Raw genomic sequence first — 91,645 nt, forward strand, 5'->3', positions numbered from 1 at the left:
AACCAACTGATGCAGGAAGTTGATCGTACCGTCGACCATATGAAAGACGAGGCTGCCAACTTCCCGGATCCCGTGGATCGTGCCGCGCAAGAAGAAGAGTTCGCTCTTGAACTGCGTACCCGCGACCGTGAACGCAAGCTGATCAAGAAGATCGAGAAGACCTTGCAGCTGCTTGAAGACGATGATTTCGGTTACTGCGAACACTGCGGTATCGAGATCGGTATCCGTCGTTTGGAAGCCCGTCCGACTGCCGACCTCTGTGTCGATTGCAAGACGCTGGCCGAGATCAAGGAAAAACAGATGGCCGGTTGATCCCGACCCTCTGGTATATGAAAAAGGGAGCTCGCGGGCTCCCTTTTTTATTGAGCTTTTGGCAGTCGCGCCCCAGAATGCAGCCTCAATGAATCGCTTACCCGAACAGTCATGCCAGTGAATCCCCCGTCCTCACCCCTTGCACGTCCCTATGTCGGCCGCTTTGCTCCCTCACCCTCAGGCCCGCTTCATTTCGGTTCGCTGATCGCCGCCCTCGGCAGCTTTTTGCAGGCCAGAGCGCAGCAGGGACGTTGGCTGGTACGCATCGAAGATATCGATCCGCCGCGGGAGATGGCAGGGGCAGCGCACCTGATCCTCAAGACTCTTGAGGCATATGGTCTCGAGTGGGATGGGGAGGTTATGTTCCAGAGTGCGCGCCACCGCTGTTATGACGAGATCATCGACCAGCTCTACCGGGCGGGGGATCTCTACTGGTGCCGCTGCACCCGGCGCGAAATCATGGCCGCGGGCGGTTTCTACAGCGGCCACTGCCGCACCCTCGGGCTTGCGGCCGAAGGTTGCGCCGCCCGGCTGCGCCAGCACCATCCGGTCTACCACTTCGACGATCGCTTGCAGGGCCATATCGCGGTCCCGGCGGCGCTCGCCGAGGAGGATTTCATTATCCGCCGCCGCGACGGGCTCTATGCCTACAACCTGGCGGTGGTGGTGGATGATATGGACAGCGGCATCACCGAGATAGTGCGCGGTGCCGATCTGCTGGAGCCCACGGTGCGCCAGATTGCCCTCTACCAGACCCTGGGGGCGCCGGTGCCCGACTGGGTGCATTTGCCGCTGGCAGTGCTGGCAGATGGCAACAAGCTCTCCAAGCAGAACCATGCGCCGGCCCTGGCGCTCGATGAGGTGCGACCGGCCCTGTGGCAGGCGCTGCACTTCCTCGGCCAGTGCCCGCCGCCCGAGCTGATGGCAAGCCGGATCGACGAGATCATCCGGTGGGGCATCGCCAACTGGCAGCTAGAGCGGGTGCCCGCTAGCGAGAAAATCCCGCTGGACCTTGAGTAAAAAGAGCCGATTTTCGTGTAACAGTACGTGAGCTATGTGCAGATAGACCGCTATTTTCGCTGACAGACGGTTTCATGCGGGATCAATTGTCAGCACGGTTTTTCATTTGGTCAGGCGTGAGCTATGTGCAGATTGACCGCTATTTTCGCTGGCGGACGGTTTCATGCGGGATCAATTGTCAGCACGGTTTTTCATTTGGTTAGGCGTGAGCTATGATAGGCCGCTATTTTTTGGCCTCCCGTCAATTTAGAAGTCATGAAGAGGTGTACCATTTTTTCCCAGATCGCAAACTTTTGCCGCAAGGTGCTCGGCAAGGAAGACGGCGAGCAGTCGGTGGAATCCCCCATTCCAGCCCGTGTCGCCGGTCAACGTCGTACCTTAAGCCGTGATCAGCACCCTATTTCGCGCAAAGAGATCAGCGAGAATGCACTCAAGGTGCTCTATCGCCTGAACAAAGGGGGCTATGAGGCCTACCTGGTCGGCGGCGGAGTCCGGGATCTGCTGCTCGGGAAGACGCCCAAGGATTTCGACATCGCAACCGATGCGACGCCGGAGCAGATCAAGGCGCTGTTCAGCAACTGCCGCCTGATTGGCCGTCGTTTCCGCCTGGCCCACATTGTTTTTGGTCGTGACGTGATCGAAGTGGCCACCTTCCGGGGTCACCACCATCAGGTCAATACCAGCAAACATGTGTCGGCCCAGTCTGATGAAGGCATGCTGCTGCGCGACAACGTCTACGGCACCATCGAAGAGGATGCCGAGCGCCGCGACTTTACCGTCAACGCCCTCTACTACAGCGCCAAAGATTTCACCCTGCACGATTTCGAAGGGGGTCTGGAAGATCTGGCCGAGCGCAAGCTTGAGCTGATCGGCGATCCCGAGACCCGTTATCGTGAAGATCCGGTGCGGATGCTGCGCGCCGTGCGCTTTGCCGCCAAGCTGGATATGACCATCAGCCCGCGTACCGCTGCCCCCATCAAGGAGCTGGCGCCACTACTGCAAGACATCCCTGCGGCCCGCCTGTTTGAGGAGACCCTCAAGCTGTTCCTGGCTGGCGACGGCCTGGCGACCTACAAGTTGTTGCGCGAGTATGGTCTGTTCCAGCAGCTCTTCCCGCAAGTGGCGGCGCTGTTTACCCCGCATGGTAACTCGCCCTACGAGCAGTTTATCGAGCAGGGGCTGATCGATACCGACACCCGCGTCCGCGAAGATAAGCGCGTCACTCCCGCCTTCCTCTACGCTACCTTGCTGTGGGGCTGCGTCGAGGCCCGTGGTCGGGTGCTGGAGAACGAGAGCGGCCTGCCCTGGTATGACGCCTTCATGCTGGCGATCAACGAGGTACTGGACAATCAGGTGCGGATCATCGCCGTTCCCCGCCGTTTTACCACAGATGTCCGCGACATCTGGGCACTGCAACAGCGGTTGACCCGTCGTCAGGGCAAGCACCCCGAGCGCGCCATGGAGCATCCCAAGTTCCGCGCTGCGTTCGACTTCCTGTTGCTGCGCAACCGGGTCGAGCGCGGTCTCGGTGAGCTGGCCAGCTGGTGGGAGCGCTATGTTGCCTCCAATCCGGATGTGCGCCCGCAACTGCAGCGTGAAGCGACCCGTCGCCCGGCAAGCGGTGAGCGCGGTGAGTCCCGCAGCCACGATGGCGAGAAGCGCAGCAGCAACAGCCGCAACCGTCGTCGCCCCCGTCGCCGCAAACCGAAAGTGGCCGAGTGACAACAGACGTGATGACCGAGGTCTTCATCGCCATTGGTTCCAACCTGTCTGACCCGCTGGGTCAGGCTCGTCGCGCCGTTGCCGCCCTGGCAAGGTTGCCGGAATCTGTGCTGGTGGAGGCCTCGTCGTTTTACAGCAGCCGCCCCATGGGCCCTGCTGACCAGCCGGACTACGTCAATGCCGTGGCCCGGCTCAATACCCGGCTCGCGCCCCTTGCGCTGCTGGATCAATTACAAAAAATCGAGCTGGAACAGGGACGTGTGCGCAAAGATGAGCGGTGGGGGCCGAGAACTCTGGATCTCGATCTGCTGCTCTATGGGGATCAGGTGATCAACCATGAGCGCCTGATCGTACCCCACTACGGCATGAAGGAGCGGGAGTTCGTGCTGCTGCCCCTTGCCGAAATTGCGCCTGCTCTGGTGCTGCCCTGCGGCACCCCGCTCGCCCTACTGGTTGCCCGCTGCCCGCACAATGATTTGGCCATCATTGCGCCGAGTGCAGACGTACAGGAGCCTCTATGAGCAAGATCACCACCGCCAGCCTGCAGAAGATGAAGCAGGACGGTCAAAAGTTCACCGCCATCACCGCCTATGATGCCACTTTTGCCAAGCTGTTCGACGACGAGGGGGCCCATGTGCTGCTCATCGGCGATTCGCTGGGCATGGTGCTGCAAGGGGGTCAGGATACCCTGGCGGTCAACATGGATGAGATGGTCTATCACACCCGCTGTGTGGCACGCGGTGCCAGCAAGGCACTGGTGGTCGCCGACATGCCGTTCATGAGCTACGCCACCCCCGAGCAGACTTACCAGAACGCTGCCCGCCTGATGGCGGCCGGTGCCCGCATGGTCAAGATGGAAGGGGGCGACTGGCTGTGTGACTCCATCCGCCACCTTACCCGCAACGGGGTGCCGGTGTGCGGTCACCTCGGCCTCACTCCGCAATCCGTCCATGTCTTTGGTGGCTTCAAGGTGCAGGGGCGCGACGAGTTTCAGGCGCAGGAGATCTACCGTCAGGCCCTCGAGCTGCAAGCGGCCGGTATCCAGCTGCTGGTGCTCGAGTGTGTGCCTACTGCGCTGGCCGAGCGCATCACCAAGGCGCTTCGCATCCCGGTGATCGGCATTGGTGCCGGCCCCGCGACCGACGGTCAGATTTTGGTGATGCATGATGCCTTTGGCGTCACCTCCGGCTATGTGCCCAAGTTCACCAAGAACTTCCTGGCCGAGACCGGCGATGTGCGTGCCGCCATCCGCCTCTATGTCCAGCAGGTGAGCGAGGGGAGTTTCCCTGGCCCGGAACACTGCTTCAACTGATGTGATGCCCTATCGATGAGAGCGGGGGCCAGTGCCCCCGTTTCGTCATCCTGTCAGGCTGATGTAACCCGTATCTTTTTGATTCATCTGAAGGTGAACTGCCGATGTTGGTTGTTAACAATCCTGCCGCTCTGCGTGAGCAGATCTCTCAATGGCGCCGTGAAGGGCGTGCCATCGCATTCGTGCCCACCATGGGCAATCTGCATCAGGGCCACCTGACGCTGGTGAAAGAGGCGCACAGCCACGCCGAGAAGGTGGTGGTCAGCATCTTCGTCAACCCGATGCAGTTCGACAAGGCCGAGGATCTTGCCAACTACCCGCGCACTCTGGAGCAGGATTGCGCTGTGCTGGAAGCGGCCGGGGTCGATATGGTGTTCACCCCGACCCCGGAGATCATGTATCCGCAGGGGCTGGCCAGTCAGACCTTCGTCGAGGTGCCGGGTCTCTCCAATCTGCTGGAGGGGGCGCTGCGTCCGGGTCACTTCCGCGGGGTCAGCACAGTCGTTACCAAGCTGTTCAATCTGGTGCAGCCGGATGTGGCCTGCTTTGGCCAGAAGGATTACCAGCAGCTGGCGCTCATTCGCAAGATGGTGGCCGACATGGCGATGCCCATCGAGATCGTCGGCGTGCCCACCGTGCGTGCCGAAGACGGGCTGGCGCTCTCTTCGCGTAACGGCTACCTGACTGCCGCCGAGCGGGCCATTGCCCCCGAGCTGGCGCGCACCATGAACTGGATTGCCGATCAGATCGAAGCGGGTGATCACCACCTGCCGTCGCTGGTGGCGCAGGCCAGCCAGCGTCTCGACAACGCCGGTTTCCGTACCGATGCCATCGACATCGTCGATGCCGCCACCCTCGAATCCGCTACTGACGAGAGCGCGCAGCTGGTGATCCTGATGGCTGCCTATCTGGGCAAGGCCCGCCTTATCGACAACCGCGTCGTCGCCGTAAAGAAGTAATTCCCCCGATTGTCAGCGGACGCCTTCCCGGGCGTCCGCTGCTTTTTCACGCCTGCCATTTGGCGTTTTCCCTCGCGACTCTGCTCGCACCCGCTGTTTTCTCTCTCCACAATCGGCCCTGATGGCCGCTACAGGTGTTTATTTATGTTTACCTTGTTTGCTTCGTTGCTCTTCTGTCTGCTCTGTTTTGCCCTGACCCGGCTGCCCACTTCGGTGCCGCTCTCGCGCAAGGTGCTCGCCGGTCTGCTGCTGGGGGGGCTGTTTGGTCTCGGTCTGCAGCTGGGCTGGGGCGCCGATGATGCCGGCGTCCAGCAGACCCTGGAGTGGGTCAATATCATCGGCGGCGGCTATGTCAGCCTGCTCAAGGTGGTGATGATGCCGCTGGTGTTCACCTCCATCCTCTCCGCCATCAACAAGCTGGAGCAGGCACAGTCCCTCGGCAAGATCAGCGCCGTGCTGATCGGCTCCATGCTGACCCTGGTGATGATCGCCGGTGTGGTGGGGATGACCATCACCCACCTGAGCGGCCTCACCGCCGCCGGACTGCTGAGCCACGGCAGCGATAGCGCTGCGCTGCAACAGAGCATGAGCACCATCGACGGTGCCCAGACCCTGCCGGCCCTGCTGCTCTCGCTGGTGCCCACCAACTTTGCCGCCGATATGGCGGGTAGCCGCGGTCTCTCGGTGATCGGGGTGGTGATCTTCACCGTGTTGGCCGGGGTTGCCCTGCTGCAGCTGAAGGCAGAGCATCCACAGGCGGGTGCCCGCGCCGCCGTGGCCATCGACACCCTGCAGTTGTGGGTGATGAAGATGGTGCGGGTGGTGATTGCGCTGACTCCCTATGGTGTGATGGCGCTGATCGCCCGGGTGGTAGCCCACTATCCCCTGAGCGAGATCCTCAGCCTGCTCGGCTTTATTCTGGTCTGCTACGTCGCCATTCTGGCGATGTTTGCGGTGCACATGGTGATCCTGCTGCTGATCGGCCAGAACCCGCTGCACTATCTGCGGGAAGTATGGGGCGTGCTCACCTTCGCTTTTGTCTCCCGCAGCAGCGCGGCTTCCATCCCGCTCAGTATCGAGACCCAGCAGCGTCTTGGGGTGCCCGCCAGCATCGCCAACTTTGCCGCCTCGTTCGGTGCCAACCTCGGCCAGAACGGCTGCGCCGGTATCTATCCGGCCATGATGGTGGCGATGATTGCCCCCATACTCGGCATCAACCCGTTTGATCCCCTGTTCCTGCTGACTCTGTTGCCGGTGATTGCGCTGGGCTCCATCGGGGTGGCCGGCGTCGGCGGTGGCGGCACCTTCGCCGCGCTGATCGTGCTCTCCACCCTCAACTTCCCCATCGCGCTGGTGGGGGTGATGATCGCCATCGAGCCACTGGTGGATATGGGCCGCACAGCTCTCAACGTCAACGGCTCCATCATGGCGGCGATGATCACCAAGCGGTTGCTGGGCAAGCAGCAGCTGGCCAACGTGGAGACGGTGCAGACGCAGGCCGCCAGTTAACTCCAAGTGTTGCCCAATATGAAAGAAGCCCGCAGTTGCGGGCTTCTTTCATATCGGCTGTGTTGCCTTGTGGGCAGACGCGGTTACTCGGCAGAGACGGGGTAACCGGCTCCTTTCCAGGCGAAGATGCCGCCCGGCACCCGATAGACTTGCTGATAGCCCTGAGTCACCGCCCAGGCGGCAGCGTTGTGGCTGCGGCCGCACTTGACGAAGCCGCAGTAGATCACCACAGGACGGGACTTGTCTTCACCCAACAGTGCCTGGAACTGTTCCGCCGTGCCGCTTCCCTCGACGATCTCGCTCCAGTTGTCGGCGGCCTTGGCCTCCTTCACGAAGACAAAGTTCTTGGCGCCCGGAATGTGCTCTTTCTTGTAGGAGTCCTCATAGGGCATGGTGTCGATGATCACCAGCTCCTCGCCCTTGTCCATGCGGGTCTTCAGCTCGGCCACGGTCAGCAGCTGATAGCCCCCCTGCTGCGCCTCCTGTGCCAGCTGCACCGCCGATTGCTCCAGCTTCACCTCCTGCTCGAACTGGTTGTCGCCACAGCCCGTGAGGGCAAAGCTGGCGGCGATCAGCGAGGCCAGCAGAGTGCGGGATCGCAATGTCATCATGTCACTACTCCTTTAGAACGGGAAAAACGGGGCGGGAAGTTCGCAGCAGGGCGCCCGCAAGCGTCAGTAGCAGCAGATCCCGCACAATGGCCTCCGGCAACGAGCCGAGATCAGCCCTGCCCAGACAGCCGCAAGAGATGTCGAGCCCGATGGCAACGCCATAGCCCAACACCGGAATAAACAGGGCGAGCAGCCCGATCACCAGCCAGAGTCCCCAGCGCCGGTTGGCGATGACCGCAAGTCCAGCACAGAGCTCAAGGGCGATCAGCCCCCAGGCCACTGGCGGGATCAGTGACGGCCAGACCAGCCCGAAGGCCGCGATCTGTTCGACAAACAGGGCGGGGGATGTCAGCTTGAACCCGGCAGAGGCGAGGAAGAATCCCCCCAGCGCCAGATTGGCCAGCATGCGCAACAATGCAGGCATGTTCTACCTCTTTATAGAGAGGTGTGAATTCTAACAATTCCCGATTGAGCCGCAATGACTAAACCCATGCCGGACAAGATAAATCTCGATTTTGCGGGGTAGTGACCAGAATAAGTGCGCTAGACCCTGATGGTGGCGGTTGTGGAGGCGGAATGCTGTGGCTGTGTCGATTGCTCCCTGTCGTGCTGGTGGGTCAGCAGTTCGGCAGCCAGCTCGATGGCCCGCTCGAGCAGTAGCAGCAGGCTGTCGACCGTCAGATGATCGAGCCACTCGCGGGCCCAGATCAGGGTCTCTCCCCGCTCGGTCTGATCCAGCAGAAACACCGGCTCGTCGCCAAGGTGGTTGAGCAGGGGCGTGTTGGGCATAGCGTGGCCCGGTAGCAGCAGATAGATCACCAGATGGCCCTCATCCTCTGCCAGCGTCAGCACCAGCTCGTCGTTGATGGTCAGGGTGGTGGCTGTCTGTCCGGCCACCGGAAGCGGAAGTCCAAGTTGTGTGTACAGGGCGGTGATGAGAGCGTGATACATGGCCAAACCTCGGGCAGGGGGAGAGTGACACCCTATGCGGCTGATCGGTGGCTGCTTATCACTTGTCGTCATTTTTTTAGCGTTTTTGGTCGGCGGGGCGGGTGATTGTGCCGAAATTGTGAGCTGACAGACATCTTTTACGGGTCAGTCCGAATCCTAAAAAAGCGGGACCATCGCTGACAGGGTGACAAGGGGGGGCGGCGTACGCTGAGAATCTTCTCTCTCATCAACGCAGGTTTCTTACCATGAAAATTGCCTCCCCGGATATCGATGTAAGCCGTCATCAGCAGACAAGCCCTGATGCCACTCCACCTGCTACTGCTCGCCTTGGCAACGCCAGACTACGGCTGCTGGATACCGGTAACCGGGAGTTCGAGAGGGGGATCCGCCGTGGTATTGGCCATCGGCAGAGCCCGGAACTCAAGGCGGTCAAGCAGGCCGTGCGGCACTACCAGGCCCAGCCAACGCCTTCACTGGTCGGGTTGGCGAAGATCGAACAGGCGCTGCAGTTCTGGATCGACTCGGGCAAGAACCGCTCCCGTCAGCAGGATCCCGTGTTGCAAAAACTGGTCGATGACATCGCTGTCCGCCGTCAGGCGTTGGCGCAGGGTGGCCAGCCTCCCTCATTTCAGCTGGCGTGGGTTTGCAACGAGCAGGGGAGAGTCAATCAGCCTATCGAGAGTAACCAGCAGATCCGCCAGTGGTGCAGCGAGTTGGCTCGCCTGCAACAGGAGGGGGGCAACGACTTGTTCAAGCGGGAGCTGCAAGGGGGGCTAGACCTGATGTTCGGGGTGAGTGAGGGGATGATGGCGCGACGGTTGGAGCGGGCGCCGACCCGTGAAGAGGTCGCAGCAAGCCACGAGTGGCAGCTGTTTTGCGGGACCTTGCGTCAGGCCCTGCCCGCACTGGGTGAGCTCAAGCCCCAAGCCACTGCCGAGGAGAATGGTCGCGATATCCTGCTTACCCACAGTCAGTTGTTGGAGCTGGGCCACCTCAAGGAGGTTCTGGATCTCAGCATTCAGCAGCAGGTGAGCAAGCAGGGGGAGATTGGCCTGCTCAGGACCGAGCTGCTGACCGCGCTGGTGGATGGACTGGATGAGCCCTGGCTTGAGCGCGAGGCGCAGGAGAAGGCGCTCTGGCAGGGAGAGGCCGCATCAGGCAAGCACTATCAGAGTGGTGTACGGGCCGAGCTCAAGAGCCCTCTCTCTGCGGCCAGCAAGGAGCTGAAACCGGGTGAGCCCGTGAGCCACAAGGCCTTTGGCGGGCTCGGGCTGGTCAGTGCCAGTGCGCTGGTGGAGGCTTTCGCCAAGATCGAGATTGGCAAGTGGGAGGGGCGTCGCGACACGCCGGTAGGAGAGTTTGCCGGCAAGGTGGCCCTGACTCAGGAGAACAGGGCGAGTGCCAAGGCCGAGCTGGTGATTGACAAGGCGGAGGGCTCATTGGTGTTCAATCCCGTGAACAAGATCGTCAATGATACCGACGGATCGCGTTACACACCGGGACCCCATGACCTTAGTCTGCTGCGTATCGGGGCCAGTGCCGAGCTGGTGAGCAGGCTGGGGCTGTCGGTGGAGGGGAGCTGGACTATCGGCAATCTGCTTAACGCCAAGCTGGCAGGCTCGGCCGAGGTGGTCGCCAATGCCAAGCTGGAGGCCGCTGCTGCGGCTATCATGACCCCCAATGGGCCAGTGGTCAGCGTGACGGCCAACGCCTCGGCCTTTGCTGGTATGAAAGCTGAGGGGAGTGCCCAGCTCAGTCTGCTCAAGAGCCAGTATGCGGATGCCTATAGCCTTTCGGCCAAGGTACGCGCCTCCGCCAATCTGGGGGTCGGTGCATCGGCCGGTGCCACTGCGGCTTTCGGGCCACAGGGAGCCAAGTTTCATACTACCCTTGGCGTGACACTGGGGGGGGGGGCCGATGTCGGTTGGGAGGGCGGAGTCAATGCCATGGCTACCAAGGCTTATGCACTGGAGCTGGCTGCTCGTGCGGTAAGCAACTTTGATCAGCGCAAAGGGGAGCAGCTAGATGGACTGGCGATGGCGGCAGGGAATGAAAACCGTCTCTTCGAACTGGCCCAGCGGGTCGATAACCGGATTGTCACTCTCGCCACCCAGTTGGAGGAACTGCAGCTGGCGGCCAGCGAGAACCGGATCCGGATGCAGGAGAGCCTGATCGATCCCGATCTCGCTGCTGGTCGCACCGCCATGGCCCTGGCTATCGACGATGCCTTCGGTCAGGAGCGGGTCGATGAGCAGGGGGGCGTCACGGTTCCCGAGCGGGCCGCCGAGCGCAACGAAAAGCTTGAGCTCACCGCCCGGCTGCTAAAGGATCACGCTATCCGGGTCTAAGTCATCCCGAGGTGGGCCGGACAATGAAAACGGGCACCGCGAGGTGCCCGTTTTGGTCATTAGTGGCGCAGGCCGGTGCCGCGGGAGATAAGCCACCAGGCGATACCGTAGAGGGCCACGATAAAGCCGATGATGATGAGGTAGGCGGTGCCGAGCGGCACGTCGGAGATACCGAGGAAGCCGTAACGGAACGCGTTCACCATGTAGATGATGGGGTTCACCTGGGAGACGCCCTGCCAGAACGGGGGCAGCAGGCTGATGGAGTAGAACACTCCGCCCAGATAGGTGAGCGGCGTCAGCACGAAGGTGGGGATGATGCTGATGTCGTCGAAGGTCTTGGCAAACACCGCGTTGATAAGGCCACCCAGCGAGAAGAGGATAGCGGTGAGCAGCACGGTGAAGCAGACGCTGAACAGGTGGTGGATCTGCAGCGGCACGAAGAACAGCGACACCAGGGTGACGATAAGGCCGACACAGAGGCCGCGTGCCACGCCCCCGCCCACGTAACCGGCGATGATGACGTAGTTGGGCACCGGCGCGACCAGCATCTCCTCGATATTGCGCTGGAACTTGGCGCTGAAGAAGGAGGAGGCGACGTTGGAGTAGGAGTTGGTGATCACCGACATCATGATGAGGCCGGGCACGATGAACTCCATGTAGGTGAAGCCGCCCATGTCACCGATGCGCGAACCGATCAGGTTGCCGAAGATGACGAAATAGAGGCTCATGGTGATGGCCGGTGGCACCAGGGTCTGGATCCAGATCCGGGTAAAGCGGCTTACCTCTTTGGCCAGAATGCTCTTGAAGGCGATGTAGTAGATGGCCAGATTCATGCTTTTCTCCCCTCTTCGACCAGATTGACGAACAGCTCTTCCAGCCGGTTGGCCTTGTTGCGCATGCTCACGACCTGCACCTGCTGCTTCGACAGTTGCTCGAACAGGCTGTTGAGTGACTGGCTCTTGTCGAGATCCACCTCAAGGGTACGTTCATCCTGCATCCGGCCGTTGAACTCCGGCACCTCAGGTACGGCAGAACCTGGCGCAAGGTCGAGCAGGAAGGTCTCGCGACCCAGCTTGCCCAGCAGGTTTTTCATGCTGGTGTTCTCGATCAGGCGACCCTTGTCGATGATGCCGATGTTGCGGCAGAGCATCTCGGCCTCTTCCAGATAGTGGGTAGTAAGGATGATGGTGACGCCCTGCTCGTTGAGATCCTTGAGGAAGGTCCACATGGAGCGGCGGATCTCGATATCGACCCCGGCGGTCGGTTCATCGAGGATCAGCAGCTTGGGCTCGTGCATCAGGGCGCGGGCGATCATCAGGCGACGCTTCATGCCGCCGGAGAGGGTGCGGGCAGGCATGTCACGCTTCTCCCACAGATCGAGCTGGCGCAGATACTTCTCGGCGCGGATCTTGGCTTCTGCCTTGGGCACGCCGTAGAAACCGGCCTGATGGGTGACAATCTGGATCACCTTCTCGAACTGGCTGAAGTTGAACTCCTGCGGCACCAGTCCGAGCTGGGCCTTGGCCTGTTCCAGATCGCTGTCGATGTCGTAGCCAAACACCTTCACCTTGCCGGCGCTCTTGTTCACCAGCGAGCTGATGACGCCGATGGTGGTGGACTTGCCCGCGCCGTTCGGGCCGAGCAGGGCGAAGAAATCCCCCTGCCTGACGGTAAGATCGATGCCTTTAAGGGCTTCGACGCCCCCCTGATAGGTCTTTTTCAGGCCGCTGATTTCCAGTGCGTTCATTGCAACCTCTGTGATGGTTGAATCCGGCTCGATACAGAAAAGGCGGCCAAGGCCGCCTGCACAGAGTAAAGGGCGCAAGGCCGCTTCACCCGTGATATTCCTGAACCCGGCTTACTCCTGGGGTACCACTTTGCCGATAAACGGCAGGTTGCGGTACTTCTGGGCGTAGTCGATGCCACAGCCGACCACGAATTCGTCCGGAATGGCGAAGCCAATCCAGTCGACCGGCACCTGCACTTCGCGGCGGGAGGGTTTGTCCAGCAGGGTGCAGATGGCCAGGGATTTCGGCTCGCGCAGGGAGAGGATCTCGCGCACCTTGTTGAGGGTGTAACCGGTGTCGATGATGTCTTCCACGATCACCACATCCTTGCCCTTGATGTCATCGTCCAGGTCTTTGAGGATGCGGACGTCACGGGTGCTGTGCATGCCGGAGCCGTAGCTGGAGGCGGTCATGAAGTCCAGGGTGATGGGCAGCTGGCACTGGCGGCAGAGATCGGCCAGGAAGATGCAGGAACCGCGCAGCAGCGCAATCATCACGACTTCGTCAGAACCCTGATAGCGGGCGGTGATCTCTTCACCCAATTTGGCGATCCGGGCGGCTACTTCAGCCTCGGAGATCATCACCTCGACGGTGTGTTTCATCACTTACTCCCATAAGGCCAAAGGGGATTTGGCCGTTCATGAATATCAAAACCGATGATTCTACCACTCATGTTGAAGGGTGCTAGAGATACGTGGTGCTTTTATCGGCTTATTTTAATTGATAGAGTTAGCAGGCACTCAGGCATGATTAGTTAAAATACTATAAACACCATAATCAATAACTATTAGATGATAAAAACTATGGAACCACGCGCAGAAATAAGACGTCGTACCCGGCTGTCGCCGGAAGCTCGTCGCTCCCAATTGATGGAATGTGCCATCGAGGTGTTCTCCCGTCGCGGCATTGGCCGTGCAGGTCACGCCGAGATAGCCGAACAGGCCAAGGTCTCTGTGGCTACCGTCTTCAACTATTTCAACACCCGCGAGGAGTTGGTAGATGAGGTGCTGGCCGAGATCGAACGCTTTGTGAACCAGATGCTGTCGCAGGCATACGGTGACCAGGGCTCCATTTTCGACAAGATCCAGCGTCATGTACGCCTCTCTGTCGATGCCGCCTACGATCAACCGGATTATGCCGGTATCTGGCTGGAGTGGAGCTCATCGGTTCGGGAAGAGGTATGGCCCCGCTATACCCGGCTGCTCGATCACTGCCTTGAGCTGATCGCCAGCGAGCTGCAAACCGCCATGGATGCAGGGGAGATCACCAGTGTGCTGTCGGCACAGGATCTGGCCCGCTCTCTGACCGGTTTTGGCTATGTGATGATGCAGATGATCAATCAACCTCAGCGCCCGGTGCGCCAAGAGGTGACTGATTTCCTGTTCAAGTACGTGACGGCGCCAATTCAGGCTCGCTAACACGGCTTAACGAAAATACGGCGTCACTCATTGAGTGGCGCCGTTTTTTTATGGCCGGATGTGGCGGTCACCTCACTGGTGGCCATAGCCCCAGCGGTGGGTTAGCTCATGCTCGACACCCAGATGATCGAGGATGCGGGCGACCATAAAGTCCACCAGATCGGCGATGCTTTTCGGCTCATGATAGAAACCGGGGGCTGCGGGCATGATGGTCACCCCGAGCCGTGCCAGTTTCAGCATGTTCTCCAGATGGATCGCCGAGAAGGGGGTTTCGCGGGGCACCAGGATCAGTTGGCCGCGCTCCTTGATCACCACATCCGCTGCCCGCTCCAGCAGGTTGTCCGAGGTGCCGTTGGCAATGGCCGAGACGGTGCCCATTGAGCAGGGGCAGACCACCATCTGTTTGGGCGCGGCCGAACCGGAGGCCACCGGCGAGAACCACTCCTCCTTGCCGCAGGCGACAATCTGCCCCTCCTTGGCGCCATATTGGCGACAAAGATAGGCAGAGAGCTCTTTCGGCGAGCCGGGCCAATCCTGTTGCTGCTCGGTCTTGAGTACCACACGAGCCGCCGATGAGGCGAGCAGGTAGACCCGATAGTCCGCCTGCACCAGACACTGGAGCAGGCGCAGGGCGTAGGGGGCGCCGGAGGCGCCGGTCAGCGCCAGGGTGATCGCTTTGTTCATAGTTCGCCGTGGTAATCCTTGAGGCGGGCGATCAGCTTGTCATGAATGCCACCGAAGCCGCCGTTGCTCATGATCAGAATATGGTCGCCATCGCGGCTCTCGGCCACCAGTCGGTTGATCAGGGTCTCCAGATCGTTGAATACCTTGGCCGGTCGGGTCATATGGGCAGTCACTTCGCCGAGATCCCAGCCGATGTTGGGAGGCTGGAAGAAGAATACCTCGTCAGCACCATCGAAGCAGCCGGCCAGCTCCTCCTTGTGTACCCCCAGCTTCATGGTGTTGGAGCGCGGCTCCAGCACTGCCAGGATACGGGCTTTGCCTACCTTGGCGCGCAGACCTCCAAGGGTGGTTTCGATGGCGGTGGGGTGGTGGGCGAAGTCGTCATAAACGCTGATGCCAGCTACCTCGCCCTTGAGCTCCATCCGCCGTTTGGGGGATTTGAACTGGCAGAGCGCCGCAATACCATGTTCTACCATCACGCCAGCATGACGGGCGGCCGCGATGGCCATCAGGCCATTGTTGACGTTGTGTTCGCCGATGCACTCCCAGTGCACCTCGCCCTGCTTTTCGCCATCCAGCCACACCTCGAAAGCGGAGCCGTCATCGGCCAGCTTGACCGCTTTCCACTTGGCGTCGTCCTGACCCACCAGCTCCACTTCGCTCCAGCAGCCCATTTTGCGTACGGCGGTGAGGTTGTCATCCGTTTGCGGGAACAGCACCCGGCCGTTGCTCGGCACGGTACGCATCAGGTGGTGGAACTGGCGCTGGATGGCGGCGAGATCCGGGAAGATGTCCGCGTGGTCGAACTCCAGGTTGTTCATCACCAGGGTACGCGGGTGGTAGTGGACGAACTTGGAGCGCTTGTCGAAGAAGGCGCAGTCATACTCGTCCGCTTCGATGACGAAGAAGGGGGCGGAGCCGAGACGGGCCGAGACCGGGAAGTTGCCCGGCACGCCGCCGATGAGGAAACCGGGCTCCAGCTTGGCATACTCCAGCACCCAGGCCAGCATGCTGGCGGTGGTGGTCTTGCCGTGGGTGCCGGCAACGGCCAGTACCCAGCGATCTTGCAGCACATGCTCCAGCAGCCACTGGGGGCCGGAGATGTAGGGCAGATTGCGATCCAGCACATATTCAACACAGGGGTTGCCACGGCTCATGGCGTTGCCAATCACCACCAGATCCGGCGCCGGATCGAGTTGGGAGGGGTCATAGCCTTCGGTCAGTTCGATGCCCTGTTGCTCGAGCTGGGTACTCATGGGGGGATAGACATTGGCATCCGAACCGGTCACCCGATAACCAAGCTGTTTTGCCAACACCGCCAGACCACCCATAAAGGTGCCGCAGATCCCGAGAATGTGAATATGCATACCGCTTCCTTTCGCAGTAAAGGGAAGTGCGCATTCTAGGGGGTGTTGCGGTGGTGGCACAAGCCGCACTCATGGTGAGAAGCCCACAGATGCAGCACCGGAGGCAGAAATCTTGGCGCTGTTGGGATATGCGAGATTGGAATAGGCTGACGGGCTTTGTTTGAGGCTTGATATTGTGTCGCACTTTCTTACAATTCTTCGGTTTTGTGACGCACGCTACAGTTTTACGATATCGCCCTTTTCCAAAGGAGAGTCCCCATGGGCAAGTTCCTGCTTTGCTATCTGGTCGGTGGTCTGGTGGCCATCAGTTGGGCTGCGCTGCCCGCTCATGGTCCCTGGGAACAGTGGGACCTCGCGATTTTTCATACCGTTAACGGCTGGCTCGGGCAGTCGGCTCTGTGGGCCGATCTGGTGGCCATCACCAATAACCGGCTGTTCGATCTGGCGGTGCTGGCCTGTATGGGGCTGATCCTGGCCCGCTGCTTCTTCGCCCGGGATTTGGTGGGTCGTCGCCAACTGGTGGCGATGGGCATAGTGATGCTGCTGAGTGCGTTAGTGATCAACCAGCTTGGTCACCGATTGCCGGTGGAGCGTCCCAGCCCGACTCTGATGGTGGCCGATGCGCTGCGGGTGACCCAGATCAGCGGTATTCCGACCAAGGACTCTTCCGGTGATAGCTTCCCGGGGGATCACGCCCTGTTCCTGATGATCTTTGCCGGTTTTGCCCTGCGCTATCTGCCGCGCTGGGCGGGAGTCACCGCATTGCTGATGGTGCCGATCTTTTCCGCGCCGCGCATTCTGGTTGGCGCTCACTGGTTTACCGATGTCTATGTCGGCGCGTTGGGGCTGGCGACCCTCTGTCTGCCCTGGGTGCTGCTGACCCCGCTGGCGGATCGGCTGATAGAGCGCCTCGCCCCCCGATTGGCCCGTGTGCCGCTGCTGCGCAGTCAGACCCACTGATTGAACGTCGCAAAATAAAACGCCCCGACATGAAAATGTCGGGGCGTTTTATTATCCACCCACGAGATATCAGCCTTGATAGCCGTTCGGGTTGTTGCTTTGCCAGCGCCAGGTATCGACCATCATCTGCTCCAGACCGCGCTCAGCCTGCCAGCCCAGCTCGGCACGGGCCAGTGTCGGCTCTGCCCAGCACTCGGCGATGTCGCCCGGGCGACGGGGTTTGATCTGGTAGGGAATGGGTCGGCCGCTGGCCGCTTCAAACGCCCTGATCATCTCCAGCACCGAATAGCCCTGACCTGTGCCCAGGTTGTAGGTGAAGACGCCGGTGTCGCTCTTGATGCGCGCCAGTGCTTTCAGGTGGCCGATGGCGAGATCCACCACATGGATGTAGTCACGTACGCCGGTGCCATCCGGGGTCGGGTAGTCGTTGCCAAATACCCCCAGCTCCTTGAGCTTGCCCACGCCGACCTGGCTGATATAGGGCAACAGGTTGTTGGGGATGCCGTTGGGATCTTCACCAATCAGGCCGCTCTCGTGGGCGCCGACCGGGTTGAAGTAACGCAGCAGTACGATAGCCCAGCGGGGATCGGATTTGGCGAGATCGCGCAGGATCTCCTCCACCATCAGCTTGGAGCGACCATAGGGGTTGGTGGCGCTGGTGGGGAAATCTTCCCGCAGCGGTACCGAGGCGGGATCGCCATAGACAGTGGCCGAGGAGCTGAATACCAGCCGGAAAACCCCGGCCTTGGCCATCTCTTCGCACAGCACCAGAGTGCCGCTGATGTTGTTCTGGTAGTAGGTGAGCGGGATCTGGCTCGACTCCCCGACCGCCTTGAGGCCGGCGAAGTGGATGACCGATTCGATCTGGTGGTTGGCGAACAGCTGCTGCAGGCAGGCTCTGTCCAGCACATCCCCTTCGACGAAGGTGACCGGTTTGCCGGTGATCTGCTCGACCCGCTTGAGTGACGCCGGTGAGGAGTTGGATAGGTTGTCGAGTACCACGACCTGCTGCCCCGCGCCCAGCAGCTCAACCAGGGTGTGGGAGCCGATATAGCCGGCGCCCCCTGTGACCAGTATTGTCATTTTTTATCCCGTGTTCTGGTGAAACTGGGGCAGAGTCTAGCGCCCCTGTCTACTTGGGAAAAGGTTGGGATACCGATGACGCTTTCACCGCACCTCACAAAAGGCTTCACCACGCCTCAATAATCGAGTCCGATATCCCCTTTTGCGGTGCAGGAGCAGGCCAGAGCAACGCCGCTCTCCAGATCCTGCGCACTCAAGGTCATCACGCTCTGGCGCTCGATGTCACCTGTGGTGGTGCAACGACAGCTGCCACATACCCCGGCGCGACAAGCAGCCATCATGGTTTCGCCCGCAGCTTCCAATGCCGCCAGCAGGGTCTGACCCGGCAGGATTTTCACTTTCTTGCCGCTCTTTTTCAGGGTTAGCCAGAAGTGGTCGCTGGTGGTCTTGATGGGCTCTGCTGGAGGAAAACCGAAGGACTCCTGATGCTGCTGCTCCTGCGGCAGTCCCAGTTCGGCCAGCATGGTTTTGACCGCCGCCATATAGGGGGCCGGGCCACAGAGATAGACATGGCGTTCGCGCAGATCCGGGGCCAGTTCGGCCAGCATGGCGGGGGTGAGTCGGCCAATCCAGGGGTGATCTGCAGGGGCCTCTTCCATAATCAGGGCATGGCGTACACCGGCATGGGCCTCAGCCAGTGCAGCCAAGTCATCTGCGAAGATCACATCTGCTGGCGAGCGGGCGCTATGGATAAAGCGGATATCGGCATCCGGTCGTTTGGCGAGCTCGTCTCGCAACATGGCCCACATGGGGGTAATGCCGGAACCAGCGCTCAAGAGCAGTGGCCGTTCGCAAGGCAAGGCGGTCAGGTTGAAATCGCCGAACGGGCCATCCACCCGGATTTTGTCTCCCACTTGCAAGGTCTGATGCAGATGGTGGGAGACCCGTCCCACATCCTTGATAGTCACTTGCCAGAATACATCCTGTGGGCTGGAGGAGAGGGTATAGGCGCGGCACTCCGGCTGGCCGTCGATCTCGGTATGCAGGGTGATGCACTGGCCAGCCAGTACGGGAGGGAGGCTGCCGGAAAGCGGCGCCAGCTGCCAGCTCACGACGTCGTGGGTGTTCTGTTGGCGGCCAATGCAGGTGAGCGTGAGAGAGGTCATCACAAGGCTCCTTAGGTTTGAAACGGTTCGAAAAACGTCTGGTGAAAAAGCCGGATCCAGAAAAAAGGCGAGCCGGGCGGCTCGCCAAACGCTTACAACATGAGGTGCCGATCAGGCCGCCAGGATCTCGGCCAGGTCAGCCTCGGCCGTGGTGGTCCCTTTCAGGCCAAACTGCTCCTCCAGCACTTTGAGCAGAGCCGGGGTGAGGAAGGCGGGGGCGGTCGGGCCGGTACGAATGTCCTTCACCCCGAGGGAGAGCAGGGTGAGCAGTATGACGATGGCTTTTTGCTCGAACCAGGAGAGCACCAGCGTCAGCGGCAGATCGTTGACCCCGCACTCGAACGCCTCGGAGAGTGCCAGCGCCAACTGGATGGCGGAGTAGGCATCGTTGCACTGACCCACGTCCAGCAGACGCGGAATGCCGCCGATGTCGCCAAAGTCGAGCTTGTTGAACTTGTATTTGCCGCAGCCCAGGGTGAGCAGCAGGCTGTCGCGCGGCGCCGCCTTGGCAAACTCGGTGAAGTAGGCGCGCTCGGCCTTGTCGCCGTCACAGCCACCTACCAGGAAGAAGTGGCTGATCTCCCCGGCCTTGACCTTCTCGATCACCGCGGGTGCAGCCTGCATCAGGGCGTTGCGGGCAAAGCCGATGGTGATGAAGTGCTCGAGCTCGGTGTGCTTGAAGCCTTCCAGCGCTTGCGCCTTGGCGATCACGGCGGAGAAATCATCCCCCTCCAGATGGGTTACGCCCGGCCAGCCGACGATGGAGCGGGTGAAGATGCGATCCGAGTAGTTGCCCACATTCGGGTCGATGATGCAGTTGGAGGTCATCACCACGGCGCCCGGGAAGTTGGCAAACTCCTTCTGCTGGTTTTGCCAGGCGGAGCCGTAGTTGCCCACCAGATGGGGGTACTGCTTGAAGAAGGGGTATGCCAGCGCGGGCAGCATCTCGCCGTGGGTGTAGACATGAATGCCGGTCCCCTTGGTCTGCTCCAGAATGAGTTTGAGATCCATCATGTCGTGGCCGGAGACCAGAATGCACTTGCCGGGGATCGGCGTGACCCTGGCCCGGGTCGGCTCCGGATGGCCGAAGGCGCTGGTTTCACCGAGATCCAGCATCTCCATGATTTTGAAGTTGAGTTGACCGATCTCCATGGCGCAGCTGAACAGCCGACCCATTTCGCTCGGGTCTGTGCTGAGCCAGCTCATGATGCGGTGGAATTCGGCGGCCACCTCGTCACTCTGCTGATCCAGCACCCGGGCGTGCTCCATATAGGCAGCGGCGCCCTTGAGGCCGTAGAGGCAGAGCAGGCGCAGCCCCATGATGTCTTCGTTCACCTCGCTCTTGCCCCGATTGGGGGCGGCTGATGCGGCATGGGCAAGTTGCTCCAGCAGCTCGGCACCGGGTTCGAAGTAAGCGGACTGTGGCAAGCCGTTGACCTGCACCGCCATGGCGGTCATACGATCGGCCAGCTGCTGGCGATAGGCGAGGGCCTGATTGACATAGGCCACGATGCGATTCGAGTCGAAGTTGACGTTGGTGAGGGTGGCGAAGAAGGCCTTGGGCACGAAGGCATCGATCTCGCGGTCGATGATGCCCTGCTTACGGGCGGCCAGCGCCCAGGCGCTGAGCCCCTGCAGGGTGTAGATCAGCACATCCTGCAGATCCGAGGTTTCCGCCGTTTTGCCGCACATACCTTGTGCGTAGGCACAGCCGTTGCCAGCCGGGGTACGAATTGTCTGTTCACATTGCACACAAAACATCATGTCTCTCCTAATTGGACATTTCAGTTGTCTGTTTTGTGGCGATTCTATTCCTCTCGCGAAAAACTTAATAGGCATTCAATTTGCCAATTAAGATTCCCTTGATGCAGATCAAAAACAAAAAAAGCCGCCCAAACAGGGCGGCAAGCGGGTGGATAAAAGGAGAGACAACTCAGGTTTGCAACAGAACATAACAATCAGACGGATTGGGCCGTGGTCTGGTCAGGAGCTTTCGGCCCGGTACTTACTCAAGCCAGCATACGTACGCTGTAGTCGGCTTGGTTCACTATCAGGCCAGATAAGCGCGCAGCATCCAGACCAGTTTTTCCTGCTGCTGCACATAGTCGGAGAGGATGGAGGCAGTGCCCTCATCACCGGCTTCGGCGGCCTGGCCCAGAATACGACGCTGGGCGACCAGCAGTTCGCGGAAGCTATCCAGCAGGGATTCGACACAGGCGCGGCCATCGTGCAGCCCTTTTTGTTCCGGGATGGCAGAGACTTTCAGGTAGTCGCTGAAGCTGTGCATGGGCACGCCATCCAGGGTCAGGATCCGCTCGGCCAGTGCATCGACTTTCAGCAGCAGGTCGTTGTAAATCTCTTCAAATTTCAGGTGCAGCTCGAAGAACTGGTTGCCACGGATATTCCAGTGGAAGCCGCGCACGTTCATGTAGAGGATCTGGTAGCTGGCCAGCAATTTGTTCAACTCGGCTGCCAGGGCTTGTGATTGAGCAGTATCAAGACCAATCGGGCTTTTCATCATTCACCTCCAGATTTGGAAATCGGTTTGAAATTCTCTTTCGGAACGCAGTCAGAATAACGCCTTGCAAAATGCAGGGACAATTGCTTGTGCCTAACTGTTTGATAGCTAACGGCTATCAAACAGTACGCAGCAACGGGGGCAATGGATGAGTATTAGGGGAAGTATTTTTCGAGCAGCGCCATCAGGATGGCCTGACACTCGCGGTCCGGTTTGCTATCGACCTTGCTGGCGCGAAAGTGGAGCTGAAAGGCGCCCATGACGGCGCGGCTCTGCTCATCCCACTGGCTGCTCCGGGGCAGGCCATAGCCATAGCGGGCCAACTGCTGCTGCCACATGGCCGCATCCCAGTCGGGCAAGGGGCTGGCCAGCAACTCAGCCACCCGACCTTCATCGGGCCAGGCGCCGACCCCGTACGTCAGATAGAGCTGGCGCCAGGGGAAGTGGGGGCCGGGATCCTGCTTGCGCTCGGGGGCGACATCGCTGTGGCCCAGCACCTGGGTCGGTGGAATCTGGTAGCGGGCGACCAGCTCCCGGCTGAGGGCGCCGACGGCAGCTATCTGCTGCGGGGTATAGGGTTGCCAGCGGCGGGCATCGGGGGCCAGCGGCTCATCTTCCGCTGGATAGCCGAGGTTGACGATCTCGATGCCAAGGGAGCTGGCATTGAGCCCGGAATATTGGTGCCAGCGGCTGCGTCCCGCATGCCAGGCGCGCGCGTTGTCCGGCACCAGCTGATAGACGGTGAGCGGTGTTTCGCGGCTGTCGCAGGGGATCAGGTAGTGGGCGCTCACCTTGTGCTCCGGCTCGGTCAGCAGGCGCAGGGAATTGGCATCATCTTCATCGGTGTAGTGGAGGATCAGAAAGGCGATCCGCTCATTCTGGTTGGCGCTCTGATAGCGGGTAGATAGCTGGTACTCGGATGGTGTGCAGGCGCTCAGCAGCAGAACCAGTGGTAAAAAGAAGAGGGGAAGAAGACAGCGCCAGCGCCATCCCCCTGCTGCAGCCAAGCTGCTGAGCGTGGGAGGAGTGAGTCGCTGGCACATGTCGAAGGCCCGGTCTGGTCAGTCGCGCGGCTGGTTAGCCGCGGTATTTGGCCGTGAGACCGATCAGGAAGTTACGCAGGATCTGATCCCCGCAATCCTGATAGTGCTTGTGATCCTTGGAGCGGAATAGGGCACTGAGCTCGGACTTGGAGAGGTTGAAGTCGGCGAGCTTGAGGGTGCCGAGCATATCCTCTTCCTTGAAGTTGAGACCGATGCGCAGCTTGCGCAGGATCATGTTGTTGTTGATCCGGTTCGGGATCACCTGGGCCGGTGCATCTTCCCGCACGCCGCGGCGGGCGATGATGAAACCGTCGAGGAACTGGCTCAGAGCCGAGTCGGGACAGGCGACATAGCCTGCCTCTTGCTCTTCACCTTCCGCCGCCTCTTTCATCAACCAGCTGTGCAGCTGGGCGTGAGTGACCGTCAGGTTGCCCTTGGCAAACATCTCGACCATCTGGTCGTTGCTGATGGTGAGGGCGTAGCGCAGACGGCGCAGAATATCGTTGTTGGTCATGCTGACTCCTGTGTAAACGGCGCAACTTTACCATCTGGCGGCCCTCGCGTCAGAAAAAGCGGGGGCCGATACAGTTCAGGTCAAGCTCATCAAGCCTTGCCGAGATAGCGGGGCGCCTCCTGGCGCACCAGTTCCAGCGCATCTTGCAGCTCCAGCAGCTCGGGTTCCAGCTCGCTGACCGGCACGCCGTCACGCAGCTGTTGCTCCAGCTGGGAGAGCAGCCGTTGCAGCCCAGGCACCCCGGAATAGGCACAGCCACCGTTGAGGCGATGGAGCTGGGCCAGCACCTCGCTATCTTCAATTTCGCCAGCCAGCGCGCTATCCAGCACTGGTTCCACTTCGTCGAAACTGGCCAGCAGCATGGTCAGCATCTCTCTGGCGAGATGCTCTTTCCCCGCCGCCTGCCGCACCGCCAGTGCCCAGTCGATCTGTTGGGCACCATTATTCTGGTGGCGGCGATGGGCAAAGTCGGTGATGAGCTGGGCCAGCATGCTCTCGTCGATGGGCTTGGCCAGATAGTCGTCCATCCCCTGCCGGATCAGCCGCTCCCGTTCGCCGGGGATGGCGTGGGCGGTCACCGCCACGATCGGGGTGGTGGTGTTGAGGGACTGGTTGCGGATCGCCTGGGTGGCGCTGATGCCATCCATGATCGGCATCTGGATATCCATGAAGATGATGTCGAACGGCTGGCTCTGGGCCTGCTTGACCGCTTCCTTGCCGTTTTTGCACACCACCACCTGACTCACCATCTCCTTGAGCATGGCGGCGATCAGTTTGAGGTTGGCGGCGTTGTCGTCCACCGCCAGCACCTTGATCGGCTGCAACTGGCGCGGCGCAGGCTGAGCAGGCAGCTTCTGGCGGCTCGATTCCGGCGAGAGCAGGGCGTGCAGCAGCTTGCGGTGGTTGACCGGTTTGGAGAGACAGTGCTGGGCGCCATGGGCCAGCATAGCTTCATAGAGCGCCGGCTCGTGACTGCTGAGTAGCACTATGGTGTTCTGCTGCTGGCCGTTCAGTCTGTCGAGACGGCCGAGCACCTGCTGCGGCGTATGCAGGGTGCTGCTGCCGATGATCACCATCTCCTGCTCGCTCATCTCGGGCCAGGGATCATCGCTGGTCAGTGGGTGCACGTCGAGGTGCCACTCCGCCAACAGGGCGAGCAGGGAGGCTTGCGCGAAGGGATCCGGTTCCAGCAGCCAGAGCCGTTTGCCACGGATCCGATCCAGCGGCAGTTGATCGGTCTGGGGCAGGGGGGATACCTCCACATCCAGACTGAACGAGAAGATGGAGCCTTTGCCGAGCTCCGATTCGAAGCGGATCTGGCCGCCCATCTGCTGCACCAGCTTCTGGGTAATGACGAGGCCCAGGCCCGTGCCGCCATAACGACGGGAGATGGAGGAGTCGGCCTGATTGAAGGCCTGGAACAGCTGATGTTGCTGCTCTTGGGAGATGCCGATGCCGGTATCACGGATCTGGACGTTGAGCCTCACCTTGTGGTTGCCACTGCCGGTCTGCTCGATATGGACATCCACGTTGCCCTGTTCGGTGAACTTGATGGCGTTGCCGGTGAGGTTGGTCAGCACCTGTTGCAGACGCATGGGGTCGCCGGTGAGGTAGTCCGGCACATCGGCATCCACCCGCAGGGAGAGCTCCAGTTGTTTGTCGTGGGCGCTGGGGCCGAGCAGGTGCATGGTCTCGTTGAGGGTATCGCGCAGGCTGAACGGGATATGTTCCAGCTGCAGCTTGCCCGCTTCCAGCTTAGAGAAGTCGAGGATGTCGTTGATGATGCCAAGCAGGTTGCGCGCCGACTTCTCGATGGTCTGCATGTAGTCGGTCTGGCTCGGGGTCAGGCTGGTTTTCAGCAGCTGGCGGGTAAAACCGATGACCCCGTTGAGCGGGGTACGCAATTCGTGGGACATGTTGGCCAGAAACTCCGACTTGACCCGCGCCGCCTCCTGCGCCCGTTTTTTGGCCATGTCGAGCTCGACGTTCTGGATCTCGATCTGCTCCAGCGTTTCGCGCAGGTCAGAGGTGGCCTGATCGATATTCTGCTGCATCTCTTCGTGATATTCGGAGAGTGCCTTGGCCATGGCGTTGATGCCGTTTTTCAGCATATCCAGCTCGCCGGTGAGCTGGCCGCTGACCCGGGTATCGAGCCGCCCCTCCCTGATCTTGTGCACCGCCTGCACCATGTTGGTGATGGGCTGGGTCACGCTCTTGACCAGACGGAAGCCAAACAGGGTACTGAAGGCGACCCCGATGAGCACCATGATCACCGCAAAGAAGGTGTCGCGGTACTGCAGCAGCATGGCCCTATCGGTCGCCATCTGCATCGAGATGTAGCCGATCATCGGCGGCTCTACATCGCTGGGCAGCGGGAAGCCATCCAGACTGGTTTCAGCCTGGATCGGGGTGCGCAAAATGATGTCGTCCCCCTGAAACGTCACGCTGGTCAGATCCGGAATAGGCTCGCCATCGGGCAGCCTGAGTCGGGTGAAATCCCGGTGATAGTTCGAGGTGACGAACAGCTGGTTGTCCTGGGTGAAAACAGCGATGGACTTGATGAAGGGGGAGTTCTTGCGATGGGTCAGGCCAATCAGCCGCTTGAGGGATTCTCGGCTGTGCTGGGTCATCCCGTATTCACTGGCGATCGCCAGCGGTTCGATAATGTTGATCCCCTGATCAATGAGGTTGTTTTCCAGCTGCTGGTAGCGGTGGAAGGTGAAGTAACCGGCCATCAGGCCACCGATGATCAGGGTCGGCAGGATGGTGAAGGCGAGAACGCGTGCTCTCAGGCCATATTTGGTCATACGAACAGGCCACCAGTGAACAGGGTTGGCGATAGGGTTGATGGCAATACACGGGCTCTGTGGCCGTATTTGGTCATACTATTATTCTTGTGGGACAATACCCGGCAGCAGATTCCACAATCATGACATAGCCACCTATAGGCACCAAGTTTTATGGCCCAGTTTTTCAAGCCCCAAAAGAAGTCCACCCAGCTCCAACGCATTGAATTTACGATAGACACCCTCGATCACCACTGCGTCGGTATCGGTCGCCATCAGGGCAAGGCGATCTTCGTCGAAGGGGCACTGCCCGGCGAGACAGTCAAGGCACGTATCACCGAAGAGAAAAAGCAGTATGGTCACGCCGCCTTGCAACAGGTGGTGACCCCGGCGGCCAATCGTATCGCCCCCTTTTGCAGCCATTATCGCGAGTGCGGCGGTTGCAGTGCCCAGCACATGTCGGTTGCCGATCAGCAAGCCGCCAAGGCGGCGGGACTGGTCAGCCTGTTCGAGCGGTTGGGCAACATCAAGGCGCCGGCGCTGGAGCCAGTACTGACCGGTGAGGATCGTGCCTATCGCCGGGTCTGTCGTCTGGCCATCAAATTTGACAAGAACGGTCGCTGCACCCGGGTCGGTTTCCGCCGCCGCAACAGCAACGATCTGGTGGAGATCGACAGTTGCCCTGTGCTGGCCGAACCGCTCTCTGCGCTGATTGCCCCGCTGCGTGAATGCCTCAATCGCCTCAAGAGCCAGCGCGAGCTGGGCCATGCGGAGCTAATCCAGGCCGAGCAGGGGATCATGATGCTGCTGCGCCACACCGGCCGCCCCAATGAGACGGATCGCGCCCTGCTGGTGGAGTTTGCAAAAGCGCAGGGGATCGACCTCTATCTGCAGGCGGCCGATGATCGCATCGAAGCGCTGCAACCACAATTTTCCCCATCCTATTCGCTGGATGGCCTGTCTCTTGCATTTGCTCCGGGTGACTTCATTCAGGTCAATGGCCCCATCAACCAGAGCATGGTTGAGCAGGCGCTGACATGGCTCGGGGCGAGCAAGGATGACAAGGTGCTCGATCTCTTCTGCGGTATCGGCAACTTTACCCTGCCGCTGGCCCGTCAGGCTCGCGAAGTGGTGGGTGTGGAAGGTGAACTGGCCATGGTGCAGCGGGCCGAAGAGAACGCCCGTCGCAACGGCATCACCAATGCCCGTTTCTACAAAGCCGACCTGAGCGATGACATCGTCGGCATGTCCTGGGCGCGGGAAGGGTTTGATCTGGTGCTGCTGGATCCGGCTCGCCCCGGCGCGCTGGAAGTGATGGGACACGTCGTGAAACTTTCACCCAAGCGGGTGGTCTACGTCTCCTGTAACCCGGTCACTTTGGCGCGGGACAGTCAGGTGCTGGTGAAAGGGGGTTACCGTCTGGTGCGCCTCGGCATGCTCGACATGTTCCCTCACACCGGTCATCTGGAGTCCATGGCGCTGTTTGAACGGGAGTAAATGACTCATCCGTTCGGCGATGCCGGATAGGTCATCCGGCATGTTCGTTACTCTTTGAGCAGGTGTGTATATGAAGTAATCCTGCTCATCAGTTCGGCGATGCGGATATGTAATCTGACATGTCTGCGGCTGTTTGAGCGGGTGTGTATATGAAGTAATCCTGCTCATCGGTACGGCGATGCGGATATGTAATCTGGCATGTCTGCGTCTGTTTGAGCTGATGTGATTGGGGTAATCTAGACCCTCGTCGTTCGGCAGGGCCTGTTGGCGCGCTCTATTGTCTTTCTGGACAATATGCCTTGAAAAGTGCGCTGGATATCCCCATTTGAGGCAATCTCATGAGGGGAGAAAGTGACAGCTTTCGGCCCGATAATTTAAAGGATTGATACCATGGTTGCGGTTCGCGATATTCATTTGAAAGACAACTTCACCCTGGAAGAGTGGGTCAGCTCGCTCTCCTTGAGTGACAGTGAAAAGGATCAGCTGCGAACCGTCTACCAGTATTGTCTGACGCTCGGTGACGAGGCGCTGACCAGCAAGCTGCTGGTGCGTGGCATCGAAATGGTGGGCATCCTGCAGATGCTCAGCATGGATATCGGCACCCTCAAGGCCGCCATCATCTACCCCTTCGTCGAAGCCGGTCTCATCAGCCAGGAGCGGATGGACGAGGACTTTGGCTCCAAGATCGCCAAGCTGGTGGAAGGGGTGCTGGAGATGGAGGCCATCCGCTCCCTGCAAACCCTCCATCGCAGCGAAACCTCGCCGGAGCAGGTCGACAACGTGCGTCGCATGTTGCTCGCCATGGTCGAGGATGTGCGCGCCGTGGTGATCAAGCTGGCGGAGCGGATCGCCTGCCTGCGGGAAGCGAAGACGGCAGATGAAGAGACCCGGGTGCTGATGGCCCAGGAGATCACCAACATCTATGCACCGCTCGCCAACCGTCTGGGCATCGGCCAGCTCAAGTGGGAGCTGGAAGATCTCGCCTTTCGTTACCTGCACCCGGATACCTACAAACAGATCGCCAAGCAGCTCGACGAGAAGCGGCTCGACCGCGAGCGCTACATCCGCGAGTTTGTGCAATCCCTGCGTAATGGGTTGAAAGAGGCGGGAGTTGACGCCGAGGTGTACGGTCGGCCGAAACATATCTACAGCATCTGGCGCAAGATGCAGAAGAAGCACCTCGAATTCAACGAGTTGTTCGACGTGCGCGCGGTGCGGGTAGTGACCAAGCGGCTGCAGGATTGCTATGCGGCGCTCGGGATAGTGCACACCCAGTTCCACCATATTCCCCGCGAGTTTGACGACTATGTCGCCAACCCCAAACCCAACGGCTATCAGTCAATTCACACCGTAGTGGTGGGGCCGGAGGGCAAGACGGTCGAGATCCAGATCCGTACCGACCAGATGCATCAGGATGCCGAGCTCGGCGTCGCGGCGCACTGGCGCTACAAGGAAGGGGCGCAGGCTGGCGGCAAGGCCAACACCTTCGAAGACAAGATCGAGTGGCTGCGCAAGCTGCTCGCCTGGCAGGAAGATCTCTCCGAGAGCGGCTCCCTGCTGGAAGATCTGCGCAGTCAGGTGTTCGAGGACCGGGTCTACGTCTTCACCCCGAAAGGGGATGTCATCGACCTGCCGGCGGGCGCCACCCCGCTCGATTTTGCCTATCACGTCCACAGCATGATCGGCCACCGCTGCATCGGCGCCAAGATTGACGGCCGTATTGTGCCGTTTACCTATGCGCTGCAGACCGGCGATCAGGTGGAGGTGATCACCCAGAAAGAGCCCAACCCGAGCCGCGACTGGATGAACCCCAACGCCGGCTTCCTGCGCTCCAGCCGGGCGCGGGCCAAGGTGGCGACCTGGTTCAGAAAACTGGATCGGGACAAGAATATCGTGGCCGGTCGCGAGCTGTTCGAGAAGGAGCTGGATCGCCACAACCTCAGCATGTCCAAGATCGACAAGGGCAACATGCTGCGGCGATTCAATCTGGAGAGCACCGACGATCTGCTAGCCGGTATCGGCAGCGGCGATATCCGCATCAACCAGGTGCTCAACTATCTCGACACCTGCTACAACAAGCCGACGGCGGAAGAGGAAGATCGACGCCTGCTGGAGAAGCTGGAGCAGAAGGCCAACGCGCCGATGCGCCAAAAGCCCAAAGACCACATAGTGGTGGAAGGGGTCGGCAACCTGATGACCCATATCGCCCGCTGCTGCCAGCCCATTCCGGGGGACTCCATTCAGGGCTTTATCACCATGGGGCGCGGGGTGTCCATTCACCGGGAAGATTGCGAGCAGCTCAAGGAGCTGTCACGCCGCAACCCCGAGCGGCTGATCGATGCGGTGTGGGGGGAGAACTACTCCGGCGGCTACGGCCTCACCATCAGGATCATCTCCAACGATCGCTCCGGCTTGCTGCGCGATATCACTACCGTGCTGGCCAACGAGAAGATCAATGTGATGGGGGTGCGCTCACGCTCCAACGTGCGCGAGCAGACCGCCGAGATCGACATGGAGCTGGAGATTTACAACATCAACGCCTTCAACCGGGCGTTGGCCAAGCTCAGTCAGCTCAATGACGTAATTAGCGCCAAGCGGCTTTGATAGCGAACCGACCGGCCCCAGTGGCCGGTCTGCATTTACGACCCTTTTTGAACAAATCGAAAGCGAATATCCCATGTCCCAACGTTACGACCTCTCCCAACTGCTCGAAATCATGGCTCGTCTGCGCGATCCGCAAAACGGCTGCCCCTGGGATCTGAAACAGGACTTCCAGACCATAGTGCCGCACACCCTGGAAGAGGCCTACGAGGTGGCCGATGCCATCGAGACCGAAGATTGGCAGGGGCTGAAAGGGGAGCTGGGTGACCTGCTGTTTCAGGTGGTGTTTTACGCCCAGCTGGGTAAAGAGCGTGGGCTGTTTGACTTCGCCGATATCGTCGATACGGTGAGCGAGAAGCTCATTCGCCGTCACCCCCACGTTTTTTCCGATGCAGACCTTGGCGACGAGAAAGCGGTAAAAGCGAACTGGGAGGCGGAAAAGGCCAAAGAGCGGGCGGCCCTCGACAAAGAGAGCGTGCTGGACGATATCCCGCTCTCGCTGCCTGCCCTGACCCGCGCCGCCAAGATCCAGAAACGCTGTGCCACCGTCGGTTTTGACTGGAAGACGTTGGGGCCTGTGGTGGACAAGATCCACGAAGAGATCGACGAGGTGATGGAAGAGGCATTGATGGCCGATGTGGACGAGGCGCGGGTGAGCGACGAGCTCGGCGACCTGTTGTTTGCCACCGTCAATCTGGTGCGTCATCTGGGCAAGGATCCGGAGCAGGTGCTGCGCGGTGCCAACGCCAAGTTCGAACGTCGCTTTCGTCAGGTTGAGCAGATAATCGCCGCAGAAGGCTTGAAAATGACCGATTGCACCCTCGAAAAGCTCGATGCCGCCTGGGATAGTGCGAAGGAAACCGAGCAAAGTTGATTTGGCGCAAGATGGGGGGGCGGTGAGCCTGATAGATTTTTGCTCATTGTTTGGGAGAGGGGTTTTTGGTATACTGTTTCCCCGTCCTGCTTCATCCCCGAAGCACCCCTTAAAATTCCCTAAACTTCTTTCAGGTTCAGCATGACGACCAAATATATTTTTGTTACTGGTGGCGTTGTTTCATCCCTCGGCAAAGGCATTGCCGCAGCTTCTCTGGCAGCCATTCTGGAAGCCCGTGGTCTGGATGTGACCATCATGAAACTGGACCCGTACATCAACGTGGATCCGGGCACCATGAGCCCGACCCAGCATGGTGAAGTGTTCGTAACCGAGGACGGGGCCGAAACCGATCTGGATTTGGGCCACTACGAGCGTTTCATCCGCACCAAGATGACCCGTCGCAACAACTTTACCACCGGCCGTATCTACGCCGACGTACTGCGTAAAGAGCGTCGTGGTGACTATCTGGGCGCCACCATTCAGGTTATCCCGCACATCACCAACGCCATCAAAGAGCGGGTGATTGCCGGTGCCGAAGGCCATCAGGTTGCCATCGTCGAAGTGGGCGGTACCGTAGGTGACATCGAGTCCCTGCCGTTCCTCGAAGCCATTCGTCAGTTGGCTGCCGAAGTGGGCCGCAACAACGCCATGTTCATGCACCTGACGCTGGTTCCTTACCTGGCCGCTGCCGGTGAAGTGAAGACCAAGCCGACCCAGCACTCCGTCAAAGAGCTGCTCTCCATCGGTATCCAGCCGGATGTGCTGATCTGCCGCTCCGACCGTGCCATTCCGGCCAACGAGCGCGCCAAGATCGCCCTGTTCTGCAACGTGCCCGAGCGCGCCGTCATCTCCATGAAAGACGTCGACTCCATCTACAAGATCCCGGCACTGCTGAAATCCCAGAATCTGGACTCCTACTTCACCGAGCGTTTCGGTCTGGAGTGCAAAGAGGCTGACTTGTCCGAGTGGGAACAGGTTATCTACGAAGAGGCCAACCCGACTGGTGAAGTGACCATCGGTATGGTCGGCAAGTACGTCTCCCTGCCGGACGCCTACAAGTCCGTCAACGAGGCGCTCAAGCACGGTGGTCTCAAGACCCGTCACTCCGTCAACATCAAGTACATCGACTCTCAGGATATCGAGACCCGTGGCGCCGAGCTGCTGGAAGGTCTGGACGCGATCCTGGTGCCGGGTGGCTTCGGTGAGCGCGGTGTGGAAGGCAAAATTCTGGCTGCCCAGTATGCCCGCGAGAACAAGATCCCCTACCTGGGTATCTGCCTCGGCATGCAGGTTGCCATGATCGAATTCGCTCGCAACGTGGCGGGCATGGAAGGGGCTCACTCCTCCGAATTCAAGAAAGATTGCGCATACCCGGTCGTTGGCCTCATCACCGAGTGGGTGGATGAAGAGGGCAATATCGAGACCCGTACCGAGAAGTCTGATCTGGGCGGTACCATGCGTCTGGGTTCCCAGCTCTGCCACCTGGTCGAAGATTCCAAGGTGCGTCAGATGTACGGCAGCCCGACCATTTACGAGCGTCACCGCCACCGTTATGAAGTCAACAACAAGCTGCTGCCGCAGATCGAGGCAGCCGGCCTGAAAGTGACCGGTCTCTCCGCTGACAAGAAGTTGGTGGAAATCATCGAGATCCCGGATCACCCCTGGTTCGTGGCTGCGCAGTTCCACCCGGAGTTCACCTCTACTCCTCGTGATGGCCACGCTCTGTTCGCCGGTTTTGTGAAGGCGGCAGGCGAGTATCAGAAGCGTAATTTGAAGTAATTGAAAATAAATGCGGTTGGGGCACTGTGCCACAGCCGCTTTTTTTGGCATATTTTTGTTGTTTTTTTACGAAACCTGAGGAAATACACATGTCCAAGATCGTTAAAGTGATCGGTCGTGAAATCATCGACTCCCGTGGTAACCCGACCGTTGAGGCCGAAGTTCACCTGGAAGGTGGTTTTGTTGGTATGGCAGCCGCTCCGTCTGGTGCGTCCACCGGTTCCCGCGAAGCGCTGGAACTGCGTGACGGCGACAAGAGCCGTTTCCTGGGTAAAGGCGTGCTGAAAGCCATCGAAGCCGTAAACGGCCCGATCGCTCAAGCTCTGCTGGGTAAAGATGCCAAGGACCAGGCCACTGTCGACCAGATCATGATCGACCTCGACGGTACCGAGAACAAATCCAAGTTCGGCGCCAACGCCATCCTGGCTGTTTCCCTGGCTAACGCCAAAGCTGCCGCTGCTGCCAAAGGCATGCCGCTGTACGCCCACATCGCCGAGCTGAACGGCACCCCGGGTGTTTACTCCATGCCGCTGCCGATGATGAACATCATCAACGGTGGTGAGCACGCCGACAACAACGTCGACATCCAGGAGTTCATGATCCAGCCGGTTGGCGCCAAGACCCTGAAAGAAGCCGTTCGCATGGGCGCAGAAGTGTTCCACAACCTGGCCAAAGTGCTGAAGTCCAAGGGCTACAACACTGCAGTTGGTGACGAAGGTGGTTTCGCTCCGAACCTGAAATCCAACGCCGAAGCGCTGGAAGTTATCGCTGAAGCCGTTGCCGCTGCCGGTTACAAACTGGGCACCGACATCACCCTGGCTATGGACTGCGCTGCTTCCGAGTTCTACGACGCAGAGAAGAAAGAGTACAACCTGAAAGGCGAAGGTCGTGTCTTCACCTCCAACGGTTTCTCCGACTTCCTGGCTGACCTGACCACCAAGTTCCCGATCGTCTCCATCGAAGATGGCCTGGACGAATCTGACTGGGAAGGTTTTGCCTACCAGACTGCTGAACTGGGCAAGAAAATCCAGATCGTTGGTGATGACCTGTTCGTAACCAACACCAAGATCCTGAAGCGCGGTATCGACAACGGCATCGCCAACTCCATCCTGATCAAGTTCAACCAGATCGGTTCCCTGACCGAAACTCTGGCTGCCATCAAGATGGCCAAAGACGCTGGCTACACTGCCGTCATCTCCCACCGCTCCGGTGAGACCGAAGACGCGACCATCGCCGACCTGGCTGTTGGTACCGCTGCTGGCCAGATCAAGACCGGTTCCATGAGCCGTTCTGACCGTGTTGCCAAGTACAACCAGCTGATCCGTATCGAAGAAGCTCTGGGTGCCAAAGCTCCTTTCCGCGGTCTGAAAGAAGTTAAAAACCAGGCTTAATTTGCTGGTTTGCCAGCCTCGGCTGGAATGAAAAAAACCGGAACCCTTGGGTTCCGGTTTTTTTATGGCTGATCCTTGCCACAACAGCTTGAGAGGCGAGGGGGTTATGCCTCTGGTTTCGGGTCAGACAAAGGGAAGCATGCGCTGATAGCGCCCTGCATGCACCTTGAAGCCCAGCTTTTCAAACAGGGCGATAGAGCGGACGTTATTTGCATCGATATCTGCGGTGAGGCAGGTGACTCCCAGTGTGTTGGCGTGGGCGAACAGCAATCCCAGCGCTTCCGACATAAACCCTCTGCGCCAATAGGCCGCATTGAGCAGGCAACCTACCTCGCAGCAGCGACCCGCCTCGCTGAAACTGTGCAGGCCGCAGGTGCCGATCACCTTGTTGCTCTTCCGCTCGACAATCGCCCACTCCAGCGACTTCCCCGTTTGCTCCAGCCGCACTACGCTCGCCATCATCTGCGCCACCATGGCGGGAGAGGTAAAGCAGGGATCAGAGGCAAACTCCATGGTCAGCGGATTGCCATAAATCTCGAACAGATCGGCGGCATCCTGCGGGCCAATGGTGCGCAGTACAATCCGAGTGCCGGTTAAGTCAGGCTTCATAAATCTCCTTGGCGCGGGTGTTAGCCAGCAAAGATACAGGTGAATACAGAGATCATGTGAAAGTCGGTCTCTAAAGGAAACTGCTGCTATCACGAATATTGTTATCGTGAAAGTCCGATTACATTATTGCTAATAAAAACTATTGGCCTAATTTTTTTTGTTATTCTCACATGTTGCCTGATAAATTATTTGACTGTAACCAAGAGCTAGATCTTCAATAAAATCTTCCCCAATTGTAGGAAATCCATATACGAGAGGCTCGCTTTCTATGATCTTGAATAGATCATACAGGTAGCTGCTAGCTTTATTGTAAACATGTACAACTCCAAATGGCCGATTCATTATAATTTCTTTATTTAATTCTTCTTCACTAATGATATTGTATTGATCGCCTGTTATGTCAATTGCAACATCATTTATTTCTAGCCAGTAATGGGTTATGTTTTTATTTTTTCCTGTGGCTCCACTTATACCTTTAATCTCCATATTTGGCCATAACAAAAGAAAATGATAGGCTAAAAGCATAGAAGATAACTTACAACTCATAATTGGAAAGCACTCAATTACTAGCTTTGTGTTTTTCTTATCACACCTCTCAAGTAAACCCCTGAATTTAGTTGCTTCCTCTTCTATTTCAGTGATTGTCGGCAAAAATTGTCACTCCTTGATTACACATTATTCTGGGTATAAAACCTTGCCTGTTTCTGTAATGGTAATTATTTTTTTCTTTTGAAGTACTATGGCAATTTTCTCTTTATCTGCATCAGATATTCCGCCCTGGAATTGAAACATTGCGCCGATGGAGTTTAGAAGGGTACTTTTCTTTGCCGGCTTTAGTTTCAGCAGTCGCTCAGCGACATAGGTGATATTGTTTATGTCATTGGCCGGTCCTTCCGGTTTTCTTTGCACTGGATACTCTTCTTCTTCCTGCTTTCTTGCTAATTGAATTAGAAGTTGGGCAAGCCTGAACTTATCTCGGTAGCTAAGTTCTTCGCATATTTTAGCAATCTCTTCGTATTTCATTACTAGTCTCCATGCTGAGTTATTGAATTTAATATAATGCTAATTTACGTTGCCATTAACTTATTGGTACTAAACTCAAGATCAAAAAATAAAGATAGCCATCGAGATTTAAATGGCAGAGTACTTGATAGTACCTCTCGAATATTTTTATGTACCTAGTGCAGTAAGCCAGTAAGAGCAATAGTCTTCTCCGTCATAAATAGAAGAACTCAATTGTTCGATGTTTTTTGAACCAATTCTAGCGGTACAGTGCAGACTTACCTCCCTGATAGCAGGTAGTAAAAAACAAACCTCATATCTATTTAATTTTTTAACTTTTTCTTCTTTTTCTAGAAAAACGAGTCTATCATTTACCAGAGTTTTGATTTTAGCGTATTTTTCAGATATCAACGCGATATTTACATGTGAATTATAAAATAAGTCCATGAGTTCAGAAAAGTCTTTTTTCAGGTTTTCTAGTTCTGTTTTTACGTTCATTTTTGTCATTGCTATTCCTAATAATATGTATAATAGTGATTAGACATAAAGAGGCGATGCTTTTATGTTTGATCCTTCTGTATGAGCATTGCTATATTGTCAATAAGCTGAAAAATTAATTTATAATAATGTTGTAATTTTAGCTTGAAATTATAACTTTGCTTTACCTTTGGCAATGTAAAAGTGCTGTAATAATGAAATTATAACACCACCATTTTTAGCAAAATGTAATTACCTCATAGTTCATTACGGACCTCATATTAATAGTATTTCACTATATTGCTAAAACTGAATTTTAACTGATTCCACATTGCGCGTTGCCTCGCCATGATAAACCGCTTCGATATTATTGCCGTCCGGATCAAGGACAAAGGCGGCGTAGTAGCCGGGGTGGTAATTACGCTCACCGGGGGCGCCGTTATCTTTGCCGCCATTGGCCAGTGCGGCCTGATAAAAGCGATCCACCATGGCGCGATCTTTTGCCTGAAAGGCAAGGTGGTGGCGACCGGTCAACACCCCCAGTGCGGCGGGGCTGTCGACAGAGGTGACAAACAGTTCGTCTGCCCAGAAGTAGCCCTCACCTGTGCCGCCCAGCGGAATATCGAGGGTGGTGAGAATGGCCGTATAAAAGCGCTGGCTGGCGACCAAATCTTTGACCACCAGTTGGATATGGTCGAGCAAGCGACCACGATGCAGGGTTTGTGTTTCCATACACCACCTTGATTTGCATGTTGTGGGTGAATAAGCAGCTTACCGGTCAGTTTGGTTGGATCAAAAAGGGACCGGGCGAGATATGGCATGGCTACCGCCCCTGAATTTCAGCCTCCAGTCTGCTGCGTTTCACCAAGGGGATGGGGTTGGCATGGCTCATGGGAGACTCCGACGAGGCAATTGTTGCCAAATGGCAATATTAACCATGGCGCTGTGGAGAGAAAGCTCAATATTGAGATTTTCTGTGCAAGATCAATAAATTAATCAAATCTCGCCAACGATTGATGACGCGCCTAGATAGCGTGAACAACCCTTCTTGAGCTATCACCATAGAATATTCATGGTCATATCTGGCTTGAACCAGCATAAAACTCTTTGTTATTGTCCGCCTCCCCCGCTGAAATAGCTTATTTATCTATAAATCAACAAGATAGCATTATGTGGTGGCGTCGCGGGGGCATCTGCTATCGGGAAGGAGAGTTATGAAGTCGCAGTTCAAAGTGGCGCTGGCCATGTTGGTCCTGTTCGTCGTCCAAGGCTGCACAGCCCCGGATTCATCCGCCAAACGCAATGCACCCGGCCCGGTGCTGACAGTGCATTACGAAAGTGCCCCCCTGATCCCCGTCACCATCGCCGGTGAGCAGTACCAGTTTTTGCTGGATACCGGGGCCAGTATCACCTTTATCGATCGTCGTCTGGCCAGCCGTTTCAAGGCGCTGACCTTAAGTGAATTGCCCAGGGCCTATCAGGCTGATTTTGCCAGTGTGAACAGCGTTTCGAGCCAACTGGGCAGCGAGCAGCTTGGCTTTGTTGAGCCGCAACCCTTCTCGGTGGGGTCGGTCACCATTGATGACAGCGATTTGTGGGCAACCGTTGATTTCGATCTTTTCTCCCAGTCTCTCGGCAGCCGTATCGATGGCATCCTCGGGATCGACACCATCCGCCGTTTCAACTGGGTGTTTGATCGCGACAGGCATCAGCTCACGGCTTCGCTGACGGCACCGTCGGCAGCCACCTTCGAGCGTTGCATCGGCTATGAAGATAGCTACAACCGCTCCCCGGCAGTGTATCTGACCCACGGCGAGAGCAGCGTGCGCATGTATCTGGATACCGGGGCCGATCAGAGCTATGCCGATCATGCCTTTATCGACTTTATGGTGAGTCAGAAGGCGATCTCTGGCGAAGATGCGATGCCACGCAAAGGGGTGGACGCCAGCGGTATGGTGGAGGGGCGTGACCATATCCTCACCGGCCTGCACTTTGATGAGCGCCAGCTCGGTGAACTGCGCGTGTCGGAAAACAGCAATGAGCAGTATGGTCTGGGGCTGGATTTTGTTAACCGCTTCAATCGCTTTGCGATCATGCCCGGGCGGATGATGTTCTGCTACGACGCCGACAGCCTGGCGCGCAAAGTGCCGCCAGTCCTGCGCAATATCGGGGTGCGTTTTGATGGCGAGCATTTGCAGGTCTACTACAGCGATGAACGGGATCTTGCCCCCTATGGTCTGGCCAACGGCGACATTCTGGAGCAGATCAACGGGGTGGCTTATCGTCCCCTCGAAATCGACAAGGTGCGTGAGCTGCTCAGCACCAGCAAGCCGGGGTCGCTCAAGTTGCGGATTGTGCGGGAAGGACAACCGCTGGATATCGCCATCTAGTCAAGGTGGGGCGGCAAGACGAGCCGCCCCTATGAGCCTCAGCCCTTGGTCGGATTTTCCATGCAGGTGAGGGTTGGCTGGCCGTAACGCTCCAGCGTGGCGTCGTCCCCCTTGGTGAAGAAGGTGAGGTTTTGCCCTTCATAACGGGCGCCGCTGGCGCTGGGGGCTTCATAGGCGAGCACTTGTTGCTGCTTGTCGCCCTCGCTCAGGTTGATCACCGCGGCCGGCAGCTTGGCATCTTTATAGAAGTAGGTGGAGAGAGTGACGTTCTTGCCGCACTTGTAGTTGACCGGTGCCGGCACCATCAGCTGGCCGCCGCTGATCTGCAGTTCGGTGATCCGCAGCAGGTAGTTATCCTCCACACACTGGCGCAGATCCTGCCCCTTCCAGCAGTCGTTGCGACCCTTGATCCAGCCGCGCTGCATGGCACGCTCGGTCTTGAGCTGTTCGGGAGAGAGCGCAGCAATCGCCTTGGGGTAGAGGGCCGCCAGTTCGTTATCAAGGGCGGCCAGTCCGGCATCCTTGCAGATCAGGGTTTCGACCGACCCGGAGGCTTTGGTGCAGTCAAAGGAGGGGGTTGCGGCACTGGCCAGCAGAGGGGCAAACAGCAGGGTGGCAAGCAAGGTCTTGTTCATCGATAGATTCCAGCAATGAGGAGGGCATATCTGCCTACTACAACACACTCTACAGGGCAATGCAGCAGGGGAGCCGAGCGCACTTGCACTGCTGAATGGCTGCCAAACGGAAAAACCCGACACTCCTGGCCGGAATGTCGGGTTTTTTGTGGCCGCGATAGAGGGGGAGGCGGGTTGCCCGGTTGCTTAGGCCAGCGCCAGTTGCTGACTGCGGGCGCGCCACAGCCGCTCGTGGAAGAAGAACACCACGGTATTGATGGCCGGTTCGATCATCGCCATCACGCCGCCGGTGAGCAGCTCGCCGCTCAGCAGGAAGGCCACCCCGAAGGCCACCGAGAAGTGGACCACCGCGAAGCTGCTGGTCTTGGCCTGCAGGCTGTGCTTTGGCTTGAGCTTGTGCCAGCCAAGGTCATGAAAGTAGAAGGCGACCGTGTTGACGGCGGGCTCGATCAGGGCGATCAGGCTGGCGGTCAGCAGTTCACCGGTCAGCAGGTAGGCCACGGTAAAGGCGACACCGAAGTGCAGGATGGCAAAGCTGATGGTCTTTTTCATGATGGCGGTTCCCTCTGTTGATGATGTGAGTATCCGCCGAAATGAGATTAAATGAAAATTATTCTCATCTATTGCCGAAATAGAGAGAACCTATCAACGGGCGAGTGGCCGGTGCGCTTCAGCGGTTGCCAATCGCAACCAAGGCGATAAAGTACAGGTTCTTCACACTTGCCCATGAAAAAGGATCTTTCATGAATATCAATGCCACCCTGCTTGGCCAGTTCATTGCATTGCTGATGGTCATCGTCGGCGTCATCGCCTGGCGACTGGCGCGCCGCAAGAGCGAGCATCCGGTGCTGAGCACCCTTATCTGCTCCCTACTCTGTCTGTTTCCGCCCTTTGGCCTGCTGGCCCTGTTGCTGGTTGCGCTGAAACAGGATCTGCCTGTCCGCTCATAGGGCGGGCTGGCTCAGGCTGCCGCGCACACCGGCCGCACCAATAGAAAAAGCCCCGTGATGGGGCTTTTGCTTTTGAACTCGGTGAACAGAAGACCTTGGACACCCATCTTTTGGGTTCGGGCTATGCAACGCCTTACTCAAAAAGGTGGGGGGCCCAGATTTGTCCCCATAAGAATGAGTAGCTAATCATGCTCGTAAGCATAACGCCCGCAGCACGCGCGGCCTTGGAGTGTAGGCGAAGCCGCAACAGAAATGCCGTCGCTGTGCCTGCGATTGTTAAATACCATTAGACTCGTCACTCAACTGGTTTTTCTTTTTTAGAACACACTGCATCGGTGTTATTTTATGCTCACTGTCACTATATGAAGAGAAGAAGCCCTCAAAAACTTTGCCATTGTTTTTTAACATGAGCGACAATGCCCCGCGATCTATATGATCTCTGCTACACGTTTCATAACAACCAGAAAGTATTAAATTTTTAAAAGTTCCTGAGATAGTGTAAGTGTGCACTTTGCTGGCACCACCAATCTCAATGATGCGCCCATTTATTTTGTGGCCTGTTCTAAAAATTTCTACTCTTACGATAATTGGTACGGAACCAATCGCTATTTTAATGTGTTTCTCTTTTTCGGGTTCCTGCTTCTCTTCTGAGTCATCATGAAGAATAAGTTCAGCGCTTACTTCTCTCTGCTCGCCCCGTTCACTAACTGATGAAGCAGGAACAGGCTCACCTCTTTCGGCCTTTCTTTCTTTTATAAGGCGCTCCTGAAACCTTCGCCAAGCAGCCCTTTTGGCTGCTCTATCAAGATATTCTAGACCAAGATAGGGTATCAGTATCCCAGACCACTCCCCCTCGATGCATACATCTTGATATAGAATATTTTCAAACCAAGGCTCGATGTTTTTACGCCATAAAATGGCGAAAACGAAAAGTAATAACGCAGTAATTAGACCACTGATAATACCGCTAGCCAAAGAACTAAATAGATTGGCAGAGCTGTTTGTGGTCTCATTTAGATACCACCAAAGGAATACCCCTGAAACAACCAGTATAAAGTGTGGGAAGATTTTACAAGCCATGCCCGCTAGTTTTTTCAAATACTGCACATAATCTCCTTTGGTATTTAACGCCCGCAGCATGTGGAGGCTAAGCCGCAACAGAAAAGCCATCGCTGTGACTGAGATTGTTAGGCCATACTATTTATATAAACTTTTAATTATGGGCAAACATTTTCCAATAATGGTTACCATCCCAATCAAGCTGAGTACTGACAGTCTCTTGAAGATAAAGAATCTCAACTTATCCAAAGAGCTAAGCTGAGTAATTTTGCTTGTACATCTTTCAACTAAAAGAAATTTCTCAAAATTATTCTCCAGCTTACTCTTTGTTATTCTTTTAGCTGATGAAAAATTACTCGCCACATAGTCATATCCGTCATAGTCTTTAATTTTGCATAGCACAGATCCATTATACTGGAACGTGTAAAAAAGTCGGCACCCCCACTCCTGCTCTACACTTATACCACCATGCTCGTTGTAGTATGTATTTATCGGCTGATACATGAATGCCAACACTAGTTGTGATTTTTTGGGCTCATCAAAGTCACTCGAAAAGTACACAATATGACTTTTAAGCGTCTCGCTAAGAGGTTCATACTCATAGCAGCGAGAATGAAAATCACTTTTAAATTTATTCCAATCTTTAGCCAGCTGGATTCTATTTTTATCCATTCAAATTTCCGATAGCGATTTAGCCTAACGTTTGGTTAAGGGGCGGGCTTTAGCCCGCCCCAGTGAGCGAAGCGAACGGTTTGAACCATTTGTTAGGCATTACCGCCGGCTGCGTTCTGGGTGTACATGTCGGTCATGATTTTTAATAAATCAACCTCCGTTGGAATGAACCCTGGAAGAGTGCTTGCTTTTGTAGAAATGAGACTTACGTTCTTGGTTGGAAGGGACTGTAGTTTTTTAAACGAATGCATTACTGCTGAGAAAATTTTACCTGTTTCAGCTTGGGTTTGACCTAAGTTCGTTTTTACAATTACCGTAGCCAAGGCTTCTTTAGAGAATTCATTTTTCTGGACCAATGTAATTGCATACATATTGGAGAGCGCATGAAACTCGTCTCCAATTTCTTTAGTCCATTCGTAGTCAATTTCATTGTTGACATATAAGCAGTGAGCAAGGTGTATAACTTTGTCGGTCATGATGAATCCTGATTAATGCTTAACAGTGATTAGATGGAAGGCGGCACTAATCCGTTAGCAGAGCATTCCATATAACTCCGTAACATTTTCACTGCCGCCAAGTAAAAAAACCATTAAATCATAATGTTACCCGTTTGCTTCTTATGTTGAGAGTATTCGCTTTACTTCCTCTTTTTGCGCCACCGTTACTACTGAGTGAAAAATCAGTGCTCAGCGCACTCTTGGCAAGCGCCGCCAGATCACGCCAGCATGAGCAGGTCAGAAATAAAAATGGGGTCGTCACCATGTTGAGTCGGTCGTAGGCAACGTTCGCTTATCCATTCCATCCGGCATGGCTACCGCCCCTGAATTACAGCCTCCAGTCTGCTGCGTTTAACCAACGGGATGGGGTTGGCATGGCTCATGGGGTGACTCCTACGAGGCTTTGTTGTCAATTGGCTATAGTACTGGCCTATTGGCCAAGGGAAAGAGGTATGCGGGGAATTCCTGAGCCAGATCAATTAATTAATCAATAACTGCTGGTCTGGTGTGCAGAGGGGATGCGTGGCCGCCATTGGTGAGGAAAACAGTTAGTGGGTAAAAGCGCTGGCAGGTAAAAAACAAGAAGCCCCTGAACGGGGCTTCTCTGCCGCCACAGTGAACGGCTTGGCTGGCAGTCTCGCTGGCGCGTTGACCGGGCGCCAGAGCGAGCAGGTGCGGGCCTACTCTGCGACCTTGTTCAGCCACTCGACCTTGTATTGGGCGCCGGCGCCCTGCGCCAGCTTGGCACAGAGCGGCTTCAAGAAGGCTTCAATCTGCTCGTCCAGCATCCAGGGCGGGCTGATGATCAGCATGCCTGAGCCGTTCATGCCCCAGTCGGCAGTCTGACCGGCCACTTCCAGCTCGGCCACCAGGACGTTGCCGAAGTTTTCGCGCTTGATGGCGCGCAGCATGTCGCGGGATTTGTCCGCCTCTTCCCCCAGAATGGGGTACCAGAGGGCGTAGATGCCGGTCGCCCAGCGTTTCTGCGCCTTTTTCAGGGTGTCGACCACGGCGAAGTAATCTTCTTTGAGCTCATAGGGCGGGTCGATCAGCACCAGCCCGCGGCGCGGGGTCGGCGGCAGCAGGGCGATCAGCCCCTCGAAGCCGTCACGGTGGTGCACGGCGACGCGGGGGTCATAGCCCATATTGGCGCGCAGATCTTCGACCTCGTTGTTGTGCAGCTCCATCAGCGCCAGCTTGTCCTGCTCGCGGGTGAGGCGACGGGAGAGCTCCGGCGAGCCGGGGTAGTAGTGCAGCTCGCCATCGCTGTTCATCTCTTCGATGATGCCGAGATAGGGGGCCATGGCAGACCATTGGGCCCGCTCGTCCCACAGGCGGCCGATGCCATCGGCATACTCGGCCTTCTTCTGGGACCAGTCGCCGCGCAGGTCGTAGAGACCGCCACCGGCATGGGTGTCCAGCACGATGAAGGGTTTCTCCTTCTTCTTGAGGGACTCGATGATCAGGGCCTGAACGGCGTGTTTCAGCACGTCGGCATGGTTGCCGGCGTGAAAGGCGTGGCGATAGCTCAGCATATTAGATCTCTGAGGGGGCCCTGCTGGGCACCCAGTAACGATAGATAGTTCAACAAATTGCGGCTGTTGCCGCGAAACAGGGAGAGGCTGCGCAGGGTCTGCAACAGGACGCCCTGTTGCAGCCGCTCCAGCTCCAGTTCGTGGGCTAGCATCGACTGATACTGCTGCTCGTCGAGCCGCGCCTTGGCGCTTTGGCGCAGGGCGCGCCACGGGGTTAGCACCGCCTCGGTTTGCACCAGCGCTGGTTGTAGGTCGGTCAGATCGACCACGATGCCGAGTTGATCGAGCCGGTGCAGCAGCAGCGCCAGATTGACGTTGCCCCCCTGCTCCTGCACGGTGAGCCAATCCTGGCTGCGCTCACCATAGACCTTGCCGCTCCAGTGCCAGAAGCCGATCGGCGTCGGCAATTCGTGGACCGCGACCCGCTCGCTGGCCATCAGCTGTTCGTCACGCAAAGAAGGCTTGCTCCATGGTTTCCAGCTCTTCGGAGAGGCTCATCCACTCCAGCTCTACCTCTTCCAGCTGCTCCTTGAGGGGGCCCTGGGATTTGAGCAGCTCGGAGAGCTTGGTTTTAGCGCTCTCTTCGTAGATAGCTGGGTCGGCCAGTTGGCTCTCGATGTCGCCAAGCTTGCCTTGCAGTTTCTCCATGCTCGCTTCGAGCTTTTCCAGCTTCTGGCGCAGGGGACGGGTTTGCTGGCGGAACTCCGCCTCGCGCCGCTTCTGATCCTTGCGCGCCACTGCCGAGTTGGCAGAGACGGGGCCGTCGGCCGGTTTGGCGTTGGCCTCTTTCTCCTGCTCGCCGAGCCACTTGTGGTAGTCGTCCAGATCGCCGTCGAACGGCTCGACCCGGCCACCGTGCACCAGATAGAAGTCATCTGTGGTGGTGCGCAGCAGGTGCCGGTCGTGGGAGACCACTACCATGGCCCCTTCGAAGCCTTGCAGCGCCATGGTCAGGGCGTGGCGCATCTCCAGATCCAGGTGGTTGGTCGGTTCATCCAGCAGCAGGAGGTTCGGCTTTTGCCAGGTGATCAGCGCCAGCACCAGCCGCGCTTTTTCGCCGCCGGAGAAGGGGGCCACCTTGTCGAGCGCCTTGTCACCGTGAAAACCGAAGCTGCCCAGATAGTTGCGCAGCTCCTGCTCGGTCTTGTCCGGCGCGAGGCGGGCCAGATGATCGAGCGGAGAATCGTCGAGACGCAGGGTCTCCAGCTGATGCTGGGCGAAGTAGCCGATGCTCACCCCGGCGCTCACTTCGAGCTTGCCGGAGAGCGGCGGGTTGGAGCCCGACAGCATCTTGATAAAGGTGGATTTACCCGCGCCGTTGCGACCGAGCAGACCGATGCGCGAACCCGGTACCAGATTGAGTTTGATCTTCTCCAGGATCACCTTGTCGCCGTAACCGGCAGAGAGGTTCTCCATGGCGATGAGCGGGGTCGGCAGGGCCGACGGCTCGCGAAACTCGAAGCTGAATTCCGAGTCGGCGTGGGCGGGCAGGATCTTCTCCATCCGCTCCATGGCTTTCAGGCGGCTCTGGGCCTGACGGGCCTTGGAGGCCTTGTAGCGGAAGCGGTCCACATACGCCTGCATGTGGGACATCTCCCGCTGCTGCTTCTCGTACATCGACTGCTGCTGGGCCAGATGTTCGGCGCGCTGCAGTTCGAAGTCGGAGTAGCCGCCGGTGTACTCGTTGAGCTTGCCGTTCTCGATATGGATGATGCGGCTGATGACCGAGTCGAGGAAATCGCGGTCGTGAGAGATGAGCACCAGCGTGCCCTGATAACCCTTGAGCCACTTCTCCAGCCAGATCACCGCGTCCAGATCCAGGTGGTTGGTCGGTTCATCGAGCAGCAGCAGATCGGAGCGGCAGAGCAGTGCCTGAGCGAGGTTCAGACGCATGCGCCAGCCACCGGAGAAGCTGCGCACCGGCGAGCTGAGCTGCTCGTCGCTGAAACCGAGGCCGTGCAGCAGTTCGGCGGCGCGGGCGCGAATGCTGTAGGCGCCTATGGTATCGAGGCGACCGTGCAGCTCGGCCACCAGCAGACCATTGTCATCCTGCTCGGCCTGCACCAGCTGAGTTTCCAGCGAGCGGAACTCCTTGTCGCCGTCGATCACATACTCGAGCGCGGAGCAGTCGAGCGCCGGGGTCTCCTGCGCGACGCCTGCAATCTGCCAGCCAGCGGGCAGGCTGAAGGTGCCGCTGTCGATGGCCAGCTCGCCCCGTACCAGTGCAAAAAAGGTGGACTTGCCACAGCCGTTTTTGCCCACCAGACCCACTTTGTGGCCGGGGTGAATGGTGGCGGAGGCGTTGTCCAGCAGCTTGCGGCCGCCGCGGATCAGTTCGATTTGACTGGCAACTATCATGGGTGGGATCTGCTTGCTCAAAATGGAGGAGAAAAACTGGCGCGGATCTTACGTGAAATGACGCTGATTTGCACTGTAGCGAAGGGCTGGCCACTGGCTGGCGCTGCAAAAACATGCCATAACAGAGAAACCAGTTTGGTTACGGGAGGTTAGCATGCATATCAGGGATATTATGACGACCCGGGTCGCCACCGTTTCAATGGATGATCGACTCCGAGTCATCAGGGATATCTTCGAGCAGGCACACTTTCGTCACCTGCTGGTGCTGGAAGAGGAGGAGCTGGTAGGGGTCATCTCGGATCGGGATCTGTTCCGCGCCATCAGCCCCTATCTCGACTCCGAAGCCGAGATGAGCCGCGATACCGAAACCCTCAACAAGCGGGCCCACCAGATCATGAGTCGTCAGCTCGTCACCATCGCTCCCCATCTCACCGTGCGCGACGGCGTCAAGCTGATGCTGGAGAAGGGGGTCTCCTGCCTGCCGGTGCTGGAGAATGGCGCTCTGGTCGGCATCATCAGCTGGAAGGATTTTCTCAAGGCGGCGCTGGAGAGTGATGCGCTGGTTTGAGCCCAACGCTCATCGCCATCAGCTGACAGAGAACCAATATAGAGAGAGGGGAGCCAAGGCTCCCCTCTCTCTATATTGGCTTTGCCGACAATGCCGGTTTGCACGCTTGCATCATCACGGCTCGGGCTGCCCTGCGACAAGACAGGAGGGGCCGCTGCCGGAGAGGTGTGGCTGAAGATGGGTGCGGATCTCCTGCAGGGTGCGCTGGTACTGCTGGGCATGTTGATCGAGAAACGCGGGGCTGTGCTTGAGGCGCCGCTCCAGGGTATCGACCAGCAGCGCCACCCTGGGAGCGGCCATACCCGCAGGCCAGCAGTGTTGCAGCAGTTCCAGCAGTTGCCAGGCATCGCCCGGCAGGGCGGGGAACTCCTCCAGCAGCTGCAAGCCCGCTTGCAGGGCTGTCTGATATTGGCAGGCTTGCATCGCCTTGTGGCGCAGTTGGCGTAGTTCGCTGAGCCGTTGTTCTCTCGCCGTCAGGCGCTGGCCCAGCTCGGCCACCAGATGGTGGAACAGCTGGCGGGTGAGCGGGTGGGGCGCAACCCTGACGCGGTATTGGGTCAGCTGGGTCAGGTAGCGCTGGGCGTGGTGGGGCAAACCGCAGAACTGGCTGACAGCAAAGCCGAGCAGCAGGGTGAGGTGGTTGTCGCTCCCCTCATCCGGCTGGTGGTGGGCAATCAGGATCAGTGCTTCGTCGAAGCGGTAATCCAGCCCCAGCATCAACGCTTGCAGCAGCTCATATTCGTGGGGCTGCAGGTGGACGGTGCGCTTGAGGTGCTCCCACTCCTGTTGCAGGGAGCGGATCCGGTTGCTTGAGGGGGCGTGCCACAGCACCGCCAGACTGGCATTGAGCATGAAGCTGTCGATGGCGAGCCGGACGCGCTGCTCGCTGAAGTGGCGCAGGGTCAGGCTGTTGGCCTGCTCCAGCACCTTCTCCTCATCTTGCAGCACCAGCCCGAGCAACATCGCCAGCTGATGCCAGCGCGGCTGATGGGGGCGGATCTGCAGCAGCTCTCCCATGGTCTCCCACGCCGCCAGCCAGTGATGCTGATGCAGCTGGCTGGCGAGTTGCAGCTCCAGCCGGGTGGCGGCAGAGAGGTTGGCCTGATGGCGCTGCAAGTCGGTCCGGGCGCTTTGCAATTTGCCGAGCCCCAGCATGGCGTAGAAGAGCCCGGCCCTTGGCCAGCTCGCCTGATACTCGTTGGCACAGAGGGCATAGTGTTGGGCGGCGGTGATCCGCTCGGTCGATTGCAGCAGAAGGTAGCCCTTGAGTCGATCCAGCCAGGGGGTCAGCGAGCGATTCTCCCGTTGAAACAGCAGGTCTTCACAGAGGGCGGTAGCCAGTTGCCACTCCCGCAGCAGAATGGGGGCGGCCAGCGTACGGGTCAGGTTGCTTAACTTCACCAGCTGGCCGAGCACTGCGGTGAGCTGCTGGGTCATGAAGGGGAGAGCCAGATAGAGGGAGAAGTAGAGATCCGAGGGGAGAAACTCCTGCTCGCTCTGATCGGCATCGAGCAGCAGCAATACGCAACCGGGTTGCAGCAGGCCGAGATAGTGCGCTTCGTGCAGCAGCCGGGCTCCGTCAAGATCCTGCTGCTTGTCCTGCTGACAGATGATGGCGTCGAAGGCGTGCTGTTGCATCAGGGCCAGCAGGCCGCTGCGCTCGTGGTTTGGATGGCTGTGGTAGTGGATCCGGTCGGCGGGCACCCCCTGTTCGGTCAGTTCCCGGGTGATGGCGCTACGGAGCAGGGGATCCTCTTCGAGCAGCAGTATCGTCATGCAGGTACTTCCTGTGAGCAAACCATTAGGTTGATTATGGTAGACCCAAGAGGAACATAGGCACAGCACTCGCTGAGTGAAAAGCTGACAGTAGCCAGCAGTGTGCTGGAGGGCGCACTATGGGCTCTTATTTCAATCGGTTATGCCATCGCTCAGGGCTGCGACCTGCTATTGCCGAGGGCGGATCTGCGTCCCGAAGGGGCAGTCGCTCTGGCGGATCAGCCGCGACCCCTTGCCCTGTTCCCCCAGCCAGCTTAATTCCAGTTTGCCGAGGCGGCCCAGATGGCGCAGCTCGAACTCGTAGCGCTGGCAGAGGTTGTCCTGAGGCAGGCTCACCATCCCCGCTGGCAGTCGGTATTGATAGCGAAGGAGTGGCCCATCCTCCAGCTTGCTGGCCACCGGCACCAGCCCCTCTGGGGTGGGCAGCGGCGCCCCGAGCGCACGGCGCAAACTGAGCGGGGCATCGATCGCCTTTTGATAGTGCAAGCCGTTCATCGCCGCCAGCTCCTCTTCCAGTCGTTGCAACTCCCCTTCCAGTCCATTGAGCGCGGCCCCCAGCTGCTGGTGGGTCGTTGACGAGGCGCAGCCACCCAGCAACAGGGTGGCAAGCAACAGGGCGGCTCTGATGGGGGGCACGGCATCTCCTTGGCTATGACGATGAAGCGTGAAGGTCAGGTCGGCTGGCCCTGACTATAGCAGGGGATTGCTGGGGGGCGTCCCCTGCAGCAGTTGGGCCAGACGGGCCAGCCCTTCGCCGACCCGGGCGTCGGTGGCGGGTTGGCTCAGGCTCAGGCGCACCCCTTGCGGAGCGGCAAACTGACCGGCGGCGAAGTGTTCCCCGCTCGCCACGCCAACGTCAAGGGCGTCGGCGGCGGCAGCAAACTGCTGGCTGCGCCAGGGCTCCGGCAGCGGCAGCCAGGCGTGCATGCTGCCCGGCTGCCAGCGGGCGGCAGGCAGCAGGTGGCGCAGCAGTTCGCCGCGGCGTTTGAGGATCTCCCGCTGCTGCTCGACCAGCGGCATGATCTGGCGCTGACTGACCATTTTGCAGGCGAGCTCGATCAGCAGCGGGCTTACCATCCAGCTCGACAGCCGCATGGTCTGGGCGAAGGCGCTGCGCAGGGCGGGGGGCATCAGCACGAAGCCCACCCGCAGACCGCCGCAGGCGATCTTGGCCAGACTGCCCAGATAGATGACCCGCTCCGGCGCCAGATTGACCAGAGGGATCACAGGTTGCTGGGGCAGCAGGCCGTTGACGTCATCCTCGATGATCAGCAGATCATGGCGACGGGCGATGGCGACGATGGCCTCCCGCCGCGCCAGACTCATGATGGCGGTGGTGGGGTTTTGCAGGGTCGGTGTGAGGTAGAGCAGCTTGGCCCGGCGGGTGCGGCAGGCGGCGTCCAGCGCCTCGGGCAGCAGCCCCTCCTCGTCCATCGCGAGCCCCACCACCTGATTCTTCAGCTGGCGAGCGTTGCCCAGCATACCGGGGTAGCTCAGCCCCTCGCACAGGATGGTCTCCCCCACGCAATTGGTAGCCAGCAGCGCCAGCATGATGCCGTGCTGGGCGCCGTGGCTGAACAGCAGGCGATCCTCACTGCAGGCCACTCCTTGCTCCGCCAACCAGTTGACGAACTGCTGGCGCTGATCCGGCCGTCCCGCCTCCTTGTCGTAGCCGAGCAGGGCGTTGAGATCCCCGTCCGCCACTTCCCCCAGCATGGGGCGAATGATGGCCGCCCGATCCAGCTGCACCGGCAGGTTCTGCCACAGCTCGATGCGGTGCCCTTCCTCCTGGCGGATCACCCACTCATTGGCGGGATCCGTGTTCGCTCCCTTGACCCAGGTGCCGTGACCCACCCGGGCGGCCAGCAGGCCGCGCCGCTCCGCCTCGCTGTAGGCGCGGGTGACGGTGCCGACGGTGACGCCTAGACGATCCGCCAGGGATCTGTGGGTAGGCAATCGGGTCTGCGGTGGCAGCTCGCCATTAGCGATCCCCTGTTCGATCGCTTTGACCAGCTTGAGGTAGAGGGGGCCATCGAAGGCCGCAAGGTCGGGTGTCCAGATTGTCATGGTGACAATAAATCCATTGATCAAAATTTGTTGTCAATATAGCGTGAATTTCAACCTGATAACAACCAAATAGCACACATTGTATCGATACAATGTGGCAAGCAAGGAGTCACAATATGACGATGGAGTGGTATGTCACCCTGTTCGGTTTTGCCGTACTCACCTGCGGTACGCCGGGGCCCAACAACCTGATGCTGACGGCCTCCGGCGCCAACTTCGGGGTGCGTCGCACTCTGCCACATCTGCTCGGGGTGGGGCTGGGGCAGCCGGTGTTGCAACTGGTGCTGGCGCTGGGGCTTTATCCGCTGTTCGAGCGCTGGCCCCTGCTACGGCTCGGTTTGCAGATCTTCGGCAGCCTCTATCTGCTGTGGCTGGCGTGGCGTATCGCGGTGGCCGGGGCGCCGGGGGATCCTGCCCGGAGCGCCCGTCCGCTAACCATGCTGGAGGGGCTGGGTTTTCAGTTCCTCAATCCCAAGGCGTGGATGATGGGGATCTCCGCCATCAGTCTGTTCAGCCTGCCCGGCGCCAGTTACTGGTCGAGTCAGCTGGCGGTGATGGTCATGTTTGCGCTGGTGGCCCTGCCGGTCTGCTTTGTCTGGGTACTGTTCGGCCATCAGCTGAGCAACTGGATCAGCTCGGATCGGGGCTGGCGGCGGCTCAACGGCTCCCTCGGTCTGCTGACGGCGCTCTGCGTGGTGATGCTCTGGTATTGAGCCGTGCTGCGCTGATGGGGGAGGTGGCCGAGAAAGAGGCATTTCTGACTTGTCGCCACGGGGTTGGCTCTGCATATTAGAAGGCTTTCCCCATAACGGGGGCGTTGCATCGACAAGAGGTTGAGATGGATCTGAACTGGTTACTGCCCCTGGCGGGGTTTGCTCTGGTTACCTGCGGCACGCCGGGGCCCAACAATATGTTGCTCACCAGCGCCGGGGCGGCGCAAGGTTTTCGCCGCACGATTCCCCTGCTGGTGGGGGTGGTCGGGGGGATCAATCTGATGATCCTCGCTACCGCGCTGGGGCTTGGCGTGGTGTTCGAGAAGGTGCCGCTGCTGCACGACGGCCTCAAGCTTATCGGTTCGGCCTATCTGCTCTGGTTGGCGTGGAAGGTGGCGACGGCCAGCGGCCCGGCCGAGGGCAACCGGCCGCTCATTCCCGCCCATCAGGGGGCCATGCTGCAACTGCTCAATCCCAAGGCATGGATGATGGCGCTCTCCGCCATCAGCGGTTTCACTCTGGCGGGGGAGGCTTACTGGCCCTCCGCGCTCTGGGTGTTGGTGATCTTCTTTATTACCGGCCTTTACACCGGGGCGTTCTGGGTGCTTTTTGGTGCCCAGGTGCGGCAAATCATCCGCACTGCCCGGGGTTGGCGGCGTTTCAACCTCGGCATGGGGCTGGCGACGGCCGCCTGTGTCGGGATGATCTGGATTTAGCTCGGGGTTGACCCAGGCCTTTACCGGCTGTCTTGTTGGCCCTGCGGGGCCTTTTTTATCTCGATCCAGTGACCTTGCCTGCAAGGTGGCGTGGTTCTGCCCTCCCTTGGGATGAAAGGAGTTCATATGAAATGTATCGGTCTGCTGGGTGGCATGAGCTGGGAGTCCACCGTCAGTTACTATCAGGCGCTCAATCGCGGGGTGCGGGCGCAGCTTGGCGGCTTGCACTCGGCGCGGGTGCTGCTCAACAGCGTCGACTTTGCCGCTATCGAGCGGTTGCAGCATGCCGGTGACTGGCCCGCTACTGCCCGCCTGCTGGCGGCGGAGGCGCGCAAGTTGCAGGATGGCGGCGCCGATTTCTTGCTGATCGGCACCAACACCATGCACAAGGTGGCCCCCGAGATTGAGGCGGCCATCGATATCCCGCTGCTCCATATCGCCGATGCCACCGCGGCCAAATTGCGGGCGGACGGGATAACCCGGGTCGGCCTGCTCGGCACCCGCTTCACCATGGAGCAGGATTTTTACAAGGGGCGCTTGCAGGAGCGCTTCGGGTTGGCGGTGCTGGTACCCGATGAGGCCGGGCGGGAGCGGGTACACAGGATCATTTATGACGAGCTCTGTCTGGGGGATATCCGCGAATCATCGCGGGCCGAGTATCTGGCCATTATCGAGGGGCTGGCGGCTGCGGGTGCCGAGGCGGTGATCCTCGGCTGCACCGAGATTGCCCTGCTGGTGGGGGATGCCCGGGCGGCGGTGCCGCTCTACGACACCACTGCCATCCATGCCGAAGCGGCGGTCGCGCTGGCACTGGCAGCTGATTAATAAACTGGTCAGATCTCACTATTCATGCTTGTCTCATACCCCTTGCCATAAAAGCGTGTAAAATTGCGCCCTGAATTTTCCCCGGCCAACGCGGGTTGGCTGCGGTTTCCTAGCATGCAAGGCTGACATTGTGACTGAAGTAGATAGATTCGCGGATATTCGCCCCTACCGCGATGAAGAAGTGCCGGCAGCCATCGAACGGCTGATCCAGGATGATGAATTTATCGGCGCCATCGCCAAGTATCGTTTTGGTTCCCTGATGAGCTGGCTGGGTTGGGCCATCCGCCCGATGATCCGCCTGTTCCTGCGCCGCAAATGGTCAAAAGTGACCACAGTGCATCAGGTCCAGATGGGGGTTACCCGGTATATGTCCCGCATGATCGCCACCTCCACCAAGGGGGTGACCTTCTCCGGGATCGAGCATCTGAAGAAAGAGCAGGGCTATCTGTTTGTCTCCAACCACAGAGACATCGCCATGGACCCGGCGTTCGTCAACTGGGGGCTGCACACCCACGGTTTCGATACCGTGCGCATCGCCATCGGTGACAACCTGCTGCGCAAACCCTGCGCTACCGAGCTGATGAAGCTCAACAAGAGCTTTATCGTCAAACGCTCCGCCAAGGGGCCGCGGGAGATGATGAAGGCGCTCGGCGAGCTGTCTGCCTATATTGGCAACTCGGTTCACGAAGGTCACTCCATCTGGATCGCCCAGAAGGAAGGGCGCGCCAAGAATGGCGATGACAAGACAGATCCCGCCATCCTCAAGATGTTCTACGTCGACGGCAAGAAGCAGAAGATCGACTTCGTCGACTACATGCGCAGCCTCAATATCGTGCCGGTCAGCATCAGCTATGAGCTCGACCCCACCGACAAGGCGAAGGCGCGCGAGCTTTACGAGAAGTCGGTCAACGGCAGTTACGAGAAGGGCGAGTTCGAGGATATCGAGAGTATTGTCGCCGGTATCGTCGGCATGAAGGGGCGGGTACACGTCTCCTTCGGCGCCCCCATTACCGAGGGCTTCAGCGATCCGGACGAACTGGCCGCGCTGATCGACAAGGCGATCTGGAGCAGCTACCACCTCTTCCCCAGCAACTATCTGGCGGCTGATGTCTCCGGCAAGGCCAACACCATCGAGCAGGCGGCCTTCCTGACCCGTCAGTCAGAGGTGCCGGAAGAGCACAAGGCGATCTGGCGAGCCATGTACGCAAAACCGGTGGAAAACGCCAAAAAGGCTTGAATGAAACCGGTTGTTAAACGGTTTTGCGAAAAAAACGGGCGCTGATGCGCCCGTTTTTGCGTCTGGTCAAAGTCGAGGGGGAAAGGGTGGTGAATAATATGGTTTCAGCTGGTACGATCACTATGAAAATGGGATTATGTCTCTTGGCAAGGTGCTGACGAGTGTGTAACAGTGCCCATATAGCTGAACATGAGCAAAAGCTCTAAACCGGTTTGCACGGATTGCAGACGGCATTATTGAAGGACCTATCACAGGTCCTTTTTCATTGGCTGGCAAAGATGCCGCCCAGATATACCTAACAGGAAGCAGACGCCATGATCACCGGTAGCCTGAACACCCTGCAGCGGACGCCGCTGCCCGCCCCGCTGGCCCGCATTATGGCCGAGGTGGTGAAGAGCGTGGCTCACTGGGGTGACGCTCCGCTCGGCAAGACCGAGATTGATGGCCTCAACCTGTTCTGTCTGGTGAGCGAGGATCTGACCGAGCCAGTCGCGGATCGCCGTGGCGAATTCCATCAGCAGTATCTCGATATCCAGTTGCTGCTGCGCGGTGAAGAGTGGATAGGTGTGGGCCCCCACGACTACGTGAGCGACGGCGCCGACCATCCCCATCCTGACCTCTGGTTTGTCGATGACGAGCAGACCAGCTATCTGGCGCTGCAACCGGGCGATTTCGCCATCTTCTGGCCGGGCGAGCTGCACCGCCCGCTCTGTACCTTCAACCAGCCCGCCAAGGTGAAGAAGCTGGTGGTCAAGGTACACAAGGATCTGCTGGCTATCGCCTGAGCACTCCCATTGAGGCGAGCCCTGCGCAGCTGATGCGTTGAGGCTCGCAAGCATTGAAACCAGTGATACGCACCACAAGTTGCGATCGCTCTTTCAAGAGCAAGAATTGAAACCAGTGATACGCACCACAGGTTGCGATGACTCTTTCAAGAGCAAGAATTGAAAAATTGGACGCACCCTCCTGCGACCATAAGCCCCCGGCAGGGGAATCCCATCCTCTTTTGGATGACACGACACTGTCGGCATAAAGCCGAAGCACAGGAAGATGTAGAAAATGAGCAAGTTGGTATTGATCCTTAACTGCGGTAGCTCTTCCCTGAAATTTGCCGTAATGGACGCCGAAACAGGTGAGGACATGCTGTCCGGCCTGGCCGAATGCTTCAATCTGGATGATGCACGTATCAAATGGAAACTCCACGGGGTCAAGGGCGAAGCCATGCTGGGAGCGGGTGCCGCTCACCAGGAGGCCCTCGACCATATCGTGGGTCACATCCTGCCGCAGGATCCGACTCTTGCCGAGCAACTGGTGGCCATCGGTCACCGAATCGTACACGGTGGCGAGCAGTTCTCCCGCTCCGTGCGTATCGATGACGGCGTGATCGCCGGTATCGAAGCCGCCATTCCGTTCGCCCCGCTGCACAACCCGGCCCACCTCATCGGTATTCGCGCCGCGCTGAAAGTGTTCCCGCAGCTGTCCGAGAAGAACGTGGCCGTCTTCGACACCGCGTTCCACCAGACCCTGCCGCAAGAGGCCTACCTCTATGCGCTGCCGCACAAGCTCTACCGCGAACACGGCATCCGTCGTTACGGTGCCCACGGTACTTCTCACCGCTACATTGCGGAAGAAGCCGCAAAAGAGCTGGGCAAGCCGTTGAATGAACTGAACATCATCAACTGCCACCTGGGTAACGGTGCCTCTGTCTGCGCCATCAAGAACGGCGAATCCGTTGACACCTCCATGGGTCTGACTCCGCTGGAAGGTCTGGCGATGGGTACTCGCTCCGGCGATATCGATCCGGCCGTGGTCTTCTTCATGCACGACCAGCTCGGTTACAGCGTTGAGCAGATCAACCACACCCTGACCCGTGAGTCCGGTCTGCTGGGGATGACCGAAGCGAGCAGCGACTGCCGCTACGTCACCACCAACTATGCTACCGACGCCGGTGCCAAGCGTGCGCTGGATGTCTTCACCTACCGTGTGGCCAAGTATGTCGGCGCCTATGCCGCTGCGATGGACGGTCGTCTGGACGCCGTGGTCTTCACCGGTGGTATCGGTGAGAACGCCGCGATGGTGCGCGAGATGGTGCTGAACCGTCTGGCTCTGTTCGGCTTCAAGGTGGACAAAGAGGCCAACAACGCCGCGGTACTGGGTGGCGAAGGTCGCATCACCACCGCCGACAGCCGTTGCGCCATGGTGATCCCGACCAACGAAGAGCTGGTCATCGCTCGCGATGCCCTGAGCCTGGTCTGCTAAGTCAACCTCGCTTTGAAACAACGCCCGGCCTGTGCCGGGCGTTGTCATTTCTGGCGTACGCCGATTTGACATGGGGGAGGGGAGCGGTACCCTGACCACTACTGTTTTTGCAGCCAGCGGGCTGCCCGGTTCGGGAGAAAGCAATGAAAGAGGCGTTTTTTAACTGGTTGTCGGGCCTTGGGGTGGAAGTGACCAGCCTGATGGCGCTGGTGATCGCGCTGGGCTTTATCGTCATCACCTCGCTGCTGCTGCATATGGCGCTGCACCGGGTGTTGCTGGTCAGGCTGGTGGGGATCCTCGGCAAGGCCAAGCAGGTATGGCTGCCGCCCCAGCTGCAACAGCGTCTCTTCAACCGGCTCGCCTTCGTGCTGCAGGGGGCCGTGCTGCTCGGTCAGGCGGAGATCTGGCTGCCCCGTCAATCGGATAGCCTCAAACTTATCGAGATGGTGGCCCAGCTCTGGATTTTGCTGTTCCTGCTGCTGGCCTTCTTCGCCCTGCTCGATTGCCTGTTGTCGGTGAGCCGTTACACCCGCCTTGGTCGGGATTTGCCCCTGCGTGGCATCTTCCAGGGGGCCAAGCTGGTAGGCAGCATTCTGGTGGGCATCCTGATGATCGCCCTGCTGCTCGGCAAGTCGCCGCTGTTCCTGTTCAGCGGTCTGGGTGCCATGACCGCAGTGCTGATGCTGGTGTTCAAGGACCCCATCCTCGGGCTGGTGGCGGGGATCCAGCTCTCCGCCAACCGGATGCTGAGCGTCGGTGACTGGCTGCAGATGGACAAGTACGGCGCCGATGGCGAGGTGACCGACATCGGCCTCACCACGGTCAAGGTGTCGAACTGGGACAAGACCATCACCACCATTCCCACCTATGCCCTGATCTCCGACTCTTTCAAGAACTGGCAGGGGATGACCGAGTCGGGGGGGCGCCGCATCAAGCGCAGCGTCAATATCGACATGACCAGCGTGCGCTTTCTGACGGCCGAGGAGCAGTTGCAGCTCAAGCAGGCGCAACTGTTGGCTCCCTATCTCAGCCGCAAGGAGCAGGAGCTGAGTGCCTACAACCAGCAGCTGAGCGATGCCCTGAGCTGCCCCATCAACGGCCGTCACCTCACCAACCTCGGCACCCTGCGCGCCTATCTGGATGCCTACCTGCGTGCCCACCCCGGCATTCGCAAGGACATGACCCTGATGGTGCGCCAGCTGGCACCCACGTCAGACGGTCTGCCGCTGGAAATTTACTGCTTTACCGCGACTACCGCATGGGCCGATTACGAAGGGATCCAGGCCGATATTTTCGACCATATCTTCGCCATCATTGAGCAATTTCATCTGCGGTTGCATCAATCTCCCACAGGTTACGATATGCGTGCCTGGCAACGGGGATAAACAGGGAAACCGGACGGGTCGGGGGCGCGGGAAAAACCGCATATTAATCATCGACCCGTCGCCACTTGTCAGTTGAAATTTGCCGTGCAGAGGAGAAAAATGGCGGCCTTCTCTTCGCGCCCCTGATCCCCTCTTGATCAGCTGCCAGCCCAGAGACGTCACTTCAAGTCATCATCATGGGAAAGTTATGAAGCTCCTTCGCAATAGTGTGGCAACACTCTGCTACAGCCTGCTGCTGACCGCTGCGCCGGTTTTCGCTGTTGAATATGCTCTGCCTGCGGCCAACAGCCGTCTGGTAGGGGAGAATCTGGAATATGTGGTTCCGGCCGAAGAGAACGGCCAGCCGCTGGAGGCCATTGCGGCCAAATTCCAGCTGGGGCTCACCAACATGACCGAAGCCAACCCCGATGTGGATCCCCTGCTGGTACAGACCGGCGAGAAGCTGGTGATCCCCCAGCAACTGATCCTGCCGGATGCACCCCGTGAAGGGATTGTGCTGAACGTGGCCGAGATGCGCCTCTACTACTACCCCAAGGGTAAAAAAGTGGTGGAAGTGCTGCCCATCGGCATCGGCCAACTCGGCACCGACACCCCGGAGAACTGGGTGACCAGCGTGCAGCGCAAGAAAGCGGGCCCGACCTGGACCCCGACCGCCAAGATGCATGCCGAATATGCCGCCCGTGGCGAGAGCCTGCCTGCGGTATGGCCGGCCGGTCCGGACAACCCCATGGGTCTGTTCGCCCTCTACATCGGCAAGATGTACGCCATCCACGGTACCAACGCCAACTTCGGCATCGGCCTGCGGGTGAGCCACGGCTGTGTGCGTCTGCGCAACGACGACATCGCCTACCTGTTCAAGCAGGTACCGGTCGGTACTCGCGTCCAGTTCGTCAACCAGCCGATCAAGGCCTCTCTCGAGCCTAACGGTGTCCGCTATCTGGAAGTGCACCAGCCGCTGTCGCGCAGCGAAGAGGAGTTCAACTCCAAGCTGCCGGCACCGCTGCCGATGACCCCGGCGGTGACCCGCTTCATTGCCCACGCCGACAGCGACTCCCAACTGGTGAAGCAGGCGCTGGAGCAGCGCAACGGCATGCCGATGGCGATCAACCGCTAACGGCAAATCCCCGTCACGACAAAGGGCGAACAGCATGCTGTTCGCCCTTTGTGTTTCTGCTGCGCTGACTCAGCTTCGCAGCAGATTTGCCTGCAGCTCGCTGCCGAGCTGATCGAGCAGCTGGTAGCGCGCCTTGTAGCTGGCCCGCTTGCGGGAGGGGATCTCCTCCAGCGTCTTGCGGGGTACCTCCAGCGGCAGGCTCATCCAGAGTTCATCTTGCACGCAGCCCTGATGCTCCTGCCACAAGCCGTCGAGATCGAACTTGACCCGATCGGCGGTGCGCTTGCTGCACTGATAGACGTGGCTTTGGGTGCGGATCCCGAGCAGGCTCTTGCACGCCAATCCTCGGGCCAGCTCGGCGGCCATATAGACCAGCAGGGACATAGGGCGCAGCCCGCCGCACGCCTTGGTGACCAGCTTGATCTCCTCGCTCTGCCCCTTGCCGCCCTGCAGCGAACAGATCTCGAGGGTCGGGTTTGGCGCGGGACGCAGATTGAGGGCCATGTAATAGAGCGCAGCGTCACCCAGCTTGAGGGTCAGGCTCATCTCCCCCTCTTTGCCCATGTGGGTTTGGTAATCCAGTTGCAGGGTGAGGGGGGCCGTCAGCTTGTCGCTCTGCCACTGGGCCAGCAGCAGGCCGCGCCCGCTGTAGATTGCCAGTTGTTGCGCCTTGGGCAGCTGACGTGCCAGCTGCTGGTAGTGGCCGCTGATAAGCCCGGCTCGCAGGCGCTTGCGGAGCCCCTTGTGGCGATAGGGGTGGATCGGCTTTTCCAGAATATCGGGGAAGCGGCTGATCGCCTGCGCCAGCAGCGGTTGCTCCTGCTGCTGGCGATAGAGGGCGCGGGCGCCGGGATTGAGCCAGAGACGCCCCACATACTTGGCCCGTCGGATGAGATGACCCGACTCCTCCACCGGGTGAAGGCGGCGGGCGAGGGTTCGCAGGTGTGACAGATGAGATGACATGGTGCCGACCTCTGACTGGTGTGATGAGACAGGGCGGGGAGTGTAGGAGCGGGGCGCTGGCTTGTAAAAAAATGGATAGTAACAAAATGTGAAAACATAACGCTCAATAGTCGCCGTTGCGACGATATGGCCGTCACGGCCACGGCAGGAAATCTGGCGCCATCCTCTTGATGCGGCAGATGATTTGATGCGCAAAGGTTTTTATTGTGTTTTGTGTTTGTTAAAAGTGGTTGAGCTGGCGCGAACGGCTGATTAAGCTAGGCCGGTTTTTTAGGGATGAGCCCGTCACCAGAGCGGGCAGAAAATGACACAAAACGGAGTTTTGCATGACAGCTAGCACACCCATGTTAATCACCTTCCTGGTGTATATCCTCGGGATGGTGTTGATCGGCTTCGTCGCCTATCGCGCCACCCGCAACTTTGATGACTACATTCTGGGCGGCCGCCGGATGGGGAGCTGGGTGACCGCTCTCTCTGCCGGCGCCTCCGACATGAGCGGCTGGCTGCTGATGGGCCTGCCCGGCGCTGTCTTCGTCAGCGGCATCTCCGAGAGCTGGATCGCCATCGGTCTGGTCATCGGCGCCTACCTCAACTGGCGCTGGGTAGCGGGTCGCCTGCGGGTACATACCGAGAAGAACCGCAACGCCCTGACCCTGCCGGACTATTTCACCTACCGCTTTGAAGATCACAGCAAGGTGCTGCGCATTCTCTCGGCGCTGGTGATCCTGCTCTTCTTCACCATCTATTGCGCCTCCGGTGTGGTGGCCGGTGCCCGCCTGTTTGAGAGCACCTTCGGCATGGATTACAACACCGCCCTCTGGGTTGGTGCCGCCGCCACTATCACCTACACCTTCTTCGGCGGCTTCCTCGCGGTGAGCTGGACCGATACGGTGCAGGCAACCCTGATGATCTTCGCCCTGATCCTGACCCCGGTCTTCGTCATCATCGCCGTCGGCGGGGTGGACAGCGCCATGATCGAGGTGGCTGCCAAGAGCGCCACCAACCTCGACATGTTCAAGAATCTGGATGTGATCGCCATTGTCTCGCTGATGGCCTGGGGCCTTGGTTACTTCGGTCAGCCCCACATTCTGGCCCGCTTCATGGCGGCGGATTCCCACCACTCCATGGCCAATGCCCGTCGCATCAGCATGACCTGGATGGTGTTCTGCCTCGCTGGTGCGGTGGCCATCGGTTTCTTCGGTCTGGCCTACTTCGCCCGCTTCCCGGAAGTGGCGGCTGGAGTGACCGGCAACCCGGAGCGGGTCTTTATCGAGCTCTCCAAGATCCTGTTCAACCCCTGGATCGCCGGTGTGCTGCTCTCCGCCATTCTGGCGGCGGTGATGAGCACTCTAAGTTGTCAATTACTGGTCTGCTCCAGCGCCATCACAGAGGATCTTTACAAGCCTTTCCTGCGCAAGAACGCCTCCCAGCGTGAGCTGGTATGGGTGGGTCGCCTGATGGTGCTGCTGATCGCGGTGATTGCCATCGCCGTCGCCATGAATCCGGAAAACCGGGTGCTGGGGCTGGTGAGCTACGCCTGGGCCGGTTTCGGTGCCGCCTTTGGTCCCGTGGTGCTGCTCTCGGTGCTGTGGCCGCGGATGACCCGCAACGGCGCGCTGGCCGGCATGCTGGTCGGTGCCATCACCGTTATCGTCTGGAAGCAGTTCGGCTGGCTGGGGCTGTATGAGATCATTCCGGGCTTCCTGTTCGCACTGCTGGCCATCGTGGTGGGCAGTCTTCTGGGCGAAGCGCCCTCAAAAGCGATGCTGGAGCGTTTCCGCGATGCCGAGGAGGAGTACAACACTCCGGCCGAGAGCGCGGGAGAGCCGGTCGTGGTGAACTGATCCCCCTTACCGCTTTCTGATTGAGAGCCCCGCCCCCGGACAAGGAGCGCCCTGGTTGGCCATCCTTGCACCGGTTTGGCGGGGCTTTGTGCTATCTGATTCACTCTTGGGCACTTTTTTATGTTCGGCCGGTGGCTCCCGGGTGCTCGCTTTCTTTTGTCTTGGCACCGAATATGGGACACTAGGCCGCCTGAAGGAGACCTAGTGCATGCGGCTATTCACCCTGATCCTTATCCTCCTGCTGGGGGGACTGCAATATGACCTCTGGCTGGGGAAGAACGGGCTATCCGATTATCAGAACCTGTCGGAGGCCATCTCGCAGCAACAGCGGGACAACCAGACTCTCAAGGATCGTAACGACCTCATTTACCGCGAGATAGATGATCTCACCTCTGGCCTCGAGGCCATCGAGGAGTTGTCGCGCAACGATCTGGGTTACATCAAGCAGGGGGAGACCTTCTACCGGATCATCCCCAAAGAGAAAGACAAAGAGACAGCGCCGGACGATGAGCCCTACGATGACTGATGCCTGCCGGGTATCCGGCCTGACGGCGATCGTCCCTGCCGCCGGTATCGGCAGCCGGATGGGGGCCGATTGCCCCAAGCAGTACCTGCAACTGGCGGGTAAAACCATTCTCGAACATACCCTGGAGCGGCTGCTCTCCCACCCGGCCATCGCCCAGGTGATCGTGGCGCTGGCGCCCCATGACCGCTGGTTCGAGGCCCTGCCCGTGGCGGCCGACCCGCGGATTGTGCGGGTAGAGGGAGGCGCCGAGCGCGCCTTTTCCGTCCTCAATGGTCTCCATGTGGCGCAAGGGGAGTGGGTGCTGGTGCACGATGCGGCCCGTCCCTGCCTGACTCACGGCGATCTCGATGCGCTGATTGCCGCGGCCATGAACTGCGGCGGTGCCATTCTCGGCAGTCGGGTGCGCGATACCATGAAGCGCTCCGATGGGGAGGGCAATATCATTGCCACCGTCGAGCGCGAGCAGCTCTGGCATGCCCTGACGCCGCAGATGTTCCCGACCCGTACCCTGAAGCGGGCGCTGGAAGAGGGGCTGCTGCTGGGCGCCACCATCACCGACGAGGCCTCCGCCATGGAGCGGGCCGGATTCACGGTGCGGATGGTGGAGGGGCGCGCCGACAATATCAAAGTGACCCGGCCGGAAGACTTGTCGCTGGCGGGGCTGTTTTTAAGCCAGCAGGCATAAGCCCCTCAGTCAGAACAGACCGTTCAGAGCAGAGTGTCTCGAACAAACAGGCCCGAACAAGGAGTTAGCATGATCCGGATTGGACATGGTGTGGACGTACACAAAATTGATGGGGTTGGTTTCAGCATGTTGGGAGGTTGCCGCTGATGATGCGCATTGGTCATGGTTTTGATGTTCATAAATTTGGTGGTGTTGGCCCCTGCATGCTGGGTGGCGTGCCGGTTCCCTACGAGCAGGGGCTGGTTGCCCACTCTGACGGCGATGTGGTGCTGCACGCGGTGAGCGATGCCCTGCTGGGGGCCATCGGTGCCGGTGACATCGGTCGCCACTTCCCCGATACCGCTGCCGAGTTCAAGGGGATCGACAGTCGCATCCTGCTGCGGGATGTCTTTGCCCGGGTACAGAAGGCGGGTTATGCCATCGGCAACCTGGATGTGACCATCATCGCCCAGGCCCCCAAAATGGCCCCCCATATCGACGCCATGTGCGCCGTGCTGGCCGCCGATCTGCAATGTGATTTGAACCGGGTGAACGTCAAGGCGACCACCACCGAACAGCTTGGGTTTACGGGGCGCAAGGAAGGGATCGCCACCGAAGCCGTCGTCCTACTGGTGAAACAATAATGCTGGAACAACTTGCCTATCTGCACGGGGCGCCCACCGCCCGCGGTATCCTCAAGGCCGAGGCCGCCGACTTCCTGGTGAATGAAGATCTCGGCTTCGAGCCTTGCGGTGAAGGGGAACACATCTTCGTCCGGGTGCGCAAAACCGGCGAAAACACCGCCTGGGTAGCGGGTCTGCTGGCCGATGCGGCCGGAGTCAACCGCAATGCGGTGACCTGGGCGGGCCTGAAAGATCGTCACGCGGTGACCGAGCAGTGGTTCGGCATTCACCTGCCGGGCAAGGCCGAGCCGGACTTGTCGGTTATCGAGAGCGACAGCATCCGGATCCTCGAGGTGAAGCGCCACAACAAGAAGCTGCGGGTCGGCTACCTCAAGGGCAACCACTTCACCCTGCGTCTCACCGGTCTGGAACAGGCCGACGGGCTGGAAGCGCGCCTGCAGGCCATCGCCACTCAGGGTGTACCCAATTACTATGGTGAGCAGCGTTTTGGCCGCGATGGCAACAACCTGGAAGCGGCCAAGGCGATGTTTGCCGGCAAGCGGATCAAGGATCGCAACAAGCGCTCCCTCTACCTCTCTGCCGCCCGCAGCATGCTGTTCAACGCCATTGTCAGCGCCCGTATCGAGCAGGGGCTGGCTCATCAACTGCTGGCCGGTGATTGCGTGATGCTCAAGGGTAGCCACTCCATCTTCAGCGAAGAGAGCGTGACCCCCGAGCTGGAAGCGCGTCTTGCCTCCGGCGACGTGCAGCTGACCGCGCCCCAGTGGGGCCGTGGCCGCTTGGCCAGTCAGGGCGCCGCTGCCGAGTTCGAACAGGGCGTGCTGGCTCCTTACAGCGATTGGTGTGACGGGCTGGAGAAAGCCGGGCTGGATCAGGACAGGCGCCCGCTGCTGCTCAAGCCGGAGCAGATGAGCTGGCAGCTGGACGGCGAGGCGCTGACCCTCTCCTTCTTCCTGCCGGCGGGCGCGTTTGCCACCAGCGTGGTGCGCGAGTTAATGCAGGCCGAAGAGGCCGATCACGGTTTCAGGAATCAGACCGATGCGAATTCTGGTCAGTAATGATGATGGTGTGCATGCCGAGGGCATTCGTGCCCTCAGCGAGGCGCTGCGCGCCTGCGGCGAGGTCATTGTGGTGGCGCCGGATCGTAACCGCAGCGGCGCGAGTCACTCCCTGACGCTGGAAGTACCGCTGCGGGTTACCCGCATTGCAGAAAACGGCTTTAATGGGTGCGAGAGCTATGCGGTGAAGGGGACGCCGACCGACTGCGTGCATCTGGCGGTCAACGAGCTGGTGCGCCCTGAACCCGACATGGTGGTGGCCGGCATCAACCACGGTGCCAACCTGGGGGATGATGTCATCTACTCGGGCACAGTCGCCGCGGCCACCGAGGGGCGCCATCTTGGCTACCCCTCCATCGCCATTTCGCTGGTAGGCAAGACCCACTTCGCCACGGCGGCCCACTATGCGGCCCTGCTGGTGAAGGGGCTGATGAAACACCCCTTGCCTGCTGATCAGATCCTCAACGTCAACGTGCCGGACTTGCCCCTCAAGCAGATCAAGGGGATCAAGACCACCCGCCTTGGCAATCGCCACCGGGCGGAGTCGGTGATCTGCACCGAGGATCCCCGTGGCCAGCCCATCTACTGGATCGGCCCCCCCGGTAGCCAGCAGGATGCCGGTGAAGGCACCGATTTTGCTGCCATCGAGCAGGGCTATGTCTCGATTACCCCTCTGACCATCGACATGACTGCCTATGACAGTCTCGCCGGTCTGGGGGCCTGGTTAGATCTGCAGGGATGAGGGTGGTGTGATAGTACAGCGCCTGTTAAATCAGCTCATTGCGCAGGATATTCGCGATTTTCGCGTGCTGGCGACCATCGCGAAAGTGCCGCGCCAGCTGTTCGTGGACGAGGCCATGGCGCACAAGGCGTGGGATAACACCGCCCTGCCCATTGGCCACGGCCAGACCATTTCGCAGCCCTATATGGTGGCGCGAATGACCGAGTTGCTGATGCAAAACAATCCGGCCCATGTGCTGGAGATTGGCACTGGCTCGGGCTACCAGACGGCGATCCTCGCCCATCTGGTGGAGCATGTGTATACCGTGGAGCGGATCAAGTCGCTGCAGTTCCAGGCCCGGCGCCGACTGCGCCAGCTCGATCTGCACAATGTCTCGGCCAAGCACGGCAACGGCTGGCTGGGGTGGCCCAACAAGGGGCCTTATGACGCCATTCTGGTGACAGCCGCGGCAAGCGAGATCCCGACGGCGCTCACCGATCAGCTGGCCGAAGGGGGCCGACTGGTGTTGCCCGTGGGTGACAGCCAGCAGACCCTGCAACTGATCGAACGATCCGGATCCCAGCTGACCAGCCGTATTCTGGAGCCGGTACGTTTTGTTCCCCTGATTGACGGAGATGTTGAGTGAAGTTGTTTTCCCGTTTGTACGTACTGGTGATGCAGTGGGCCCGCCACAAGCATGCCCCCTGGTATCTCTCCATCACCGCTTTCATCGAGTCGGTATTCTGGCCGATCCCGGTGGATGTGATGCTGGCGCCGATGGCGCTCGCCAAGCCCCACAAGGCGTGGCACTACGCCACGCTGGCTACTGTCTTCTCTGTGCTGGGGGCCCTGTTTGGCTATGCCCTTGGCTATGCCCTGTGGGATCCGGTCGTGCTGCCACTGGTGGAGTCTGTGGGCTATCAGGACAAGATCGAGATTGCTCGCAACTGGTTTGAGCAGTGGGGGATCTGGGTCATTTTCATTGCCAGCTTCACCCCTATCCCCTACAAGGTGTTTACCGTGACGGCAGGGTTGTTGCAAATGGCTCTGCTGCCCTTCATCATCACCTCCCTCATCGGTCGTGGCATGCGCTTTTTCCTAGTTGCGGGCCTGATGCGCTGGGGTGGCGAGAAGATGGAACGCAAACTGATGCACTACGTAGATGTGCTCGGTTGGCTCTGTATTGGTCTGGCCGTGGTGGCCTATTTCTGGTTTAGTCGTTAAGGATCCATTATGCGTTCGCGTATTTGGCAAGGAAGCAGTGTCGTGGTGTTGTCATGGCTGCTGCTTGCCTGCTCCTCCAGTAAAAATGCAGCTCCGGTAGATGGTGTTGATGAGGGGCAGTTTGTCTCGACCATTCCGGCTCGCCAAAGCGGTGCCCAGGTCAGCGCCCCCATTCAGGGCGGCAGCTATGTGGTGAAACGGGGCGATACCCTCTACTCCATCGCCTTCAACTCCGGCAACGATGTGCCGTCGCTGGCCAGCCTCAACAACATCAGCCCGCCCTACAACATCTATCCGGGGCAGCGACTGCGACTCGATGGTTCCAGCGCCAGTGTTGGCAGCAGCCGCAGTGCCGGTACCTATGAGGTGCGCCGCGGCGATACCCTGAGCAGCATCGGCCGCCAGTTCGGCATGACACCGCAGGCGCTGGCCCAGAGCAACAACCTGAGCGCCCCCTATGCGCTGCAACCGGGTCAGGTGCTCAATGTCCAGATCGCAGGCGGCGGTTCGACCCAGATGGTGGCTGCGACTCGTCCGGCAACCGTGACACCGGTGGCCGTGAGCCGTCCGAGCAGCGGTCCGCGTCCGTTGGCCGAGCCGAGTGGATCTGGTCAGACCACGCCGTTCATCTCTCAGAAATCCGTTGCTCCGGCAGCACCGAAGGAATACGCTCAGTCCAAAGAACAAAAAATAAACAACTCCCAGTCGAGACTTGCTTGGCACTGGCCCGCAAAAGGCCGGATTGTCGAGGGGTTCTCTGTTGCAGAACAGGGTAACAAGGGGATCGACATAGCCGGCCAGAAGGGGCAACCCGTCTACGCCGCCAGCAGCGGTAAAGTGGTATACGCTGGCAGTGCTTTAAGGGGGTACGGCAAGCTGATTATCCTCAAGCATGATGATGACTATCTCTCCGCTTACGCACACAACGACGAGTTGCGGGTGAAGGAAGGGGACAGCGTCAAGGGGGGCTCGGTCATTGCCAACATGGGTAGCACGGACGCGCCGGATGTGCGATTGCATTTCGAGATCCGGTACAGAGGCAAGTCGATCAATCCGATGAGCTATTTGCCAAAGCGTTAACCCCAGAGAGACCGTCTTACTCTGGTAACGTCAGGGAGACACACCATGAGCCAAGAACAACTGGTAATGCAGGATGCAGAGTTAGAGTTTGACGCTGAACCCGAATCTCACGAGGTAGAAGAGTTGCAGGAGGTAGCCGCCGAGGCGGACGAGACTATCTCCGATGAGTTGCTGGCACCTGAGCTGAATAAGGTGATGGATGCCACGCAACTCTATCTGGGGGAGATAGGTTTCTCCCCGCTGCTCACTGCCGAAGAGGAAGTCTACTACGCCCGTCGTGCCTTGCGGGGTGACAAAGCCGCCCGCAAGCGCATGATCGAGTCCAACCTGCGACTGGTGGTGAAAATCGCCCGTCGTTACAACAACCGCGGCCTGGTGCTGCTGGATCTTATCGAAGAGGGCAACCTCGGTCTTATCCGTGCGGTCGAGAAGTTCGACCCCGAGCGCGGCTTCCGTTTCTCCACCTATGCCACCTAGTGGATCCGCCAGACCATCGAGCGGGCCATCATGAACCAGACCCGCACCATCCGTCTGCCCATTCATGTGGTCAAAGAGTTAAACGTTTACCTGCGCACCGCGCGCGAACTCTCTCACCGTCTCGATCATGAACCGACCGCCGAGGATATCGCCTTCGCGCTGGATCGTTCGGTGGATGACGTGAACCGCATGCTCAAACTCAACGAGAAGATCACCTCGGTGGACACCCCCATCGGTGGCGATCGCGACAAGGCGCTGCTGGATGTGCTCTCCGACGAGCGCGGCATGGGGCCTGAGCTGGAGTCTCAGGAAGATGATATGCGCAGCAGCATCGTGCACTGGCTGGAGGAGCTCAATCCCAAGCAGCGGGAAGTGCTGGCCCGTCGTTTTGGTCTGTTGGGTTATGAGCCTGCCACCCTTGAGGATGTGGGGGCCGAGATTGGCCTGACCCGCGAGCGGGTACGCCAGATCCAGGTGGAGGGGCTGCGCCGTCTGCGGGAGATCCTGCTGAGTCAGGGGCTCTCCATCGAGGCGCTATTTCGTACCAATTAAGCATCCGCACCAATTAAGTCTGCACCAGCTGATCAGCGCATCAGCCAGATAGCACGAGGGGAGCAACAGCTCCCCTCGTTTTTTATTGCCTGTCGTCTGGCGATGGCTTCGTGGTTATACCAGCTCGGCCAGCATGGTGTCGGCGTAGGGCACCAGCGCTTCGCCCTTCTTCACCTTGGTGAGGTAGTCCGGGTTGGCGATAAGCGGACGGCCGATGGCCACCAGATCGAAGCGGTTAGCCTCGATGGCCGCAGCGGCGCGCTCGGCGTCGTAGTTGCCCACACCGACCAGATTGCCCTTGTAGTGGGCGCGCAGATAGTCGGAGGCGCGGCCACCCAGATAATCGAAGGTGAGGTTGTCATCAAAGATGCCGAGATGGATATAGGCCAGCGGGCGCTCGTTGAGCTTGCCCAGCAGATAGTCGAACACGGCGCGATCTTCCGGGCTGCCCGCCAGATGGACATAGGCACCCGGGGAGAGGCGAATACCAACCCGATCACCGCCGATACGGGCGCTGATGGCATCGACCACTTCCAGAGCGAAGCGGCTCATCTTTTCCGGGCTGCCACCGTAGTTGTCGGTGCGCAGGTTGGTGGAGTGGTGCAGGAACTGGTCGATCAGGTAGCCGTTGGCACCGTGGATCTCCACCCCGTCAAAGCCCGCCTCGATGGCGTTGGCTGCGGCTTGGGCGTAATCCAGCACCAGCTGGGCGATTTCGGCCTCGGTCAGGGCGCGCGGCACCTGATAGGTCAGCTCGCGCATGCGGGGCACAGTGCCCTCGTGTGCCACGGCTGAGGGGGCCAACACTTCAGCCTGATGGAAGAAGGGGTGGGAGAGGCGGCCGACGTGCCACAGCTGGGCGAAGATCTTGCCGCCTTTGGCGTGTACGGCGCTGGTCACTTTCTTCCAGCCATCGATCTGCGCCTGGGTGAAGAGGCCCGGGGTATTGGGGTAGCCCTGCGCATCGGGGCGGATGATGACGGCCTCGGAAACAATCAGGCCGATGTCGGCGCGGCGGCCGTAATAGGCAGCCATCTGCTCGGTCGGCACCAGACCTGGGCCTGCCATGCAGCGGGTGAGCGGGGCCATCATGAAACGGTTGGCCAGGGTCAGAGTGTCATTGAGTCGATACGGCTGAAACAGGGTATTCATGATAGGTTGTCCTGAACGGGTTATTCTTGAACGTGCATTCAAGACGTTTTTTGCGTCAGGCGCAAGCTTTTTTTGAATGCGCGTTCAAGAAGGTTGGCCCGAGCGGGCGGCTGGGGTAAACTTGCCGCCCTTTCCAGCCACTCTTTATCGGCGGGCCCTGTTGCCCCTTGCCGGTGAACCATTTCCCACGGGAGGAACCATGCGCATAGCCGAGTTTGATCGGGACGAGGTACTGCGAAATGCCATGGAAGCGTTTCGCGCCAAGGGATATGCCAAGACCACCATGCAGGAGCTGGTGGCTGCCACCGGCCTGCACCCGGGCAGCATTTACGGCGCCTTTGGTAACAAGCGCGGCCTGCTGCTGGCGGCGGTGGATCACTATGTCGAGGGCAAACGCACCCTGCGCCGCTCCCTGCTCGACAACCCGAGCCCGCTGGCGGGCCTTGCGGCCTATCTCGACCGGATTGTGGGGGAGGCGCTCTGCGGCTCCTGTCTGGTGACTCGCACCATGATGGAGCTGAGCGAGCAGGATGAGGAGCTGACCCAGCGGGTCAAGGGGATCTATGGCGAGCTGGAGCAGGATCTGGCCGAGTTGCTGACGCAGGCGCAGGCCAAGGGCGAGCTGGCGCCGGATAGCAATATCCACACCCTCACAGCACTGCTGCTGATCAACCTGCAAGGGTTGGTCACCTTCGCCCAGTGCCGCCCCGATCGCCCCCTGCTCGATGACGTAGTCGCCCAGCTGATGCGGGCCCTGCGGGCGTAACGCGATACCGCAGAAACAACAGTGGCTCCCTCGGGAGCCACTGTTGTTTGCGGGAGGGTTACCTCGGCCCCACCAGTTCTTTCATCAAATCTTTCAGCCATACCAGCGCCGGTTGCTGCGCGTGCACGGGGTGCCAGACGCAGTTTAAGTGGTAATCCGGCACGTCTTCGGGTAGCGGCAGGCTTTTCAGCGGCCAGTGGGTGGCGAGCAGCTCGGCTACCATGCTGGGCAGCACCAGCAGGTGATCGCTCTGGCTGACGATGGCGGCGGCGGACATATAGCTCTGGCTGTTGACCGAGATGGTGCGGCTAAAGCCCTGACTCTTCAGATAGCGGTCGAGGCTCGCCTCCGAGGTACCCAGCGGCGAGTGGAACACATGGGGCATGGCGATGAGCTGCGGCAAGGTGATGCGCTCCATCCACTGGGAGGGATCATCCTCGGCCCCGGCGGGGGCCGATTTGGCAATGGGCAGATCGGCGCGCACCAGTCCGGCCAGCGGCTCGGTGAGCCAGGTCTCCTTGCCGAGATACCCCGGCACCTGCATGTACTCGTCAAAGCCCAGCACCAGATCGATCTCGCCGCTCGCCAGCTCGGCTTCGGGCAGGGTGTCGCGCAGGATGCGGATCTCGATGGTGACCCCCGGCGCCAGCCGTCTGAGCCGCTGAATAAGCGGCGGGATCAGCACGCACTCCACGTAATCTGTGGTGCAGAGCACGAAGCGCCGCTTCGACTGGCTCGGCTCGAACTCTTCTTCCTCGGTGAGCTGCTGCTCCAGCAGCCGCAGCGCCTGCTGCACCCCGAGATGCAGCCGCTGGGCGCGCGGGGTCGGCAGCATCCCCTGCGGGGTGCGCACCAGCAGCGGGTCGCCGAGAAAGGTGCGCAGCCGGTTAAGGGAGTGGCTCATGGCGGGCTGGCTGATAAAGAGCGCCTCGGCGGCGCGGGTGACGCTCCCTTGCGTCATCAGGGCGTCAAAAGCGAGCAGCAGATTGAGGTCGAGCTGGTGCAGTTTCATGGGGGGATTATTCGCCGTGTTTATGGGACAATCCATCCTATTCATTTGATGGATGGGGGCGCAACGTCTTAATCTGCGACCCACTCTTATTTTTCCGGGTTCCCGCGCCGCATCTGGCGTAAACGGGGGGCCTCAATCCATGCAAGGAGCCTTGCGATGAGCATCAAGACCATTAACTCCACGCCGGCCGCCGACGGCTTCACCATGCCCGCCGAGTGGGCGCACCAGCAGGCCGTCTGGATGATCTGGCCGTTTCGCCCGGACAACTGGCGCGTAGCCGGTCGCTTCGCGCAAGAGACCTTCGCCAAGGTGGCCGATGCCATCGGTGGTGCCACCCCGGTCTTTATGGGTGTACCGGCCCAGTTTATGGAGCAGGCCCGTGCCATCATGCCCGCCCACGTCACTTTGGTCGAAATGGACAGCGATGACTGCTGGGCCCGCGATACCGGCCCGACCATCGTCACCAACGCGGCCGGCGAGTGCCGTGGGGTGGATTGGGGCTTCAACGCCTGGGGTGGTCACAAGGGCGGTCTCTACTACCCGTGGAATCAGGATGAAGAGGTCGCTGCCCAGATGCTGGCCCAGCACGGCATGGCTCGTTACGACGCGCCGCTGATTCTGGAAGGGGGCTCCATCCATGTTGATGGCGAAGGCACCTGCCTGACCACCGCCGAGTGCCTGCTCAACGAAAACCGCAACCCGCACCTGACCAAAGAGCAGATCGAAGCTTACCTGCGCGACTATCTGGGCGTCACCAGCTTTATCTGGCTGGACGAAGGCGTCTATATGGATGAAACCGACGGCCACATCGACAACATGTGCTGCTTCGTGCGTCCGGGTGAAGTGGCCCTGCACTGGACTGATGACCAGAACGATCCCCAGTACGCCCGCTCCGTGACCGCCCTCAAGGTGCTGGAAGCGGCGGTCGATGCCAAGGGGCGCAAGCTGAAAGTGTGGAAGCTGCCCCAGCCGGGCCCGCTGTTCTGCACCGAAGAGGAGTCTGCCGGGGTCGAGAGCGGTACCGGTGTGCCGCGCGAGGCAGAAGGCCGTCTGGCCGGTTCCTACGTGAACTTCCTGATCACCAACGATCGCATCGTCTACCCGCTGCTGGATGCCGCCACCGATGGCGAAGCCCAGCGCATTCTGGAAGAGATCTTCCCGGATCACACCGTGGTCGGCGTACCGGCCCGCGAGATCCTGCTGGGCGGTGGCAATATTCACTGCATTACCCAGCAGATCCCCTCCGGCAAATAAGAACCGGTTCCGGTGAGTATTCAAAACCCCACGCCGCGGGGTTTTCTCTCTTGATGGTGTGATGGTCGCAGGCGCTGATGCGGCGATCATCATGACAAACAGTCACCCTTTTACAGGAGATCCCCATGATCGAAGTGACCGAGGTTTCCATTGCCGAGCTGCGTGCCGCGCTCGAATCAGGCCGCACCACAGCGGTCGAACTGGTCAAGGCCTATCTGGCCCGGATCGAGGCCTACAACGGCCCCGAGACTGCCACCAAACTCAACGCCGTGGTGGTCGCCAATCCCGATGCGCTGAAAGAGGCGCAAGATTCTGATGCCCGCCGCGCTCGTGGCGAGACCCTGAGCCCGCTCGACGGCATCCCCTACACCGCCAAAGACAGCTATCTGGTCAAGGGGCTGACCGCTGCCTCCGGCAGCCCGGCCTTCAAGGATCTGGTGGCCCAGCGCGATGCCTTTACCGCTGAGCGCCTGCGCGCCGCCGGTGCCATCTGCCTTGGCAAAACCAATATGCCGCCGATGGCCAATGGCGGTATGCAGCGCGGCGTCTATGGCCGTGCCGAGAGCCCCTACAACGCCGACTACCTGACTGCGCCGTTTGCTTCCGGCTCCTCCAACGGCGCCGGTACTGCCACCGCCGCCAGCTTCTCCGCCTTCGGCCTTGCCGAAGAGACCTGGTCGAGTGGCCGTGGCCCTGCCTCCAACAACGGCCTGTGCGCCTACACCCCGTCCCGTGGCGTCATCTCGGTGCGCGGCAACTGGCCGCTGACTCCGACCATGGATGTGGTGGTGCCTTATGCCCGCACCATGAACGACCTCTTGGAAGTGCTCGACGTGGTAGTGGCTGACGATGCCGACACCCGTGGCGATCTGTGGCGCATGCAGCCCTGGGTGCAGCTGCCCAAGGCCTCCGAGGTGCGTCCGGCCTCCTATCTGGAGCTCGCTGCCAAGGCCGATGCCCTCAAGGGCAAGCGCCTCGGCGTGCCGCGCATGTTTATCAACAAGGATGAACTGGCCGGCACCAGCGAAAACCCCGGCATCGGCGGCCCGACCGGTCAGCGCATCCATACCCGCGAGACCGTGATCGCCCTCTGGGAAGAGGCCCGTCAGGCGCTGGAAGCCGCTGGCGCCGAAGTCATCGAAGTGGACTTCCCGCTGGTCTCCAACTGCGAAGGGGACCGACCCGGTGCGCCGACCGTGTTCAATCGCGGCATCGTGAGCCCGGAGTTTCTCAACGACGAGCTGTGGGAGCTCTCCGGCTGGGCGTTCGACGACTTCCTGCGCGCCAATGGCGATCCCAAGCTCAACAAGCTGGCCGATGTCGATGGGCCGAAGATCTTCCCCCACGATCCGGGCACCCTGCCGAACCGCGAGGGTGATCTGGCGGCGGGCATGGACGAGTACGTCAATATGGCCAAGCGCGGCCTGAAATCCTGGGACGAGATCGCTACAGTGCCGGACGGCCTGCGCGCTCTGGAAAAGACCCGCAAGCTGGATCTGGAGGACTGGATGGACGGGCTCAAGCTCGACGCCGTGCTGTTCCCGACCGTCGCCGACGTCGCCCCGGCTGATGCGGATGTGAATCCGGCCTCCGCCGATATCGCCTGGAGCAATGGCATCTGGGTTGCCAACGGCAACCTCGCTATCCGTCACCTCGGCGTGCCGACCGTCACCGTCCCGATGGGGGTGATGGCCGATATCGGTATGCCGGTGGGGCTGACCTTCGCCGGTCGCGCCTATGACGACAACAACCTGCTGCGCTTCGCCTCGGCCTTCGAGTCCACTGGCAGTAAGCGTATGGTGCCGCCACGCACGCCGCCGTTGGCTTGAGCGTCGCCGCTGGCCTGATAGTTGTTAGGTCAGGCACAAAGAGAGAGGGAGGCATCATGCCTCCCTCTTTTTTCGTCCATGTTCTGGCTTTGGCCATCACACCCGGATGTTCTGGCCCGCACCCATTTCGCTTTTTGTCACAGGCGGGGTCTGCTCATCCTGGGACAAGCTGGCCTCCCACTCGTGGGCCTTCTCCAGCAGATCGGCGAGGCTCTCCCTGATCTGCTGCGGACGATAGTTCCCCAACGCGAGCTGGGAGAAAAACGATACCCGCTCGGTGCCCGGATAGATGCCGACCCCGTAGCCATGGCGCAAGGGGGCGAGGGCATGCTCGCCAAAGCGCAGGAACAATTCGCGCGACAGGCGCTCGGGAAGATCGCTCGCCGTGGTCACCGAGAGCACCAGTGCCATCTCGTCGGGTTGAGCCACGATATTGACCACAAAGGGGGCGCTCGCTTCCTCTGCTGTTCGCTGGATCTCGAACGTGCAGACGCCGTTTTCATCGAAGGCCAGCGGTTCGACCGACAGCTCGGCCACGATTTTCTGATAGATATCCAACACAACACTCCAGTCCGGTTGCCCGGTCGTCTTCGAAGGGGCAGGGCACGATCACAAAGAGACGGCCCGCCATCGAGCGGGCTTGGCCGTCATCCATATTCATGGCAAGGGTTACACCTTGATATTGAGTGCTCGTCCCTCTTCCAGCTCGAACACCCGGACATCGCTCACCGGATTGTCGTTAAAGCGCACGCTTTTCTTCATCTTGGCGGCGACGTTCTCCCCGTCCGATGAGCCAGTGTGCTCTTCGACCAGCGGTGAGGTCTTGTTGGCGCGGGTGTTTGCCTTGGTCAGGGCGTCCAGTTCGGCGGTGGCTCTTTGCTCAAACAGCTGGACGAAGCTGCGATTGAACTCGGCATTGACCTTGGCGTTGAACGCCTCCGATTCATGGCCCAGGGTATTCAACGCCGAACTGAGTGCCTCACCCGAGAGTGACTCGTGCAGGGCGATCGTCCGCTCGATCACCCGACTGCTCAGCATGCTGAAGATGGCATCTTTACCGTTGATAAAGCTGGAGAAGTGCTGTTGCACAAAGCTCAGGGAGTCCTTATCCAGCGTCTCCAGACCGAGGCGCTTCTTGTTGGCATCTGTGATGTCGGCCATGGTCGCCGTTTTGGGGTCGCTACCCGGCTTCAGATATTGGGCATCGTTCTTGAACTCGCTGACGGGCTGGTTAAAGGCTTGCTGCACAATCTTCTTGACTTGGCCAAGTTCGGTCAGCTGCCGCTGCACCTCGGACTGAATTTGAGTGGCCCGGGTGGTGAGCGCACTCTCCCCCTTGGTGGTGGCGCGGCTAAAGAAGTCGACCACCGCATTTTTGATGCGGCCCAGCGTGCTTAAATGGGCCAAGTCCCGTTGTACGGAGACATCCCCACTCTTGCCGATATGAATGGTGTACTCCTTACCTTCACCCAGATGAAGGGCAAGCTTCTGATTGCTGCCGGGATTGACGCTGGCGAGCTGCAGGCTGTCGATAGCCTTCAACATCACCGGGGTAGCTCCATGAATAGCCATGACCTTGGTTCCTTATCTCACTAACAAGCGATACATCTGGCTTGCATCATACCCGTCAGTGAAAACGCCGTTTATTAGCCATGGTTGCACTATTTTAGTTTGGGGCGTGTCTGTACTGGTCGTGGGTGAGAGGGGAACAGTTTGCTGTGTTGCCTCGGCGTTGAGTCCACCGGCAGCAAGCGTATGGTGCCGCCACAGACGCCGCCGTTGGGGTGATTGCTGTTGGGAGTTAAATCTCTCTGTGTGTCCGAAGAAAATGAAAAAAACCACCCGTTATGCAGGTGGTTTTTATATAGATATTCCATGCCTATTAATTTTGATGTATAAAACATTTATTTCTCATTTATTATTTTTTTAAGTATCCGCTTAGGGTTGAATACTAGAGGGCCTATTTTATATTCTACTAGTGATATTGCGCCATCTAATAAATCCAATCTGTCATTTTGTAAACTTTCCAATAAAGATATTTTTGCATTCGCTGATTGCAATTGTTCTTTTAATTTACCATTAGATATATTTTGAAGCTCTATAATAGAGCTCTTCATATCACATTGTTGAGTGAAAAAAATTACCTGTTGTTGGAGAGATTGAATAAATATTTTTGATTCAATATCATTTTTTGTTTGACTTACTGGAATGTGTTCTGAATAAGGAAGGGATAGGTATAAATACAAAGCTTTTTCTATATTTTCCTTAAATGCACTTTCGTCGTTTTTAGTAATGGTTAGAAAAGTGTATCCTTCTTTGTTTTCAGTCGATACGTCAGCATTAATCCCAATTTGTTTCAGAAGTTCGCCGAACCATAAAACATATTGGGAGCAGATCACTTCATAACCGATTGGGAATTTGAAAATTTTAACTATTAAATCTGATTTTACGTTCATTAATAGTTCTTTTTCTAGCTCTATTAGTTTTAATTTTGCTGCATTTGCAAAACGTTCAATTTCATCAATGATATTACCATTTTCAATAACGTCCTTAACTTCAAAAATTAATCCGTAGCCATCGTCGTCAATTAAACAGACACTTTCAAAAAAACCAGTGAGCTTTGACTCATAGTGTTGCGATATATATGCTGGCGGGACAAGTTCAGACCAGTCCTTGTAATTGAAAATCAAAGAATATTCTACTTCTATGTGGTTGTTCTTTTTGTTTAATACAACCATTTCTAAATATTTAAAAGACTGTGATTTATAGAAGTCAGAGATCATGAAATTATCAGGGAATGAATCTACAGTTATATCTGATAATTTGTTTATGACATATCCTTTATCTCTTGGTTCCCAAATGTAACTGTATTCACTGGTTTCATCTTTGCTGATGGATGTGAGTAAATTGCCATCTAAGTAGACCTGCAAGGTATCATCAATATGTTCAAAAGTGATGCTCAACTTTGAATCTCCAATAATAAGTTTAATACTTTCTTAGTTAGTATAATCTTTCTTTTGGGTTAGATTGAAGCCCATGTTTATATGCCAGGCTGTAGGTTCGAATAGCGAAGCGTATTCGGACGTTCGCGAACAGGAGGTCGCTGCCGATTTTTTCCGGACTTCCCCCTGACTTCACCTTCTCTTCACACAACCTCATTTTCCCCTCACAAATCCCCCGTATCTTCTGCCCACTGCTTAAAAGGCCCGGCTTGCCACAGGGGTGGCGAGGGGGCAGTTGGTTCGAGGGAGCAAGATGATGAAAAGTTGGATGAAGTGTGGATTGGCCGGGGCCGTGGTGCTGATGGCGAGTTTCTGGGGTGGCAGCGTGCGGGCGGCGGGGATCTCCCTTAAGCAGGTGAGCGGCCCTGTTTACGTGGTTGAAGATAACTACTACGTAAAGGAAAACTCCATGATCTATTTCGGGGCCAAGGGGGTGACGGTGGTGGGGGCGACCTGGACGCCGGATACCGCCCGCGAGCTGCACAAGCTGATCAAGCGGGTCAGCAGCAAGCCGGTGCTGGAGGTGATCAACACCAACTACCACACCGATCGGGCGGGCGGTAACGCCTACTGGAAGTCCATCGGGGCCAAGGTGGTGGCGACGCGCCAGACCAGGGATCTGATGAAGAGCGACTGGGCCGAGATTGTCGCCTTTACCCGCAAGGGGCTGCCGGAGTACCCGGATCTGCCGCTGGTGCTGCCCAACGTGGTGCACGATGGCGACTTCACCCTGCAAGAGGGCAAGGTGCGCGCCTTCTACGCGGGCCCGGCCCATACGCCGGACGGCATCTTTGTCTACTTCCCCGACGAGCAGGTGCTCTATGGCAACTGCATCCTCAAGGAGAAGCTGGGCAACCTGAGCTTTGCCAATGTGAAGGCCTATCCGCAGACCATCGAGCGACTGAAAGCGATGAAGTTGCCGATCAAGACGGTGATCGGCGGTCACGACTCACCGCTGCACGGGCCCGAGCTGATTGATCACTACGAGGAGCTGATCAAGGCGGCGCCGCAGTCATAGCTGCTGCGTGGCAGACAGCCTGCAAGCCTTGCCATTGCTGCAATCATTCGCCATAACGACACACCACAAAACGCCCGCTTTCAGGAAATGAGCGGGGGTTTTGCTGTTGCGGCTTTTCTGCGGCCACTTATTGCGGGGTTGGCACGGCGAGATTAAGGCTGTTCAAGGGAGGGAGGCTTTCATAAGATGGCCTTCTCTCTTTTCCCTGAAAGTTATCCATTTTCGTTATGCAATACGCCTCTCTTGCGCGCCTCAAGCAGGCCTTTATCACCGGGATGTGGGCCTCGCTGGTCAGCATCGTTATCGGCTTCGCCTTCAAGGTGTGGCTGGCGCAGTGGGTCGCCAAAGGGGAGCTGGCGCTGTTCAACAGCGTGGTGGACCTCATCTCCCTCTCCTTTATCCTGATGACAGGTTTTCGCTCCTCCATGGTGGTGAGTTACTCCCAGACCAAAAACGATCGGGACATCATCAATATCTTCCGCTACTTCCTGATCGGCATCGTGCTGCTCACTTGGGGGGCGGTGATCCCCTATATCAAGCACGGGCTCCATATCCGGGTGGAGTATCTGCAACTGGTGGGGGTGATCTTCGGGCTGGGGCTCAAGGTCTATTTCACCAATCTGGTGGCCATGTACCGGATGTATCAGCTCTCCAACCGGGTCACCTGGCTGGAGCCGCTGGCCAACGGTCTGCTGTTTATGGCCTGCTATTTCGGGCTGGGGATGGATGCGTTCCCTTCGCTCTTCTACGGGCTGACCTTCTCGTCGCTCGCCATCGCCGGTTATATGTATGTTTCGCGCCGTCGGGCCATCGCCACCAAGCCGCTCGCCAAGGTGACGCTCGGCCCCGAGATGGTGAGCTATGTGAAGAAGAGCTTTACCGCCTCGCTGGAGGCGGGAGCCAGCATCCTGATGATCTACATCACTGTGCTGCTCACCATCCGCCACTTCAGCATCGACGAGCTGGGGGATTTTCAGGTGGTGGTGCGTCCCATCTTCACCTATATGACCACCTTGTTCGTCTTCCCCATCTACCGCTTTGTGCTGCCGGAGCTGGCGGTCAATCTGCGCAATGGCGATCACCGCCAGATAAGGCTTATTCGCCGCTGGATCTTCCGCCTCTCCGCCATCGTCAGTCTGGCCTTCTTTGGCTTGATGCTGCTGGCGGGCAAACCGCTGGTGTTGCTGTTCTTCCCCGCCGACTACGTGGGGGCGGTGCCTGTGCTGTTCCACTTCTCCATCTTCTTCATCTTTATGATGCTCAACGGCTATCAGCTCGCCTACATCAAAGCTCACGGCCACTTTACCCAGAGCCTGCTGATCCGGCTGGCGGGCATAGTGGCGCTGGTCGCCGCCTACTATCTGGTGGCCGAGTTCACTGCCAACGTGGTGGCGATTATCGTAGCGCTGGGGCTTGGCTATATGGTGATGTTTATTCTCTCGACCCTGGCAGAGCGGCAGATCCTGCGTACCCTGCCACTGGTGCTGGCGACCCGTTAGGGCGTGACTCGCCAAGAGCTGACCCCTGCCAGATAACAAAAAACGCCCGTGCGGGCGTTTTTTTATTGGCGGTGCTGGGCGGCTTAGCGTTTGCCCTTGCCACCCTTGTTGCCAGCGAGGGCCTGCTTTCTGGCGCGCTGCTTCTGGGCTGCCTTGCTGTTGCGGCGCGGCTCGGGCTCGAAGCGGGTGAGATCCGGCTCAAAACCGGGAAACCACTGCTGGGGCAAGCGGGTGTCGAGCACCGCTTCCACCTTCTCCAGCAGGGGCGCATCTTCCGGGCTGAACAGGGTAATGGCGAGCCCCTTGTTGCCGGCGCGACCGGTACGACCGATGCGGTGGACGTAGTCCTCGGCCACAAACGGGAATTCGAGGTTAATCACATAGTTGAGATCGCTGATGTCGAGGCCGCGGGCTGCCACGTCGGTGGCGACCAGCGCCTGCAAGGTGCCGGCGCGAAACTCCAGCAGCACCTTCTCCCGCGCGCTTTGCGACAGGTCGCCGTGGAAGGCGAGCGCATTGATGCCCGCCTTGCCAAGCTGCTGGGCCAGTTTGTCGGCCCCCTGACGGGTGCGGCTGAAGATAAGCGCCGGTGCCCACCCCTTCACTTTCAGCATATGTTCGACCAGCGCCAGCTTGCGATCGCTGTCCACCGTGTAGACTCGCTGCTCCACCTCGGCCGCCGTGGTGTTGCGCGGCGCTACTTCAATCAACTCGGGGTCGCGCAGCAGCACCTTGCAGAGGGCAAACAGGTTGTCGTCGCAGGTGGCGGAGAAGAGCAGTGTCTGGCGATCCACCGGGAGCTGTTTTAGCAGCGACTTGATCTCGTCCATAAAGCCCATGTCGAGCATGCGATCCGCCTCGTCAAACACCAGATGGCGCAGGCTATCCAGGCTCAATGCCCCCTGACGCAGATGGTCGAGCAGGCGGCCCGGGGTGGCGATCAGGATATCCACCCCGGCTTGAAGCGCCTCTACCTGAGCCGCGATGCTCACCCCGCCGTAGACCAGCGTGCTGGTGAGACCTGTCCCCTGGCCGTAGCGCGCCACGCTCTCGGCGACCTGTACCGCCAGCTCGCGGGTCGGCACCAGCACCAGCGCGCGGATCGGGCGGAGCTCTGCTTGTGGCTGTTGTAGCAACTGCTCCAGCAGCGGCAGCACAAAGGCGGCGGTCTTGCCGGTGCCGGTCTGGGCACCCGCCATCAGATCCCGCCCCGCCAGAATGACCGGGATGGCGCGAGCCTGAATGGGGGTGGGGGCGGCATAGCCCAGTTCGGTCAGGGTCTGCTGCAAGCGGGGGGAGAGGGCCAGTTCGGTAAAGGAGGCTGTGGACATAGGGGCACCAGTCGGGGTTATCGCGGCCTGCGGCCACGATGCAGTGAGTGATCGTGGCCGCGATGGTAACAGAAGCAGGGGGAGCGGCAGAAGGCGGCTATGCCTCTGCGTCGTCTGGCAACGGGCGGATCAGCCGGATCGCTTTGCCCTCGTAGCAGGCGATGTTGTGCTTGCCGTGCTGTTTGACGTGATAGAGCAGCTCGTCGGCCAGATGCACCGCCTCGGTTACGGTGAGGTAGTCGCGAATGCGGATCACCCCGGCGGAGAAGGTGATGGGGGTGGGCAGCTCGGGGATCCCCAATGGGCGATCCAGCAGGCGGCCAGCGGAGTGGATCATCATCTCGTCATCCTCCATCCCCTTGAACAGCACGATAAACTCTTCGCCGCCCCAACGGATGGCGCTGTCCACCTTGCGGATATTGTTTCTGAGGTGGCGGGCAAAGGCGACCAGTGCCAGATCCCCGACGCCATGGCCATAGGTGTCGTTGATCGATTTGAAGTTGTCGATATCGAGGATCATCAGGTAGTCGTGCTCGTGGAGCAGACTCTGGCAGAGCACATCCCGGCGTGGCAGTCGGGTCAGGTGGTCGGTGTGCGCCAGGGTGCGCAGCCGCAGGTAGATCTGCTTCCAGGCCACCATGTCCAGCAACAGCACGATGAGATAGACCTTGAAGGCTGCACTTTGCAGGGCCAGCTTGACGAAATCGAACCAGCTGTAGGACCACTTCAGATAGAGATCATCCCCCGCCTTGGTGCGCATAAAGGGTTTGCTCAGGCAGAGATGCCTCGGGCGGCAGGGCTCGGCGGCTTCAAACGATATGTTGGTGCGGGTCGGGTTGATGGTGTCGAAGGGTCGCAGCACATCGTTAAATGCTTCATCGACGGCGATATCGATACCGAGCAGCCCGTATTTGTAACCGCCGCGCCCCGACTGATGGATGAAGGGGAAGTACATCACTATGGTGTTGCGCATGCTGAAGCTGTCGATCTCGATATCGGAGACAAAGGCCTCATCGGCGCTGCACAAGGGGCGGCCGGGGGCAAAGCTGGCGCAACCGAAGTAGTGATACCAGGCGGGCAGTGTCATCAGATCCACCTTGATCGGCGCCAGTCTGGCGGGCAGCACATTGTTGTCGGCCACCATGCCGATCAGCCGGTAGTCATTCCAGATGGTGTAGATATTGATCACCTCCGGATAGGAGAGGGCATAGCGGAAGGTGTTGAGGATATTGGCTGCCGGGTATTGCAGTGGAATATCGGCAAAGCGGTATTTGCTTTTGAGGTCATACCCGTAGAGATAGTCGCTGCCGACGCTATTCGGGGGCGGTGGCTGATCGAGCAGATGGTGCTGTGCCAGATAGCTGGTGATGTTCTCCACCTTGAGGATCTTGGCTCGCTGGTAGAAGACCTCGAACACGTTCTTCTGTTTGGCGGTGATGAGATCCATGTCGTGCTGGATAGTGAGATAGGTGTAGTAGAAGACAGTGCCCAGCCCGGTCAGGGCGAGCAGGGTCAATCCGGCCACTTTGACGATGAACTGGCGAGCAAACGCCGGTGGCCAGCGCAAGGCTGGGGGGTTACCTGAAAATAAGGTCATAGGTGTCTGGTTAGAGTACCGATAGGGGCGTGGGCGCCATACGGGCAAAGTATACGCGAATGAAATCCCGACAGGATCCACCGACAAACCTTGCCTGAAGCTGAAGACCTCACCACTTATTTATCCCTACTCCACGATCAGCACGCTCTCGCTGGCCAGATGGTGCAGCCACTCCCTGACGATCAGCAGCACGGCGGCAAATTGCTCGTCGCGGGGCAGCAAGCTGGCGGCGAGGGGATCCCCTTCCGCCATCGCGGCCAGCTGGCCAAAGGCTTGCTCCACCAGATCCCGGTCGAGCTGGTTGTCCCCCAGCGCTTCGGCCAGTGATGGCTGGCTGCGCAGAGTCAGCTGCAAGCCGGGCGGGATCTGCGGGGCGATGCGCATCAGCTCATCTTCCACCACCATGATGGCCCGCTCCAGTTCGAGCGGGGTGGGTGGCGCATTGCGAAACGGTCCGGGCTGGATGGCGTGGGTGCCAAAGGCCAGCGGGTAGTGTGACGAGGCCGCATCTGGCTGGCTCAGCCAGAGCTGACTGCTCTGTTCACCAATCTCCAGCAGCAGGGTCATCATCTCCGGTACGGGTTGTGTCATGGTGCTGCGCTCCTGTATTGTAAACGTTTTCCCATTCTGCCTTTGATACCCCCGCTATCGCCGTTTGGCGAGCACAATTTCTGCGAGTCGTCCCTCACTTTGTTGCAAACCCCTTGCAAAAAAATCCATTAGTGGCAGTCTGGATGTCTAAATGGCTGTCGCCGTTTCGTTATCCTCAGATGATTCAGGAGTTCAGATATGGATATTCGCACCGCTCCCCGCGCCATTGCGCTCGCCCTCATGCTGGCAAGCGGCATCGCCGCCGCCAACGAAGCGCTGGTGATCCAGACCGACTTTGGCCTCAAAGATGGCGCCGTGTCGGCCATGAAGGGGGTTGCCTTCGGGGTGGATCGCACCCTGCCGCTCTATGACCTGACCCACGAGATCCCGGCTTACAACATCTGGGAAGCCTCCTACCGCCTCTACCAGACCCTGCAGTATTGGCCCAAGGGCACTGTGTTTGTCAGCGTGGTGGATCCGGGTGTCGGCACCGAGCGCAAGTCTGTGGTGCTCAAGACCAAGAGCGGTCACTACATCGTGACTCCGGACAACGGCACGTTGACTCTGGTGGCCGAGCACTTCGGCATCGAGGCGGTGCGCCAGATCGATGAGAAGCTCAACCGCCTCAAGGGCTCCGAGAAGTCCTACACCTTCCATGGCCGTGATGTGTACGCCTACACCGGCGCACGGCTCGCCTCCGGCGCCATCAGCTACGAGCAGGTCGGCCCGCTGCTGCCCGCCGAAGTGGTGAAGATCCCCTATCAGCCTGCGGTAGCAGAGAAGGATGGCACCCTCAAGGGCACCATCCCGATCCTCGATGTGCAGTACGGCAACGTCTGGACCAATATCGACGATGCCCTGCTGACCAAGGCGGGGATCAACAAGGGGGATAACGCCTGCATCAAGATCCGCGAAGGGGATGTGGTCAAATATGACGGCAAGGCCCCTTACGTCAGCAGCTTCGGTGACGTGCCGGAAGGCCAGCCGCTGGTCTACCTCAACAGTCTGCTGCAGGTGTCAGTGGCGCTGAACATGGACAGCTTCGCCGCCAAGCATCAGGTGCAATCCGGCGCCAACTGGCATATCAGCCTGAAGAAGTGCTCCTGAAGATTGTCGGGCTTTCGACAAGCGGGTTTGAAGCAAGAGAGGGCAGCCAAAGAGGCAGCCCTCTCTCATCGGGTGGTAAGGCGTGCTGATAAGAAGTTGTTGTCAAAAAGCATATTAATTGAATGCAATTGATAATGATTGGTATTTGGTTGGATAATCGCGCACTTGTCTGACCACTCAACCATACCGAATGAAAACCAGCCTTTTACTGCTCAGCCTGTTGGCTCTGACCGCATGCAATGACAATCACAGCAATACGTCGGTGACCCCCTCACCCGAGGTGACCCCGCCGGTCGTCAAGCCGACCGAACCGCCCATCACGCCGCCAACAGTGCCGCCGGAAACTCATACCCGGGTTCCTCTGACCATTGAGGTCAATGTGGCTGATCGACTGGGGGCGGGAGCACAGCTTGAGGTGAGACAGGTCGCCACCGGGATCCGCGTGCAACAGGCCATCGAACCGGGCCAGCTTGCCCGCATCACCTTGCCTGAAGGTCTGCAACTGGATCAGCCGCTGGAGCTGCTTGGCAGCGACGAGGGCTATCTGCTGCGCGCGGTATCGGTGCGGGTGGCGGATCTCTCGGCCGGGATCACGCTTGCGCGCCGCAACAGCGTGCCGCGGCTGGGATTGAACGAGGAGGAGACGGCGCTCTTCCTGCTGGCGGATCAGAGCGGGGATGGTTCCCTCAGTCAGGCCGAGTGGGGCAGGGCAGAGGAGATCCGCCTGCAACAACAGGCGGCTCTTCAGGATTATGCAGCCTTCCTGCTGGCTCAGCGCCAGCCGGGTGCCGTGCTCGACTATGCCGACAGTTGGCAGATGCTGTTGGCCCTGCGCGATGACAAGCAGGCGCGCAGCTGGTATCAGCGCAGCAACAGTGCCCAGATCCAGTCCGCCCGCACCCAGCTCTATCCCGCCAACCCCAGCCAGCCGGACGAGCCGGAGACGGCAGATCTGCTGCGCCTCGATGAGCATGGGCTGCTGGTGGTGCGTGGCCTCTGGCAGTGCCTGCACGATGTGCGCACGGTCAGCGGGGTCAAGGGTAGCCAGTACTGGCTGTATGGCAGTGACACCAGTGCGTTGAAGGTTGCCAGCCAGCCACAACTGGCTGCGGGGCTGACCGCTTGCGGCCGCAGCAACTGGCGCCTGCCGACCCTCACCGAGTTCGAGAGATTGCTGAGCAGTGACAAGTCGGCATGGCGCTATCCCAATACCTTTGCTGTTGGCCTGCCTGCCCAGATCTGGCTGCAGGATGGTGCGGGTCAACCCCATCTCTATCAACTGGCGACCCGAACCTGGCTGGATGAGGGGGAGGGGAGTCTGCTCTGGTATGCGCTGGCACCCTATCCGGTGCGTCCCTCCGTGGTGCGCGACAGCAGCAAGCCGGACATGGCGGTTCTGCGCGCCCAATATAGCGGTTCATCGGCCCAATGGCCTGCCGCCCGGGTGGATGACGGGGTGGAATGGCAGGAGTTGGGGCCGCTGCCGGCGGTTCCCTTCCCGGCCGACAACCCCTATAGCCGGGCCAAGGTGGTGCTGGGTCAGCAGCTCTTTTTCGACAAACAGCTCTCCAAGGGGCGGGACATCAGCTGTGCCAGTTGCCACGATCCGCAAAAGGGGTGGAGCGACGGCCTGAGCGTGTCGGTCGGTCATCTGGGTCAGAAGGGCAATCGCAACGCTCCTTCCATACTCAACAGCGCCTTCAGCTCTACCCAGTTCTGGGACGGGCGGGTCGCCACGCTGGAGGAGCAGTCGCTTCACCCGATCCAGAACCCCATCGAAATGGCGCTGAGTCATGACGAGCTGCTGGCCCGTTTGCAGGCCAGCCCCGACTATCAGGCTGCTTTTGCCACTGCCTTTGGCGATCAGGGGATCACGCTGGAGCGGATCGCCAAGGCTATCGCTACCTTCGAGCGCACCATCATCAGCCGCGACAGCGATTTTGAGCGCTTCGTCAAAGGGGATAGTCAGGCGCTCAGTGACAAGGCGCTGTGGGGGATGCACCTCTACCGCACCGATGGCCGCTGCATGAACTGCCACTCCGGCCCGCTGCTGAGTCAGCACGGGTTCGAGAGTGTGGGGCTCACCTATTACGGTCGTGGCAAGCTGGAAGATCGCGGGCGCTTCCTGCAGACCCGCAACAAGGCGGACATCGGTCGCTTCAAGACCCCCAGCTTGCGGGACGTCGCTTTTACCGGCCCCTATATGCACAACGGCATCTTCCCGATCCTGGCTCAGCGTATCGGCGGCTCGGTGCAGGGGGTGGTGGCCATGTACAACTTTGGCGTGACCAAGTGGAGCAGCGGGGTCGGCTTCCCGACCGGTGCGGATCAATATGATCCCTTCTTCCCCAAAGCCTCCGATCACCTGCATGCCCTTGGCCTCAGCAATGACGAGCTCGATGCCATCGGCGAGTTTTTGCGCAGTGCCTCGGGCGAGCCGCGCCGCACTCCGGCCACGGTTGCCGAGCTGGGGGTGAGTGAGGTGGATGACCCGGCTCCGGTGGGAGCGGTGATCACCGGCTTGGCGGTGCTGCCTGCCCAGCCTCAGCTGGAAATGGGGCGGACGCTTCCTCTGCAACTGCAGTGGCAACTGAGCGATGGCTCTCTCGGCCCGCTCGATGGGCCTGTTGAGTGGCGCAGCGAACAGCCGGAGTTCGCCACCGTGAGTCCGCAGGGCGAGTTACGCGGTGTGACGGTCGGCACGGCACGACTGGTGGCGACCACGGCTCGTCACACGTTGACCGTGACGGTGCAGGTGGTGGATGCCCAGCCCGATTTTGCCCGGGGCTGTCGTCAACCCGAGCTGGTGGCGGGCAAGCTGGCCTTTGTCTGCCAGTTGACCAGGGACGAGGCGGAGCGTCTGTCCATCTCCTATGACGGTGTGAGCAGTGACAGTGATGGCGACTACAATCCCTTCCCGCTGGAGTATGTGACCATGGGTCAGGCGCGGGCGCGGGATTACTGCCAGCAGCTGGTGGCACGCGGTCATGATGACTGGCGTCTGCCGACCCGGGCCGAGCTGGAGGTGCTGTTTGCCGCTTACAACAAGGATGGCGCGACGGATCAGTTGCTTCAGCAGCAGGGGTGGCCGCTCTACAACCGCTACTGGAGCAGCGATGCGACTGCCAATGATGATGGTGAGCTGCCGCTGCTCGACCTGAGCACCGGCGACCTGTTGTGGGATCTGGCGGACGAGGCTCATGCCGCCACCTGCGTCAGGGCCATCTAGCCTTCATATAGAGTCAGATGAAAAACGGGCGCCTCGGCGCCCGTTTTGTTCTCTGGTAATAAAGAAAGGGATCAGAACTCGTTGGAGAGTGCCTTGTACCCTTTGACCAGGTCGATATTGGTGTGGGCCACGTCCTCGGAGAACTCGGCGGCATCTACCGAAACCCGCGGGATATGGGTCAGATCGCTCTGCTGGTTGATGCGGGTGGTGGAGGGGACGTAGAACTCCGGCGGCAGATCGCAGCCATCAATCACCGAGTTGTGACGCACCACGGCACCGTCACCGATATGGCAGTTGAACAGCACGCTGTTGAAGCCGATAAAGACCCGGTTCCCCACTTCGCACGGCCCGTGGACGATAGAGCGGTGGGCGATGGAGGTGTACTCGCCGATAGTGACGGCGGCGCCGGATTTGGAGTGGATCACCACGCCATCTTGGATGTTGGAGTTGGCGCCGATGACGATGGGTTCCATCTCGCCGTTGGCATCCACTTCGTCGGCGCGGATCACCGCATAGGGGCCGACAAAGACATTCTCTTTGATGATCACCTTGCCGCAGATGATGGCGGTCTTGTCGATATAGGCGGATTCGTCGATGACAGGCAGATGGCCGGAGGGATTCTTGCGGATCATGTTACATCCTGTGGTTGCCAAGAGGGATTATCTGGTGGTGGACGAGGAGCCTACCGGTCGGTCAGCTTACCCCTGCTCGCCCTCTGGTGAAACCCCTGACTGGTCTGACCCTTGTCGTATGCCGTTTCGGCATGGCTGTTTCCGGTCGCCAGAATATGGGAGCATGGCTGTTATCCCGAGTCGCGTTAGATGGACATATAAAGATGAAGAAGATGATTGCCCTGTTGGCGGGTGGTTTATTGCTCTCCTCGGCCGTGCAGGCCAAAGGGGAGGCGGGGGAGTTTGACTATTACGCCATGGCGCTCTCCTGGTCGCCCGAGCATTGCGCCGTCAAACCGGCCGATCGGGACCAGTGTTCCCGCAAGCTGGGCTTTGTGCTGCACGGTCTTTGGCCCCAGTACGATCGCGGTTACCCCAGCAACTGCACTCGCGAACGGCTCGATCCCGATATGGAGAGCGAGTTTGCCGACCTCTACCCCAGCCGTTTCCTCTATCGCCATGAGTGGGAGAAGCACGGTACCTGCTCCGGCCTGAGCCAGCAGGCCTTCCATCAGCTGGCAAGCGATCTGCGCCAGAAGGTGAAGATCCCGGCGGCTTATCAATCCCCGGAAGAGCCTCTGCGCAAAACCAGTTTCCAGCTCAAGGCCGATCTGGCGAGCGCCAACCAGTGGCTGGCTCCCGACAGCATCACGGTGGCTTGCGCCGATGGTGGCCGCTTCCTGCGGGAGATCTACATCTGCGTCAATAAAGAGGGGACGGATGCGGTCACCTGCTCCGCCGAGATGCAAAAGCGTGAGCGTCGCTCCTGTGGTCAGCCGGATTTCCTGCTGCGCAGCGTGCGTTAAGCCTCCACTCTCTTCATCGGGCCCCTTGCGGGCCTGATGTGTAACCACGGTTATTGGAAAGGAGTCTGACAGATGGATGGCAACAACCGGTTTGGCCCGCAAGAGCGGGCCCTGCTGCTCGGCGTGAAAGGGGTAGGGCCGAGCGTTATCGGGCGGCTCGAACAGCTGGGCTATCATACTCTGGCCGGATTGGCCGAGGCCGACACCACCCATATCGTCCAGCTGGTGGCCAGCATGCTGGGCTCGACCTGCTGGCAGAACAGCCCGCAGGCGCGCAGTGCCATCGATAGCGCCATTGCGCTGGCCCGCGCACATCTGGCGGCGGATGCGACAAACGGGGTGAATGGATGAGCCTCTTTACCGAACTGGGGATGCGTTATCCCATTATTCAGGCGCCGATGGCCGGTGTGCAGGGAAGCGAGCTGGCGCTGGCCGTGACCCGTGCGGGCGGCTTGGGCTCCTTGCCTGCCGCCATGCTCACGCCAGCGGAGCTGCGCAGCGAACTGGGACGACTTACCCAAAGCGGCCTTGGGCCATTTAACATCAACTTCTTCTGCCACCTGCAACGGGAACCGGATCCCGTTGCACTGGCCAGTTGGCAGCAGCGCCTTGCTCCCTACTACGCCGAGTTCGGCCTACTTCCCCCAGCGGTCACGACGGCGCCAAGCCGTGCACCTTTCAATGAGGTGCATGCCGCCATGGTGGCTGAGTTCAGACCGGCGGTGGTCAGCTTTCACTTCGGCTTACCCGCGCCTGAGCTGCTTGTCCAAGTGAAGGCTGCGGGGGCCAAGGTATTTGCCAGTGCCACAATGGTTGCGGAGGCCGTATGGCTCGCTCAACACGGCGCCGATGCCATCATCGCTCAGGGATTGGAGGCGGGCGGTCATCGCGGTCATTTCCTCTCTGATGATCTCGCCTTGCAGCAGAGCACCCTGACCCTGCTGGTGCAGATCCTCGCGGTGACCGATCTGCCGGTGATTGCCGCTGGCGGTATCGTCGATGGCAAGGGGATCGCCAACGCGCTGGCAATGGGGGCGAGCGCCGTGCAGATGGGCACCGCCTTTCTCTGCTGCCATGAAGCGGCCACCTCGGCGCTGCATCGCGCCGCCATCCATTCACCAGAGGGCCAGCAGACGGCACTGACCAATCTGTTCAGTGGCCGTCCGGCGCGGGGTATCGTCAACCGTCTGATGCGTGAGCTGGGCCCGCTCTCGGATCTTGCCCCTCACTTCCCCTATGCCAGTGGCGCACTGGCACCGCTGCGTGCCGCCGCCGAGAAGGCGGGGGACAGTGGCTTCTCTCCGCTCTGGGCTGGCCAGAATGTATCGGGCTGCCGGGATCTTCCTGCAACCGAGCTGATGGCGTGCTGGGTCAAAGAGGCTGGATTGGGATAAGCGCTGCTATATACGCCTCTTTATATAGAAGCGGCCGGTGGTGCAGTGCGTCGGACGCGACGGTGCGGCGATGATGGATGAGTGCCTGTCCCCTTGTTAGGCACTTATCCTGAGACAAAACCCCGCATTTCATCCACTCCTGTGGATAAGTCTGTATAAAGACTGTGTGTTGATATGAATAACTAATAAATTGCACTTTTTTGCAATTTTATTGCGGTAAAGCCTTGCCAATGTGAGCTGGATCTCTATAATGCGCCTCCATCGACAGGGCAAGCGGCAACGCAAACAACCTGGTCGATAACCTCGAAAAACCTTCGAAAATAAGGCTTGACTCGAGAAGGCGGTTGAGTAGAATTCCACTCCCGCAGCAACACACTGTTGCGTCGCTCTTTAACAATTTGAATCAAGCAATCTGTGTGGGCACTCACAGCATCGAACATCAAAAACAATTTTTGATTTTCAATGTCTGGTGAAGTGACCAAGACGATTTCTTAGCAATAAGAAATCGAACAGTTTATTTCAGCAATTCATTGAGCCGCTTTTCGAAGCAACCAAACTTAAATTGAAGAGTTTGATCATGGCTCAGATTGAACGCTGGCGGCAGGCCTAACACATGCAAGTCGAGCGGCAGCGGGAAA

86 protein-coding genes, 1 rRNA gene and 1 pseudogene (1 of these 88 cut by a window edge) are annotated in these 91,645 nt (G+C 59.1%); 47 read left to right on the top strand and 41 right to left on the bottom strand.

Annotated features, from left to right (window positions below):
- From dksA to ACW5XC_RS13440, 7 genes are all read left to right on the top strand, one after another.
- Positions 1-312, top strand: the 3' portion of a protein-coding gene (gene dksA, locus ACW5XC_RS13410; protein WP_005335644.1) for an RNA polymerase-binding protein DksA. The gene continues 138 nt to the left of window position 1, outside the view; 312 of the gene's 450 nt are visible here — the last part of the coding sequence; the start codon falls outside the window, past its left edge; the stop codon is at positions 310-312.
- Positions 313-423: 111 nt separating this feature from the next.
- Entirely contained in the window at positions 424-1,332 is a 909-nt protein-coding gene (gluQRS, locus tag ACW5XC_RS13415; protein WP_042052387.1) for a tRNA glutamyl-Q(34) synthetase GluQRS, read from the top strand.
- 255 nt (positions 1,333-1,587) lie between these two features.
- Positions 1,588-3,054: a polynucleotide adenylyltransferase PcnB gene (gene pcnB / locus ACW5XC_RS13420; protein ID WP_042052386.1), complete on the top strand. Its 1,467-nt coding sequence runs from the start codon at positions 1,588-1,590 to the stop codon at positions 3,052-3,054.
- Between the two features lie 11 nt (positions 3,055-3,065).
- Positions 3,066-3,575 carry a 2-amino-4-hydroxy-6-hydroxymethyldihydropteridine diphosphokinase gene (folK, locus tag ACW5XC_RS13425; RefSeq protein WP_042052385.1) on the top strand — a complete coding sequence of 170 codons (510 nt, stop codon included), beginning with the start codon at positions 3,066-3,068 and terminating at the stop codon, positions 3,573-3,575.
- A complete protein-coding gene (gene panB, locus ACW5XC_RS13430; RefSeq protein WP_042052384.1) occupies positions 3,572-4,366 on the top strand; it encodes a 3-methyl-2-oxobutanoate hydroxymethyltransferase in 795 nt (264 codons plus the stop codon). The genes folK and panB overlap by 4 nt, the downstream gene beginning before the upstream one ends.
- Positions 4,367-4,470: 104 nt before the next feature.
- Complete coding sequence (gene panC, locus ACW5XC_RS13435) at positions 4,471-5,325, top strand: pantoate--beta-alanine ligase (RefSeq protein ID WP_042052383.1); 855 nt, start codon at positions 4,471-4,473, stop codon at positions 5,323-5,325.
- Between the two features lie 144 nt (positions 5,326-5,469).
- Positions 5,470-6,834 carry a cation:dicarboxylate symporter family transporter gene (locus tag ACW5XC_RS13440; protein WP_042052382.1) on the top strand — a complete coding sequence of 455 codons (1,365 nt, stop codon included), beginning with the start codon at positions 5,470-5,472 and terminating at the stop codon, positions 6,832-6,834.
- An 83-nt stretch (positions 6,835-6,917) separates the two neighbouring features.
- Here the strand turns inward: ACW5XC_RS13440 and ACW5XC_RS13445 are convergent, their stop codons facing one another.
- From ACW5XC_RS13445 to ACW5XC_RS13455, 3 genes are all read right to left on the bottom strand, one after another.
- On the bottom strand, positions 6,918-7,445 hold the full coding sequence (locus ACW5XC_RS13445) for a rhodanese-like domain-containing protein (protein ID WP_042052381.1): 528 nt from the start codon (positions 7,443-7,445) through the stop codon (positions 6,918-6,920).
- A gap of 4 nt (positions 7,446-7,449) precedes the next feature.
- Complete coding sequence (locus ACW5XC_RS13450; RefSeq protein ID WP_042052380.1) at positions 7,450-7,869, bottom strand: MauE/DoxX family redox-associated membrane protein; 420 nt, start codon at positions 7,867-7,869, stop codon at positions 7,450-7,452.
- A gap of 119 nt (positions 7,870-7,988) precedes the next feature.
- The gene (locus ACW5XC_RS13455; RefSeq protein ID WP_042052379.1) at positions 7,989-8,396 is read right to left on the bottom strand and encodes a type III secretion system chaperone family protein; all 408 of its coding nucleotides are present in this window, start codon (positions 8,394-8,396) and stop codon (positions 7,989-7,991) included.
- Positions 8,397-8,641: 245 nt separating this feature from the next.
- Between ACW5XC_RS13455 and ACW5XC_RS13460 the strand changes: the two genes are divergently transcribed.
- The gene (locus ACW5XC_RS13460; RefSeq protein WP_042052378.1) at positions 8,642-10,744 is read left to right on the top strand and encodes a hypothetical protein; all 2,103 of its coding nucleotides are present in this window, start codon (positions 8,642-8,644) and stop codon (positions 10,742-10,744) included.
- Positions 10,745-10,803: 59 nt separating this feature from the next.
- Here ACW5XC_RS13460 and ACW5XC_RS13465 read toward each other — a convergent pair whose 3' ends face one another.
- The 3 genes from ACW5XC_RS13465 to hpt form a co-directional block, all read right to left on the bottom strand.
- Positions 10,804-11,577, bottom strand: a complete 774-nt coding sequence (locus ACW5XC_RS13465) for an ABC transporter permease (RefSeq protein ID WP_019445351.1) — start codon at positions 11,575-11,577, stop codon at positions 10,804-10,806.
- The gene (locus ACW5XC_RS13470; protein ID WP_042052377.1) at positions 11,574-12,491 is read right to left on the bottom strand and encodes an ABC transporter ATP-binding protein; all 918 of its coding nucleotides are present in this window, start codon (positions 12,489-12,491) and stop codon (positions 11,574-11,576) included. Before ACW5XC_RS13470 ends, ACW5XC_RS13465 begins: the two co-directional genes overlap by 4 nt.
- A 111-nt stretch (positions 12,492-12,602) precedes the next feature.
- Complete coding sequence (gene hpt, locus ACW5XC_RS13475) at positions 12,603-13,133, bottom strand: hypoxanthine phosphoribosyltransferase (protein WP_005335618.1); 531 nt, start codon at positions 13,131-13,133, stop codon at positions 12,603-12,605.
- Positions 13,134-13,334: 201 nt separating this feature from the next.
- Between hpt and ACW5XC_RS13480 the strand changes: the two genes are divergently transcribed.
- Complete coding sequence (locus ACW5XC_RS13480; protein ID WP_042052376.1) at positions 13,335-13,949, top strand: TetR/AcrR family transcriptional regulator; 615 nt, start codon at positions 13,335-13,337, stop codon at positions 13,947-13,949.
- Positions 13,950-14,021: 72 nt separating this feature from the next.
- Here the strand turns inward: ACW5XC_RS13480 and ACW5XC_RS13485 are convergent, their stop codons facing one another.
- On the bottom strand, positions 14,022-14,633 hold the full coding sequence (locus ACW5XC_RS13485) for a flavin prenyltransferase UbiX (protein WP_042052375.1): 612 nt from the start codon (positions 14,631-14,633) through the stop codon (positions 14,022-14,024).
- Positions 14,630-16,000, bottom strand: coding sequence for a UDP-N-acetylmuramate:L-alanyl-gamma-D-glutamyl-meso-diaminopimelate ligase (gene mpl, locus ACW5XC_RS13490; RefSeq protein WP_019445347.1), 1,371 nt, complete (start codon positions 15,998-16,000; stop codon positions 14,630-14,632). The genes ACW5XC_RS13485 and mpl overlap by 4 nt, the downstream gene beginning before the upstream one ends.
- Positions 16,001-16,258: 258 nt before the next feature.
- Here mpl and ACW5XC_RS13495 point away from each other — a divergent pair, with 258 nt between their 5' ends.
- Positions 16,259-16,960, top strand: coding sequence for a phosphatase PAP2 family protein (locus tag ACW5XC_RS13495; protein WP_042052374.1), 702 nt, complete (start codon positions 16,259-16,261; stop codon positions 16,958-16,960).
- Positions 16,961-17,029: 69 nt separating this feature from the next.
- Here the strand turns inward: ACW5XC_RS13495 and galE are convergent, their stop codons facing one another.
- The 7 genes from galE to barA all read right to left on the bottom strand — a co-directional run bounded on the left by galE (position 17,030) and on the right by barA (position 26,031).
- Positions 17,030-18,043 carry a UDP-glucose 4-epimerase GalE gene (gene galE / locus ACW5XC_RS13500; protein WP_042052373.1) on the bottom strand — a complete coding sequence of 338 codons (1,014 nt, stop codon included), beginning with the start codon at positions 18,041-18,043 and terminating at the stop codon, positions 17,030-17,032.
- A 116-nt stretch (positions 18,044-18,159) separates the two neighbouring features.
- Entirely contained in the window at positions 18,160-19,149 is a 990-nt protein-coding gene (locus tag ACW5XC_RS13505; RefSeq protein WP_042052372.1) for a hybrid-cluster NAD(P)-dependent oxidoreductase, read from the bottom strand.
- A gap of 111 nt (positions 19,150-19,260) precedes the next feature.
- Positions 19,261-20,910: a hydroxylamine reductase gene (gene hcp, locus ACW5XC_RS13510; protein WP_042052483.1), complete on the bottom strand. Its 1,650-nt coding sequence runs from the start codon at positions 20,908-20,910 to the stop codon at positions 19,261-19,263.
- A 289-nt stretch (positions 20,911-21,199) separates the two neighbouring features.
- Positions 21,200-21,667: a Dps family protein gene (locus ACW5XC_RS13515; RefSeq protein ID WP_005362843.1), complete on the bottom strand. Its 468-nt coding sequence runs from the start codon at positions 21,665-21,667 to the stop codon at positions 21,200-21,202.
- A gap of 155 nt (positions 21,668-21,822) precedes the next feature.
- Positions 21,823-22,710, bottom strand: a complete 888-nt coding sequence (locus ACW5XC_RS13520; protein WP_042052371.1) for an N-acetylmuramoyl-L-alanine amidase — start codon at positions 22,708-22,710, stop codon at positions 21,823-21,825.
- A 34-nt stretch (positions 22,711-22,744) separates the two neighbouring features.
- Positions 22,745-23,224 (bottom strand): YehS family protein, encoded by a 480-nt coding sequence (locus ACW5XC_RS13525; RefSeq protein WP_005335594.1) that lies wholly within the window; start codon positions 23,222-23,224, stop codon positions 22,745-22,747.
- Positions 23,225-23,313: 89 nt separating this feature from the next.
- Positions 23,314-26,031, bottom strand: coding sequence for a two-component sensor histidine kinase BarA (gene barA, locus ACW5XC_RS13530; protein ID WP_042052370.1), 2,718 nt, complete (start codon positions 26,029-26,031; stop codon positions 23,314-23,316).
- Between the two features lie 153 nt (positions 26,032-26,184).
- Here barA and rlmD point away from each other — a divergent pair, with 153 nt between their 5' ends.
- From rlmD to eno, 5 genes are all read left to right on the top strand, one after another.
- Positions 26,185-27,507 (top strand): 23S rRNA (uracil(1939)-C(5))-methyltransferase RlmD, encoded by a 1,323-nt coding sequence (rlmD, locus tag ACW5XC_RS13535; RefSeq protein WP_042052369.1) that lies wholly within the window; start codon positions 26,185-26,187, stop codon positions 27,505-27,507.
- A gap of 390 nt (positions 27,508-27,897) precedes the next feature.
- A complete protein-coding gene (relA, locus tag ACW5XC_RS13540) occupies positions 27,898-30,111 on the top strand; it encodes a GTP diphosphokinase (protein ID WP_042052368.1) in 2,214 nt (737 codons plus the stop codon).
- 73 nt (positions 30,112-30,184) lie between these two features.
- Complete coding sequence (gene mazG, locus ACW5XC_RS13545; RefSeq protein ID WP_042052367.1) at positions 30,185-30,982, top strand: nucleoside triphosphate pyrophosphohydrolase; 798 nt, start codon at positions 30,185-30,187, stop codon at positions 30,980-30,982.
- Between the two features lie 141 nt (positions 30,983-31,123).
- On the top strand, positions 31,124-32,761 hold the full coding sequence (pyrG, locus tag ACW5XC_RS13550; protein WP_005343329.1) for a glutamine hydrolyzing CTP synthase: 1,638 nt from the start codon (positions 31,124-31,126) through the stop codon (positions 32,759-32,761).
- Positions 32,762-32,850: 89 nt separating this feature from the next.
- Complete coding sequence (gene eno, locus ACW5XC_RS13555) at positions 32,851-34,152, top strand: phosphopyruvate hydratase (protein WP_005335583.1); 1,302 nt, start codon at positions 32,851-32,853, stop codon at positions 34,150-34,152.
- Between the two features lie 123 nt (positions 34,153-34,275).
- Here eno and ACW5XC_RS13560 read toward each other — a convergent pair whose 3' ends face one another.
- From ACW5XC_RS13560 to ACW5XC_RS13580, 5 genes are all read right to left on the bottom strand, one after another.
- A complete protein-coding gene (locus ACW5XC_RS13560; protein ID WP_042052366.1) occupies positions 34,276-34,761 on the bottom strand; it encodes a GNAT family N-acetyltransferase in 486 nt (161 codons plus the stop codon).
- A gap of 147 nt (positions 34,762-34,908) precedes the next feature.
- Positions 34,909-35,412, bottom strand: a complete 504-nt coding sequence (locus ACW5XC_RS13565; RefSeq protein WP_042052365.1) for a hypothetical protein — start codon at positions 35,410-35,412, stop codon at positions 34,909-34,911.
- Positions 35,413-35,436: 24 nt separating this feature from the next.
- The gene (locus ACW5XC_RS13570) at positions 35,437-35,784 is read right to left on the bottom strand and encodes a hypothetical protein (RefSeq protein ID WP_042052364.1); all 348 of its coding nucleotides are present in this window, start codon (positions 35,782-35,784) and stop codon (positions 35,437-35,439) included.
- A gap of 147 nt (positions 35,785-35,931) precedes the next feature.
- Positions 35,932-36,270: a hypothetical protein gene (locus ACW5XC_RS13575; protein ID WP_074042668.1), complete on the bottom strand. Its 339-nt coding sequence runs from the start codon at positions 36,268-36,270 to the stop codon at positions 35,932-35,934.
- A gap of 273 nt (positions 36,271-36,543) precedes the next feature.
- Complete coding sequence (locus ACW5XC_RS13580; RefSeq protein ID WP_042052363.1) at positions 36,544-36,972, bottom strand: VOC family protein; 429 nt, start codon at positions 36,970-36,972, stop codon at positions 36,544-36,546.
- Positions 36,973-37,454: 482 nt separating this feature from the next.
- Between ACW5XC_RS13580 and ACW5XC_RS13585 the strand changes: the two genes are divergently transcribed.
- Positions 37,455-38,630, top strand: coding sequence for an aspartyl protease family protein (locus tag ACW5XC_RS13585; RefSeq protein ID WP_042052362.1), 1,176 nt, complete (start codon positions 37,455-37,457; stop codon positions 38,628-38,630).
- 38 nt (positions 38,631-38,668) lie between these two features.
- Here the strand turns inward: ACW5XC_RS13585 and ACW5XC_RS13590 are convergent, their stop codons facing one another.
- Entirely contained in the window at positions 38,669-39,265 is a 597-nt protein-coding gene (locus tag ACW5XC_RS13590) for an MliC family protein (RefSeq protein WP_042052361.1), read from the bottom strand.
- Positions 39,266-39,451: 186 nt separating this feature from the next.
- Entirely contained in the window at positions 39,452-39,817 is a 366-nt protein-coding gene (locus ACW5XC_RS13595; RefSeq protein WP_005343334.1) for a DUF2061 domain-containing protein, read from the bottom strand.
- Positions 39,818-40,008: 191 nt separating this feature from the next.
- Between ACW5XC_RS13595 and ACW5XC_RS13600 the strand changes: the two genes are divergently transcribed.
- Positions 40,009-40,215: a hypothetical protein gene (locus ACW5XC_RS13600; RefSeq protein WP_042052360.1), complete on the top strand. Its 207-nt coding sequence runs from the start codon at positions 40,009-40,011 to the stop codon at positions 40,213-40,215.
- Between the two features lie 276 nt (positions 40,216-40,491).
- On the opposite strand, the gene ACW5XC_RS13605 is transcribed toward ACW5XC_RS13600, so the two are convergent.
- The 6 genes from ACW5XC_RS13605 to ACW5XC_RS13630 form a co-directional block, all read right to left on the bottom strand.
- Positions 40,492-41,322 carry a hypothetical protein gene (locus ACW5XC_RS13605; RefSeq protein WP_042052359.1) on the bottom strand — a complete coding sequence of 277 codons (831 nt, stop codon included), beginning with the start codon at positions 41,320-41,322 and terminating at the stop codon, positions 40,492-40,494.
- Between the two features lie 90 nt (positions 41,323-41,412).
- On the bottom strand, positions 41,413-41,946 hold the full coding sequence (locus ACW5XC_RS13610) for a hypothetical protein (protein ID WP_042052358.1): 534 nt from the start codon (positions 41,944-41,946) through the stop codon (positions 41,413-41,415).
- A gap of 92 nt (positions 41,947-42,038) precedes the next feature.
- Positions 42,039-42,422 (bottom strand): hypothetical protein, encoded by a 384-nt coding sequence (locus tag ACW5XC_RS13615; RefSeq protein ID WP_042052357.1) that lies wholly within the window; start codon positions 42,420-42,422, stop codon positions 42,039-42,041.
- A gap of 701 nt (positions 42,423-43,123) precedes the next feature.
- Positions 43,124-43,978: a 23S rRNA (adenine(2030)-N(6))-methyltransferase RlmJ gene (locus ACW5XC_RS13620; protein WP_042052356.1), complete on the bottom strand. Its 855-nt coding sequence runs from the start codon at positions 43,976-43,978 to the stop codon at positions 43,124-43,126.
- Positions 43,972-44,433 carry a DUF2390 domain-containing protein gene (locus ACW5XC_RS13625; protein WP_042052355.1) on the bottom strand — a complete coding sequence of 154 codons (462 nt, stop codon included), beginning with the start codon at positions 44,431-44,433 and terminating at the stop codon, positions 43,972-43,974. Before ACW5XC_RS13625 ends, ACW5XC_RS13620 begins: the two co-directional genes overlap by 7 nt.
- Positions 44,426-46,336, bottom strand: a complete 1,911-nt coding sequence (locus ACW5XC_RS13630; RefSeq protein ID WP_042052354.1) for an ABC transporter ATP-binding protein — start codon at positions 46,334-46,336, stop codon at positions 44,426-44,428. The genes ACW5XC_RS13625 and ACW5XC_RS13630 overlap by 8 nt, the downstream gene beginning before the upstream one ends.
- Positions 46,337-46,490: 154 nt before the next feature.
- On the opposite strand from ACW5XC_RS13630, the gene ACW5XC_RS13635 reads away from it, so the two are divergent.
- On the top strand, positions 46,491-46,904 hold the full coding sequence (locus tag ACW5XC_RS13635; protein ID WP_040068349.1) for a CBS domain-containing protein: 414 nt from the start codon (positions 46,491-46,493) through the stop codon (positions 46,902-46,904).
- A 114-nt stretch (positions 46,905-47,018) separates the two neighbouring features.
- On the opposite strand, the gene ACW5XC_RS13640 is transcribed toward ACW5XC_RS13635, so the two are convergent.
- From ACW5XC_RS13640 to ACW5XC_RS13650, 3 genes are all read right to left on the bottom strand, one after another.
- On the bottom strand, positions 47,019-48,680 hold the full coding sequence (locus ACW5XC_RS13640; RefSeq protein WP_042052353.1) for a response regulator: 1,662 nt from the start codon (positions 48,678-48,680) through the stop codon (positions 47,019-47,021).
- A gap of 168 nt (positions 48,681-48,848) precedes the next feature.
- The gene (locus tag ACW5XC_RS13645; RefSeq protein WP_042052352.1) at positions 48,849-49,316 is read right to left on the bottom strand and encodes a hypothetical protein; all 468 of its coding nucleotides are present in this window, start codon (positions 49,314-49,316) and stop codon (positions 48,849-48,851) included.
- 54 nt (positions 49,317-49,370) lie between these two features.
- Complete coding sequence (locus ACW5XC_RS13650; RefSeq protein WP_042052351.1) at positions 49,371-50,747, bottom strand: aminotransferase-like domain-containing protein; 1,377 nt, start codon at positions 50,745-50,747, stop codon at positions 49,371-49,373.
- 116 nt (positions 50,748-50,863) lie between these two features.
- Here ACW5XC_RS13650 and ACW5XC_RS13655 point away from each other — a divergent pair, with 116 nt between their 5' ends.
- From ACW5XC_RS13655 to ACW5XC_RS13690, 8 genes are all read left to right on the top strand, one after another.
- Positions 50,864-51,460, top strand: a complete 597-nt coding sequence (locus ACW5XC_RS13655; RefSeq protein WP_042052350.1) for a LysE family translocator — start codon at positions 50,864-50,866, stop codon at positions 51,458-51,460.
- Between the two features lie 125 nt (positions 51,461-51,585).
- Positions 51,586-52,176, top strand: a complete 591-nt coding sequence (locus ACW5XC_RS13660) for a LysE family translocator (protein ID WP_005335534.1) — start codon at positions 51,586-51,588, stop codon at positions 52,174-52,176.
- 126 nt (positions 52,177-52,302) lie between these two features.
- Entirely contained in the window at positions 52,303-53,001 is a 699-nt protein-coding gene (locus ACW5XC_RS13665) for an aspartate/glutamate racemase family protein (protein ID WP_042052349.1), read from the top strand.
- A 130-nt stretch (positions 53,002-53,131) separates the two neighbouring features.
- Positions 53,132-54,238, top strand: a complete 1,107-nt coding sequence (locus tag ACW5XC_RS13670; RefSeq protein WP_005362790.1) for a 1-acyl-sn-glycerol-3-phosphate acyltransferase — start codon at positions 53,132-53,134, stop codon at positions 54,236-54,238.
- Between the two features lie 314 nt (positions 54,239-54,552).
- Positions 54,553-55,023 (top strand): YhcH/YjgK/YiaL family protein, encoded by a 471-nt coding sequence (locus ACW5XC_RS13675; protein WP_042052348.1) that lies wholly within the window; start codon positions 54,553-54,555, stop codon positions 55,021-55,023.
- 274 nt (positions 55,024-55,297) lie between these two features.
- Positions 55,298-56,497, top strand: a complete 1,200-nt coding sequence (locus ACW5XC_RS13680; RefSeq protein WP_005354534.1) for an acetate kinase — start codon at positions 55,298-55,300, stop codon at positions 56,495-56,497.
- A 143-nt stretch (positions 56,498-56,640) separates the two neighbouring features.
- Entirely contained in the window at positions 56,641-57,882 is a 1,242-nt protein-coding gene (locus ACW5XC_RS13685) for a mechanosensitive ion channel family protein (RefSeq protein ID WP_005335524.1), read from the top strand.
- A 187-nt stretch (positions 57,883-58,069) separates the two neighbouring features.
- Positions 58,070-58,996: a L,D-transpeptidase family protein gene (locus tag ACW5XC_RS13690; protein ID WP_042052347.1), complete on the top strand. Its 927-nt coding sequence runs from the start codon at positions 58,070-58,072 to the stop codon at positions 58,994-58,996.
- Positions 58,997-59,065: 69 nt separating this feature from the next.
- Here the strand turns inward: ACW5XC_RS13690 and ACW5XC_RS13695 are convergent, their stop codons facing one another.
- Positions 59,066-59,959 (bottom strand): VirK/YbjX family protein, encoded by an 894-nt coding sequence (locus ACW5XC_RS13695; RefSeq protein ID WP_042052346.1) that lies wholly within the window; start codon positions 59,957-59,959, stop codon positions 59,066-59,068.
- Between the two features lie 326 nt (positions 59,960-60,285).
- Here ACW5XC_RS13695 and putP point away from each other — a divergent pair, with 326 nt between their 5' ends.
- From putP to rpoS, 10 genes and pseudogenes are all read left to right on the top strand, one after another.
- Entirely contained in the window at positions 60,286-61,803 is a 1,518-nt protein-coding gene (putP, locus tag ACW5XC_RS13700; RefSeq protein ID WP_026035040.1) for a sodium/proline symporter PutP, read from the top strand.
- A gap of 208 nt (positions 61,804-62,011) precedes the next feature.
- Entirely contained in the window at positions 62,012-62,329 is a 318-nt protein-coding gene (ftsB, locus tag ACW5XC_RS13705) for a cell division protein FtsB (RefSeq protein ID WP_005335520.1), read from the top strand.
- The gene (gene ispD, locus ACW5XC_RS13710) at positions 62,322-63,014 is read left to right on the top strand and encodes a 2-C-methyl-D-erythritol 4-phosphate cytidylyltransferase (protein ID WP_042052345.1); all 693 of its coding nucleotides are present in this window, start codon (positions 62,322-62,324) and stop codon (positions 63,012-63,014) included. The genes ftsB and ispD overlap by 8 nt, the downstream gene beginning before the upstream one ends.
- Before the next feature lie 146 nt (positions 63,015-63,160).
- Entirely contained in the window at positions 63,161-63,637 is a 477-nt protein-coding gene (ispF, locus tag ACW5XC_RS13715) for a 2-C-methyl-D-erythritol 2,4-cyclodiphosphate synthase (RefSeq protein ID WP_005335518.1), read from the top strand.
- Positions 63,637-64,695 carry a tRNA pseudouridine(13) synthase TruD gene (truD, locus tag ACW5XC_RS13720; RefSeq protein ID WP_042052344.1) on the top strand — a complete coding sequence of 353 codons (1,059 nt, stop codon included), beginning with the start codon at positions 63,637-63,639 and terminating at the stop codon, positions 64,693-64,695. Before ispF ends, truD begins: the two co-directional genes overlap by 1 nt.
- Entirely contained in the window at positions 64,676-65,437 is a 762-nt protein-coding gene (gene surE, locus ACW5XC_RS13725) for a 5'/3'-nucleotidase SurE (RefSeq protein ID WP_042052343.1), read from the top strand. The genes truD and surE overlap by 20 nt, the downstream gene beginning before the upstream one ends.
- A 7-nt stretch (positions 65,438-65,444) precedes the next feature.
- Positions 65,445-66,062, top strand: coding sequence for a protein-L-isoaspartate(D-aspartate) O-methyltransferase (locus ACW5XC_RS13730; RefSeq protein ID WP_005335507.1), 618 nt, complete (start codon positions 65,445-65,447; stop codon positions 66,060-66,062).
- Positions 66,059-66,640, top strand: coding sequence for a YqaA family protein (locus ACW5XC_RS13735; RefSeq protein WP_005354505.1), 582 nt, complete (start codon positions 66,059-66,061; stop codon positions 66,638-66,640). The genes ACW5XC_RS13730 and ACW5XC_RS13735 overlap by 4 nt, the downstream gene beginning before the upstream one ends.
- Before the next feature lie 9 nt (positions 66,641-66,649).
- Positions 66,650-67,720 carry a LysM peptidoglycan-binding domain-containing protein gene (locus tag ACW5XC_RS13740; RefSeq protein ID WP_042052342.1) on the top strand — a complete coding sequence of 357 codons (1,071 nt, stop codon included), beginning with the start codon at positions 66,650-66,652 and terminating at the stop codon, positions 67,718-67,720.
- Positions 67,721-67,765: 45 nt separating this feature from the next.
- A pseudogene (gene rpoS / locus ACW5XC_RS13745) lies at positions 67,766-68,749 on the top strand (RNA polymerase sigma factor RpoS).
- A 114-nt stretch (positions 68,750-68,863) separates the two neighbouring features.
- On the opposite strand, the gene ACW5XC_RS13750 reads toward rpoS, so the two are convergent.
- The gene (locus tag ACW5XC_RS13750; RefSeq protein WP_042052341.1) at positions 68,864-69,901 is read right to left on the bottom strand and encodes an alkene reductase; all 1,038 of its coding nucleotides are present in this window, start codon (positions 69,899-69,901) and stop codon (positions 68,864-68,866) included.
- A gap of 199 nt (positions 69,902-70,100) precedes the next feature.
- On the opposite strand from ACW5XC_RS13750, the gene ACW5XC_RS13755 reads away from it, so the two are divergent.
- The gene (locus ACW5XC_RS13755; protein WP_005335495.1) at positions 70,101-70,667 is read left to right on the top strand and encodes a TetR/AcrR family transcriptional regulator; all 567 of its coding nucleotides are present in this window, start codon (positions 70,101-70,103) and stop codon (positions 70,665-70,667) included.
- 58 nt (positions 70,668-70,725) lie between these two features.
- On the opposite strand, the gene ACW5XC_RS13760 is transcribed toward ACW5XC_RS13755, so the two are convergent.
- Positions 70,726-71,679: a LysR family transcriptional regulator gene (locus tag ACW5XC_RS13760; RefSeq protein WP_042052340.1), complete on the bottom strand. Its 954-nt coding sequence runs from the start codon at positions 71,677-71,679 to the stop codon at positions 70,726-70,728.
- A gap of 156 nt (positions 71,680-71,835) precedes the next feature.
- On the opposite strand from ACW5XC_RS13760, the gene aguA reads away from it, so the two are divergent.
- A complete protein-coding gene (gene aguA / locus ACW5XC_RS13765) occupies positions 71,836-72,933 on the top strand; it encodes an agmatine deiminase (protein ID WP_042052339.1) in 1,098 nt (365 codons plus the stop codon).
- Positions 72,934-73,058: 125 nt separating this feature from the next.
- A complete protein-coding gene (locus ACW5XC_RS13770; RefSeq protein WP_042052338.1) occupies positions 73,059-74,762 on the top strand; it encodes an amidase in 1,704 nt (567 codons plus the stop codon).
- A gap of 96 nt (positions 74,763-74,858) precedes the next feature.
- On the opposite strand, the gene ACW5XC_RS13775 is transcribed toward ACW5XC_RS13770, so the two are convergent.
- The 3 genes from ACW5XC_RS13775 to ACW5XC_RS13785 all read right to left on the bottom strand — a co-directional run bounded on the left by ACW5XC_RS13775 (position 74,859) and on the right by ACW5XC_RS13785 (position 77,725).
- The gene (locus ACW5XC_RS13775) at positions 74,859-75,320 is read right to left on the bottom strand and encodes a CesT family type III secretion system chaperone (RefSeq protein WP_042052337.1); all 462 of its coding nucleotides are present in this window, start codon (positions 75,318-75,320) and stop codon (positions 74,859-74,861) included.
- A 111-nt stretch (positions 75,321-75,431) separates the two neighbouring features.
- Positions 75,432-76,334 (bottom strand): hypothetical protein, encoded by a 903-nt coding sequence (locus ACW5XC_RS13780; RefSeq protein WP_042052336.1) that lies wholly within the window; start codon positions 76,332-76,334, stop codon positions 75,432-75,434.
- 332 nt (positions 76,335-76,666) lie between these two features.
- Positions 76,667-77,725, bottom strand: a complete 1,059-nt coding sequence (locus ACW5XC_RS13785; protein ID WP_042052335.1) for a hypothetical protein — start codon at positions 77,723-77,725, stop codon at positions 76,667-76,669.
- Between the two features lie 292 nt (positions 77,726-78,017).
- Between ACW5XC_RS13785 and cphA the strand changes: the two genes are divergently transcribed.
- A complete protein-coding gene (cphA, locus tag ACW5XC_RS13790) occupies positions 78,018-78,782 on the top strand; it encodes a CphA family subclass B2 metallo-beta-lactamase (protein ID WP_080771364.1) in 765 nt (254 codons plus the stop codon).
- Between the two features lie 227 nt (positions 78,783-79,009).
- Positions 79,010-80,281, top strand: a complete 1,272-nt coding sequence (locus ACW5XC_RS13795; RefSeq protein ID WP_042052333.1) for a membrane protein — start codon at positions 79,010-79,012, stop codon at positions 80,279-80,281.
- An 83-nt stretch (positions 80,282-80,364) separates the two neighbouring features.
- Here ACW5XC_RS13795 and ACW5XC_RS13800 read toward each other — a convergent pair whose 3' ends face one another.
- From ACW5XC_RS13800 to ACW5XC_RS13810, 3 genes are all read right to left on the bottom strand, one after another.
- Positions 80,365-81,612 (bottom strand): DEAD/DEAH box helicase, encoded by a 1,248-nt coding sequence (locus ACW5XC_RS13800; protein WP_042052332.1) that lies wholly within the window; start codon positions 81,610-81,612, stop codon positions 80,365-80,367.
- A gap of 97 nt (positions 81,613-81,709) precedes the next feature.
- Positions 81,710-83,179: a GGDEF domain-containing protein gene (locus ACW5XC_RS13805; protein ID WP_042052331.1), complete on the bottom strand. Its 1,470-nt coding sequence runs from the start codon at positions 83,177-83,179 to the stop codon at positions 81,710-81,712.
- A gap of 156 nt (positions 83,180-83,335) precedes the next feature.
- Positions 83,336-83,800, bottom strand: coding sequence for a hypothetical protein (locus ACW5XC_RS13810; RefSeq protein ID WP_042052330.1), 465 nt, complete (start codon positions 83,798-83,800; stop codon positions 83,336-83,338).
- 198 nt (positions 83,801-83,998) lie between these two features.
- Between ACW5XC_RS13810 and ACW5XC_RS13815 the strand changes: the two genes are divergently transcribed.
- Both ACW5XC_RS13815 and ACW5XC_RS13820 read left to right on the top strand, forming a co-directional pair.
- Entirely contained in the window at positions 83,999-84,907 is a 909-nt protein-coding gene (locus ACW5XC_RS13815) for an SAM hydrolase/SAM-dependent halogenase family protein (protein WP_042052329.1), read from the top strand.
- Between the two features lie 190 nt (positions 84,908-85,097).
- A complete protein-coding gene (locus tag ACW5XC_RS13820; protein WP_042052328.1) occupies positions 85,098-88,136 on the top strand; it encodes a cytochrome c peroxidase in 3,039 nt (1,012 codons plus the stop codon).
- Between the two features lie 71 nt (positions 88,137-88,207).
- Here the strand turns inward: ACW5XC_RS13820 and ACW5XC_RS13825 are convergent, their stop codons facing one another.
- Positions 88,208-88,768, bottom strand: a complete 561-nt coding sequence (locus ACW5XC_RS13825) for a gamma carbonic anhydrase family protein (protein ID WP_005343397.1) — start codon at positions 88,766-88,768, stop codon at positions 88,208-88,210.
- 203 nt (positions 88,769-88,971) lie between these two features.
- On the opposite strand from ACW5XC_RS13825, the gene ACW5XC_RS13830 reads away from it, so the two are divergent.
- From ACW5XC_RS13830 to ACW5XC_RS13845, 4 genes are all read left to right on the top strand, one after another.
- Complete coding sequence (locus ACW5XC_RS13830) at positions 88,972-89,613, top strand: ribonuclease T2 family protein (protein ID WP_042052327.1); 642 nt, start codon at positions 88,972-88,974, stop codon at positions 89,611-89,613.
- A gap of 72 nt (positions 89,614-89,685) precedes the next feature.
- Positions 89,686-89,964 (top strand): Pathogenicity locus, encoded by a 279-nt coding sequence (locus ACW5XC_RS13835; RefSeq protein WP_042052326.1) that lies wholly within the window; start codon positions 89,686-89,688, stop codon positions 89,962-89,964.
- The gene (locus ACW5XC_RS13840) at positions 89,961-91,007 is read left to right on the top strand and encodes an NAD(P)H-dependent flavin oxidoreductase (protein ID WP_042052325.1); all 1,047 of its coding nucleotides are present in this window, start codon (positions 89,961-89,963) and stop codon (positions 91,005-91,007) included. Before ACW5XC_RS13835 ends, ACW5XC_RS13840 begins: the two co-directional genes overlap by 4 nt.
- A gap of 559 nt (positions 91,008-91,566) precedes the next feature.
- Positions 91,567-91,645, top strand: a 16S ribosomal RNA gene (locus ACW5XC_RS13845); the annotation flags it as partial.

It is taken from the genome of Aeromonas sp. 25-AL00135 (assembly GCF_054052385.1).

Coding starts and splice junctions, on each gene's coding strand:
- gluQRS (WP_042052387.1), top strand. CDS start 424: ATGCCAGTGAATCCCCCGTCCTCACCCCTTGCACGTCCCTATGTCGGC.
- pcnB (WP_042052386.1), top strand. CDS start 1,588: ATGAAGAGGTGTACCATTTTTTCCCAGATCGCAAACTTTTGCCGCAAG.
- folK (WP_042052385.1), top strand. CDS start 3,066: ATGACCGAGGTCTTCATCGCCATTGGTTCCAACCTGTCTGACCCGCTG.
- panB (WP_042052384.1), top strand. CDS start 3,572: ATGAGCAAGATCACCACCGCCAGCCTGCAGAAGATGAAGCAGGACGGT.
- panC (WP_042052383.1), top strand. CDS start 4,471: ATGTTGGTTGTTAACAATCCTGCCGCTCTGCGTGAGCAGATCTCTCAA.
- ACW5XC_RS13440 (WP_042052382.1), top strand. CDS start 5,470: ATGTTTACCTTGTTTGCTTCGTTGCTCTTCTGTCTGCTCTGTTTTGCC.
- ACW5XC_RS13445 (WP_042052381.1), bottom strand. CDS start 7,445: ATGATGACATTGCGATCCCGCACTCTGCTGGCCTCGCTGATCGCCGCC.
- ACW5XC_RS13450 (WP_042052380.1), bottom strand. CDS start 7,869: ATGCCTGCATTGTTGCGCATGCTGGCCAATCTGGCGCTGGGGGGATTC.
- ACW5XC_RS13455 (WP_042052379.1), bottom strand. CDS start 8,396: ATGTATCACGCTCTCATCACCGCCCTGTACACACAACTTGGACTTCCG.
- ACW5XC_RS13460 (WP_042052378.1), top strand. CDS start 8,642: ATGAAAATTGCCTCCCCGGATATCGATGTAAGCCGTCATCAGCAGACA.
- ACW5XC_RS13465 (WP_019445351.1), bottom strand. CDS start 11,577: ATGAATCTGGCCATCTACTACATCGCCTTCAAGAGCATTCTGGCCAAA.
- ACW5XC_RS13470 (WP_042052377.1), bottom strand. CDS start 12,491: ATGAACGCACTGGAAATCAGCGGCCTGAAAAAGACCTATCAGGGGGGC.
- hpt (WP_005335618.1), bottom strand. CDS start 13,133: ATGAAACACACCGTCGAGGTGATGATCTCCGAGGCTGAAGTAGCCGCC.
- ACW5XC_RS13480 (WP_042052376.1), top strand. CDS start 13,335: ATGGAACCACGCGCAGAAATAAGACGTCGTACCCGGCTGTCGCCGGAA.
- ACW5XC_RS13485 (WP_042052375.1), bottom strand. CDS start 14,633: ATGAACAAAGCGATCACCCTGGCGCTGACCGGCGCCTCCGGCGCCCCC.
- mpl (WP_019445347.1), bottom strand. CDS start 16,000: ATGCATATTCACATTCTCGGGATCTGCGGCACCTTTATGGGTGGTCTG.
- ACW5XC_RS13495 (WP_042052374.1), top strand. CDS start 16,259: ATGGGCAAGTTCCTGCTTTGCTATCTGGTCGGTGGTCTGGTGGCCATC.
- galE (WP_042052373.1), bottom strand. CDS start 18,043: ATGACAATACTGGTCACAGGGGGCGCCGGCTATATCGGCTCCCACACC.
- ACW5XC_RS13505 (WP_042052372.1), bottom strand. CDS start 19,149: ATGACCTCTCTCACGCTCACCTGCATTGGCCGCCAACAGAACACCCAC.
- hcp (WP_042052483.1), bottom strand. CDS start 20,910: ATGTTTTGTGTGCAATGTGAACAGACAATTCGTACCCCGGCTGGCAAC.
- ACW5XC_RS13515 (WP_005362843.1), bottom strand. CDS start 21,667: ATGAAAAGCCCGATTGGTCTTGATACTGCTCAATCACAAGCCCTGGCA.
- ACW5XC_RS13520 (WP_042052371.1), bottom strand. CDS start 22,710: ATGTGCCAGCGACTCACTCCTCCCACGCTCAGCAGCTTGGCTGCAGCA.
- ACW5XC_RS13525 (WP_005335594.1), bottom strand. CDS start 23,224: ATGACCAACAACGATATTCTGCGCCGTCTGCGCTACGCCCTCACCATC.
- barA (WP_042052370.1), bottom strand. CDS start 26,031: ATGACCAAATATGGCCTGAGAGCACGCGTTCTCGCCTTCACCATCCTG.
- rlmD (WP_042052369.1), top strand. CDS start 26,185: ATGGCCCAGTTTTTCAAGCCCCAAAAGAAGTCCACCCAGCTCCAACGC.
- relA (WP_042052368.1), top strand. CDS start 27,898: ATGGTTGCGGTTCGCGATATTCATTTGAAAGACAACTTCACCCTGGAA.
- mazG (WP_042052367.1), top strand. CDS start 30,185: ATGTCCCAACGTTACGACCTCTCCCAACTGCTCGAAATCATGGCTCGT.
- pyrG (WP_005343329.1), top strand. CDS start 31,124: ATGACGACCAAATATATTTTTGTTACTGGTGGCGTTGTTTCATCCCTC.
- eno (WP_005335583.1), top strand. CDS start 32,851: ATGTCCAAGATCGTTAAAGTGATCGGTCGTGAAATCATCGACTCCCGT.
- ACW5XC_RS13560 (WP_042052366.1), bottom strand. CDS start 34,761: ATGAAGCCTGACTTAACCGGCACTCGGATTGTACTGCGCACCATTGGC.
- ACW5XC_RS13570 (WP_042052364.1), bottom strand. CDS start 35,784: ATGAAATACGAAGAGATTGCTAAAATATGCGAAGAACTTAGCTACCGA.
- ACW5XC_RS13575 (WP_074042668.1), bottom strand. CDS start 36,270: ATGACAAAAATGAACGTAAAAACAGAACTAGAAAACCTGAAAAAAGAC.
- ACW5XC_RS13580 (WP_042052363.1), bottom strand. CDS start 36,972: ATGGAAACACAAACCCTGCATCGTGGTCGCTTGCTCGACCATATCCAA.
- ACW5XC_RS13585 (WP_042052362.1), top strand. CDS start 37,455: ATGAAGTCGCAGTTCAAAGTGGCGCTGGCCATGTTGGTCCTGTTCGTC.
- ACW5XC_RS13590 (WP_042052361.1), bottom strand. CDS start 39,265: ATGAACAAGACCTTGCTTGCCACCCTGCTGTTTGCCCCTCTGCTGGCC.
- ACW5XC_RS13595 (WP_005343334.1), bottom strand. CDS start 39,817: ATGAAAAAGACCATCAGCTTTGCCATCCTGCACTTCGGTGTCGCCTTT.
- ACW5XC_RS13600 (WP_042052360.1), top strand. CDS start 40,009: ATGAATATCAATGCCACCCTGCTTGGCCAGTTCATTGCATTGCTGATG.
- ACW5XC_RS13610 (WP_042052358.1), bottom strand. CDS start 41,946: ATGGATAAAAATAGAATCCAGCTGGCTAAAGATTGGAATAAATTTAAA.
- ACW5XC_RS13615 (WP_042052357.1), bottom strand. CDS start 42,422: ATGACCGACAAAGTTATACACCTTGCTCACTGCTTATATGTCAACAAT.
- ACW5XC_RS13620 (WP_042052356.1), bottom strand. CDS start 43,978: ATGCTGAGCTATCGCCACGCCTTTCACGCCGGCAACCATGCCGACGTG.
- ACW5XC_RS13630 (WP_042052354.1), bottom strand. CDS start 46,336: ATGATAGTTGCCAGTCAAATCGAACTGATCCGCGGCGGCCGCAAGCTG.
- ACW5XC_RS13635 (WP_040068349.1), top strand. CDS start 46,491: ATGCATATCAGGGATATTATGACGACCCGGGTCGCCACCGTTTCAATG.
- ACW5XC_RS13640 (WP_042052353.1), bottom strand. CDS start 48,680: ATGACGATACTGCTGCTCGAAGAGGATCCCCTGCTCCGTAGCGCCATC.
- ACW5XC_RS13650 (WP_042052351.1), bottom strand. CDS start 50,747: ATGACAATCTGGACACCCGACCTTGCGGCCTTCGATGGCCCCCTCTAC.
- ACW5XC_RS13655 (WP_042052350.1), top strand. CDS start 50,864: ATGACGATGGAGTGGTATGTCACCCTGTTCGGTTTTGCCGTACTCACC.
- ACW5XC_RS13660 (WP_005335534.1), top strand. CDS start 51,586: ATGGATCTGAACTGGTTACTGCCCCTGGCGGGGTTTGCTCTGGTTACC.
- ACW5XC_RS13665 (WP_042052349.1), top strand. CDS start 52,303: ATGAAATGTATCGGTCTGCTGGGTGGCATGAGCTGGGAGTCCACCGTC.
- ACW5XC_RS13675 (WP_042052348.1), top strand. CDS start 54,553: ATGATCACCGGTAGCCTGAACACCCTGCAGCGGACGCCGCTGCCCGCC.
- ACW5XC_RS13680 (WP_005354534.1), top strand. CDS start 55,298: ATGAGCAAGTTGGTATTGATCCTTAACTGCGGTAGCTCTTCCCTGAAA.
- ACW5XC_RS13685 (WP_005335524.1), top strand. CDS start 56,641: ATGAAAGAGGCGTTTTTTAACTGGTTGTCGGGCCTTGGGGTGGAAGTG.
- ACW5XC_RS13690 (WP_042052347.1), top strand. CDS start 58,070: ATGAAGCTCCTTCGCAATAGTGTGGCAACACTCTGCTACAGCCTGCTG.
- ACW5XC_RS13695 (WP_042052346.1), bottom strand. CDS start 59,959: ATGTCATCTCATCTGTCACACCTGCGAACCCTCGCCCGCCGCCTTCAC.
- putP (WP_026035040.1), top strand. CDS start 60,286: ATGACAGCTAGCACACCCATGTTAATCACCTTCCTGGTGTATATCCTC.
- ftsB (WP_005335520.1), top strand. CDS start 62,012: ATGCGGCTATTCACCCTGATCCTTATCCTCCTGCTGGGGGGACTGCAA.
- ispD (WP_042052345.1), top strand. CDS start 62,322: ATGACTGATGCCTGCCGGGTATCCGGCCTGACGGCGATCGTCCCTGCC.
- ispF (WP_005335518.1), top strand. CDS start 63,161: ATGATGCGCATTGGTCATGGTTTTGATGTTCATAAATTTGGTGGTGTT.
- truD (WP_042052344.1), top strand. CDS start 63,637: ATGCTGGAACAACTTGCCTATCTGCACGGGGCGCCCACCGCCCGCGGT.
- surE (WP_042052343.1), top strand. CDS start 64,676: ATGCGAATTCTGGTCAGTAATGATGATGGTGTGCATGCCGAGGGCATT.
- ACW5XC_RS13740 (WP_042052342.1), top strand. CDS start 66,650: ATGCGTTCGCGTATTTGGCAAGGAAGCAGTGTCGTGGTGTTGTCATGG.
- ACW5XC_RS13750 (WP_042052341.1), bottom strand. CDS start 69,901: ATGAATACCCTGTTTCAGCCGTATCGACTCAATGACACTCTGACCCTG.
- ACW5XC_RS13755 (WP_005335495.1), top strand. CDS start 70,101: ATGCGCATAGCCGAGTTTGATCGGGACGAGGTACTGCGAAATGCCATG.
- ACW5XC_RS13760 (WP_042052340.1), bottom strand. CDS start 71,679: ATGAAACTGCACCAGCTCGACCTCAATCTGCTGCTCGCTTTTGACGCC.
- aguA (WP_042052339.1), top strand. CDS start 71,836: ATGAGCATCAAGACCATTAACTCCACGCCGGCCGCCGACGGCTTCACC.
- ACW5XC_RS13770 (WP_042052338.1), top strand. CDS start 73,059: ATGATCGAAGTGACCGAGGTTTCCATTGCCGAGCTGCGTGCCGCGCTC.
- ACW5XC_RS13780 (WP_042052336.1), bottom strand. CDS start 76,334: ATGGCTATTCATGGAGCTACCCCGGTGATGTTGAAGGCTATCGACAGC.
- cphA (WP_080771364.1), top strand. CDS start 78,018: ATGATGAAAAGTTGGATGAAGTGTGGATTGGCCGGGGCCGTGGTGCTG.
- ACW5XC_RS13795 (WP_042052333.1), top strand. CDS start 79,010: ATGCAATACGCCTCTCTTGCGCGCCTCAAGCAGGCCTTTATCACCGGG.
- ACW5XC_RS13800 (WP_042052332.1), bottom strand. CDS start 81,612: ATGTCCACAGCCTCCTTTACCGAACTGGCCCTCTCCCCCCGCTTGCAG.
- ACW5XC_RS13810 (WP_042052330.1), bottom strand. CDS start 83,800: ATGACACAACCCGTACCGGAGATGATGACCCTGCTGCTGGAGATTGGT.
- ACW5XC_RS13815 (WP_042052329.1), top strand. CDS start 83,999: ATGGATATTCGCACCGCTCCCCGCGCCATTGCGCTCGCCCTCATGCTG.
- ACW5XC_RS13820 (WP_042052328.1), top strand. CDS start 85,098: ATGAAAACCAGCCTTTTACTGCTCAGCCTGTTGGCTCTGACCGCATGC.
- ACW5XC_RS13825 (WP_005343397.1), bottom strand. CDS start 88,768: ATGATCCGCAAGAATCCCTCCGGCCATCTGCCTGTCATCGACGAATCC.
- ACW5XC_RS13830 (WP_042052327.1), top strand. CDS start 88,972: ATGAAGAAGATGATTGCCCTGTTGGCGGGTGGTTTATTGCTCTCCTCG.
- ACW5XC_RS13835 (WP_042052326.1), top strand. CDS start 89,686: ATGGATGGCAACAACCGGTTTGGCCCGCAAGAGCGGGCCCTGCTGCTC.
- ACW5XC_RS13840 (WP_042052325.1), top strand. CDS start 89,961: ATGAGCCTCTTTACCGAACTGGGGATGCGTTATCCCATTATTCAGGCG.